Raw genomic sequence first — 81,072 nt, 5'->3', positions numbered from 1 at the left:
TTCGACCCAGCCATGTTGAAAGTGGGTCAAGCCTGCTTCCAGCAGGCTTGACCACGAACATAGGATCTCGGCTCTACAGGGCTTGGACAGCCACCGTACCACCGCCGGGCATGGCCCGGCGCTACCGATAGGCGGCAGTAGATCCACGCCACGCGTGGATGCCGTCCGCCCGTCATGGGGATCCGGCTACACCATCCCGCCATTGGCGCGCAGCACCTGGCCGTTGATCCATCCGCCATCAGCGCCAGCCAGGAACGCCACCGCGCCTGCGATGTCTTCCGGCGTACCCAGTCGCTCGAGCGGATTCATCTTCGCGAGGCGATCAATCAGCTCCGGCGACTTGCCATCCAGGAACAGATCGGTGGCGGTCGGGCCCGGTGCCACCGCATTGACCGTGATGCCACGCCCGCGCAGCTCTTTGCTGAGGATCGCACCGAGCGTCTCCACCGCTGCCTTGCTGGCCGCATAGACGCTGTAGTTCTCCAGCTTGATGCCGACCACGCTGGTGGACAGGGTGACGATGCGGCCGCCGTCGCGGACCCGTCGCGCGCTTTCGCGCAGGACGTTGAACGCGCCCTTCAGGTTGATGCCCATCACCCGCTCAAACAGTGCGTCGTCGCTGTCGGCCAGGGCGGCCAGCTGCAGGACGCCGGCACTGTTGACCACCACGTCGACGCCACCGAAGCGCGCCTCGATGGCATCGAACAGCTGGCGGACGGCCTGCGGGTCGGCGACGTCGGCCTGCAGTGCGATGGCCTGGCCCCCGGCGGCGGTCAGTTCGGCCGCCAGCGCCTCAGCGTCATCGCGGCGCCCGGCGTAGTTGATGGCCACGGCATGGCCATCGGCAGCCAGGCGACGCGAGATGGCCGCGCCGATACCGCGCGAGCCACCGGTGACCAGGGCGACGGAAGGGGAGGAGGCAACGGTCATGTTCGGTTCCAGCAGGACACGCCCGATCGGCGCAGGGTCATCTTCGCGCAGTCGCGTGTCCGGATAATCTGGCATGATCCGCCAACATCATCCGGCAGGCCGAACAATGGATCGCTTCACCGCCATGCGTGCCTTCGTCCGCATCGTCGAGCGCCGCAGCTTCACCCGCGCGTCTGAAGACCTGGGCCTGCCGCGGGCCACGGTGACCGATGCGATCAAGGCGCTGGAACAGCGCCTGGGCGTGCGCCTGCTGCACCGGACCACGCGGTTGGTGGTGCCGACCCTGGAAGGCGAGGCGTTCTACGGCCGCTGCCTGCGCCTGATCGCCGACATGGACGATGCCGAGGCCGCCTTCCGTGACGTGCCGCCACGCGGCCCGCTGCGCATCGAGGTACACGGCACGCTGGGCCGCCACCTGTTGTTTCCGCACCTGCCGGACTTCCTGCAGCGCTACCCGGAGATTGAACTGGATGTCAGCGAAGGCGACCGCTACGTGGACCTGCTGCGGGAAGGCGTGGACGCGGCGCTGCGGGTCGGCAGCCTGGCCGACAGCGATCTGGCCGCGCGAAGGCTGGCCTTGCTGCGCGAAGTCACGGTGGCCTCGCCTGGCTACCTGCAGGCCCGCGGCGTGCCGGGCAGCATCGATGCCCTGCAGGACGGCCACGAAATGGTCGGCTATCGATCCAGCGCCACCGGGCAGCTGATTCCGCTGGAATTCCAGCTCGCTGGGCAGGTCCGCTACCTGCCGCTGCCGGCACGGGTGCGCGTTTCCGGCGCGGATGCGTTTCTTGGCGCAGCGCTGGCGGGGCTGGGCATCATCCAGGCGCCTCGCTACCGCATGGACCCGTACATTGCGCGCGGGCAGCTGGTCGAGCTGCTGCCGGAGGCGCCGCCCACGCCCAGTCCGCTCAGCGTGGTCTACCCGCGCAACCGCACGCCTTCTCCCCGCCTGCGGGTGTTCATCGACTGGGTGGCCGGGGTATTCGACCAGGACGGGTAGTGCCGGCCGCTGGCCGGCACCTCTGCCACGCGGGCGCAACGCAGTTGCCGGCCAGCGGCCGGCACTACCTGGCAGCACTGGCCAGCGCCTGGCTCAGACGGCCATCGCAGGAGCGTGCGCCGTGAAGTGCGGCAGCACATGCTCGGCGATCTCATGGAAGGTTTCGGCCAAGGGCCGTTCGTTGCGCCGGAACTGCAGCCCGATGTGGTCCACGCCGGCGGCTTGCATGGCCTGCAGTTCGGCCAGCAGGGCGTTGCGGCCGCCGCGCAGGCCGAAGCGCCAGCGTTGCAACGGCGCGTCCGCCTGGGCCAGCAGGTCCAGGTGGATGAAGCTGGCATAGGGCTTGTCACCCGCGACCGCACGCCACGCCGCCACACGCTGCGCATGGTCCTGCGGCGTGCCGGGGTAGGCCAGGCAACCGTCCATGTGCTGGCCGATCCACGCCGGCTGCTGCTGGGCCAGGCCGGCCACCAACAGCGGCAGCGCCGGCCCGCCCGCGGGCAGCACGTCCAACCCCTGCGGCAGGTGCGCGGCGCCGCCCTCGCGCAGCAGCGCGACCTGGTCGCGGAAGCGGCTGCCCCGGGTGTCGAAGTCACGACCGAACAGCGGGTACTCCACGGGCCGGTCGCCGCTGGCCACGCCCAGCAGCAGGCGGTCACCGCTGAGCTGCTGCACGCTGCGCGCCGACTTCAGGGTCAGCAGCGGCTCGCGGATCGGCAGGACCACCGCGCCGGTACCCAGCAGGATTTTGTCGGTGATGCCGGCCAGGTAGCCCAGGTAGGTGAACACCTCGAACACCTGCGCGGCATCGCCGAAGGCAGGGTCGTACACAGGCACGTCGCGCACCCACAGCGCGCGGAAGCCGAGGCGGTCGGCCAGCCGCGCGAGTTCGGCATGCCGCTGCAGGTCGGGTTCGCCGGGCAGGCGCCGCGCGGCGCGGCGCGCCTGTTCGCCCAGCGGCGTCCAGTCATTGTCCAGGGGGGCTTCGATGCCGATGCTGAAGCCACCGGCACGCAGACGCGTCAACGCACTGCCCATGTCGATGCGCCTCAGTCCCAGGCCGGTGCCAGGCCCGGCGGGTCGACCTCGCGGCCGTTGCGTTCCAGCGCGGCGATCGCGGCCATGTCCTCGGCATCCAGATGCAGGTCCTGGGCGAGCAGGTTGCTGGCCAGGTTCTCGCGCTTGGTCGATGAGGGAATGACGGCGTAGCCCAGCTGCAGCGCCCAGGCCAGCGCCACCTGGGCCACCGTGGCCTGGTGCTTGTCGGCGATGCGGGCCAGCACGGGGTCTTTCAGCACCTTGCCGTAGGCCAGGGTCATGTACGAGGTCACGGCGATGCCCTGGTCCTTCAGGAACGCGGTCAGCGCCGGGCTCTGCAGGTACGGGCTCAGTTCGATCTGGTTGGTGGCGATCTGGCCGGCGCCGACGACGTCGATGGCCTGGCGGGTCAGCTCGATGTTGAAGTTGGAGACGCCGATCTGCCGGGCCAGGCCCAGCGTCTTCGCTTCAGCCAGCGCGGTCATGTATTCGCGCAGCTCGACGGCGCTGCCGGGGGCGGGCCAGTGGATCAGCAGCAGGTCGACATGGTCGGTGCGCAGCTTGGCCAGGCTGTCGCGCAGGCTGGGGATCAGCGCGTCGGCGGCATGGTTGTCGACCCAGATCTTGGTGGTCAGGAACAGCTGCTCGCGCGGCACGCCGGATTCGGCGATGGCCTGGCCGACCTCGGCCTCGTTGCCGTAGATCTGCGCGGTGTCGATGGCGCGGTAGCCGACGTCGAGCGCGTTGCGCACCGAGTCGATGACGGTCTGGCCGGTCAGGCGGAAGGTGCCGACGCCAAAGGAAGGAATGCTCATGGATGGCTCCAGGCTGGAAGGGGAGCGGAGTGCTCCGACGGGGGCCAGTCTGGCGGCTTTACATTTGCCGATTAAGCCGTGTATACGGGAAACGCTTTTGCGCCGGAGTAAAGAATGAAGACCACGCTGGATGAGATGAAGGCCTTAGTCGCGGTGGTCGACAGCGGCTCGATCACCGCAGCGGCCGAGGCACTGGAGCTGACCATCTCGGCCACCAGCCGTACCCTTGCACGGCTGGAGGACAAGCTGCAGACCACGCTGCTGCGGCGGACCACCCGGCGCCTTGAACTGACCGAAGAAGGCGCGGCGTTCCTTGAGTACGCGCGTACCATCCTGGCCACGGTGGACGAGGCCGAGGAACAGATGGCCGCACGCCGCCTGCAGCCAGTGGGACGCCTGCGTGTGGATGCCGCCACGCCCTTCATGCTGCACGTGATCGTGCCCTTGCTGGCGGGCTTCCGCGAACGCTACCCGCAGGTGGAGCTGGAACTGAACTCCAACGAGGGCATCACCGACCTGATCGAGAAGCGCACCGATGTGGCGTTCCGCATCGGCGTGCTGCGTGATTCCACCCTGCACGCGCGGCCGATCGGCCACAGCCGCATCCGCGTGGTGGCCAGCCCGGACTACCTGCAGCGGCGCGGCTCGCCCAGCCGCATTGCCCAGTTGCGCGAGCATGATCTGCTGGGCTTCACCCAGCCCAGCTCGCTCAACGAATGGCCGCTGCGTGACGCCGACGGTGGCCCGTTCGTCATCCAGCCGGCCATCGCCTCGTCCAGTGGTGAAACGTTGCGGCAGATGGCCGTGGCCGGGCTGGGCATTGCCTGCCTGTCCGACTTCCTCACCCGTGAGGATCGCCGCGCAGGGCGGCTGGTGCAGCTGTTCGCGCGGCAGACCCAGGACGTGCTGCAGCCGATCAACGCGGTCTACTACCGCAACACCGCCCTGGCGGCACGCATCACCTGTTTCGTGGACCATGTGACGCAGACGCTGGGGCAACGGCCGTTCGACGAGTGATGGCGTGCGTGGGTCAGCCGACCACCAGCGTCTGTGCCTCCAGGAACGCTTCCAGTCCCCACGCGCCACTCTCGCGGCCGATGCCCGACTGCTTCATGCCGCCGAACGGGGCCATCGGCTCATGCCACAGGGTATTCACCAGCACCCGGCCGGACTGGATCTGCCGCGCCACCGCCGTCGCCCGCGCTTCATCGCTGCCGATCACCAGCGCACTCAATCCGTAGGCGGTGTCGTTGGCGATGGCCACCGCCTCTTCCTCGTCGCGGTAGCCGATCACGCACAGCACCGGCCCGAAGATTTCCTCGCGGGCAATGGTCATGTCGTTGCGCACGTCGGTGAACAGGGTAGGGCGCACGAACCAGCCCTTCTGCAGCCCCTCGGGGCGCCCTTCGCCACCGGCCAGCAGCCGCGCGCCTTCTGCGATGCCGGTCGTGATGTAGCCCTGCACGCGCTGCCACTGCCGTTCGCTGACCATCGGCCCGACCGTGGTCGCGGCATCGCGCGGGTCGCCACTGCGCACGGCGTGTACGGCAGCCGCGAGGGCACCCTCGAACGCCGTCCGGCGCGATTCGGGCACCAGGATGCGGGTGCCGGCAATGCAGGCCTGGCCACTGTTGATGAAACCGGCCTGCACGGCCAGCGCTGCGGCCGCCTGCGGGTCGGCATCGTCGAGGATCACCGTGGGCGACTTGCCGCCCAGCTCGAGGGTGACACGCTTGAAGGTGTCCGCACTGGACCGCAGGATCGCGCGGCCGGTGGCGGTGGATCCGGTGAAGGAGATCTTGGCCACGTCGGGCGATGCGCTGAGCACGGCGCCGACGTCCTGGCCCAGGCCGTTGACGATGTTGGCCACGCCGGCCGGCAGCTGCGCCGCGTGCAGCGCCTCCATCACCACCTGGGTCTGCAGCGCGGACATCTCGCTGGGCTTGATCACGGCGGTACAGCCGGCCGCCAGCGCGGTCGCAAGCTTGCCGCAGATGAAGGACGCATTGCTGTTCCAGGGCGTGATCAGGCCGGCCACGCCCACCGGCAGCAGATGCACCTGGGCCTGGCCGACGCTGCGCTGGAACGGGAAATCGGCCAGCACGCGCATCGCCTCGTCGATCACCTGCACGGGGTGCTCGACCATCCAGCGCGAACGGGCCGAGGGCGCACCGTACTCGGCCAGCACCGCCGCGTGCAGGGCATCCCGGCGCTCGGCCATCGCATCGCGGAAGCGGCCGAGCATGGCCAGGCGCTCGGCCACGCTGCGCGCGGCCTGTGCGGGAAGAGCCGCCTTGGCCGCGGCCACTGCACGTTCGGCATCGACCGCGTCGCCCAGCCGTACCGTGCCGATGACTTCTTCGGTGGCGGGGTTGTGCAGGTTGGCAAGGTGCTGGCCGTGGGACGCCACGAAAGCGCCGTTGATGAAGTGCTGGTCGATGCGTTGCATGGCCGGTTCCTGGGGAGTGAGAGGGTGTGGACAGAGTCTGGCGCTGCTCGACCGTGCGGGGAATCCGGTCTATCGTGGATGGGGTGTCCCGGTTTTCGGGATGATTGGAGGCGAGCCATGCATCGTTCCGGGCTGGTTGAACTTGATGCCGTGCTGGCCGTGGCCCTTCGCGGCAGCTTCCGTGCGGCCGCGCGCGAACTGGGCATGTCCACCTCGGCGCTGAGCCATGCCGTGGCGAACCTGGAGGCTCGCCTGCAGGCGCGCCTGTTCCACCGCACCACGCGCAGCGTGGCCCTGACCGAAGCCGGCGCACGCTACGTCGCGCGCATCGGCCCTGCGCTGGCCGAGATCCAGGCGGCGGCCGAAGAACTGCACGGCGACGCGCAGCACCCCAGTGGCGCGTTGCGCATCAGTGTTCCGCCGGAAAGCACGCGCATGCTGGCCGGGTTGGTGGCGGCCTTCGTGCAGCGCTACCCGCAGGTGCGGCTGGAGCTGTCCGCCGAGGCCCGGCTGGTGGACATCGTCGCCGATGGCTTCGATGCCGGCGTGCGCCTGCATGAGCAAGTGCCACAGGACATGGTGGCCTTGCCGCTCTATCGGCAGCAGCGCATGCGCGTGGTCGCGTCGCCTGCGTACCTGGCCGCGCACGGTACGCCGGACACGCCCGATGCGCTGGCCGGGCACGGCGCGATCCGCATGCGCCTGTCGCACGGCGGCGTGTATCGCTGGGAGCTGGAACACCGCGGCCAGGTGCTGCAGGTTGATCCACCGGCGCGCCTGGTGGTGGGTGAACTGCAGGCGGCACGGGCGGCGGCGCTGGCTGGGGTTGGCCTGGCCTTCCTGTCCGAATGGCATATCCGCGATGACCTGGACAGCGGCGCGCTGGTGCCGGTGCTGGATGCCTGGTGCCCGCCGTTCCCCGGCCTGTACCTGTACTTCCCAGGCCACCGGCACCTGCCGCCGCCGTTGAAGGCCTTCGCCGACCTGCTGCGCGAACGCGATGCACAGGGGTTGGCCCCCGACGCCGGGTAGAGGCCAACCTTGGTTGGCATGTTTTGAGCGTCCACCAAGGTGGATGACTACCGGGGGCGGTGCAGCGCCCGGCGGTTGCGGATATGCGCAGCGGCCAGCAGCACACCGCCGAAGGCGGTCGCCACGCCATGCCACACCAGCGATTCCTTCAGTGGCAGGTACAGCGAGGACGACAGCAGCGCGAACGCACCGCACGCGGCCAGGCGCAGCGGACCGGCCTGGCCATGCCGGCGCCAGCCGGACCCGGTGCTTGCCACGGCCACGCTGGACGCCACCAGGGCGAACACCCATTCCCAGCGTGACATCACCAGCAGCGCGGTCATCGCGCCGTGGGCCGGGTGCTGGAACGAACGCAGCGCCATCATCGCCGCAGGCACGAAGGCCAACAGCAGGGGCAGGGTGACGCAGTGCGCAGCGCAGGCCAGGGACAGCCAGGCGCCGGCCAGGTCGAGGCGGGGGTGCCAGCGTGCCGAAACAGGCGGCTGGGGCAATGCCCTTGCGGGCGGTGTGGGGATGTGGTCCATAATGTTACATCGTAACAACGTGAGACTCCCCCATGAAGCGTTCTGTTTTGCTGTTCCTGCTGTTTGCCGCCCCCGCCGTGCACGCCCACGACGTGCGCCAGCTCGGTGCCCACGTGCATGGCCAGGCCACCGTCGACCTCGCCCTGGACCAGGGCAGGCTTGAACTCGCCCTGCAGGCACCGGGCATCGGCATCCTCGATTTCGAACGGCCGCCGGCCACCCCGGTCGAACAGGCCGCACTGGACTCGGCACTGGCTGCGTTGAAGCGTGCCGACTGGCTGACCCTGCCCAGCGCAGCGCAGTGCACGCCGTTGCACCGTGACGCGCACGCCGAAGGCTTCGCTGCCGCAGCGGCGACGCCGGCCACTGCAGCGGGCAAGCATGCGCACGCAGGCTTCACTGCCGCGCTGAGCTACCAGTGCGCCAACCCCGCCGCGCTGCGCGTGCTGGTGCTGTCGCTGCCCAAGGCCTTCCCGAACCTGCACGAGGTCATCGTCAACACGGCCACCGCGGCCGGCCAGGGCCGCACCGTGCTGAGCGCCGACAACCTGCGCGTGGTGCTGGCGCCATGACGTCCGCCGCGGTGATCGCACTGGACCAGGTGCGTTTCAGCTACGGCGGGCGCGCCGTGCTGGATATCCCGCAGCTGCAGATTGCTCCGGGCAGCAGTGTGCTGCTGCGGGGTGCCAGCGGTTCGGGCAAGAGCACCCTGCTGGGCCTGCTGGCGGGCGTGCTGACGCCGGAGCAGGGGGAGGTGAGGGTCGCCGGTACGCCGCTGCACGCACTCAGGCCGTCGGCCCGCGACCGTTTCCGCGCCGATCAGCTGGGCGTGATCTTCCAGCAGTTCAACCTGCTGCCGTTCCTCAGCGTGCGCGACAACATCGCGCTGGGGCTGCGCTTCTCGCCACTGCGCAGCGGGCGGGTGGGCCGGCCGGTCGATGATGAGATCCGGCCGGTCGATGATGAGATCAAGCGCCTGCTGCAGGCCCTGCAGCTGCCGCCGGACCTGCTGCTGCGCCGGGCCGGCACGCTCAGCGTGGGCCAGCAGCAGCGGGTGGCCGCCGCGCGTGCGCTGATCGGCCGCCCTGCGGTGCTGCTGGCCGATGAGCCGACCTCGGCCCTCGACCGTGGCGCCGCCACCGCCTTCCTGCAACTGATGGCGGCGCAATGTGCGGCAGCCGGCACCACGGCGGTAGTGGTCAGCCATGACGAGAGCCTGCAGCCGCTGTTCGACCGCGTGGTGCAACTGCAGGACATCAACCACGCCGGAGCCGTCCATGCTTGAAATTGCCTGGGCCAGCCTGCGCAGCCGTGCGCTGAGCGTGGCCCTTACCGTCCTGGTCATCACCCTCAGCGTGACCCTGCTGCTGGGCGTGGAGCGCGTCCGCGTGCAGGCCCACGAGGGGTTTGCCAGCACCGTTTCCGGCACCGATCTCATTGTCGGCGCGCGCTCGGGGCCGGTGAACCTGCTGCTGTATTCGGTCTTCCACATCGGTGACCCGACCAACAACGTGTCCTGGCAGTCCTACCAGGAACTGTCCACGCTGCCGCAGGTGAAGTGGGCGGTGCCGCTGTCGCTGGGTGATTCCTGGCGTGGCTACCGGGTCATCGGCACCACCGCTGGCTACTTCCAGCATTACCGCTACGGGGCCGGGCACCCGCTCGCCTTCGCCGAGGGCACGCCGTTCGATGATCTCTATGATGCGGTCATCGGCGCCGACGTCGCCCGCGCGCAGGGCGTACGGGTGGGTGATGAAATGATCCTGGCCCATGGCACTGCCGCCGTGACCCTGGCCAGGCATGCCGACAAGCCGTTCCGCATCCGCGGCGTGCTGCAGCGTACCGGCACGCCGGTGGATTCTTCGGTGCTGGTGTCGTTGCCGGCGATCGAGGCCATCCACGTGGACTGGCGCTCCGGCGTGCAGCTGCGCGGGCACGCGGTGAGCGCCGAGCAAGCACGGCACCTGGACCTGACGCCGACCAGCATCACCGCCTTCATGCTCGGCCTCAACTCGCGCATTGCCACGTTCTCGGTGCAGCGCGCCATCAATGACTATCCCGATGAGGCCCTGCTCGCGATCCTGCCCGGTGTAACCCTGCAGCAGCTGTGGCAGTCGCTCGGTACCGCCGAGCGGGCGCTGCAGCTGATCAGCGCGATGGTGGTGCTGCTGGGCCTGGTCTCGCTGGTGGCGCTGCTGGTGTCGACCCTGCAGGAGCGCCGCCGCGAAATGGCCGTGCTGCGCGCCACCGGTGCACGGCCGCGCTACATCGCCAGCCTGCTGGTGCTGGAAGCGGTGGCGACCAGTGGCATGGCCTGCGTGCTGGCGCTTGCCGTGCTGGTCAGCACCAGCCTGGCCGGGCGTAGCTGGGCGCTGGCGAATTTCGGGCTGTCGATCACCCATGTCTGGCCGGATCTGCGCGAGCTGGCCTGGGTGGGCGGGGTGCTGCTGCTGAGTGCGTTGGCCGGCCTGGTGCCGGCGCTGCTGGCCTACCGCCGCACCGTGGCCGACGGCCTCTCGGCGGGGGGCTGAACCATGCGCACCTGGATCGTCCTTGCGTTGATGCTGGTGCTGGCCGGCTGCGAGCGCCCGGTGGATACCGGTGTGCAGGCCCTGCCGCCGACGCCGGTGCAGGAGGGCACGGCGACCGCTGCCGTCGGCGAGCAGGAACTGGACTGGCTGCAGATGATGCCTGCCGATGAGCTGGCCGCGCTGGAGCGTGGCGATGGCCCGGAGGTGAAGCACAGCGGTAACCGGCGCATGGCCCAGTTCGGCACCTTCCGCACGGTGGATGCGGTGCTGGACCGCGCCGTGCGCCTGCCTGGCTACGTGGTGCCGCTGGCCAATGCCGCTGACGGACGCCTGTCCGAGTTCCTGTTCGTGCCGTACTACGGCGCCTGCATCCACGTGCCGCCGCCGCCACCGAACCAGATCGTGCACGTGCGGCTGTCGCGCCCGATCGACATGCCGGACATGTATTCGCCGTTCTTCCTGGCCGGCACCCTGCGCGGCGAACGCGTGGACGACGATCTGGCCGGTTCGGCCTACACCATGGTTGACCCGCAGTTGAGGCCCTATGAACCGTAATGCCTGCGTGCTGGTGGTGACGTTGCTGGCTGCCTGCAGCCGGCCTGGTGGTGATGTGCCTGCCGCGGCGGCAGAAACTCCTGTGGCCACGACGCGGACGGAGGCAGCAGCCACGGCGGACACGGCCGCGCCCAGCGATGCCGCGATCATCGCGTGGAGCGACCTGATGCCCGAGGACGACGCCTTCCTGCGCCCGCCGCCGCAGATCGGCATCGACCGCAGCGGTGGCATGGGGGCGATGTCCGGCGTCGGTGGGCTGATCGATGACACGGGTTCGGGCACGCCGCCGGGCGCAGCCATCGACCATTCCAGCCCCGACCGCGCCCAGCAGTTCGGCTCGGCCGCCGTGGTCGATGGCGAGGACGGTCGCGCGGTCGACCTGGATGGCTACGTGGTGCCGCTGGCCATGGACGATGCCGGCGCCGTGAACGAACTGCTGTTCGTGCCGTTCTACGGTGCCTGCATCCACGTGCCGCCACCGCCGCCGAACCAGATCATCCACGTGACCCTGGAACGGCCCATCGCACTGGGCAACCTGTGGGATGCCTATCGGCTGTCGGGCCACCTGCGCATCAAGCGTTTCGAGGCCGACATCGCCAGTGCGTCCTACGACGCGGACGCGGCCACGCTGACGGCGATCAAACCTTAATGCCGCGTGCGCGCTGGCTGTATTTCGGCGCAGCCCTGCTGCTGCTTGGCGCTGCGTTGCTGGTCTGGCAGCGCTGGACGCCGCAGGTGCGGCCGCTGCCAGTGGCGTTCCCTGCGCCCATTCCCGCACTGCAGGCCGACATCGAACGGCACCTGCGCGAGGATCGCGCCTTCCGTGACGACGTGGTGTTCCTGCTGGTGGCCACCGTGCGTGACCGGTGTGTACCGGCCGAGGCCGGCGTGCTGGCACGCATGGCCAACCGCGCGGCGCTGCCGGTGCTGGGTGCGATCAGTGCAGTGACCGCGCAGGACCGCAGGCTCGACCGGCCGATCTACCAGTACATCCAGCACCGCGCCGACAGCACGGCCTGCGGCGAGCCGCTGCAGCTGCCGGACGCAGGCCCAGAGCGCCTGCAGGTGGATGTCGAGCAGTACGCGCGCAGCTTTCCCGACAGCTACTACGATCCCACGCACAGCAGCCCGCCGCGCGACTTCGCCGGCCACAGCCTGGTCGAGCGCGCCGGCGATGCCTGCAACAGCGTGGTCTATTCGGTGCTGCCACTGGGACCGGGGGACTGGCGCTGCAGCATGCTGCGTGCCACGGCGCGCCGCCATGTGCGCGAGCTCTGCGAAGGCGAACTGCAGCGCCAGCATGGCAGCACCGGCGGCGAACTCGACATGGCCGTGGGGCAGGGCATGCAGGGCGCGGTGGTGGCGACCATCGCTGCGCTGCCGGAAGGCTGCCGGTGACCGGGTTTGTAGAGTCGAGCTTGCTCGACTGCTGTCCCCATGAGCAGTCGAGCAAGCTCGACTCTACCTGAACGATGCCATGGCGCGGGCTCATAACTATACCGGACGTCTTGTATAGTTATGGGCCCCAGCTCGTTCCTGCAGGTCTGTTCCATGGCGCTTTCCCAGCCCCTGGCCGGTGCTCCGGCCCTGTCCCGTGCCCGTCGCTGGGCGCTGCTGTTCACCGTGGCGGCCGGCCTGCTGCTGGTCACGCTGGACAACTCGGTGCTGTACACCGCGCTGCCCACCCTGACCGAGGAGCTGTCCGCCAGCGCCGGGCAGGCGCTGTGGATCATCAACGCCTACCCGCTGGTGATGGCCGGCCTGCTGCTGGGCGCAGGTACCCTGGGTGACCGGTTGGGCCACCGCCGGATGTTCCTGATCGGCCTGGTGGTGTTCGGTATCGCCTCGCTGGCGGCCGCGTTCTCGGCCACGCCCGCGCAGTTGATCGCGGCGCGTGCCTTCCTTGCCGTCGGTGCGGCGGCCATGATGCCGGCCACCCTGGCCTTGATCGGCCTCAGCTTCCACGAGGAGCGCGAACGCAACATCGCCATCGCCCTCTGGGGTTCGGTGGCCATCGTTGGCGCAGCGCTCGGCCCGATCATCGGCGGCCTGCTGCTGCAGCATTTCTGGTGGGGTTCGGTGTTCCTGATCAACGTGCCGGTGGTGGTGGTGGCGTTCATTGCGACCCTGCTGCTGGCGCCGGAAGGCCAGCGCGACACCTCGCGCCCCTGGGACATGCTGTCCTCGCTGCTGGCGCTGGCGGCCCTGTCGGGGCTGGTGCTGGCCATCAAGTCGCTGATCGCCACGCCGCCTTCGTATGCCCTGGGTGTGGGTGCGCTGCTGCTGGCAGGTATCAGCGGCACTGCGTTCGCACGTCGCCAGCAGCGCCTTGCCTATCCGCTGCTGGATTTCGCCATCTTCCGCAATCCCGCCTTCCTCGCCGGCACGTTGTCGGCGGTGTTCACCCTGTTCGCGCTGGCGGGCCTGCAGCTGGTCACCACGCAGCGCTTCCAGCTGGTGGCTGGCTTCAGCCCGCTGCAGGCCGGCCTGCTGGTTTCGGTAGCCGCGTTGGGCAGCCTGCCCAGTGCACTGCTGGGTGGCAGCATCCTGCACCGCGTCGGCCTGCGTCCGTTGATCTGTGGTGGCCTGGCGACCGGCGCGGTGGGCGTGGCCGTGGTGGCGTTCGGTTTCCCGCATGGCGTGGGCTGGGTGGTGGCGGGCATGGCGCTGACCGGCGTGGGCATGGGCGCGGCCATCTCGGTGGCGTCCACCGCCATCCTCAACAACGTGCCGGCACACCGCGCCGGCATGGCGTCGTCGGTGGAAGAAGTCTCCTATGAATTCGGCGGCCTGTTGGCAGTGGCGCTGCTGGGCAGCCTGGGGGCGGCGATGTATGGCGCGTTCCTGTCCGATGCCGCGGACATGCCCGCGGCGGCGCGCGAAGGCTTCACCCAGGCACTGCACCTGGCGCGCGAAGGCGGGCAGGGGCCATGGTTCGCGCAGGCGGTGGCCGCCTATGACCGTGGCTACCAGATCGTGCTGCTGGTCATCATGGCGGTGCTCGCCGCAGGTGCGGCGGTGCTGGCGCGCCTGTTGCGCGGGCGCGTGGGTGGCCGCGACGGCGCAGGTGATCGCGTAAAGTAACGGCAATGAGAACCAGCAAGCGCGATCGCATCCTCGACGCCGCCGTGAGCGTCATCAACCGTGACGGTCTCGGTGCGGTCACCTTTGAATCGGTGGCGGCCGAAGCGCAGCTGACCCGCGGCGGCCTGCTGTACCACTTCCCCTCGCGCGAAGCGCTGCTGCGCGGCATCGACGAGCACCTGGTGAAGGCCTGGGAGGCGTCGATGGAGGCGTTGCTCGGCAAGCGCGCCGACGAGGCGACGGCGCTGGAGCGGTACCAGACCTTCGTGCGGGTGTCGGCACAGAGCGCCACCCGTGCCGAGTTGATGTTCATGCTCGAATCGATGGACCCGGACGCCAGCGAACGCCCCTGGGGCCCGGTGGTGAAGCGCTGGGCGCCATCGCCGCCGGCCAGGGCGGTGGCGGACCCGGCGGCGCTGGATGATTTCGTGGCGCGGCTGGCCGCCGATGGTCTGTGGATCTACGAGGCGATGTACGAAGGCCAGCTGGATCCCGAGGTGCGTACGCAGCTGACCGAGCGGATTGCCGGGTTGTTGTCGGCCGGAAAGGCGTAACGCCTTTGTAGCGTCGAGCTTGCTCGACTGGCTTTGCAGAAACAGTCGAGCAAGCTCGACCCTACGTAAGCGGTCGTCGAGCAAGCTCGACGCTAGGGGGCTGCGGCCTGCGCCAGCCACGCCCGCGGCGAGACGCCCATCCGCTTGCGGAAGGCCTTGGACAGCGAGGCGGTATCGGCAAAGCCGACGTCCACCGCGACCTGCTTTACCGGCGCGCCCGCCCGCAGCTGCGCGCAGGCCAGGCTCAACCGCCAGTCCTGCAGGTAGCTGGCCGGGGTGGCCTGCATCACGTCCTTGAACACCGCGGCGAACGCACTGCGCGACAGCCCGGCGATGGCCGCCATGCGTGGCAGCGTCCACTCCTCCTGCGGTGCCTGGTGCAGGGCCACCAGGGTGCGCGCCAGCCGCGCATCGGACAGGCCGCGCATCAGCCCATGGCTGACCCCGGCCGTATCCGGGTGGTCCACCACCCAGCGCAGCACCTGGATGAGCGCCACCTCGAACAGTCGGTTGGTCAGCAGCCGCGAGCCGCAGCGCTGGCGGTCCGCCTCGCCGAACAGCAGCTGCAGGGTGCCATCCAGCTCGCCGATGTCGGCCAATGGCACCACCATCACCGGCGGCAGCGACTGCACCACCGGGTTGCGCGCACCGCCGTCGAAATCCAGCGTGGCGCAGGTGAAATCCGGCCCGTCCAGCGGCGCGTTGAGGAAGGTGTGATGCAGCGGTTGCGGGTACAGCAGCAGGCTGGGCTGGTCGACCCGCAGGCGCGAGGGCAGGCCGGCTTCGGTGTGGCACACCTCCATCTCGCCCTTGCGCAGGATGTGCAGGAACGCGCGGCCGGGCTGTGGCGCGAACTCGTGGCGCCCGCACAGGGGGCCGGAATGGAAGAGGGCGGCCTGCACGCGGAAGCGTTCAAGCAGGGCGGACAGGCGGTCGGGCGGGGTGTCCATGGACGAATGGATAACCAATGCGGACAAATGTTGGGGATTCGTCCTGCGAGTCTACCTACGATGACCCCATCGTCCAATCCCGGACGCGTTACCGAAGGAAACCGCCATGTCCCGTATCGCCCTGATCGACGCTGCCGCCACCACCCCCGACCGCCAGGCCCTGCTGGGCCAGGTACACGCCGCCTTCGGCGCCACTCCGGCCATGTTCCGCGCCGTGGCCAACTCGCCGGCGGCGCTGACCAGCATGTGGGGCTCGTTCGGCGCCCTTGGCGGCGGTCGCCTGTCGCCGCTGCTGGGTGAGCAGATCGCCGTCGCCATCGCCAACCGCAACGCCTGCGAGTACTGCCTGGCCGCGCACACCGCGCTTGGCCGCAAGGCCGGTGCCAGCGGCGAGAAGATGGCCGCCGCCCAGGTCGGCCAGTCCAGCGACCCGGCCACGGCCGCCGCGCTCACGTTCGCCCTGAAGGTGGTCGAAAACCGCGCGCAGATCGGCGACGCCGACGTGCAGGCACTGCGTGATGCCGGTTTCGATGATGAGCTGATCGTCGAGATCCTCGCCCACGTCGCCCTCAACCTGTTCACCAACTACGTCAACGTGGCGTTCGACGTGCCGGTCGATTTCCCGAAGATCGCGCTGCGCTGAGGCCTGCGGGCAACCAGGCAAGACCGACGGGGTAGAGTCGACTGTCAGTCGACTATCGCGCGAAGCGCGGGGTTTTCGGGCGGTCCGTGGAACAGCAGTCGACTGACAGTCGACTCTACCCTGTCGGCTCTACCCTGCCTGCAACCGCTCGGGGTGGGTATACACATTGAACCCGCCCTCGCGCGCGAATCCCACCAGGCAGAGGCCGGCGCTGCGGGCCAGGTCGATGGCCAGTGCCGTGGGCGCCGACACTGCCGCCAGCACGCTCGCGCCGGCACGCGCCGCCTTGCTGACCATTTCGTAACTTGCCCGGCTGGAAATCACCAGCAGGCCACCCTCGCTGCCGTGCTCGTTGTGGTGCAGTGCCCCGATCAGCTTGTCCAGGGCGTTGTGGCGGCCGACATCCTCACGCACCCAGCCGATGCGACCACGGGCATCGGCCCAGGCCGCGGCATGGGTGGAGCCACTGGCAGCATTCATCGGCTGGTGCTGCGCCAGCGCGGCCAGTGCGCGCTGCAGCGCCAGGGGCGGATAGCTGCGGCGATCACGTATCGGCGGCAGGGGCCGCAGGACGTCCTCCAACTGCCGCGTGCCGCACAGACCGCAGCCGCCCCTGCCCGGCAGCAGGCGCCCGTTGGCCGGGTCCAACGCTGCACCGGGCGTGTCCTCGGCCACGGTCATCTTCAGCTCGATACCTTCCAGTTGCGGCTGCACGTCGATCGACAGCACCTGCTGCGGCCGCGTGACCAGGCCCTCGCTGAGCGAGAAGCCCAGGGCGAAATCCTTTAGGTCGCAGGGCGTGGCCATCATCACCGCGAAGGCGGTGCCGTTGTAGCGCATCGCCACCGGTACTTCTTCGGCGATCAGGTCGACCCGTTCGTCCTGCTCCGTTTCCCGCCAGCGCTGCAAGGTGCGCAGCGCGGTACCGGCCGGCGGTGGGGAAAGCGGTGTCGGTGCGGGCATGCAGTACGTCCTGGGTGGAGCACGAAGGCCATCTACCGCCGCAGGATAGCGCAGCGATCACGGGAAGACGCCGTTGTAACCGTTGCCGTGGCAGGCTGGCACCCCTCCTCCGGGGAATGGCGCGACGGCCGCGGTCGTGCTTGACTGGACCCGGTCCCTTGCGCGCCACCAGGTTGCCGAGCCATGTCCGAACAGAAACCGCCGCGATACACGTCCTACAACCAGCCGGCCGGTGGCTGGGGTGCTGCCGGGGCAACGGCCAAGGTGCTGCTGCAGCAGAGCGTGGTCGCCAAGGGCTCGAAGGCACTGCTGGCGATGAACCAGCCGGGTGGCTTCAAGTGCCCCAGCTGCGCCTTCCCGGACGCGGACCACCGGCGCAAGTTCGAGTTCTGCGAGAACGGCGCCAAGGCCCTGGCCTGGGAGGCGACCGAGCACCGCGTCACCCGCGAATTCTTCGCCGCCCACAGCGTCAGCGAGCTGATGGAACAGAGCGACTACTGGCTGGAGATGCAGGGCCGGTTGACCGAGCCGATGCGCTACGACGCGGCCAGCGACCACTACGTGCCCTGCGCCTGGGACGAGGCGTTTGCCTTGATCGGCGAGCATCTGCGTGCCCTGGACCACCCCGACCAGGCCGAGTTCTACACCTCCGGGCGCACGCCCAACGAAGCGGCGTTCCTGTATTCGATCTTCGTGCGTGAGTTCGGCACCAACAATTTCCCCGATTGTTCCAACATGTGCCACGAGCCCACCAGCCGCGGCCTGCCGCCGGTGATCGGGGTGGGCAAGGGCACCATCGTGCTGGACGATTTCGAACACGCCGAGGCCATCTTCGTGATGGGCCAGAACACCGGCACCAATTCGCCGCGGATGATGACCAACCTGGTGGAGGCGCGCAAACGCGGGATCCCTATCGTGGCGGTGAACCCGATGCCCGAGCGCGCGCTGATCCGTTTCACCGAGCCGCAGGACATCGTGCAGATGGCCACGCTGGGGTCGACCGAGATCACCAGCGAGTTCGTGCACATCCGCATCGGCGGTGACCTGGCCTTCCTCAAGGGCATCATGAAGGTGATGTTCGAGCGCGAAGCGCAGGGCGAGGCCGTGCTCGACCACGCCTTCCTGGCCGAGCACACCCTGGGCGTGGATGCGCTGCGCGAGGACGCGCTGGCGCAGGAGTGGGACGAGATCGTGCGGGTGTCCGGCATCGCCGAGGTGCAGATCCGGCGCTGCGCGGATATCTACATCCGTTCGCAGGCCACGGTGATCTGCTACGGCATGGGCCTGACCCAGCACCAGTACGGTTCACGCCTGCTGCAGCAGGTGGCCAACCTGCTGTTGCTGCGTGGCAACTTCGGCAAGCGCGGCGCGGGCATCGGCCCCATCCGCGGGCACTCCAACGTGCAGGGCGACCGCACCGTGGGCATCGACGAGAAGCCCAAGCCGGCCTACCTGGACCGGGTGCGCGAGGTGTTCGGCTTCGAGCCGCCGCGCGCGCATGGCCACCACGTGGTCGAGTCGATCCAGGCGATGCTTGATGGACACGCCCGCGTGTTCATCGGCCTGGGCGGCAACTTCATCCATGCCGTGCCCGATACGCCGCGCGCCTACGCGGCGATGCAGCGGCTGGAGCTGACCGTGGGCATCGCCACCAAGCTCAACCGCGGCCACCTGGTGCATGGCCGTGATGCACTGATCCTGCCGGTGGTGGCGCGCTCGGAATGGATCCGCACGCCGGCCGGCGAGCAGTTCGTGACCATCGAAGATGCGATGTCCAATGTCAGCGCCTCGCGCGGCGTGCTCGATCCGGTCAGCGAGCACGTGCTGCCGGAGGTCGAGATCGTCTGCCGCATGGCGATGGCCACGCTGCCGGACAGCCGTGTGGACTGGGCCGCCTGCATGTACGATTACGCGCCGATCCGCGAGCTGATCGCGGCCGTCTACCCGGAGATCTATGCCGGCTTCAACGAGCGCATCCAGCAACCGCATGGCTTCCACCTGGACATCCCGCCGCGCCGCCGGGTGTGGCCGACCGACACCGGCAAGGCCAACATCCTGGTGATGCCCGGCCTGGAGGTGAACGACGTGGTGGACGACCCGGAGATGCTGCGCCTGGCCACGGTGCGTTCGCACGACCAGTACAACACCACCATCTACAGCTACAGCGATCGCTACCGGGGTGTGTACAACGACCGCAACGTGGTGTTCATGAACATCGAGGACCGGCTGGCACGCGGACTGGGCAAGGAGGCGCGGGTAAGCCTGGAAACGATCGCCGACGATGGCGTCGTGCGGCGCATCGATGGCCTGACCGTGCTGGACTACCCGATGCCGCGCGGCGCGCTGGCCGGCTACTACCCGGAACTGAATCCGCTGCTGCCGCTGGACTACTACGATCGCATCAGCGGCACGCCCGCAGCGAAGTCGATCCCGGTGCGGGTGCGCGCGCTGGTCGAGGCACCCTAGCGGTAGAGCCGAGCCATGCTCGGCTGCTCCAGAGCAGTCGAGCAAGCTCGACTCTACCGGGTCAGGGCTGCGTCGAGCTTCTGCTCGGCGGCATCGGCATACGCGCCGCAGCTCATCGCCTTGTCACCGGCCTTGCTGCCGGCCGCGTAGTCCCAGCCACTGGCACCCGGATGCGGGGTCAGCAGCACGTCGCAGGGCAGGGCGCGCACGGTGGCGAAACTGCGGCGGAAGTCCTCGACCAGGTGCGGATAGCGCGGGTTGTCCTTCAGCGTGTAACCCGGTGCACTCAGGCTGTCCGCATACGCGATGCGCACCGGCGTGCCGTTGCGGGTGTCGGTCCAGGTCCACGCGGTGCTGCCGGGCGTGTGGCCGGGGGTGAAGTGGGCGGTGAAACGCATGCCGCCGACGTCCACCGTCTCGCCGTCCATGATGATGCGGTCCACCTGTGCCGGTGCAAAGGTGAACCGGTCGCCGAAGTGCAGGTCGTCGGTGCCGCCGCGGGCCAGCAGTACCGCCGATTCGGCATTGGCCAGCACGCGCGCGCCCGTGCGGCGCTTGAGTTCGGCCACCGGGCCAGCGTGGTCAGCGTGGGCGTGGCTGAGCAGGATCACCCGCAGGTCAGCCGGGTCCACGCCACGCAGCTTTAGGTTGTGCAGCAGGTGGTCGGCCATCTGCGGCATGCCGCCGTCCAGCAGCACCGCACCCTGCGGGGTCTGCACCAGCAGGGCGGTGAGGTCCGCGGTGCCGATCTGCCAGGTGTGGTCGGCGATCTGCAGCGGCGCGATGGGCTGCAGCCACGACGCATCGACGGTGTAAGCGCGCAGTTGCGGCAGCGCCGGTCCGGCAGCGTGGGCCGCCAGCGGCAGGGCGGTGGCCAGGGCGAAGGCAAGGGGCAGGATGCGCATTCGGAGGGATCGGTCGGGAAGGTGCGAAGACGCTATCACGGCCGCTTCCTGGGCCGTTTCGCGTATTGCTCATGGCTGCAATAAGCGCGATGGTTGGCTCGGCCACCGATCAGGAGTTTCCATGGTTCCCGGCATCCGTGTTCCCGCTCTGCGCCGCCGCGACGGCCACCACGCGCGGGTGACCTACGAAGAGCTGTTCTTCGATCTGGTCTACGTCTTCGCCGTCACCCAGCTCAGCCACCACCTGCTGCACCACCTGGGCCTGCTCGGCGTGCTGCAGACGCTGGTGCTGTGGTTCGCGGTCTGGCTGGGCTGGCAGTACGCGTGCTGGGTCAGCAACTGGTTCGATCCGCAGGCGCCGCGTATCCGGGGCCTGTTGTTCACCACGATGCTGCTGGCGCTGCTGATGTCGTCCTCCATTCCCGACGCGTTCGGCGAGCGCGCCTGGGTGTTTGCCGGGGCCTACGCCACGATGCAGGTGGGGCGCACGGCCTTCGTGTTGTGGGAGGTGGGGCGCGGCCATGCACTCGCGCCCAACTTCCGCCGCATGCTGGCCTGGGTGCTGGTGTCGGCCTGCTTCTGGCTGGCGGGGGCGGCCGCCGAAGGCAACCTGCGGCTGGGTCTGTGGGCGCTGGCGGTGGCCTGCGAATACCTGTCGCCGATGTTCGGCTTCGCGTTCCCGGGGCTGGGGCGCTCGCACACCCGCGAATGGACGATCGAAGGCGGCCATCTGGCTGAGCGCTGCCAGCTGTTCGTCATCGTCGCACTTGGTGAGACGCTGCTGGCCACCGGCGGCGTGCTCAGCGAGTCGGGCAACTGGAACGTCGACGTGGTCTCGGCCGTGCTCGCCACCTTCGCCGGCACCCTGGCGATGTGGTGGCTGTACTTCGGCATCTCCAGCCAGGATGCCACCGACACCATCACCCGCTCCGACGATCCTGGGCGCATCGGGGCCTACTTCCACTACGTGCATGCGCTGCTGATCGCCGGCATCATCGCCACCGCAGTCGGCAACGACCTGGTGATGGACGCGCCGGAGGAGGGCGTATCGCTGCCGCACGCAGCGATGCTGGTGGCCGGGCCGCTGATCTACCTGCTGGGCAGCGCGCTGTACAAGCGCGCGGTGTACGGGCGGGTGCCGCGCTCGCATCTGCTGGGCGCGCTGCTGCTGGTGGCCATGGCCCCCCTGCTGCCGTTCACCCACCTGCTGGCGGCTGGCTGGCTGACCAGCGTGGTGGTGTTGCTGGTGGGCCTGATCGACACGCGGACGCGACAGCGCCTGCCGTAGCCGCACGGGCGGAGACCGCGCTCAGGCCAGCGCAGCGGCCATCGCAGCCAGCCGTGCCACGGTGTTGAGATTGCGACCGGTGCCCTGCGCAGCGCAGGGAATCCGCAGCTTCGAATCGGCCATGCCCTCGCCGTAGTGCACATACAGTGCGCGCGGCCCCAGCGCCAGCTGCTCGGCAGTGCGCCCGGTCACGCCCTGCAGCGGATCGCCCGGCAGCGGGCCGTCGATGAACAGGGCAACCACGCGGTTGCCGGCGGCCTGCGGGAAAGGATTGCCCCTGACCACATCGGCCATCTCCGCGGCGCTGCGCACCAGCACACCCACCGGCTTGCCGGCATGAGCCTGCAGCCGCTTGGCGAGCGCGTCGCGTACGGTTGCCTCGTCGCCCTGGCTGCGGAACACCACGTTGCCGCTGGCGATATACGTCCGCACGTCGCTGAAGCCGGCATCCACGCACATCGCCACCAGCGCTGCCATCGGCAGCTTGCCGGTGCCGCCTACGTTCACCGCCCGCAGCAGGGCCACGTAAGCGTTCATGGCGCAGCAGCCTGCAGGCGGTCGTACATGCGCACGAGGTCAACCAGGGTGCGCGCTTCCATCTTGCGCATCACCTGCGCGCGCCGCACTTTCACCGTGATCTCGCTGACGCCGAGGTCGGCGGCGATCTGCTTGTTGAGGCGTCCGCGCACCACGCCGTCCACCACCTCGCGCTCACCGGCGCTGAGGGTCTGCCAGCGTGCCTGCAGCTCGCCCAGCGCCTCGCCCTCGCGCCGCCGCTCGCGGTCCAGGGCGATGCCCTTGTGGATGGCGTCCAGCAGTTCCTGGTCGCGGAAGGGCTTGGTCAGGAATTCGATGGCGCCGGCCTTGATCGCATTGACACCCATGGCGATGTCGCCGTGGCCGGTGATGAACACCACCGGCACCTGCAGGCCCAGGTCCGCCATGCTGCGGTGGAAGTCCAGGCCGCTCTGTCCGGGCATGCGCACGTCCAGCACCAGGCAGGCCGGCGCATCGTCGCGGGGATGATCGAGGAAGGCCTGGGTGGAGGCGAATGCCCGCACCTGCAGGCCCATCGACGCCAGCAGGTCTTCCAGCGCGGCGCGCACGGATGCATCGTCATCGATCACATAGACGATGGGGGCCGCTTCGGCCGGGGGTGTCAACGGCTTACGCATGGTCATCCTTGCCCGCGGTGGGCAGTTCGAACACGAAACAGGCGCCACCCCCGGCGGGTCGTTCGGCGCGGATGCGGCCACCGTTGGCCTCGATCATCGAACGGCTCAGGCTGAGGCCCAGGCCGAGGCCCTGGGCCTTGGTGGTCCAGAAGGCATCAAAGACGCGGTCCGGCTGATCCGTGGGCAGGCCGATGCCGCGGTCACGCACGCTCAGGCTGGCCTGGCCGCGGCCATCGCGCGCGGTCACCAGGGCCACGCGGCGCTCGCCCGGGGGCAGCTGGGCCATCGCATCCACCGCGTTCAGCAGCAGGTTGCCGATCACCTGCTGCACCTGCACCGGGTCGGCGAAGACCGGTGGCAGCTCGGTATCCATCAGCAGCGACACGTCGACGTGGTGCTGGTCGAGTTCGCTGCGCGACAGCGCAAGCATGTCCTGCACGGCCTGGTTCAGATCGAAGGCGCGGCGTTCCGGTGCCGCGCCCTGGGTCAGGCCACGGATACGGGCAATCACGTCACTGGCACGATGTGCATCGGACAGGATGCGGGCGATGGCCTGCAGTGCCTTGTCGACGTTGGGGGGCGATTGCGCCAACCAGCGCTGGCCGGCCTCGGCACTGCTGGCAATGGCCGCCAGCGGCTGGTTCACTTCGTGGGCGATCGAGGTCGTCAGCTCACCCACCGTGGAGGCCCGCGCGACCCGCAACAGGCGCGCCTGTGCCTCCTGCACGGCGGCCTTGGCAGCTTCCATCTTCAGCACCAGCCAGGTGGTGATGCCGATGACCAGCATGCCGATGGTCGAGTTGACCAGGCCGATGCGATAGGTGCCGAAGCGGGTCAGGAAGAAGCTGAGGCCGGTCAGGGCGATGCAGGCCGCCGCCAGGCAGAGCAGGCCGCGCGCCGACATCAGCCGCGACGCGGCGAGGATGACGGCCGCGTAGAAGCAGGCAGCGGCCACCGCGTAGTCGGTGAGGGTGTCCAGCAGGAAGATCGCCCCCATCACCACGATCAGGGCGAACAGCGCCAGCGGGCGGCGGGGCGACAGCGACGGCATCGGGTGGGGCTCCCTGGCGGGTGGTGGGGGGATGATAAGCGGCTGGGTGACGCCGGGCCATGCACGGTGGGCCAGGCGGTCGGCCGCGCTGCGCGCTCGCCGGGCATGGCCCGGCGCTACCGGGGCGGGTGTCACTCTTCCAGGCTGGCGTTCCAGAATCCCTGCAGCACACCGGGTGTAGCGGCCAGGTTCTCCAGCACCGCATCCAGTTCGGCTGCATCGACCGAGGTGGCATACAGCACCGCCTCGATCTCCACGTCGCGTTCGCCGAACGGCCGCTGGTCCACCGCCCGTACCGGATACTGTGCCTGCTCCAGCAGCAACAGCAGGCGATCCAGCACTTCGGCCTGCTGCTTGCGCTGGCAGACGACGTTGATCGCATAGGTTGCCTCGCTGAAGCCCTCCGCCAGCGGTTGCCGCTGGATGCGGTTCACCACTGGCCGCAGCAGGGTGTTGGCGGCCAGCACGAACACGGCTGCCATCACCGCTTCCGGCAGCAGCTTGACGCCGGCACAGGCCCCGACCGCGGCCGAACCCCACAGGGTCGCGGCGGTGTTCAGGCCCGAAACCTGCGCACCGTCCTTCATGATCGCGCCGGCGCCGAGGAAGCCGACGCCGGAGATGACGTAGGCCACCACGTGCAGTGGCGAGGGCGGGCCGCCGTACAGATCATGGAACCGCACCGCCAGATCGACGAAGACGGCGGCGCCTACCGCCACCAGCGTGTTGGTGCGCAGCCCGGCCGTGCGTTGCCGCAGCTGCCGTTCCAGGCCGATGGTCGCGCCCAGCACGAACGCAACGGTCAGGCTGAGCAGCGAGCCGAGCGTCGCGCCCGCGTCGAACGGCGGCAGGTTCACCTGCAACGCGATCATCACTGCCACCCGTAGCGGCGGATGTAGAGCCGCTTCATTGCCGTGGTCAGCACTGCATAGCCGAACAGGATCGCCACCAGGAACGGCCAGTAGCCCAGCGGCAGGGCCTGCAGCTTGAAGTAACTGGCCAGCGGGCTCATCGGCAGCAGCACGCCGATGGCCATGATCGCGCCGGTCATCAGCAACAGCGCCGGTGCGGCGATGCTCTGCAGGAACGGCACCTTGGGCGTGCGGATCATGTGCACGATCAGGGTCTGGGTCAGCAGGCCGACCACGAACCAGCCGGACTGGAACAGGCTCTGGTCGGCGGCCGTGCGCGCATCGAACACATGCCACATCAGCGCGAAGCAGCACAGGTCGAAGATTGAACTGATGGGCCCGAAGAACACCATGAAGCGGCCGATGTCCGCCGGATTCCACTTCAGCGGCTGCCGCACCAGTTCCTCGTCGACGTTGTCGAACGGGATGGCGATCTGCGAGATGTCATACAGCAGGTTCTGCACCAGCAGCTGCAGCGGCAGCATCGGCAGGAAGGGCAGGAAGGCCGACGCGACCAGTACCGAGAACACGTTGCCGAAATTGGAACTGGCGGTCATGCGGATGTACTTGAGCATGTTGCAGAACGTGCGGCGGCCCTGCACGACGCCGTCCTCCAGCACCATCAGGCTCTTTTCCAACAGGATGATGTCGGCGGCCTCCTTGGCGATGTCCACCGCGCTGTCCACGCTGATGCCGATGTCGGCCGCGCGCAGGGCCGGAGCGTCGTTGATGCCGTCGCCCAGGAAGCCCACCACCTTGCCATGTGCGCGCAGGCAACGCACCAGGCGTTCCTTGTGCAGTGGCGTGAGGCGGGCGAACACGCGGTGCTGCTGCAGCGCCTGCGAGAGCGCGGCATCCTCCATGCGTTCGATCTGTGGGCCGGTGAGGATGGCGTCGGCCTCCAGCCCGACCTGGGCGCAGACACGCGCGGTCACCAGTTCGTTGTCGCCGGTGAAGACCTTGACCTCCACGCCATGCGCGGCCAGTGCCTGCAGGGCCTGCGCGGCCGACTCCTTGGGCGGGTCGAGGAAGGCCACGTAGCCGAGCAGGGTCAGCCCGCATTCGTCGGCCTGCGAGTACACCGACTGGCTGGCCGCAGTTTCCTTCATCGCCACGGCCACCACGCGCAGCCCCTGTTCGTTCAGTTCCTCGGTGGTCTGCCGCACCCGCGCCAGCCGCGCCGCGTCCAGCGGCTGGTCGCGCCCGCCCTCGCGCACGGTGCTGCACACCGCCAGCATTTCCTCCACCGCGCCCTTGCAGATCAACTCGTGGTGGTCATCGCGCTCGGCCACCACCACCGACATGCGGCGGCGCTGGAAGTCGAACGGAATCTCGTCGACCTTGCGGTAATCCTGCGACAGGCGCAGCGAGCTCTGCAGCTCGACGTGCTCCAGCACGGCGCGATCGAGCAGGTTGATCAGCCCGGTCTGGAAATGGCTGTTGAGGTAGGCGAACTTCAGCACGTCCTCCGAGTCCTGCCCGAACACATCGGTGTGGCGCTCCAGGGCGATGCGGTCCTGGGTGAGCGTGCCGGTCTTGTCGGTGCACAGCACCTCCATCGCGCCGAAGTTCTGGATCGCATCCAGGCGCTTGACGATCACCCGCTTGCGCGACAGCAGCACGGCGCCCTTGGCGAGGGTGGAGGTGACGATCATGGGCAGCATTTCCGGGGTAAGGCCCACCGCCACCGACAATGCAAACAGGAAGGCTTCGGTCCAATCGCCCTTGGTCCAGCCGTTGATGAGCAGCACGAACGGCACCATGACCAGGGCGAAGCGGATCAGCAGCCAGCTGACACTGTTGACGCCGGCCTGGAACGCGGTCGGCGCGCGCTCGGTAGCGGTGCTGCGCTGGGCCAGCGTGCCAAAGTAGGTGCGGTTGCCGGTGGCCAGCACTACCGCCGTCGCTGTGCCGGACACCACGTTCGTGCCCATGAACAACAGGTTGGCCTGTTCCATCAGGCCGGCGTCAGCGGCACCCGGGCTGGCGAACTTCTCCACCGGCAGCGACTCGCCGGTCATCGCCGCCTGGGCGACGAACAGATCCTTGGCGGTCAGTACGCGGCAGTCGGCCGGGATCATGTCGCCGGCGGAGAGCACGACGTGGTCGCCCGGCACCAGCTCGCGGATCGGCAGGTCGAGCAGGCGCGCCGGACGGCGGCTGTGCAGGTGCGCGCCGAAGTACTGGCCGGCCAGCTCCGCGGCCTCGGTGCCCGCGCTGCGCCGCAACACCCGCGAGGTGTTGCCGACCAGCGCCTTCAGCCGCTCGGCGGCGCGGTTGGAGCGTCCTTCCTGCACGAAACGGATGAGGGTGGACAGCAGGACCATCGCACCGATCACCACCGTGGCCTTGGCGTCCTCGGTCAGCCAGGAAACGGCGGCCAGCACGCTCAGCAGCAGGTTGAACGGATTGCGGTAGCACTGCCACAGGTGGCGCCACCACGGCAGCGGCTTTTCGTGATCGACTTCATTGGGGCCGAGCCGGGCAAAGCGCTCGCTGGCCTCCTGCGGGCTCAGGCCATCGCCGTGCGAATCCAGTACGGCCAGCAGGCGGGCATCGTCGAGCTGGGCCAGGCGGAGCAGGCCCTCGGTGAGCGTGGAGGGCGCGGCCTCGGCAGCGCCGCGGCCGAAGCCGGACTCGGGCAGGGCGCGGCGGCGGAACAGGCTGCCCGCGCGACGGCTGCGCAGGAAGGCGTTGAACCAGGCGTTGAGCAGGCTCATGGGGTCATCCTCGGAGGTGCCGACCCGGGTGCGCCGGGTCGTGGAGTGGCGTGGGTCAGGCGCGGCGCAGGGTGGGCACCGGGGGTGACCACGGCTGCAGGTGCAGGCGCTGGCTGCCACCGATGCACAGCGGCTTCATGGCATCGCGCAGGGGGTGGGGCAGGTGGCGCAGCGCCGTCATGCGCTCGCTGATCGGCAGCAGCGACAACGCATCGGCGACGACGCGCGGCGAACCGAGCGCCAGCGCATGGGCGAACAGGACGGGGCCGTGCTGCAGCAGGTGGCTGCGCAGGCCTGCGCGGTCGCGCTCAGCGATCAGGCGGCGCAGGGTGATGTAGAGGGTCTTGCAGGACATGGGGATACTCCGGGCAGGCGACGCCCGGGGCCCCCATCACGCGTGCGGACAGGGACCGGCGATGGGCGCCAGCAGGGAACGGGGGGTACTGATCCAGGGCGCGGCGCGCCCGGCAGGGTCGGGGTCCATCAGCGTCTCCGTGGGCAAGGCCGTCGTGGCCCAGTGCCGCTATTGTCCGCGCAGGGCTGCGCCGGGCCTAGATGCCCGTGGGTAAGCGCGGCTATACGTTGGTATAGGCAGCACGCGCGATGTGCGGTGTGCGGTGAATGGCATCCACGCGTGGCGTGGATCTACAAGTGCGCGGAACGATCCGCGAATGCGTCCGTCGCGCGCACCAGTGCATCGGTCGTGGCGGGTTCGGTGGCGCTGTGCCCGGACAACACCATCTCCAGCCGGGCCTCCGGCCAGGCGCAGGCGAGATCCCAGGCGCTGCGTGCCGGGCAGATGATGTCGTAGCGCCCCTGCACGATCACCCCGGGCAGGTGACGGATGCGATCAACCCCACGCAGCAGTTGCCCATGTTCAAGAAACGCGTTGTGGCGGAAGTAATGGGCCTCGATGCGTGCCTTGGCCAGCGTGTCGAGCGGATCGGCGTCGGAGACCGCATCAGCGTCATGCACCAGGGTGGCGGCGTTGTCCTCCCAGCCCAGCCAGGCCATGGCGGCGGCGATCTGCGTCTGTGGGTCAGGGCTGTCCAGCCGCTTCCAGTACGCAGCAATCAGGTCGCCACGCTCTTCTTCAGGAATATGCGCCTCGTAGCGCGCCCAGCGTTCGGGGAAGATCCAGCGCGCACCGCCGTCGGCCTGGTTGAACCAGGCGTTCTCCTCCGCGCGGCCCAGATACACACCGCGCACGATCACGCCGCTCGCACGCTCGGGATGGGCCTGCGCATAGGCCAGCGCCAGGGTGGACCCCCAGGAGCCGCCGAACACCAGCCAGCGCTCGATGCCCAGGTGTGCGCGCACACGCTCGATGTCCTGCACCAGGTGCGCGGTGGTGTTGTCGCGCAGCTCGCCGAAAGGAGTGGAGCGTCCGCAGCCGCGCTGGTCGATCAACACGATGCGGTAGCGCGCCGGGTCGAAGAAGCGTCGATGCGTAGGCGAGACGCCTGCCCCCGGTCCGCCATGCAGGAACACGACGGGGATGCCATCGGGGTTGCCACACTCCTCCAGATGCAGCGTGTGCAGCGCATCCACGGCGAGGCGGTGCTCGCGGTAGGGCGTGATCGAGGGATAGAGCGTGCGCATGGCGTTGCCTCACTTGCGGGAATGGCAAGCATAGTTGGCTTTTTCAATGCCAGTCGAGCGCGCGCGACCCTACAATGCGCTATGCCTGCCATGCCCAGCCTTGATGACCTGCGCCGCCATGCAGTGGCGCGCACGCTGTTCACGCCGACCACCCTGCTGGCGGCGATCCGTCGCCTCGGGTTCGTGCAGGCGGATCCCATACGGGCACCGGCCCGCGCCCAGGACCTGATCCTGCGCCACCGGGTGAAGGGCTACCGGGCCGGTGACCTGGAGCGGCGCTATGCGCGGCTGCCGGTGGAGGAAGACTGCCTGGTCAATTATGGGTTCCTGCCGCGCGAGCACCTGGCGTTGATGCACCCGCGGGTATCCAAGCGGGTATGGGACGCCGCCACCCGGCGCCGGGCGGCCGAAGTGCTGGAATTCGTGCAGGCGCGCGGCAGTGTCCACCCGCGCGAGGTGGACCAGGCCTTTGCCCATGGGCGGGTGACCAACTATTGGGGCGGCACCAGCAATGCCAGCACGCACCTGCTCGATGGCATGCACTACCGCGGCATGTTGCGCGTGCAGCGGCGTGATAGTGGTACCCGCATCTACAGCATCGCCGAGCACCCGCTGGCGGATGCCGGGGCCGCTGCACAGGCGCTGCGGGCGGCCGCACTCATCGACCTGGTGGTGCGCACCTACGCGCCATTGCCTGCCGCCAGCCTGACCTATCTCGTGCGCCTGCTCGGTTATGGCGCGCCGCACCTGGCTGCGCCGCTGCAGCAGGCATTGCGTGATGCCCGGCAGGCACTGGCCAGTACCGTTGTCGATGGCACGACCTGGTATTGGCCGGTCGAAGAAAATCCGCGTTCGCGGCACTTCCAGGTGGATGAGCAGGTGCGCCTGCTGGCGCCCTTCGATCCGGTCACCTGGGATCGCCGGCGCTTCGAGCTGCTGTGGGGGTGGGTGTACAAGTTCGAGGCCTATACGCCTGCGCCCAAGCGCCGCTTCGGCTACTACGCACTGCCATTGCTGTGGCGTGACCAGGTGATCGGCTGGGCCAACATCAGCGTGCGCGACGGCGGCCTGCAGCCTGCGTTCGGCTACGCTAGCGGCAAGGCGCCGCCCGAGGTCGCATTCCGCAATGCGCTGGATGACGAACTGCAGCGCATGAGCGACTTCCTGCTCGGGCCCAGCGGCGCGCCCTGAGCGGCGCCGCCGGTGTCAGCCGCGCCCTCGGCCAGGCAGAGGCAGAGCACTGGCCGAGGCAGTGGCAGGTGATGCGACCGCAATTACGTGATCGCACTCTTCCAGCCGTGCATTGGCCACGGCCTGCTTCGCGCCGCAGTGGGCGCAGGCAAGCACGGTGCCCCCGCTCAGGCGCGCGATCTGCGTGCCCTCGGTGCGGGTGACTTCACCGCAGGCTTCGCAGCGCAGCGCCATCGAACGGATCTGCACGATGGTGCCTGCCGGATCCCTGTCTGCATCAAGGGCCAATACGAAAAATCGACCGGTATTGGGCATGGCACTGCCTCCGTAAAACCTGCCTTCAGGGTGCCTGCAGCGCCGGCTGCAAGGTGTGATGGGAGGCTCAATCGGATGTGGACGTGGATCCCGCAGGCATCACGGGATCATCCTCCCGCTTGCGCCGGCGCACCCGTTCGCGGGTGCTGTACAGGCTGTTGTCGGCGCGATGGATGGTGTCGGCCACCACCTCGCCGCGGGCATGCGTGGCCGCACCCATCGAGAACGCGATCGGGGCCAGCCCGGCATTGACCTCATACCAGTCCAGCAGGGCCTGCAGGCGCTCGCGGCCCGGCTGGATCAACACCACCATGAACTCGTCGCCGCCGAGCCGGACCTCGCTTTCGCCTGCCCCCAGCGGCGAGCGCAGGAACGCAGCGAACTCCACCAGGATGGCGTCGCCGCGGCGATGGCCCTGGGTATCGTTGACCTGCTTGAAATGATCCAGGTCGAACACCACGCAGGCCCAGGATTCGGTTTCCAGCTGTTCCAGCCGGTGCAGGTAGCGGCGGTTGTGGCACAGGGTCAGCGGGTCGCGCTGGGACAGTTCGCGCAGGCGTTCTTCCTGCTGCCGCAGCGCGGTGACGTCCTGGGCGTGGCCGAGCACGAACGGTGGATGCGCCTCGCTGTCCAGCACGTTGTTGTAGGCCCAGTAGCGGCGGCTGCCATCGGCCGCGATCAGCTCGATGACACCGGCATCGGTATGGTTGCTCTCGATCCGCGCCAGGTAGGCCTTGAAAGCATCGCGCTTCTCCGGCGGCATCAGGTCGCACAGGCTGCGGCCGACCATCTGGCTTTCGGGAAAGCCCAGCGACTGCACCGCAGCTGGATTCACCGAGGTGAGCGTGCCGTCCAGCGTGTGCGTGCAGATCAGGCCCAGGCTGTAGTGGAACAGGCGCCGGTAGCGCACTTCGCTGGCTTCCAGCGCATCCAGCACCGCGCGTTCCTCGGTGATGTCCTGGATGGCGCCGACCAGGCGTGGCCGTCCCTCCACCTGCTGGCGGCTGCCGACCACGCGGGTCCAGATCGCACGGCCATCGGCGGTGGTCATCGGCAACTGCACTTCCCAGGGCGTGCCGGCCTCGACGCAGCGCTTGACCGAGGCCTCGATGATGGCGCGGCTGTCGTCGCGGTAGAAGGACAGGGCGCTGTCCAGGGATGGCTGGTAGCTGGCGCGCACGCCGTGGATCTGCTTGGTCTCGCGGGTCCAGCGCACCTCGTTGCTGGTCAGGTCCAGTTCCCAGCCGCCCACCTTGGCGGCAGTGTTGGTACGTTCGAGGAAATCCTCGCTGCGCTTGAGGTCGCTGTGCAGGTGCTGGGCCTGGTCGACCTTCTGCAGCAGCGCGGCGCGCTGTTCCAGGACCTGGGTGGTCACCCGGCCCAGGTGCACCATCAGTTCGCGCTGCGAGGGCGAGAGCACGCCGGGCATCGTATCGAGCAGGCACAGGGTGCCGATGCGGGCGCCATGCGCGGTGCCCAGCGGGATGCCCGCGTAGTGGCGTATGCGTGGGCCGCCGGTGACCAGCGGATTGGCCGCGAACAGCGGGTCCTGGCGCGCATCGGGAATCTCCATCAGCGCGTCGCGCTCGATGGCATGCGTGCAGAACGAAATGTCGCGCGGGGTTTCGCTGGTGTTGGGCAGGCCGATGTTGGCCTTGAACCATTGCCGGTGCTCGGCAACGATGGAAATCAGCCCCATCGGCATGCCGGTCGCAGCCTGGGCGGCGGCGACGATGGCATCGAAGACGGGTTCTGAGGGCGTGTCGAGCACGCCCAGGCGGTCGATCTCACAGAGTCTGGAAGCTTCATCCATAACTGGCGCGCTGGCTTCTGTCGGGAAGGGCGGGGCAGGCCCCACGCTAATGGGGCAGGGGTTAGCATCGTGCGTTCCCGGGTGATGCCCGTGTGATGCAGGCTGCCGCTGTCTCAGTTGTTCTGCTTCAGCGCCGCCTGGCGTGCAGCAAAGACTTCCGGGGTCTGCGGCTTGACGAACAGTGCCACCAGTTCGGGAAATTCGTCCTTGACCGCCGTCTCGATACGGGTGATGCAGGCTTCGATCTGCGGCGTGCGCCGGTCGTCCTCGAACTCCGCGCTGAGCATCGCCACCACCTGCTCGGGCCCCATCTGCATGGTCGTCACGCCGTTGGCACGCAGCAGGTCAGGATCAGTGACCGCCACGGCCATGATCCGCTGCGCCACCGCCGGGTGCGCCGGCTCGCCCACCAGCAGGCCCTTGGTTTCCCGCGCCAGCAGGAAAGCGGTCACGGCGAGCACGGCCGCGATGCACAGGGAGGCCACGCCATCGAGCACGGGCATGTCCAGCAGCTGCGCGGCCAGCAGGCCGGCCAGGGCGAAACCCAGGCCCAGCAGCGCGGCGCTGTCTTCCAGCAGTACGGTGAACGTGGAGGGATCCTTGCTGCGCCGGAAGGCTTCGAAGTAGCCCATGCGCCCCTTGCTGCGGCGGAACTCGCGCAGGGCGATGTACCACGACGTGCCCTCGAACAGCAGCGATACGCCCAGTACCGTGTAGCTGAGGCCATGGTTCGTGGCCGGCTGCGGGTGGCGGATGTGCTGGATGCCTTCGTACGCCGATACGCCCGCACCGGCGGCGAACACCAGCAGGGCGACGATGAAGCTCCAGAAATACAGCTCACGCCCGTAACCGAAGGGGTGCAGTGTGTCGGGAGACTTCTCCGCACGGTGCAGGCCGTACAGCAGCAGGATTTCGTTCAGCGTGTCGACCAGCGAATGGACGCCCTCGCTCAGCATGGCCGAGCTGCCGGAGATGCCGGCAGCGATGAACTTGGCGATGGCGATGGCGAGGTTGCCGAACAGTGCGGCGTAGACGACCAGGCGTGAGCCCGTGGGAGCGGCCATGTGAGGGGGCAGATGTAACGGACACCCCATGGTGCGATGGGGGGTGTCCGTGCCGCGTATACGTCTCGCTCAGCGCTGCCTCGGGTTGAGGTAGATGCGGGTTCCGTCCGATTCGCGCCGGCCCGACCAGCGTCCGCCACCGCTGGGACGGAAGCGCGCGATGACCTGATTGTTGGTGTCGGTCAGCAGCAGCTGGTTGCCGGACAGCAGCCAGCGGTTGACCGAAAAGAAGCCATCGGGGCAGCCGGCCGGCACCCACGCGCCATAGCCGCCGAACCATTGGCTGTCCTTCAGCGTGATGGTGCAGCTGGAGCCGTTTTCCTGGCCCAGGGTCCAGTCACCAAACAGATCGCTGTCGCGCACCGACCAGCCGCCATGGTGGCGGTCGCTGCCCCAGTCGTCGCGGTTGTCGTCGTGGTAGCCGATGTCCACCTCGGCGCCGGAACTGCGGCTGCGCGACGCCGAGTGCGCGTTGCCGGTCGTGGTGGTCTCGGTGGTCATCGAGCCCATATTGCCGAAGTCCGTATTGGACTGGGTCGGGTCGCCGCTGTCGTCCTGGCCCGTGCCGTTGTTCGTCTGGGTGGTCGTCGTGGTCTGCGAGCTGCTGGTGGTCTGCGTGCTGGTCGTGTCCTGGCCAAAGCCGAACGATGCGTCCTGGGCCATGGCGGTGGCGGGGAGGGCAAGGCTGCACAGCGCCAGCAGCCCGTGGTGCGGGAAGAGCTTGGCCATCGTCGAATCCTCGTTGGAGAACGCTGGAACCGCTGATCTGCGTGTGGGGCGGCAGCCTGCCGCGCCGGCGGAGCATAGCGCCGGCCGGACGGCGGCGGCGTGAGGGCCGTGTGCAGGTAGAGGCCTGGCGGGGCGGCGGCCAGCGCATCGTGAACAGGGCTGTCCGTGGCGGGGGATACACTGCATGCCCACCCCAGCGGGGCAGGCCCCGATGTCCGCAGCAGAACCAGGCCAGGCCATGCGGCAACGGGCACTGCAGGAGTGCCGGGCCATCACCGCGGCCCTGTCGTCCATGGATGATCCGCACGCCTCGATCCACGCGGCGCGCAAGGCGATCCGCCGCCTGCGGGCGCTGCTTGGCCGGGTGCAGCATCCGGCGCTGGACCTGGAGGACGCGGACCGGCGCCTGCAGCGCCTCGGCGACAGCCTGTCGGACCTGCGCGATGCCCAGGTGGTGGTGCAGGCTGCGGTCTACCTGCAGGACAGCCATGCCGCAGACGCGTGGCCGGCCATCATCGCCCGGCTCACCCAGCGCCGCGACCGGCTGCTGCAGCAGAGCCTGCAGCGCGATCCCGGGTTCGAGCGGCGGTTGCGCCGCGTGAGGATCGTGCAGGAGCAGCTTGCGAAGCAGCCTTGGGGGAAGCTGCGGCGTTCAGCGCTGCGCAGCAACCTGGAGCGCAGCCAACGGCGGGCCGAAAAGGCCGCCCAGCGTGCGAGCGACGATGGCGGGGCCGAGGCGATTCATCGCTGGCGGCGCAAGGTCCGCCGCCTGCGCATGCAGCTGGACGTGGCACACGCACTGCATCTGCACGCTGGGAAACGGCAAGCGTCGGGTGGCGATGCGAAGGCCCTGCACCGGCTCAGTGATGTACTGGGGCAGCAGCAGGATCTGCAGCTGCTGCACAACCTGGTCAGGGCGATGCCGGCCGCTCATGGCAAGGCGCGCCTGCTCGAGCAGCTGCGCAGCGCGCAGCAGGCAGGGTAGCCGTGGGTTGGACGCGGCCTTGGTGGCGCCAGGCCATGCCTGGCGAAGGACATCAGGTGCCGCTGCGCTCGCCGGGCGTGGCCCGGCGCTACCGGTCGTCCTTGCGTCGGTAGCGAAGGGATCCACGCAGCCGAGGTAGCGCCAGACCATGCCTGGCGGATGCCATCAGGGGCCGCTGCGCTCGCCGGGCGTGGCCCGGCGCTACCAGTCGTCCTTGCGTCGGTAGCGAAGGGATCCACGCAGCCGTGGTAGCGCCAAGCCATGCCTGGCGGATGCCATCAGGGGCCGCTGCGCTCGCCGGGCGTGGCCCGGCGCTACCGGTCCTCATTGCGTTGGTAGCAAGGAGATCCACGCAGCCGTGGTAGCGCCAGGCCATGCCTGGCGGATGGCATCGGGGGCCGCTGCGGTCGCCGGGTATGGCCCGGCGCTACCGATCGTCATTGCGGCGGTAGCGAAGGGTTCGACGCAGCCTTGGTAGCGCCAGGCCATGCCTGGCGGATGGCGTCAGGTGCCGCTGCGCTCGCCGGGCGCGGCCCGGCGCTACCGGTCCTCATTCCGGCGGCGTGTCGATCCATCCTGCGGCGAGCGCGGCGCGCAGATCGTCCGCGTCGTCGATGTCACGAAGGGACGTGTCGCTGATGCAGAGGGCGACGCCCGGGGTCTGCCGCAGGCGGCGACCGAAACCGCGGTCACCACCGCTCTCCGGCAGTCCGTTGAACCATGTGGCGGGGACGACAGCCGGCGAGCCCGGCACGCCGCCTTCCAGCGTGGCAGCGCAGCGGCACGGCGTGCTGGCCGCAGCCGCGAGCAGGGCGCGAAGATGTGCTGCATGGAGGCGGGGCTGGTCACAGACCAGGACCAGCACGTGGCGGGCGGTGCCGAGGTGCGGCGCTGCCAGCCGGAGACTGCTGCCGATGCCCAGCGCGGGCGCGGGATTCTCCACCTGGACGGCGCGCAGTCCGCTCAGTTCCGAACCGAAAGCGGGGCCCTGCGGCGTCACGACGATCAGGACATCCGGATCTGTTTCAGAGGCCAGCCGCGCCGCACGCCGCAACAATGATTCGCCTTCGACCTGCAACCACTGCTTGGGCCGGCCCAGGCGACGGCTCAGCCCGGCGGCGAGCACTACGGCCGCGTGGCCGCTCACGTATTGCCCAGTGCGCTGCCATGCCGCCATGCCTGCAGCTGGGCGGTGATGCTCAGGGCGATGGCTTCAGGCCCCCGTCCGCCCAGTGCGAGGCCGATGGGTGAGCGCAGCCGGGAGTGCAGTGCGGCGCGCGTATCCGCGTCCAGCACCTTGAACAGATCCTCCCTGCGCTGGCGAGGGCCCAGCAGTCCGATGAAAGGGATTCTTGATCGGGAAAGCAACCGCAACGCATCGAGGTCCAGCTCGAAGTTGTGGTGCATGACCAGCGCTGCATCCACCGGGTGGTCTGCTTGTGCCTCGTGCTTCTGCTGCAGCGACGGTAGGCGCGCCTGCCACGCACTGCGCGGCTCCACGATCTGTATCAGCCAGCCCTGGTCTTCCAGCATTGGCACCAGCGTCGCGGCCTCAGGTCCGGCGCCATGCAGCTGTACCAGCGGTGGACGGTGCCACTGCAGGCGCCACGCGCGGGTGTCGATGGCCTCGTCGCTGTCGAGCACCGGCAGTTGGATGCTGAACGAAGATCCAGCACAGCGACCGTCGATACGACCTGCGGTCGCCAGGGACAGGTGCAGGCTGTCACGGCCCTGCAGCCAGACATCCAGGCAGCCTGCCAGGCCCGGCAACCGGTGCAACGGCAGCAGTGCGATCCACTGGCAGCCGCGACAGCCCACGGCGTTGCCGGAGAACAGCGCCGCATCATCGCGGGTATCAATCTTTACCCAGGTGACGCGTCCTTCCGCTGCAACCCTGCAGGCCGCACGTGCGAGTTCCGGCTCGAGGCAGCCGCCACTGAGCCAGCCGATCTGTTCGTCGCCGGCAAACAACACGCAGGTCCCCGCACGGCTGTAGGTCGAGCCCTCGGTCTGCACCACGATGGCCAGCACCGCCGGAGAGCGCATGCGCGCGGCATCGGCAGCAGCACGCAGCACGGGCCGTGCATTGCCCGTTTCAAGGTCCAGGGGTGCGGGGAAAAGCGCCGTTGTCATGCGAGGTCCGGCAGGCCTGCGAGCAGCTTGTCCAGCGTCAGTGGATAGTTCCTGACCCGTACACCGGTTGCGTTGTAGACGGCGTTGGCGATGGCGGCACTGACACCACACAGACCCAGCTCACCGACGCCCTTGGCTTTCATCGGGGATGACACCGCATCTGCCTCGTCGAGGAACACGACCTCCTGGTGAGGCACATCGGCATGCACGGGAACTTCGTAGCCGGCAAGGTCATGGTTGACGAAGAAGCCCAGGCGCGGGTCGACGATCAGTTCCTCCGACAGCGCAGCGCCGATGCCCATCGTCATCGCGCCGATGACCTGGCTGCGTGCCGTCGTGGGATTCAGGATGCGTCCCGCAGCGCAGACGGCCAGCATCCGCCGGATGCGCGTTTCGCCCGTCGCGACATCAACGCCGACCTCGACGAAATGCGCAGCGAAGGTGGATTGCTGGAATTTCTCCTGCAGCGTGTCAAACTCGATGCTGTCCTCGGCAACCAGTTCGCCGCTGCGGGTCGCCTCCGTCAAGGCAGCCCGTCGTTGCCCAGCGATGACATGGCCATCCTCGAACCGTGCCACGGACGGATCCACTTCCAGCGCGCTGGCAACCTTGGTCCGCAATGCCATGCAGGCCGCGTAGACACCAGCAGTTGAACTGTTCGCACCCCATTGGCCGCCAGAGCCGGCGGCAACCGGAAAGCGCGAGTCGCCCAGCTTCACCGTGACCTGCTCCAGGGGGACGCCCAGCATCTCGGCGGCGGTCTGGCCGATGATGGTGTAACTGCCAGTGCCGATATCGGTCATGTCGGTCTCGACGGTCACGCGGCCATCAGTGGAGAGACGCACGCGCGCGCCGGACTTCATCACCAGATTGTTGCGGAAGCCGGCGGCCACACCCATGCCGACCAGCCAGCGTCCATCGCGGCTGGTTGCAGGGGTAGCGTTGCGACGCTGCCAGCCGAAGCGCGAGGCACCGGATTGCAGGCACTGCACCAGCTGGCGCTGCGAAAATGGCCGTGACGGATCGCTGGGGTCGACCTGGGTGTCGTTGCGGATGCGGAACTCGATCGGATCCAGCCCGACCTTCTCTGCCATCTCATCCATGGCGATTTCCAGCGCCATCAGCCCGGGCGTCTCGCCGGGCGCGCGCATCGCGTTGCCTTCGGGCAGATCCAGTGCGGCCAATCGCATGGCGGCCAGCCGGTGCGCGCCGGCGTACAGGAAGCGGGTCTGCTGCACGGCTTCCTCAGGCGAGCCGCCCGCCAGGTTGCCTGACCACGATTCGTGTCCGATGGCGGTCAACGTTCCGTTCGGAGACGCGCCCAGCCGGATGCGCTGGATGGTGGCCGGGCGGTGGGTGGTGTTGTTGGCGACCAGCGGGCGCTGCAGCGCTACCTTGACCGGTCGCTTCGCCACACGCGCCGCCAGCGCTGCGAGCAGGGCATCGGAGCGCAGGAACAGCTTTCCGCCAAAGCCTCCGCCAATGTACGGCGATACCAGGCGGACGTTGTCCTTGGGTATGCCCAGGGTCCTGGCCAGGTCCGTCCGGCCCCAGTCGATCATCTGGTTGGACGTCCACACGGTCAGGTGGTCACCGTCCCATGCCGCCAGCGTTGCATGCGGCTCCATCATGGCGTGTGACTGGTCAGGGGTGTGATACGTCGCATCGAGAGTGATGTCGGCCTGCTGGAACGCCTTTTCGAAGTCGCCCACCCGGGCATCGGGCTCGGGAGTCTTCAATGACGACTCATCCTTGCGGGCCGCAGCCAGGTCGAATGAACCGTGCCGCGGTGCGTAGCGCACGCGGACCTTGGCGGCCGCCGCGCGTGCCTGCTCGAAGGTCTCGGCAACCACCACCGCCAGCGCCTGGTGGTAGTGGCTGATCGTCGGGCCGCCGAGCAGCGGCGCGGCGTTGCGCTTCACGCGCTGCAGCGGTCCGGCATTGTCGGCAGTGACGATGGCCAGCACGCCTGGTGAGCGGCGAGCGGGCTCAAGATCCAGTGAGGCGACGGCTCCGGCGGCGATCCCTGCACCGACCACCACGCCGTAGGCCGGTGTCTCGGGCACTGCGTCATGCCATTCGTATGCGTAGGTCGCCTTTCCGGAGACCTTCAATGGACCGTCGATGCGCGGGTGCGGTTGCCCGACGATCTTCTCTGCATCGATGGGATTGGTGCCAGCAGGCGTATTGAACTTCATGCGCGCGCCCTCAGGTCCTGCAGGATGGATGCCAGCGTGCGTTCGGCCAGTACCGCCTTGAAGTGGTTCTGGCCGGTCGGTGCCGCACCCAGCAACAGCGACGACATGACGGCCGAGGCTCCCTGCGGCAGTGCGGCGTCGGCGGCGTCGCTGCGCCATGGTTTGTAGGCCACGCCGCCCAGCGCGACGCGTCCGCTGCCATCGGCCTGCACGATGGCAGCAACCGAAACAAGCGCGAACGCGTAGGATGCGCGGTCACGCACTTTCCGATAGACATGGGTGCCACCTGCCGGGGGTGGCAGGATCACCGCCTGGATCAGCTCGCCTCGCAGCAGCGTTGTCTCCAGGTGTGGCGTTGCTCCTGGTGGGCGGTACAGGGCATCCAGCGCAATGAGCCGACGGGCGCCGTCGGCACGCAGTGTCTCCACCGACGCGCCCAATGCCATCATCGCCACGGCCATGTCGCTGGGATGCGTGGCGATGCAGTCTGCGCTGCCACCGATGATCGCCAGCTGCCGGCTTGCGCCTTCCACTGCGGCACAGCCGCTGCCTGGCAGGCGCTTGTTGCAGGCCTGGGCCGTATCGTAGAAGTAGGGGCAGCGCGTGCGTTGCAGCAGATTGCCTGCCGTGGTTGCCTTGTTGCGCAGCTGCCCCGAGGCGCCCGACACCAGCGCCCGGGTCAGCAACGCGTAATCGCGGCGGACGCGTGCGTCTGCGGCCAGGTCGGTATTGCGCACGAGTGCACCGATCCGGAGGCCGCCATCGGCCGTCGCTTCGATGCCGTCCATGTCCAGCCCGTTCACATCGATCAGATGCGTCGGTGTTTCCACTTCCAGCTTCATCAGGTCCAGCAGGTTGGTGCCCCCGGCGATGAAGCGTGCGCCCGGCGCGCGTGTGGCGGCGGCAATGGCGTCGGCCGCGCTGCTGGGGCGTTCATAGGTGAAGGCCCTCATGAGCGCTTCCCTGCCGCATCCTGGATCGCGTCGATGATGTTGGAGTACGCGCCGCAGCGGCAGATATTGCCGCTCATCCGCTCGCGGATCTCTTCAGGTGTCAGTGCCGCAGGCGCGTCCAGGCGTGCAGTGACGTGGCTGGGGACACCGCGCTCGATTTCGTCCAGCACCGCAACGGCCGAGCAGATCTGGCCCGGCGTGCAGTACCCGCACTGGAACCCATCATGCTTGACGAAGGCGGCCTGCATGTCGCTGAGGTTGCCGGGTGATCCCATGCCCTCGATGGTGGTGATGCTGGCGCCCTCATGCATCACGGCCAGGGTCAGGCATGCATTGATGCGGCGGCCGTCCACCAGCACGGTGCAGGCACCGCACTGCCCGTGGTCGCAGCCTTTCTTGGTGCCGGTCAGCTGCAGGTGCTCACGCAGCGCATCCAGCAGGGTGACGCGGGTATCAAGCAGCAGTGAGCGGTTCGCACCGTTCACCTTGAATGCTACCTGCGAGGTGACCGGGGCACGTGCCGCGGAACGATCGGGCTCGGCGGCGGCGGCGACAGCGGCGGGCATGGCCATGGTGGTGGCCGAGCCCGCACTGAGCTTGAGCATGTCGCGCCGCGTGAGCGGAAGCTTGGAAGGGGGATTCATCGTGACTCCGCTGGCTGCAGTCGGCTGACGGGATTGCGTGTCAGCATGGCCGCGCTGCGGTGGGCGGGTGGTGAAGCTCCGCCCTGTTACCCGTTCAGCTTGCTTGCTGTGAGGGTGGATGGCCAGATGATGACAGCACCGCGCGCACCCGCGTGGCCAGTTCGCCGATGGTGAAGGGCTTGCCGATCAACTGCACGTTCGCGTCGAGCACGCCATCGTCAACGAGCGCATTGCGGCTGTTGCCGGTGGCGAACAGCACCTTCAGGTGCGGGTGCCGCGCCAGTGCCTGGTCGGCCAGCTGCCGCCCGTTGACCCCGGGCATCACCACGTCGGTGAACAGCAGGGCGATGTTGGGATGCGCCTGCAGCAGGGGCAGGGCGCTGGCGGCGCCATCGGCCGACAGCACCTGGTAGCCCAGTTCGGACAGCGCATCGACCGAGAACGCGCGCACCGCCGCGTCGTCGTCCACGACCAGGATCTGCTCCGCGCCACCGCCCGACAGCGGAGCTGCAACGGTCGCGGCCGGTGGCAGTGCGTCCACCTCGGCCAGCAGGCGCGGCAGGTAGATGACCACGGTGGTGCCTGCGCCGGGCGTGGACTGCAGGCGGACGTGACCGTTGGACTGCTGCACGAAGCCGTAGACCTGCGACAGCCCCAGGCCGGTACCCTGGCCGACGGGCTTGGTGGTGAAGAACGGATCGAACGCGCGCGCCATCACGTCCGCCGGCATGCCGCTGCCGGTGTCGGTCACCGCGATGCGCACATAATCGCCGGTGGGAATGCCACCGTGCTCGGCCACGTCTGCCAGGTCGATCTGGCAGTTGCTGGTCTGCAGCTGCAGGCGGCCACCGCCCGGCATGGCGTCACGCGCGTTCACGGCCAGGTTGAGGATGACGTTCTCCAGCTGGTTGGCATCGGCGTGCGTCCACCACTGGCCGCCGCCCAGCACGGTCTCCAGGATGACGCTGCTGCCGAGCGAGTGGACCAGCAGGTCGGTCATGCCCGCCACCAGGTGATTCACGTCCAGGGCAACCGGCTGCAGCGGCTGCTGCCGCGAGAACGCCAGCAGCCGCTGGGTCAGCTGGGCAGCGCGCTGGGCGCCATCCAGGGCCATTTCGATGTAGCGCACCGCGCGGGCATCGCTGTCGCCGATGCGCAGGGCCAGCAGGTCCAGCGGGCCGATCACCGTGGCCAGCATGTTGTTGAAATCGTGCGCGATGCCGCCACTGAGCTGGCCGACGGCTTCCATCTTGCGGCTCTGCCGCAGCGCATCCTCCACCCGCATGCGCTCGGCCACTTCGGCACGCACCCGCGCCTCGAGCTGCTCGTTGAGCTCGCGCAGGCGCGCGTCGGCGGCCTTGCGCGCGGTGATGTCGATGGCCACGCCCAGCATGCGCACGCAGCGCCCGGCCTCGAAGATGCCCCGGCCCTTGGCCGCGACCCAGCGCACGATGCCATCTTCCTTGCCGACCGTGCGGTACTCCACGTCGTAGCTGGCGCGCCGCTGCGGATCGGCGGAGACCTCGAGCGCCGCCAGCGTCGCAGCACGGTCATCGGGGTGCAGGCCGGTGCGGAAGTCATCGAAGGTCACCTCCGCATCGGACGAAATGCCGAACATCGCCTTCGTGCGCGCGGGCCAGAGCAGGATGTTCTGTACCAGGTCGAGATCCCACAGCCCAAGCTCACCTGCCTCGGTGGCCAGGCGCAGGCGTTCCTCGCCTTCGGCCAGTGCCGCTTCGGCGGCCTTGCGCCCGGACAGGTCGAGCATGGCACCGATCATCCGCAGCGGCCGCCCATCGGCATCGCGCAGCACCGCGCCACGGTCGAGCACGGCGGCATAGCTGCCGTCGGCGCGGCGGAAGCGGTACTCGCCGTTCCAGGTCGTGCCATCGCCGTCGATGACGGCATGGATGTTGCGGTCGATGCGGTCGCGGTCTTCGGGATGAATGTGGTCCAGCCACCACTGCGCGCTGGTCTCCATCATCGGGTGCCCGAACAGGCTGGACAGTGCTTCGTTCCAGACCACGTGGCCGTCGACCATGCGCCAGTCCCACACCGCATCGTTGGTGGCCTGTGCCGCCAGGCGGTAGCGTTCCTCGAGGTCGAGGCGGTCGGCCTCGGCGGACTTGCGGTCGGTGATGTCCAGCGAGGTGCCGACCAGGCCGATGACCTCGCCATTGCCGTTGCGCAGCGGCGCCTTGGTCGACAGCCACCACGCGCGGCGTCCATCGGAGAAATTGATCTCTTCCTCGAGCTGCTCGCCTTGTCCGCTGGTCATGATCCGCTCATCGGTCGCCATGACCGCCGCGGCCTGCGCGGGGTCGGCCAGCAGCTCGGCATCGGTGCGCCCGACATACTCCGCGGGCGTACGCCCGATCAGTTCAGTGGTGCCGCTGTTGCCGATCAGCAGGCGGCCCTGGCGGTCCTTGGCGTACATCACGCCTGGCGCGGCTTCAACGAAGGAACGCAGCAGGGCCTGGGCCTGGTCGCGCTCGGCCTGCACCCGCAGGCGCTCATCGATATCGATCAGGACGCCGGGAAAGCTTTTCGCCCGCCCGTGCTCATCCAGATCGACGCGGCCGATGCTTTCCAGCCAGTGGTATCGGCCATCAGGGCCCTGCGTGCGGTACTGGTGGGCGAAGCGGCCACCGTGGCGCACCGCGTGCTCGATGGCGGCCACCAGGCCGGGCAGGTCATCAGGATGGACCGCGCCCAGCACGTCGTGCAGCTGCAGCTTGCGCTGGGCCAGCGCCGGGTCGAGGCCGAACGCACGCGCCAGCGCTTCGTCCACGGTCAGCTGGTCGCGCGGAACATCCCAGAACCAGGTGCCGACGATGGCGCCTGCAGCCAGCGCCATGTTCACGCTCTCGGTGGCATGGGCGGCTTGGGGCAGGGAAGCGGGAGGCTGGTTCACGGACGATCTCGAGCGACGGGGCACTGCCTGCCGCAGTCAGCGGCAGGCAGATCAAGGGCCGCCAGTCTAGATCAGTCGCCCGTCACGGGAGTGTGGTGCCGGCTCAACTGCCGCCGGGCTTCACCCGCATCACCCGTTTGCGGTACTCGTAGACGTTGTCACCGCGCACGCGCCGTTCCTGCGTGCCGGTGATCGAATCCACGCGTCGGTCCGAGCCGGTGACCGGCTTGGCGTCGATCTCGGTTTCGCGTTCGAACGAATGCGATTTGTCGGTGTTGCGGTAATAGCGGTACAGCGCCCAGTACAGCGCCGTAGCACCGGCCGGACCGGCCGCCAGCAACCAGAGACCACTGTCGTCACTCATGTTGTCGCCACCAGGAAGGCAATTGCGAGGGCTTCGATGACCGTGCCGGTGGCCAGGGCGGCCAGCAGCATCTTCCACTGCTGCACCGGCACGCTGCCCATGGTTTCGCCGGTACGGCCGTTCACCGCGATGTAGTGCAGCATGCCGCCGTTGGCGCCGGGCTGGTGGTAGGAGTACAGCCATACCGGCAGGTACATCGACACCCAGCGGGTGCCATGCACGTCCAGCTGTTCCTGTTCCCAGCGCACGCCACGGTCGTAGCGGCGCACGCTGGCCTGGACCTGGGCACGGGCGATCGACAGCAGCTGGTCCTCCAGCCGCGGGCGCAGCTTCTCGACATCCAGGTTGCGCTTCTCCGAGGTGAAGCCCGCCAGGTACGACGCGTTCCATTTCACCGCGTTCTTGGTGTCGAACGGCAGGATGGTGTTGATGATGTTGTTGGTATTGGTCTGCGTGTCGAGATTGCCGCGCTCGGCCGAGGATTCCAGCGGCAGGTCGTCGACGGTGAAATCGACCTGGCGCTCGACCTGGTAGATGTCCGCGTCGTAGTAGGTCTGCTTGTTCTTCTCGGTACCGCGGGTGTATTCGCGGGTCTTGATCTCGCCCTTGCCGGCCACGGCCGCGCTGACGTTGCTGTCCACGATCATGTAAGGCAGGTACACGCCCACCACGTTTTCCGGGGTGAACTGGTCCTTGAACGCCTTCAGCGCGAACATCCGCCGCTTGTCGACGAACTGGCGGATCCGCGCGACGGCGTCGTCCTTCTTGATGTGGAAGGGCAACACGGCATCGGGGACGGCACCGTTGCTGATCTGCTCGTTCACGCCGAACACGTGGCGGCACCAGTGGCAGCGTGCGGTCATCGTGCTCTCGGTGTTGACGGTGACCTCGGCGCCGCAGCCGCTGCACTTGAAGGTCATCAACGCAGAGGTGTCGGCGTCGATGTTGCGCGCGCCGGAGGCGATGACGGTGCCCTGCAGCTGGTCCAGCGCTTCACCCAGCCCGAATTCCTCCTCGACCCGCGCACCGTGCCACTCGTGGCGGCAGTAGAGGCAGACCAGGATGTCGGTGCCAAGCTTGGGGCGGATGTCGGTGGCGCCGCACTTCGGGCAGCGGTTCAGGCCGTCCTTCAGCTCGCTGGCGGAGGTGTCGATGGCCAGCGGATCGGGGGCCTCGACGTCATCACGGATGGCCTGCGGCAGCGTGCTGGTATCCAGCGGGAAGCTGCCGGGCAGGGGCGGGACGTCCTGCGGCGAACCCGGGCCGTCCAGCTTCGCCGCCGGCAGGGGCGCGGGCGAAGCGGGATCGGCCTGGGGCAGCGGCGGAGGGCCGTTTCTGGGGTCGGACATGGTGTCTGCGCGCCCTGCGTCTTACAGGCCCAGCGCCTTGGCCTTCAGCGCGTCGTAGTCGTCCTGCGTGATCAGGCCCAGGTCCAGCATTTCCTTGGCCTTCTTCAGCTTGGCCACCGGATCATCGGCCGCCGGTGCAGCGGGCTGCTGCAGGTTGCCCGCGCCGAACATGCCCGACGCCATGCCGACACCGACCAGGCCTGCCGCGCCGCCGTTCTCGCCGGCCGACTGGATGCCCTGGGCGACACTGGCCTGCAGGTTGGAATTGCCGCGCGAACCGGACAGCGCATCGGCGCGCTGCACGGTCTTCAGCAGTTCACGGGTATTGGCGTCGTACTCGATGGAAACGATGGCGGTCTTGACGATGGCCAGGCCACGGTCGGACTGCCACTGGTAAGCCTGCTCGACCGCGGCCGACAGGCTGTGGGCGAAGCCGATCGAATCCTGCTGCAGCTTGGTGATGCGGTTGCCCTTGGCCGGGTCGTTCGTATACAGGCTGAACGCCGGTGCCAGCGAACCCACCACTTCATTGAACAGCTGGGTCGCGGCGGCATTGTCCATGTCGGTGAAGTCGAACACCTGGCCCGGACGCAGGTAGCTGGCCGGCACGAAGTTCTTCACGAACAGGATGGGATCGACGATCTTCAGCGTGTACGAGCCACGGGTGACCGCGCCGACCTGGGTGTTGAGGAAGCCATCGTCCCAGTAGATTTCAGACTGGGTGCCGAACCGGTTGTCGGGCAGTTCCTTCAGCGAGACGAAGAACGCGGCCTGCTGCGAGCCCGGCTGGCCACCGAACTTGAAGCGTTCCCAGCTCTGCTTGATGAAGGTGCTGACCAGGCCATCGCCGGCGAAGATCGACTGCGAATTGAGGTCGTCCGAACGCCATTCGTAACCACCGGCTTCGGCCACGAAGGCGGTGAGGGCGCCGTCCTGGAACAGCAGCAGGCCGTAGCCTTCAGGCACGATGATCTTCGAGCCGTTGCTGATGATGTTGGACGAGCCGCTGGTGTTGGAGCCGCGCCCGGCGTTGGTGCCGTTCGGCACGGCCGCGAACAGCGCCGCCGTCGATGGCAGGCCCGTCGGCACGGTGTAGAAGTCCTTCCACTGGTCGGCCAGAACACCGCCCACTGCACCCTTGACCGCCTGTACCAGACCCATGACCTGCTCCCTGTGGTTACCGGACAGGCACCGCGCCTGTCGTGCTCGGCTGACTATAGAGGAGCGGGGCGGTGCCTCGCCACCGGTGCCGCAGGCGCGCATTCATGCACGACATGCCAGACAAAACCGGCAGGAAAGGGCGGGACAGGCGGTTGCCCGTGCCCGCCCGGAGCGCTTACGCCATGGCGCGAGTGATCAGCCCGTAGCCGATGAGCACGACCAGCAGGGCCGGCAGCGTCACGAACGACGCGATCATCCAGCGCAGTGCCTTGCGCGAGGTGATGGACGCCGGGCCGGTCTGGCCGGTGGCGTTCAGTGACGAGGTCTTGTTGGCATAGACAGTGGCGACGATGCCGAACGGCCAGAAGCCACAGAAGATGCTCAGGACGGCCAGGAACAGGTAGTCCTTGGGCGGAACGGCGGGTGCTGCGATCTCCATGAAAACGATTTCTCCTTGATGGGGGCGGGATTATGCCGCAGCCCCATCGTCGCCGCACAGGGCGCTGTGGCGATCAGCGCACCGATTGCGGCACCCGTCGCAGTTTGCTCGTGTCATAGCCCATCGCGGCGATACGGTCGACCGCCGCCTGGTAGTCCTCTGGCGAAACCTGCGGGGTGCGGGCCATGTACCAGACGTAGTCGCGCTTGCTGCGGCCGACGATGGTCTGCTGATAACCCTCGTCCAGCCAGGCAATGATGTATTCGGCCTGGATGGGCCAGACGAACTGCATGCCCCAGACCGCGCCGGCACCTTCCTTCTCGACCCGGCCAACCGGATGCATGCTCTTGAAGGGCGCATCGAAGCTGCCCTTGCGGTAGGTGAACGTGGTGCGGATGCGCCCATCGGGCTGCAGGGCGTAGCTTTCCACCGCATCAAAGGCTTCGCGCTCGGGCCAGGACGGGATGTGGGCGATCACGTACCAGTCACCCATGAAGCGCGGCACGTCCACGGATGCCGCACGGGGTAGCGGCCGGGTGTCCTGGCTGCTGCAGCCGGCGCCGAACAGGGCCACGGCCAGCAACGAAATCAGGGGCAGGGTGCGCATGGCATGGCTCCTTCAGCGTGGGCGGAACAGGTAGTGGGCGACCAGCCACTGCTGGCCATCGTCATAGCCGAACAGTTCGGCGCAGGCCATCCAGAACATGCGCCAGCGCTGCCACCAGATGCGCGCCGCGGCCTCGCCGTAGGTGGCCTGCAGGATGGGCATCAGCGATCCGCGCGCCGCGTCCTGGTTGTCCAGCCAGTGGTTGGCGGTACGCTCGTAATGGGTGCCATCCAGCAGCCAGCGCTGGTCCAGCTGCAGGTGCTGCTGGAAGTGCAGCAGGGTGTCGGCGGCCGGCATCAGGCCGCCGGTGAAGAAGTGCCTCCCCATCCAGTTGTCATCGCCTTCCGTCTCGAACGGATACATCAGCGTGCGGTGGGCGAAAATGTGCACGAACAGCGCGCCGTCCGGGCGCAGCCAGCCGGCGATGCGCTGCAGCAGCTGCTGATAGTTGCGCACGTGCTCGAACATCTCCACCGACACGCACCGGTCGAATCGCGCTGCCGGCAGTTCCAGCAGGTTGACGTCGCGGGTAAGTACCTCGACGTTGTGCAGGCCGCGCGCCTGGCACTGGCCGAGGATGTGCTCGCGCTGGCTGTGCGAATTGGAGACCGCGGTGATGCGCGCATTGGGATAGCGTTCGGCCATCCAAAGGGTCAGCGAGCCCCAGCCACACCCCAGCTCGAGGATGTCCTGCCCGTCGCGCAGGCCGGCACGCTGCGCGTACAGCTCCAGCATCGCGTCTTCGGCCTGGTCCAGGGTTTCGTGACCGGTGCGGTAATAGCAGCTGCTGTACTTCAGTCGCTTGCCGAGGCAGGCCTGGAAGAACGCGGCCGGCACCTCGTAGTGCTGGCGGTTGGCCGCATCGACGTGCAGGGCCAGCGGGCTGCCGGCGAGGTCGGCAATGCGGCGCTGGAAGCGCACCGACTGCGCGGCAAGGCCGCCCTCGGTTTCCTCCTGCAGGCGCTGCGCGCACTGGCGGCGGATGCCGGCCCGCAGGGCGACATCCGGGATCCAGCCGCGCTCGGCCCAGCCGGTCAGGCCGCCTTCGATCTGGACGGGGGGGTGCAGCGTGCTGGCAGCGTTCATGGTGTGCGGTCCTGGGAAGGGGAGGTGCGGGAGAACCACGGGAAGAACATCGACGTGCTGCGCTGGTAGTCGCGGTAGTCCTCGCCGCGGCTGCGCAGGGCCTGCTTCTCGGTGAAGGGCACGCCGCTGAGGTAACGCAGGAACAGGTACATCACCACCGGGCCGGACCAGGCCAGCCACCACAGCGGCGAGCCAACGGCGAGCAGCACGTAGGTAAACCAGTGCAGCCATTCGAAGAAGTAGTTCGGGTGGCGCGAGTAACGCCACAGCCCCTGCCGACAGGTGCGGCCCTTGTTGGCCGGATTGGCGCGGAAGCGCGCGAGCTGGCGATCGGCCAGTGCTTCGCCGCCGACGCTGAGCAGCCACACCGCCACGGCGGCCGCGATCCACGCGGCGTGGCCGGTGGACGGATTGCGCGCAACCGCCAGGAACGGCAGCGCGAACAGCACCACCAGCAGGGCCTGGGCCATGAAGAACCCGAAGATCTTTCCCTGGTGGCCGTTCCAGTGCCCGCGCAGGTAGCGGTAGCGGCCATCCTCGTCTTCACTGCGCACGCGGTGCCAGAGGTGCAGGGCGAGCCGGCTGCCCCACAGGCCACCCAGCACGGCCAGTGCGATGCGCGGCTGCAGCGCGCCATCGCCCAGCCAGGCCAGCAGCAGTGCGCCGGCCGCCACGCCCTTGGCCCACAGCACGTCGACCACGCCGATGTTGTGGTGGCGGCGCTGCCAGGCCCAGCCCCAGCACATCACCAGCACCGCGTAGAGCAGCACCCAGCCAAGCAGGTTCATGCGCGTGCTCCCTTGTGAGCGTTTCCGTGTGCATTCATGCCGGTGTTGCCGGTGCCGCGCCGTGCCAGTGCGCACAGCAGCGGCAGCGCGATGCTCCAGCCCACTCCCAGCAGCAGCACGCCGTGCCAGGCGGGCGCAGCAAAGTGCACCGCCTGGAAACCGCGTGCCGCCGAGAGGTAGGCCAGCGGAGCCAGCAGCAGGCCGAAGGCCACCGACAGCAGGCGATGGCGCTGCAGGAAGGCCATCGAACACGTCAGCGTCATGGCGAAGGCCGCCCACAGCGCCATGATCCAGGGCGGCGGCGCCCAGCCCAGGGGCGCGGCGGCATAACGCACCGCGCCGCTGGCGGCGGCAACCCCATCCACCAGCCAGGCGCAGGCGAGGGCAAGCAGCAGCAGGCGCAGTTCCAGCCGCGGCACAGGACTGGTGAGCACCTGGCTGGCGATGTACAGCGACGCCGCCACCAGGGCCGGCCATTGCCAGCCACGGCCCGCGCCCGCCACTGCGCACAGCCAGACCAGCTGGTTGCCGAGCAGGTTGGCCCACGTGCGGCCCATCTCAGGCCTCGCCGCCTGCGGGCACGTCCGTGCAATAGCCCGGGCGCGCCAGCAGCAGGTGCGATACGCCGATGGATCGCTCCAGGAAGCCGCCCTCGCAGTAGGCCAGGTAGAACTCCCACAGCCGGCAGAAGCGCTCGTCGAAGCCCTGTGCCTGCACGGCGGCACGCTGCGCCAGGAAGCGCTGCCGCCAGGCGCGCAGGGTGAGGGCGTAGGAGTGGCCGAAATCCTGTTGCGCCACCAGCTGCAGGTCACTGGCCCGGGTCTTGGCGGCCATGATCGCGTTGATCGAGGGAATGAAGCTGCCGGGGAAGACGAAGCGCTTGATGTAGTCGACGCTGCGCCGGGCCTGCTCGTAGCGGTGGTCTTCGATGGTGATCGCCTGCAGCAGGGCCACGCCCTCGGGCTTCAGCAGGCGCTGCAGGGTGCCCATGTAGGTGTCAAGGAACTCGGCGCCGATGGCCTCGATCATCTCGATGGAGACGAGCTTGTCGAACTGCCCCTGCAGGTCGCGGTAGTCCTGCATCAGCACGCTGACGCGGTCCTGCAGGCCGGCGTCCTGTACGCGCTGCACGGCCAGCGCATGCTGTTCGGCGGAAATGGTGGTGGTGGTGACGTGGCAGCCGTAGTGGCGTGCGGCATGCACGGCGAAGCCGCCCCAGCCGGTGCCGATCTCCACCACGCGGTCGCCCGGCTGCAGGCGCAGCTGCTGGCAGATGCGGTCCAGCTTGCGGGTCGAGGCCACCTCCAGCGACTCGTCGGCCTGCGCGTACAACGCCGAGGAGTACATCAGGTCCGGCGACAGGAACAGGGCGAAGAAATCGTTGCCCAGGTCGTAGTGCGCGGCGATGTTGCGACGGCTGCCCTCGCGGCTGTTGCGGCGCAGGCGGTTCCAGCCACGCAGCAGCCAGCCGGCCGCGCGTGCGGGGCCGCGCTCCATGCCATCGAGCAGATCGCGGTTGCGCACCAGCAGGCGCACCAGTGCCACCAGGTCGTCGCAGCGCCAATCACCATGGATGTAGCTCTCGCCGGCACCGACGCTGCCCTGCGCGGCCACCTTGCGGTAGAACGCTGGGTCGTCGATGGTGACCGTGGCCTGCAGCGGGCCGTGGCCATTGCCCAGCAGCACCTCGCCGAAGGCATCGCGCACGCGCAGCTGGCCGTCCCGCAACGGGGCGAGCTGCGCCAGCAGGCGGCGGCGCAGGAAGGCATCCAGTGCGCCGGCGCGGGGCAGGGCCACCGAAGGCGTCAGGTTGTTCATCGCGGTTTCTCGGCAAGGGAAGGGTGGTCGTGCACGGGGTTGCGCTTCATCCACAGGCGCAGCGCCTGCCAGTGGATGGCCGCCACCACCTGCACGGTCATCAGCGGGTAGGCCAGCAGCACCCGGGCCAGGCCACGGCCATCCAGCGGGCGGCGCTGCATCGACTGGGTGGCGTCAAACTGGCGGACCCCGTCGCGCCAGACCTGCATGTGCACGCGCAGCGCGTCGCCCGGTGCGCTGAAGCGCCAGTCGTAGCGGCAGTCCATCGGCATGAAGGGCGAGACGTGGAAGCACTTGTCGAACTGCCAGCGCAGGCTGGCGCCTTCGTGCTGGGCCTGCTCGACCGGCAGCACGTAGGCATGCCGTTCCTTCCACGGGGTGTTGGTGATGTCGGCGACGATGCAGTCCAGCGTGCTGCCGTCTGCCTGGTAGCAGTAGTAGAAGCTGACCGGATTGAACACGTGGCCGCCAAAGCGCAGATGCGCCAGCAGGCGCACCGGGCCGGCGGGACGGCGGCCCAGCACGGTGGCGGCGTGATCGCGCACGGCATCGGCCAGCGGCACCCCGGCGGCACCCAGGTAATCACTGCGGCGGAATTCGGCCAGGTTGCGGCGGTTGACCGACCACAGCCAGCGTCCGGCGAAGACCTGGTCCAGTTCGTCCAGGTCAAGCAGCAGCTGCGCGACGGGATAGCGGAACGCGTGCGCATGCGGGTGGTGCCGCCGGTGCTGCACATGGCCGAAGTAGAGCGCACTGGCGGTCATGCGGTGATCTCGGTCGGGCGCAGCGGCGATGCGATGCCGGTGCGGGAGCGCAGCGCGTCGACCGTGCGCCGCGCACTGGCGATGCCGTCCTCATGGAAGCCCCAGCCCCAGTAGGCGCCGGCGAACCAGGTATGGCGATGGCCCTGGATCTCGCCCCAGCGCTGCTGCGCGCGTACCGCAGCATGGTCGTGCACCGGGTGCGCGTAATGCAGGCGGCGCAGCACCTTCGAGGGGTCGATGGCATCGCTGCGGTTGAGGGTCACCACCAGCGGCGTGTCGCCGGGCAGGCCCTGCAGCAGGTTCATGCAGTAGCTGACCGTGCACGGCGCGTCCGGGTCGGCCGGCACGTGCGCGTTCCAGGCGGCCCAGGCCTTGCGGTTGCGCGGCAGCAGCGAGGCGTCGGTGTGCAGCACCGCCTCGTTGGCCTGGTAACGGATGGCGCCCAGCACGGCGTGCTCGACCGGGTCGGCATCGGCCAGCAGGGCCAGCGCCTGGTCGCTGTGGCAGGCCAGGATCACCTCGTCGAAGCCTTCGATGCCGGCGGCGCTGTGCACGCGCGCGCCCCAGGGCATGCGCTCGATCACCCGGACCGGGGTTTCCAGCCGCTCATGCACGCGCCAGCGGCTGCGCAGGGCATCCACATAGCGTGCCGAGCCACCCTTGACCACGCGCCACGGCGGGCGGCCGGTCATCTGCAGCATCTGGTGGTTGGCCATGAACTGGACCAGGTAGCGTGCCGGGAAGTCCAGCACGGTGGCCGTTGGCGAAGACCACAGCGCCGACGCCATCGGCAGCAGATGTTCCTCCACGAACGCATCGCCGTAACGCTGCTGCCGCAGGTACTGGCCAAGCGTCGGGCCCTCGGCGTCGGCCAGCAGCAGCGGCGCATCGCGGTAGAAGCGCCGCAGGTCGGCCAGCATGCCCCAGAACCGCGGCGACGCCAGGTTGCGGCGCTGGCAGAACAGCCCATCCAGCGAGGTGGCGTTGTACTCCACGCCGCTGCGCTCGCTGTGCATCGAGAAACTCATCGTGGTCGGCTGTGACGCCACACCCAGCTCGTCGAACAGGGCAGTCAGCAGCGGATAGTGCTGGGGGTTGAACACGATGAAGCCGGTATCCACCGACAGCGGGCGCCCGTCCACGTCCACCCGATGGGTGTGGGTATGGCCGCCCAGGTAGTCGTTGGCTTCGTACAGGGTGACTTCGTGCTCGCCGTCCAGCCAGTACGCGCTGGCCAGCCCTGCAATGCCCGAACCGATGACCGCGATGCGCATGCTCAGTCCTTCGCCTTGGCCAGCACCCACTCGGGAATCGGCTTGAGACCACTGACCAGGCCCACCGCGGCCAGCAGCCGCAGCCCGTACCAGGTCAGGTCCACTTCCCACCAGCGGAAGCCCTGGCGGGCCGTCCCCGGGAAGAAGTGGTGGTTGTTGTGCCAGCCTTCGCCAAAGGTCAGCAGGGCCAGCCAGAGGTTGTTGCGGCTGTCATCGCGGGTGTCGAAGCGGCGGCTGCCGAAGCGGTGGGCCAGCGAATTGATGGTGACCGTGGCATGGAACAGCACCACGGTGGAGATGAAGAAGCCCCACACCAGCAGCTGTGGGCCGGTGGTGTGCAGGCCGGGGGCGACGCGTTCCAGCAAGGCGCCGATGGCGTAGAGGGCCGCGGCCAGCAGCACCGGTACCGCGATATCGAAGCGGTCCAGCCAGCGCAGTTCGGGATAGCGGGCCAGATCGGGCACGCGGGACAGGTCGGTGGCGAAGGCCTCGCGGGTCAGGAACCAGCCCATGTGGCTGCGCCAGAAGCCACCTTCGCGCGGCGAATGCGGATCCTGCGGCTGGTCGGCGTGGCGATGGTGGTGGCGATGGTGGGCGGCCCACCACAGCGGGCCGCGCTGCACGCTGGCCGCGCCGATCACCGCGAACGCGAACTGCACCGGGCGCGAGGCGTGGAACGTGCGATGCGAGAAGTAGCGATGATAGAACCCGGTGATGGCGAACATGCGCACCGCATACAGCGCCAGTGCTACCGCGACTGCGGTCCACGACACCCCCACCCAGATCACGCCCAGGCACGCCACGTGCAGCAGCACGAAGGGCACCGCGCGCAACCAGTCGATGCGGCCGCGCTGCGCCGGTTCGGCCTGCGCTGCAGCGGCCTCCGTATCGAACCAGCGTCGAAGGGTGCGCAGCAGTCGCTCACGTCGGCGTGGAAGGGGCGCGGCTGCGGACATGAGCGAGGTCTCGAGGGCGTGTCTGTCTACCTCTACGTGGCAGGGCGTCAATTGGATGCAGTGAATGCGGATTGCGTGCGGCTTCACCTGCTGCTCACGGTGCAGCTCGCCACCAGCGGCTGCGACCAGGCCTGCTGCCATTGCGCCAGCGGCTGCGGCGACGCGGGCGCGGCGAAGCGGACAATGACGGCCGGATAGGCGCCGCGTGCATCGCGGAGGTTGCTGGTGCCGCGGAACTCGAGCAGGCGGCGGTCATCATCGGCATACACCAGCGACAGCCGGGGGGCGACCACGCCGTACCACGCCGCCAGGCGCACCTCGATGGCCTGCGCGGGGATGCCCTGCCAGTGGAGTGCGCCGGTCCGGCGCACGCTGACCGGGTAGAAGCGTTGCCGCCCCGGGACCAGGAAGGGCAGGCGGACCTGCTCGCCCTTCATCAACGCCGGCCAATGCGCGCGCACTGCCGCGTCGAAGCCGGTGTCGATCACCGCGTCGGCGGGCAATGGCACGCTCGCCTGGCGTTCGGCCTCCGCCGCGCTTTCCTTCCAGTCGATGCTGACCTGTGTGCCGGCCACCACCACGCGTGCGGCCTGGCCGCTGCGCCCGTCCTGCAGCAGGTAACCTCGTGCCAGTGGCTGCGCGGTGCCCGGCAATTCCTTGCGGGCGAACGGGCGGCCATCCGGGCACAGGTACTGCACCCAGCGCTGCGCGCCTTCGGGCGCCCCGCGCCGCCAGTGCACTTCGCGGTAGGCGGGGGTGCCGTCGGCCAGGTTGGCAATGCCTTCGGTGCGCAGCATCGGCGTGGCGCTGGCCACGGTGGACAGGTACAGCAGCAGCCCGGCGGTGTGCATGAGGGGTCCTGGCGGTTGGCCTGCAGAAGATACGCATGGCAGCCCGGGTTGGATGCACGGCGGCGGGCTGCATCCAAACCGGCCTCTGCTGCGTACAGCACACAGACCTCCTTCACCTGCCTGATCGCCGCCCGGATGTACCCTGACGCCGCCAGCCCTTCCTTCGACTTCGATACCGCGCGCATCGTGTCCAGTTCCCAGCAGCCGAGCAACGAGCCGACGAACTGGACCGGTGACATGGACGGTGTGGCGCGCCTGCGCGACCGCGCCTGTTTCATGCGCATCTATGACCACTTCATGCCGCGCCTGTGCGTCTACCTGCGTGGCCTGGGGGCGCCGGAGGCGGTGGCCGAGGAACTGGCCCAGGAGTGCCTGCTGCGCCTGTGGCTGCGCGCCGCCGATTACGATGCGGCGCAGGGGGCGCTAAGCACCTGGCTGTACCGCATCGCGCGTAATCTGCAGATCGACCGGGTGCGCCATGAACGCAGCTGGATGCAGGTCCAGGCCGCGGTGGAGGAGGCGTCCAGCAGTGATGCGCAGTCGCACAGCAGTGCCGAGCACTATGCTGACCAGGCCAGGCTGCGCCAGCGCATCAACGAACTGCCGGCGGTGCAGGCACGGCTGGTGCGCATGTCCTATTTCGAAGCCAAGAGCCACGGTGAAATCTCCGAGGCGCTGGGGATGCCGCTGGGTACGGTGAAATCGCACCTGCGCCGGGCATTCCTGCAGCTGCAGTCGAAGGTGGGGGGCATGCCATGAACCCGCACCACCACCTGCATGAATCGACCCTGCTGAGCTACGCCGCCGGCGCGTTGCCCGCGCCGCTCAGCGTGGTGGCCGGTACCCACCTGGAGCAGTGCCCGCACTGCCGCCAGCGCCTGCGCGAGGCCGAGGCCATCGGTGCGGCGCTGATTGAACAGACCCAGCCGATGGTGGTCAGCGGGCGCGGCCCGGCACTGCGTGCAGCCATGCTGGCCGAGCTGGAGCGTAGTGAGCCTGCGGCGGCTGCCGTCGCCGTCGCCCGGCCGGCCGCGCCGCCGGTGGAGCGGCCTGAAGTGAATGCGGACCACCTGCCGGCCTCGCTGCATCCGTACTTCGGGCGCTCGCTGGGGGAACTGCGCTGGCGCTGGATCGCGCCGGGCGTGCATTGCATCCGCTCCGCGGAAATGCCGTCGCTGATCATGCTGAAAATCGCACCGGGCAAGTGCCTGCCGATGCACAGCCACGGCCGCAGCGAGCTTACCCAGATCCTGCGCGGTTCCTACAATGATGCGCTGGGCCTGTTCGCGCCGGGCGATGTGGCCGACCTGGATGAGGATGTGGAGCACCAGCCGGTGACCGCACCCGGCGTGCCCTGCATCTGTGTGTCGGCGCTGGATGCCCCGCTGGTGTTCAGTGGCTGGCTGGCGCGCAAGATCCAGCGGTTCGTCAAGCTGTAGCACGCTGGGAGGAGGGCCCATGGACAACGGCAATGCGCTGCGGGTGCTGGTGGTAGGCGCCACCGGGCTGGTGGGCCAGGGCGTGCTGCAGGCGTGCCTGCAATCGGCCGATGTGGCCCGGGTGGCCGCGCTGGTGCGGCGGCCGGGCAGCGCGGCGGGCAGCGTCGATGAGATCGTGCTGCCCGACTTCCTGCAAGCCGCCACCCTGGGCGATGCGCTTGCGGGATTCGATGCCTGTTTCTATTGCGCCGGTGCTCCGCCCGTCGGTACGGCCGAGGCCGAGTACCGCGAAGTGACGCTGCAGGTGACCCGCGCCGTTGCTGAGGCGTGGGCGGCGGCGAACCCGGATGGATGCTTTCTGTATGTGTCCGGTGCACATGCCAACCCGGGCAGCCGGCTCATGCCGCTGCGGGTGAAGGGCGAGACCGAGCGGGCGCTGGCGCAACTTCCGGTGCACACGGTGATGCTGCGACCGGCAGGCGTGCGGCCGGTATCCGGCACGGGCACGCGACACGCACTGCTCAAGCCGTTCTATCTGCTGGCCCGCCCGCTGATGGCGGTGGCCGAAGGGCTGCTGCCCGCGCTGACCACCAGCAACCGGGCCATCGGCCAGGCAATGATCGCGCTGGCCGGGATGCCGGCACCGCCGGCGGTGGTGGAATGCGCGCAGATCAACCGGCTGGCGCGTGGGCCTTCAGGACGCTGACCACTGACTCCGCCAGATCGCTGCGGGTGAATGGCTTTGACAGCAGGGGCGCCGAGCGGCCCTTGCTGCCGACCGCATCGTGGTCACGCGGGTAGCCGGACGTGAACAGAACAGCCACGCTGGGCCAGCGTTCGCGTACCTGCCGGCCCAGTTCCCAGCCTGACATGCCCGGCATCACGATGTCGGAGAACAGCAGGTCGATTTTCGCGTCCGGGCGTTCCAGCAGGCGCAGTGCGGACGGACCGTCGTGCGCTTCCAGCACCCGGTAGCCCAGCTGGCGCAGCGCCTCGACGGTGTAGGCACGCACGTCGTCGTTGTCTTCGGCGACCAGGATGGTTTCTTCGCGCGGCTCGTCACCGGCCAGCCCGGTGGCCGCCACGGCGGTTTCACAGGGCAGCGCCAGCGACGAGCGCGGGAACATCATGGTGATGCTGGTGCCGCCGCCCTCCACCGAATCGATGAGGACGTGGCCACCGGACTGCTTGACGAAGCCATGCACCATCGACAGACCCAGGCCGGTGCCGCGGCCCACCTGCTTGGTGGTGAAGAAGGGCTCGAAGACCTTGGCAAGCGTATCAGCCGACATGCCGTGGCCGTTGTCGCGCACGCGCAGCATCACATACTCGCCGGGCGTTGCATCGGGGAACAGCGAGGCATAGTCGTGGTCGAGGTGGCTGTTGTCCACTTCCACCACCAGGCGCCCACCGTGGGACATCGCGTCGCGCGCGTTCACCGCCAGGTTGAGCACCGAGGCTTCGAGCTGGCTGAGGTCGAGTTCGACACACCAGAGGCCCTCGGCGGTGCGGATGTCGAGCTGGACCAGCTCGCCCAGTGCCCGCTGCAGCATGTCATGCATGCCCAGCAGGGCATCGTTGAGATTGACGGCCTGGCTGCGCAGCGGCTGCTTGCGGGCGAAGGCCAGCAGGCGCTGGGTGAGGCTGGCCGCACGACCCACACCCTTCAGCGCGTTGTCCAGCGCACGCGCAGTCATGTTGCCGGGCTGGCCGTCGCGCTGGTTCAGCAGCATCGCGTGTTCAACGTTGCCGGCGATCACGGTCAGGATGTTGTTGAAGTCATGGGCGATCCCACCGGTGAGCTGGCCCACCGCCTCGATCTTCTGTGCCTGCCGCAGCGCATGCTCGGCCTGGATGCGGGCCGTGGTCTCCACGGCCTCGGAAACCACTGCATTCACCGCACCCTCGGCACCCTGCAGCGGGCGGAAGGAGAAATCAAAGCTGCGGTGGCCGGTCGGCAGTTCAAGGTCCATCGCCTGCAGGGCGCTGCGCCCCTGCGCGGCATCGCCCACCGCCTGCTCGACCATGCGCGCAAGCTCGGGGGTGCCGGCGAACCACGGCGACTCCCAGAAGGGCAGGCCGATGACATCGTCCTTCTCGGCCAGTACCGCAGCGAGAGACGCAACATTGGCATCGACGATGCGGCCAGACGTGTCGAGCAGGACCTGGTGCTGGAAGCTGGATTCGAAGATGGCCTGCAGGCGCCGCTTGCTGCCCTGCAGTTCGGCCGTACGCGCCTGCACCTGGCGCTCCAGTGACTCGTTGTCCTCACGCAGCGCCAGCTCGGCACGCTTCAGCGAGGACACGTCGCTGCCCAGGCAGGTATAGCCGGTGACGCTGCCATCGGCCGCGCGCTCGGGCACGCAGTCCATCTGCACGAAACGTGACTCGCCGCTGCGATGGACCAGGGTGGTCTGGAAGCTGGCCCGCTCGCCGGCCAGTACCCGCTGCAGGCTGGGCAGGGCGTTGGCAAAGGCCTCTTCTCCGCCGATCTCGGCAGCGGTGCGGCCGAGGATGCCCTGCAGGTCGGCACCGTGCCAGTCAAGGAACGCCTTGTTGGCAAAGCGGTAGCGGTGGTCAGTGTCGAGGTGGGCGATCAGCGCCGGCACCGCATCGGTGATCTGTTGCAGCTGCGCCTGGCTCTCGTCCAGCGCGGCCCGGGCATGGGCCAGCTGGCTGCGCTCGCTGGCCTCCTGGCGGGCGCGGCGGATCGCATCGGGCAGCCGTTGCAGGCGCTGCTTGACCACGTAGTCGCGCGCGCCGCGGGTGAGCGCCTGCACGGCCAGTTCTTCGGTCAGGGTGCCGGAGACGAAGATGAAGGGAATCTGCGGCGCGCGCTCGCGCGCCAGGTCGAGCGCGGCATCGCCGTCGAAGCCCGGCAGCACGTGGTCGGCGAGGATGACGTCGAAACGATCACTCTCGATCGCTTCGATGAAGGCATCGCGGGTCCACAGGCGCTCGATCTCGAAATCCAGCCCGGCCCGCTGCAATTGCGCCGTGATCAGCTCCGCATCGAGCGCGCTGTCCTCCAGCATGAGGATGCGCAGGTGCGACGCGCGGCGCGTGGCATCACGCATCGCGGGGGCCTGTGCCAGCCGAGGGGTGCGGCGGCGGCTGGTTGGTGATGCCCCAGAACATGCCGAGCCCCTGGATGGCGTCGAAGAACTCCTTGAAGTCCACCGGCTTGACCACGAAGGCATTCACGCCCAGCTGGTAGCTGCGCACCAGGTCCTGCTCCTCACGGGACGAGGTGAGCATGACCACCGGCGTACTGCTGAGCGACGCGTCGTTGCGCACCTGCTCCAGCACTTCCAGGCCATTGATCTTCGGCAGTTTCAGGTCGAGCAGCACCACCACCGGGCCGCCATGCTGCGTGCCGGCGTAGGCGCCCTCGCAGCGCAGGTAGTCCAGCGCTTCAGCACCGTCGCGCACGTGGATGACGTCGTTCAGCAACTGGCAGCGCGCCAGCGCAGCCATCGTCAGCTCGGCATCCTTGGGGCTGTCTTCAACCAGAAAGATGGGCCGCAGATCCCTCATGGGTGTTCTCCGTTTTGATGGGGCAGGGTGAAATACAGCGTGGCGCCCTTGCCGGGCACGCCCTCGGCCCAGGTGCGGCCGCCATGGCGGCCGACGATGCGGCGCACATTGGCCAGGCCGATGCCGGTGCCTTCGAATTCCTCGACGTGGTGCAGGCGCTGGAACACGCCGAACAGCTTGTCGACGTAGCGCATGTCGAAACCGCAGCCATTGTCGCGGACGAAGAAGATGTCTTCCTCGTCGGTGCGTTCGCAGCCGACCTCGATGATGGCGTGCTCGCGTTCGCGGGTGAACTTGACCGCATTGGACAGCAGGTTCTGCCAGACCAGGCGCATCATCGTCGGGTCGGCCTCGATGACCGGCAGCGCGCCGACCTTCCACTCGACCTCGCGCCCGGCATGGTCGAAGGCCAGGGTGCGGCGTACATCGCTGACCAGGGCGCCCATGTCCAGGCGCATGCGCCCCAGCGTCGAGCGGCCCATCTGCGAGAAGCTCAGCAGGTCATCGACCAGCGTGCCGGCCGACTTCGCCGATTCGACGATGGTGTCCAGGAAGCGGCGCTCGGTGGCGTTCAGGCGCTCGGCGGCGGAACTGCCGAGCAGCTCGGAATAGCCCACGATATGGCGGAACGGTGCGCGCAGGTCATGGCTGACCGAATACGAGAAGGCCTCCAGCTCCTTGTTGCTGCGCAGGAGCTGTTCGTTGAGCTCGGCCATTTCTTCGGCCTTGCGCAGCACGATGTCGACGATGGCGGTGCGCATCTCATGCGCGGCATCGCGGTCGGCATCGGTCCAGGGCAGGCTGCGCTGCTGCACGGTCTCCTTCCACGCCTCGAAGGAATGTCGTGGCGACAGGACCGTCCCCGGTGCCGCAGTCTTGCGCGGGTCGCCGCCCCAGCGCACGGTGCGCACCACTTCGGGGCGGAACCACATCAGGAAACTGTCGTGCAGCTGCGAGATCGACACCGCCAGCAGTCCACTCGCCGTGTCGGTGAGGGCCTCGCCCCCTGCCCACACGCTGGCGAGGTGGTCGGTCGCATGGACTTCGTCGCCGGCGTGCTCGGTCGCCAGCCAGCGGGCGATGTCCAGCACTTCATGGCGGCTGGGGCACTGGCCCACCAGCAGGCAATCCCCCTTGTGCACGATCGCCGCGCCGGCCGCGTTGGTCAGCGACATCAGGCTGGCCGGATCCTGCCGCAGCGCGGCCATGAACTCCTCGTCGCCGGCCATGCGCCCCAGCAGCCGCACCAGCACGGAGCGCCGGTTGATGCGCTCTTCCACCGCACGTGCCCGTTCCTTCAAGGCAATCTGCAGCGAGACGATCTGGCCCATGAACTCGCACGCGGTGCGCACCGGGTAGGGCAGGCGGCGGGCGTCCGCGCTGTGGCAGGACACCAGGCCCCAGAGCTGGCCCTCGTGGATCAGCGAGACCGACATGGATGAGCCGGTGCCCATGTTGCGCATGTACTGCAGGTGCACCGGCGAAACGCTGCGCAGCACCGACAGGCTCAGGTCGGTCGGCGCTGCATCGGCCTGCCGTGCGGCGCGTACCAGCGGCACTGCGCTGTAGTTGGCATCGGCGATCAGGCGCACGCGGTTGCGGCGGTAGAGCTCGCGTGCCTGTGCGGGGATGTCCGACTCCGGGAAGCGCAGGTCGAGGTAGGAGGGCAGGACACCGTTGCCGTCCTCGGCGATGACGATGCCGTTCCAGCCGCTGTCGAACTGGTACACCAGGGTGCGGTCGAAGCCGGTCATCGCGCGCATGTGCTCGGCGGCGATCTGGCACAGCGCCTCCACCGTGCTGGCTGTCTCGATGGCCGCCATCAGTTGCCGGATGGCGGGATACAGCGCTTCAAGCGAGGTCGGCTGGCCCGCAACCGGCGATTCCAGTTCCAGCAGCACGGCCTGCGCCGAGCGGTGGGCCAGTACCTGGTGGCGGCCATGCTCCGCAAGATCGATGGAACCCAGATGCAGCGAACTGTCCGTCGCCAACTGGCGGACCGGTTCGACGCAGGCCGCCAATGCGCCGCCCAGGACCGCCTCGAGCGCCTGCCCCAGCGGATCGCCGAAGCGCTCGAGCAGCGCGGGTTCGCTCACTGCGCGCTCAAGCACCTCCAGGGATGCCGGGTCGATCACCAGCAGCACGCCGTAAGGCTGGATCGCCCCGGGCGTGTGGATGGGCTCCCGCGCGCAGAGATCCAGCGCGACGTCCTGCGCGATCTCAGTAGAGGCCATCAGCAACGCTCGCAATTCGGGGCAGGTTGGCAGCGCCGCAATGCACGCCACGACGCACGTCTGAGTCGGAAGAAAAAGCCATCGCTACATGGTGAAGCAAAAACCGTGATTCGCATACCACTCTTTGATGTGAAGACGAAGGGGCAAGGCACTGAACAATTCAGGATCACGCATTGCATCGACGGGAGGGCTTTCGCGGAACCTGCATCAGGGCTGCACACGTGCTGCACGCGCGCTTGCCTAGATTGCACTGCATCCCTCTCCTGGCGACGCCGCGTGGACCTGCAGCCTTCCGTTCCGTTCTCCTTCCCCCGTCGGCCGATGCCGGACAGCGGCCACTTCGAGCTGCTCGACGTCAGTGCCCTGCAGGATCCGTGCAGTGGCCGCATCGTGCACCTGTATGCCCTGGTGGCGCGCTGCACAGCCTGCGAGACCGTGTTCAAGGCCGAAGAAGGCGCTGGCCTGGTCAGCACGTCGTCCGCCCGCGTGGTGCGGTGCCCCGCTGGCTGTGGCCAGCAGGCCTTCAGCGGTGCCGCGCTGCGGCAGTGGCGTGCGGCTGCCGCGCCAGCGGCCTGATGGGCGGTTACAGCTGCGCTGGATTGAGCTGCCAGACCGTATGGTTGAGTGCGGTGGCAAAGCTGACCCAGGCCAGGTAGGGCAGCAGCAGCCAGGCTGCCAACGCACGACGGCGGGCAAACGCCAGCATGGTCGCGACGATCAGCACCAGCAACAGCAGAATGTCGGCGAACGCCGCTGCACCGAGCTTCCAGCCGAAGAACAGCCAGCTCCAGAGCACGTTGGCGACCAGTTGCGCGACATAGAGCCCAAGCGCGGTCCGGTTGGCGCGCCAGCCGCCGTGGCGCCAGACCAGCCACGCACTGATCGCCATCAGTACATATAGAAAGGTCCAGACTGGCCCGAACACGCTCGCCGGTGGTGCCCATGCGGGCTGTGCCAGCTGGCCATAGAAAGTGGCGGCCGAGATCGAAGCGCGGGCACCCAGTGCCGCAGCCGCCAGGGTCACGGCCAGCCAGCCCACCAGGCCGAACAGCTGTCGTCTGTGATTCATCGTTGGTCCTTTCGATCCATATGCAGTGCTGTGTGTCTACGCATGTGCCGCTGTATTGGATGCAGGCGCTGCCACGGTCAGTCCGCGGCGCCGGGGCCGCCGTCAGCAGGGAGCAGGGCAGGGCGCCCGTCAAACCATTCACGTGCGCCCGCCAGATGCCACTGGCGTTGCTTGCCATCCAGTTCGATGCCAGCGCCGAGCAGGCCCCAGCGCAGGTAGAGGTCACCGCGCTTGTTCCGGTCGAGCAGATCCAGGCGTGCACGCAGTGACAGGCGCTCGTTTTCCGCCTGCAGGCCATCCAGCACGATGTGGCCGGCCTGCCAGCGCAGGCGGGTCGAGGCATTCACCTGCCCGGCATCCAGCAGCGACAGCACCCAGCGCGGATAATCACCGCGCTCGGCGAACACCGCCAGCAAGGGGCCGGCATCACTCATGGTCAGATCGGCATTGGCATCGACCCGGAACGGCGCCTGGGCATCGATGCGGCCCTGCTTGAACTGCACGCGACCCTGCCACGGGGTCTTGCGGTCCTGCTGCCCGACCTGCACGTTGCGCAGCTGTACCGAGGTGCCGGACAGGTCGAAGTAGCGCTGCTTGAAGTCGCCGCGGCGCAGGGTGGCGTCCACCTGGGCATTGCCCAGCAGGTCTAGCCCGGCCACCCGCATCCGTGCCCCGCTGCCCAGCAGCGTGGCCGTGCCGTGGCCGACGCGGCCATCGGTATCCAGCTCCACATCGCCGGTGAGCGTGCCGGTGCCGCCCAGCAGCCTCACCTGCTCCTTGCCCAGGTAGCGGTTGTAGGCGGTCAGGTCGGGAATGGTGGCGTTGTTGAAGCGCAGCCGCGCGCGCATGTCCTTCCGGAACTCGCGCAGCCGGCCGTCACCACTGAGCTGCAGGGCCAGGTCGCGGCCGTCGAACAGGGTGTCCCCCTTGTCACCACCGGCGCGGGCATTGAAACGCGGCACGCGTACATCCAACACCGCGCGGGTGGGCGTGCCGGGCTTCAGTTCACCGTGCGCGCTGGCCGTACCGGCCATGCGTACGCCCGCCACCTCGGCCGACGCCGCGGCCTCGGGAATGTCCACCTTACTGCCAGCGGCAAGCTCGCCCTGCTTCAGCTGCAGGTCGGCACGCACGGTGCCGCCGCCATCGAGCTGCAGCCACGGCTTGCGCAGAAACAGCGCGGGTATCCAGTTGAGCGAAGTGAACGTCCACTCGCCCTGCACGCGGCCGGAGGTGCGTTCGATGAGCTGGGCGGGCTCGCGGAAGGGAATCCTGCGTCCGCTGATGCGCAGGTCGGCATCCAGCGAGGCACCCGTATCCTCGCGTGCCGGCAGGCGTGCCTGCAGGCGGATGTCCTGTGCGGCGTCCATCTGCAGGGCCAGCGTGCCGCGATCGGGCGCGCCCGCACCGGCCTGCAGCGGCACGCGCCACACGGCGCGGCTGCCCGGCTGCAGGGTGCCGCCATTGAGGGTGATGTCTGCCTGCAGCTGCCCGGTGCTGGATGAACTGGAGACCGCCAGCGTCCGTGCATCGGTGTCCACGCGGATGCCATGACTGCGCGCATCCACCTTCAACGCGCCGTGGATGATCTCGAACTTGGCGATGCCCGGTGCCTGGTCGCGGTAGTGCCAGGGGTAGCCGAAGCGGGCCTCCACCTTCATCGCGTCCAGCAGCTGCACGCCGTCGTAGCTGGCGCTGGCATCGGCGAAGGCCACCTGCGAGTCATACAGTTCCGAGGGGCCGCCGCGCAGCTGCTTGCGGAACCCCACGGTGCCGCTGCCCTTGCCGATGATGAGCAGCTTGCCGAAACGTGCGTGCTGGATGGAATCGCTATGGATGGCGTCGAAGCGCAGGGTCCACCCCTGGTTCCCGCGGGGCGGCGGTGGCACCACGTCCTCGACGCGGGTGACCTCGGCCGACACCCCCGTGGCCTGCAGGCGCGGCACGCGCACTTCGCGCCGGAACAGCGGCCACAGTGCCAGCCGGGCGCTGGCACGCTCGGCATGCAGGACATACACCGTATGGTTCACGTGCCCGCGCATGTGCACGTTCCAGGCAATGACATGGCCCGGCAGCAGGGTGATTGCCGGGCCGGTGCGCATCACGAACTTCTGCGGCTTGTGGTTGGTGACCCGGTCGAACAGGGGCGTGTTGAGAAACAGGTTGCCCGCCAGCAGGTAGGCGGCGTAGACCCCGGCAATGCTCCATGCCAGCACCCGCCAGGGGCGCGGCCATTGCTTGAAACGTACTGGAAATGCGGGCATCCGGGCTCAGGGACGGGTGGGCGTGCGCCACTATCGCGAAGATGACTGCGTGGCGATGTGAATGCCTGTGGAGGCAAGCGCTGGCGCTCGGTGACCCGTGACGGGGCGTGTGATCTGAATTTCACATGCCGAAAACGTCTTCACAGTGCTTAATACGCTTCCTGACGAGTGGGGGCTCGTCCTTCAGGGTCGGTCCCCGGCGTTTCCAACTACCTGGACCGTACCCATGGCGGCATTGCAGCAGCGCACCATCGATCTCATCCGCGAACATCAGTCGACCCTGATCGCGCAGTGGCGGGACAACCTCAACGCCGCCGGGCAGAACGACGACAGCCGCATCGGCGCGCGCGACCTGGACAACCAGGTCAACGAATTCTGGCAACTGCTGCTGCCCGCCCTGTCGGCGGCCGATGCAGCCAACCTGCATGGCGGCGAATGGCAGGGCATCCGCCATTTCCTCGAGGATCTCTCGCGCGACCGCGCGATCAAGGGGTTCAGCTCGCCGGAGACGGCCACTTTCATCTTCTCGCTGAAGCGGCCGCTGTTCCAGCTGCTGCAGCAGCACCACAGCGGTGACCCGCAGTCGCTCGGCGAGCAGCTTTGGTCGATCTCCGAACTGCTGGACGTGCTGGGCCTGCACACCGTGAAGGCGTTCCAGCGCACCCGCGAGGATGTCATCCAGCGCCAGCAGGAAGAAATGCTGGAACTCTCCACCCCGGTGGTGAAGCTGTGGGATGGCGTGCTGGCGTTGCCGATGATCGGCACGCTGGATTCGCAGCGGACCCAGGTGGTGATGGAATCGCTGCTGCAGCGGATCGTCGATACCGGCTCAGAAATCGCCATCATCGACATCACCGGCGTGCCCACCGTGGATACGCTGGTTGCCCAGCACCTGCTGAAGACCGTCACCGCCATCCGCCTGATGGGTGCCGACGCCATCATCAGCGGCGTGCGTCCGCAGATCGCGCAGACCATCGTGCACCTGGGCCTGGACCTGCAGGGCATCGTGACCAAGGCCAACCTGGCCGACGCACTGGCCCTGGCGCTGAAGCGGAACGGCGTGACCGTCAGCCAGGCCAACCGCTGATGGACCGCATCCCGATCCTGCAGATGGGCGACCTGCTGCTGGTCACCATCCAGGTGGACATGCACGACCAGCTGGCCCTGAACCTGCAGGACGACCTCAGCGAGCGCATCCGCCGCACGTCCGCGCGCGGCGTGCTGATCGACATCTCCTCGCTGGACATCGTCGATTCCTTCATCGGCCGCATGATCGCCACCATTTCCGCGCTGTCGCGGGTGATGGATGCGACCACCGTCGTGGTGGGCATGCAGCCGGCCGTCGCCATTACCCTGGTCGAGCTGGGCCTGGACCTGAGCGGCGTGCGCACGGCATTGAACGTGGAGCGCGGCATGAAGCTGCTGCGCCAGAGTGATGAAGCGCCATGACCGCACGCCAGGGGACGTTACCGGTGCGGGTGGAGCAGGACGTCGTGCTGGCCCGCCAGGCCGTGCGCCAGGCCGCGGTGGCCTGCGGGCTGCGCCTGGTCGACCAGACCAAGCTGGTGACCGCGGCCAGTGAGCTGGCGCGCAACACCGTCATCTACGGCGGTGGCGGGCAGATGGACTGGGAGCTGCTGGATGAAGGGCTGCGCCGTGGCGTGCGCCTGGTGTTCTCCGACCAGGGGCCCGGCATTGCCAACATCGAGCAGGCGTTGACCGATGGCTGGTCGTCGGGCAAGGGCATGGGCCTGGGCCTGTCCGGCTCACGGCGGCTGGTGGATGTCTTTGAACTGGACAGTGCACCGGGCCAGGGCACGCGCATCACCATCACCAAATGGACGTGAGTTTCTCCGGCCACGTCACCCGCGTCGTGGCCGTGGAGGAATCGACCCAGGTCGGGCAGGTGCGCCGGGAGGCGCTGGCCCTGGCGGCGCGGATCGGTTTCGATGAAACGGACAGCGGCCGGGTTGCGCTGGCGGCCAGCGAGCTTGCCAGCAACCTGCTGCGCCATGGCGGTGGCGGCAAGGTCCATCTTTCGGTCGTGCAGGGGCGCGACGCCCGCGGTATCGAGCTGTACACCGTGGACGCAGGTCCCGGCTTCGTGCTTTCGCAGGCGCTCGTGGAAGGCTATTCCACCGGCGGCAGCCAGGGCCTGGGGCTGGGGGCGGTGAAGCGCCAGGCGGCGCTGCTCGACAGCTGGTCGGATGCGCGTGGCACGATCGTCGTCGCCCGCATCTATCCTGATCGTGCCGGTCCACGCGTTGACCTCGCCTATGGCGCCCTGCGCCTTGCCATGCGGGGTGAAGAAGCCTGCGGCGATGCCTGGCACCTGTCGGTGCGCGTAGGGCAGGCGACGCTGACCGTGATCGACGGCCTGGGCCACGGCCTGCCTGCGACCGATGCGGCGCAGGCCGGCACGCGCGCGGCCGCGGAGGCGGGCGTGGAGTCACCGAATCCGCTGATTGAAGCGCTGCACCGGGCCATGTCGGGCACCCGCGGCGGCGCCGTCGCCGTGGCAACCCTGCCGCTGGCCGGGGGCGAGCTGCAGTTTTCCGGGATCGGCAACATCAATGCCGGCATTGCCGATGCTGCGACCTACCGCGGCCTGGCCTCGATGCCCGGCATCGTCGGTGTGCAGTACCGCAAGGCACAGGCATTCAACGTTCACGCCGCGCACGGCACCCTGCTGCTGATGCACAGCGATGGCCTGCAGGGGCGCTGGCGGTTGCAGGACTATCCGGGCCTGGTGCATCGCCACCCGGCCCTGGTGGTGGCCGTGCTGCAGCGTGATTTCGACCGTGGGCGTGACGATGCCAGCATCGTTGCCCTGCGCATGGGAGCGTGGTGATGGGGCAGGAACAGATGCAGGAAGAGAACGCGCGCCTGGCGGCCGAGAACGCCGCCCTGCGCGCCGAGCTGGAGGAAACCAACCAGGGCGTGCTGGCGCTGTATGCCGAGCTGGACCAGCAGGCGATGCAGCTGCGCGAGGTGTCCGATCTCAAGAGCCGGTTCCTGTCCTACATGAGCCATGAGTTCCGCACGCCGCTGGGCTCCATCCTCAGCATGACCCGGTTGCTGGAGGACGGCTTCGACGGGCCGCTCAACGATGAGCAGCTGCGCCAGGTGCGCTTTGTCAGCGCCTCGGCTTCGGAGCTGCGCGAGATGGTGGACGACCTGCTGGACCTGGCCAAGATCGAGGCGGGCCGCATCACGATCTCGCCGGGCTGGTTCGACCTGATGGACCTGTTCGCCGCCCTGCGCGGCATGTTCAGGCCGCTGGTGGAGAGCAACCAGCGCATCGAGCTGGTGTTCGAGGATCCGCCGCCGCTGCCGATGCTCTACACCGACGACAAGAAGCTGGCGCAGATCCTGCGCAACTATATTTCCAACGCCATCAAGTTCACCCCGGAAGGGCAGGTGGTGGTGTCGGCGAGAATGGAAAGCGAGGTGGAAGTCCGCTTCACCGTGCGCGACACCGGCATCGGCATCGCGCAGGAGCTGCTGCCAGCGCTGTTCGAAGACTTCGTGCAGGTGGATTCGCCGCTGCAGAAGCGCCTGCGCGGCACCGGCCTGGGCCTGTCGCTGTGCAAGCGCTTTGCCGAACTGCTTGGTGGCCGCGTTGCGGTGGAAAGCCTGCCCGGCAGCGGCTCCGCCTTCCATGTCATTCTTCCGGTAACACTGGACCAGGCGACGGAGGCCGCCAATGCCCCACTCTGATCGCGTGCTTGTGGTGGACGACAACGCGGCCACGCGGTATTCCGTGCGGCGCGTGCTGGAGCACCATGGCTACAGCGTAAGTGAAGCCGCCACCGGGCAGGAGGGGCTCGACCGGCTGGCCGCCTCTGAGTTCGGCGCGGTGGTGCTGGACGTCAACCTGCCGGACATGAGTGGTTTCGACGTGGTGCGCGAGCTGCGTTCGCAGGCGCGCACCCAGCTGCTGCCGGTGGTGCACGTTTCGGCGGCCTCGATCGCCACCGGCGACATGATCACCGGCCTGGACAACGGCGCCGATGGATACCTGATCCACCCGGTGGACCCGGATGTCCTGCTGGCGACCCTGCGCAGCCTGCTGCGCGCGCGCCGGGCCGAAGAAGCATTGCGTGACGCGGACGCGCGGTTCCAGGAGATCTTCAGCCAGGTCAACGCGCCCATTGCCGTGCTCGATGAGCAGCTGCAGGTCCACGAGAGCAATCCCGCGTTCGCGCGCCTGCTCAGCGACGCCGATGCCAAGGGCTCTCTGTTTGCCATGATGGGCAGCAACAAGGAGTTCGTGCTGGACCTGCAGGACGCACTGGCCCGGCAGGAGCGCTGGCAGGGCGTGCTGGTCATCGCGGGCCGGCAGGGCCTGCGCACCACGCAATGGCGGCTGACGCCGGACCGCCGCACCGGCCATGGGCTGGTGGTGGTGGAAGACGTGACCGAGCATCACGTGCGCGCCCGCGCACAGCGCGCCGAACTGGAAACAGCCACCAGCGAGCTGGCCCACCAGATCGCCGAGCGCACGCGTACCGAAGGCGAGCTGCTGCAGGCACAGAAGATGGATTCGCTGGGCCAGTTGACCGGCGGCATCGCCCATGATTTCAACAACCTGCTGACCACCATCATCTCCGGCCTGGACATGATCGAGCTGGCCGTTGCCTCTTCCCGGCTGGAAAAGGTGCCCCAGTACAGCAGCATTGCCGCCGCATCGGCCCAGCGCGCCGCCGCCCTGACCCAGCGCATGCTGGCGTTCGCGCGCAAGCAGCCGCTGGATTCGCGCCCCTTCGACCTGGTCGCACGCACGCGCTCGCTGGAAGACCTGCTGCGCCGATCGATCGGCGAGAACATCGAACTGGAATTCGAGCTGGGCGAGGAGCCGCTGGTGGCCATCGCCGACGTCAACCAGTTCGAGAACGTGGTGTTGAACCTGGTCATCAATGCCCGCGACGCACTTGCGGGCCGCGGCCTGATCCGCCTGCGCGCCGAAGCCTGCGAGGTCCAGCGGGAGAACAAGTTGACGCCGGGCCGCTATGTCAGCCTGAAGGTGATCGACAACGGGCCGGGCATCCCGCTGGACCTGCTGGACAAGGTCTTTGAACCCTTCTTTACCACCAAGCCGCAGGGCGAGGGCACCGGGCTGGGCCTGTCGATGACCTATGGTTTCGCGCGGCAGTCAGGCGGGGTGGCGCGCATCGCCAGCGAGCCGGGCGAGGGGACCGAGATTGAATTGCTGCTGCCTGCCGGTGAACCGGTCCAGACCGAGGCCAGCATCGACCAGGCAGCCCCCCCACGTGGCCAGTCCGAGCGCATCCTGCTGGTGGATGACACCGATTCGGTCCGGATGATGGTCGGCGAGATGCTGTCCGAGGCCGGCTACCAGGTCACGCTGGCGGCGGATGCCCGCCAGGCGCTGCGCCAGCTGAGGCATGACCCCGCATTCGACCTGCTGCTGTCCGACGTCGGCCTGCCGGGCATGGACGGGCGCGAACTGGCCGATGCCGCGCGCGAGATCAATCCGGTACTGCCGGTGCTGTTCATCACCGGCTATACGGAGCGCGCCGCGGTGCGCGAGACCTTCCTCGGGACCGGCATGAGCCTGCTGCCCAAGCCGTTCAGCCTGCTGGAACTGATGGCCGCCGTGCGCGCGGCGCTGTAGCCGTATGGGCTACGCTTGACGCATGTCCCAGAGCCCTGAACTGCTGCGTCGCCTGCTGCGTGCCAAGGACCAGATCGACCGGGCCAGCCACGAAGACTGGCCGGTGCTGCGCCTCGCGGGAGTCAGCGCGGTTTCGCCGGCCCACTTTGCACGCGCGTTCAAGCAGGCCTTCGGCGTACCTCCTCACCGCTACCTGCTCAGCCGCCGCATCGAGCGCGCGGTCGCCCTGTTGCGGGAGACCGATCTTCCTGTCACCGAGATCGCTGCACTGACCGGCTGGGTCAGCCTCGGCACGTTCGGGCGCATCTTTCGCGACATTGCCGGCGACAGCCCACGGGCGGTCCGCGAGCGCGAGCGCAGCAAGCTGGATGCCCGTGCGCCGATGCCGGAATGCCATGCGCGTGCCGCGCAGCGCCCCGACCTGAAGACCGCAGTTTTGGAGAAGCGACGCCGCGCCGCGCTTGATAGCGTGAGCCCCACTACAGAGGAGGGGTTATGACCGGTACCGTGAACGTGGTGGGCCTTTATGTGCGTGACCAGGACGAAGCACTCGATTTCTACGTCAGGATCCTGGGCTTCAGGGTGCATACCGATGTCGGCAGCGGTGAGTATCGTTGGCTTACCGTGCAGGCTGCAGGTGATGAGGGGTTCCAGCTCGGGTTGTTCAAGCCAGGGCCGCCGGTGCACGACACGGCGACCGCACAGGCATTGCAGCAATTGGTCGCCAAGGGCGCGATGCCGCCCCTGGTGCTGGCTGTCGAGGATTGCCGCGCCAGCCATGCGCAGCTGCTGGCCAAAGGCGTTGAATTCACCCAGGAGCCGGTCGAGCGCTACGGCGCGGTCGACGCTGGATTCCGTGATCCATCCGGCAATGGCTGGAAAATGATCGAGCGACCAGCGAAGGAGCGGGTGGCGCACTGAGATGGCGTGCGCACAGCGTCTGCGTGGATGGGGTGGCTGCGGCCACCCCGGGTGCAGTGATCTGCGAAGCCGGCAGGCGTCTCAGCCCGGCAGCTCGCACTGCATCTTGCCGTCCACGTAATAGGGCTTCGGCACGTTCGGGTTCTCGCTGGTCTTCTCGAAGACCACCTCGAACGAGTCCGACTTTGGCGTTCCCTTGCGGTCGGTGCAGGCGTCGCTGAGTTTCTTCTTCACTGCGGTGATGCCGGCATCGCGGTTGGCGCCGTCGGCGCTGTTGGTCAGGTTCACCGTTTCGGCCAGGGCCAGCGGGCTGAGGGCCAGCAGGCTGGCGGTGACGATCAGGCTGTGCAGACGGGTCATGCAATCTCCTCGTGCGTTCCATTGCGGGCGCGCCGCAGGCGTGCGACGCGCAGACAGCATAGGCAACACCGGTTAAGGCACCGTGCTCGGCCATCGATGCAGCGGCGCTGCGACCGATTGTTGCGCCGATGGTAGTGGGAACCATTCGCATCTGCTATGATTTAACGCGCCCTTAACCAGCGCCGCTGCCGCCGCCCCAGGCGCGCCTCCTATCAGCAGGTTCCTCATGTCCCATACCCGTTCCCTTGCCCGCGAGCCGATGCGCTCGCTGCTGTCCGTGTCCGTTGCCACGCTGCTGGCGCTGCCGATCGCCGCACAGGCCCAGTCGGCGATGCCGGACGGCGCCACGCCGACCGATCTGGATGCAGTGCACGTCAACGCCTACCGCACGATCACCCACACCTCGGGTGCAACCAAGACCGATACCCCGGTGGCGGAGATGGCCAAGTCCGTCTCGGTCATCGCCCGTGAGGAACTGGACGCACGCGGCGTGCAGAACCTCAACGAGGCGATGCGCTACGTGGCCGGTGTCTCGCTGGAAAGCACCGGCATCGACAACCGCGTGGATGATTTCCGCATCCGCGGCTTCGATGCCGGCAGCTGGAGCAACAACGTCACCGTCGATGGCATGCGCGCCCCGCAGGGTGGGCAGTGGAACCGGACCATGGTCGACAGCTGGAACCTGGACCGCGTGGAAGTCCTCAAGGGCCCTTCGGCCGTGATGTACGGCCAGGTGGCACCGGGCGGCATGGTCAACCAGGTCAGCAAGACGCCCACCCCGGACCAGCAGCAGGTGCTGCAGCTGGGCGTGGATGGCAACGGCCAGTACAGCACTGCCTTCGACGTCGGCGCCGGCAGCGCTGACAGTCGGCATCTCGGGCGCCTGGTTGGCCTGTACCGCGACGGTGACACGCAGATCAAGCACACCGACCAGGAGCACTGGTTCCTCGCCCCCAGCTATACCTGGCAGATGGCCGAACGCACCCGCCTGACCGTGCTGGGCCTGTACCAGCGCGATGATGGCGGCTCGACCTACCAGTTCCTGCCGATGGCCGGCACCCTGGTGGCCACGCCCCACGGCCACATGAAGAACAGCACGTTCATTGGTGAGCCGACCTGGAACACCTATGACCGCACCATCTGGTCCGGCGGCTGGCTGTTTGAACACGCCTTCAACGACCATTGGACGCTGAGCCAGAGCGCGCGCCGCTTGAACGTGGAATCGACCTTCCGCAGCGTGGTGACCAACGGCGCGCTGAACGCCGATGGCCGCACGCAGAAGCGTCGTTCCACCTGGGGCGAAGGCGATTCGCGCGGCGATACCGCCGATACCCGCCTGACCGGCACGTTCAGCACCGGCGCCGCCGAGCACACCCTGCTGGTGGGCGTGGACTGGCAGAAGGCCGACTGGACCGCCGCGCGCGGCGCAATGGGCACGGCCACCGATACGCCCACCGCCATCGACATCTTCAACCCGGTCTACAGCGGCTACATCCCGGCCACCACCTCGATCAGCTACTCCGGTGGCATCAACCGCCAGACCGGTGCCTACCTGCAGGACCAGATCGCGCTGGACAAGTGGCGCTTCACCGTCGGCGGCCGTTACGACTGGACCAAGGATGACACCTGGACCCAGGCCTATACCGTGGCCACCGACCGTTACGGCGCACGCACGCCGAGCCACATCAAGAACGATGCCTTCAGCGGCAACGCCGGCATCCTGTACGTGGCCGACAACGGCCTGACCCCGTACCTGAGCTATGCCGAATCGTTCCAGCCGGCCGGCAGCACGGCCACGCAGTCCTTTGAGCGCACGGCGTTCGATCCCATCACCGGCAAGCAGTGGGAAGCGGGCCTGAAGTACCAGCCTGCCAGCTTCGACGGCCTGATCACCGTGTCGGCCTACGACCTGCGCCAGCAGAACGTGCTGACCGATGATCCGGACAGCAGCCACAACACCTGTGGCACCACGGGCACCAGCCAGTGCCAGGTGCAGGATGGCGAAGGCCGCGTGCGCGGTGTCGAACTGGAAGGCCGCGTCACCCCGCTGCAGGGCTTCAGCGTGATCGGCGCTGCGTCGTGGATGGAATCGGAAGTCACCCGCAGCAACAACGGCTACCGCGGCAAGGAGCTGGCGATGGTGCCCGACTGGACCGCCTCGCTGTGGGGGGACTACACCTTCCAGGCAGGTGCGCTGGAAGGCCTGAGCCTGGCGGCGGGCGTGCGTTACAACGGCACGAGCTATGGTGACAGTGCCAACGTGTACCGCATTCCGTCCTACACCCTGTGGGATGCGGCCATCCGCTATGACGCCGGCCTGCATGGCGCAGTGGGCACGCTGCTGTCGTTGAACCTGAGCAACCTGGCCGACAAGCGTTTCGTGTCGACCTGCACCGGCGTGTCGTCGTGCTACTACGGCACCGGCCGCACGGTGACGGCGACGGCGCGATTCACCTGGTGATGCGTACCTGGTGATGCGCACCTGGTGTTGAGCACCTGATGATGCAAGGCTGCCGCCGCACCCGGAAGGGGCGGCGGCAGCGCCGATCACGCGGCTGCGTTGGCGGCGTACGCGGCCAGCACGGCCGGCAGTTCGTGCATCGACTCGAAGATCACGCGGGCACCGGCGGCTCGCAGGGCTTCGGGCGTGCTGTGGTACTGGCCGCCCGGGCTGTAACCGAACACCGTGGCGCCGGCAGCAACGCCCGCGGTGGCGCCGGTCACGGTGTCTTCGATGACCGCGCAGCGGGTCGGATCGACGCCCAGCGACGCGGCGGCGGCAAGGTATACATCGGGGTGCGGCTTGGTCCGCGGCTGATCCTGGCCACTGAAGATCTGCCCGCCGAAGGCATCGAGGATGCCGATCTTGCCCAGCTGCAGGCGCACCTTCAGCAGATCGGCGCCCGAGGCGCAGGCGATCCTGCCGCCGGTGGCCGCCTGCAGGGCACGCACGGCGGACGGCGCGCCGGGGATTTCAACCAGGTCGCGCTCCAGCGCCACGTTGCGCTGGTGGCGGAATTCATCCAGCCACGCCTCGGTGAAGGGCTTGCCGGTGCGTTCCTCGATCAGGCCAGCCAGGCCCGCCACGGATTTGCCGAGGAAAATCTCGCCGGCCTGCTGCTGGGTCAGCGGCCAGCCGCGCTCGGTCAGCATTTCCGAAAGCACGCGGGCCACCAGCGGCTCGGAATCGACGAGGACGCCATCGCAGTCGAACAGCACGGCATCGAAGGGGAAGGGGGACATCAGGAACTCCTTGCAACAACCAACGGGGGAAGCTGCCCGTCATTTTCCCACAGGCGGCGGCGGGGTGCGCCGCGCCTCGATGAACGCCGCGATCCGCTGCAGCGTGGCCGCGTTGCCGGCGGTGTAGACGATCATCGACAGGTCCGGGCGTGCCTCCACCGAGAACGTCGAGAATTCCAGCTCCAGTGGGCCCAGCTCCGGGTGCTTGAGCCGCTTGCTGCCATCGCCTTCGCTGGCCACATCGTTGCTGCGCCAGAGCGCCGCAAACTCGGGGCTGCTGGCCGAAAGCTCGGCCGCCAGCTGAGCCACCTCCGCCTCGGCACCGGCGCGGATCGCGTCGGCCCGCAGCGATGCCACCACGAAGCGTGCAACGCTGCTCCAATCCTCCTGCGCCGCGCGTACTCGGCTGTTGCTGAAGATGAAGCGCAGGATGTTGCGCTCGCTGGGCGGTACCTGCGCGTAGTCGGTCAGCAGTACCGTGGCGGCGTGGTTCCAGGCGACCACGTCCCAGGTCGGGGTACGGATCAACGCCGGGCTGTAGGGCAGGGCGTCCAACACCCGCTGCAGGCGCGGCGAGATGCTGTCGCCGCTGCGGTACTTCACTTCCGGCGGGCGGCCCAGCCCCAGCATGTAGACGTGTTCGCGTTCTGCATCGGTCAGGCGCAGGGCAGCGGCGATGCGGTCCAGCACCTCGGCCGACGGCGCGCCGCCGCGGCCCTGTTCCAGCCAGGTGTACCAGGTCGGGCTGATGCTGGCCCGTTGCGCCACTTCCTCGCGACGCAGGCCTGGCGTGCGTCGGCGGCCGATGGCGAAACCGAAGCTGGCCGGATCCAGCCGTGCGCGGCGGCTCTTGAGGAATTCTCCGAGCGAGTGCTGGTTCATGCCGGTCCCTGCCTGTCAGTCGCTATACCCGTATAACGTCACTACTTTAACAGGATGCGCTGAGCCGGATACTGGTCCCACTTTCCAGCGGAGCAGCATCCCATGCGTGTATTCCTGACCGGCGCCACCGGCTTCATTGGCCGCCGCGTATGCGAGCAGTTGCAGGCGGCAGGCCATGAGGTCATCGGCCTGACCCGCTCGGAAGCGGGCGCGGAGGCCCTGCGTGCCGCAGGCGCCCACGTGCAGCGTGGCGAGCTGGGCGACCTGGCCAGCCTGCGCACAGGCGCGGCGGCAGCCGATGCGGTGATCCACACCGCGTTCGACCACGATTTCAGCCGCTTCGCCGCCAACTGCGAGCAGGACGCGGCCGTGATCGGCGCACTGGGCGAGGTACTGAAGGGCTCGCCGCGCCCGCTGCTGATCACCTCCGGCGTCGGCATGGGGGAGGCCGCGCCCGGCCAGCCGGCGCTGGAAACCGTATTCAATCCTGGCCATGGCAACCCGCGCATCGCCTCCGAACGCGCGGGCAACGCGCTGCTCGACGCGGGCATCGACGTGCGGGTGATGCGCCTGCCGCAGGTGCATGATGCCTTCCGCCAAGGCCTGATCAGCTACTTCATCGACATCGCGCGCACGCAGGCGGTGGCCGCTTACGTGGGCGAGGGCGGCAACCGCTGGTCCGCGGCCCATGTGGATGATGTGGCCCGTGCCTACGTCCTGGCCCTGGAGCGCGGCCAGGCCGGTGAGCGCTACCACGCCGTGGCCGAGGAGGGCATCAGTGCCCGCCGCATTGCCGAGGTGGTGGGCGCGGGGCTGGGCGTGCCGGTGCGCAGCATCGCTGCGGAAGACGCGGCCGCGATGTTCGGCTGGTTTGGCCTGTTCGCCGGCATGGACCTGCCGGCATCGAGTGCACTGACGCGGCAGCGCCTTGGCTGGCAGCCGATCGGCCCGACGCTGCTGCAGGATCTGCAGGACATGGAGTATCGCGAGGGGCGCTGACTACGGATGAATGGCCCTGCACCGCGCTTGCATCCGCAGGCGCGGATACTGCAGGCCATCGATCCCCGCACGGGGTTGCCGGGGTCACCCTTCATGCCACGCCGGAAGACGCTGCGCATCGCCACCTTCAACGTCAACGGCATCGGCCCGCGCCTGCCGCATCTGCTGGCATGGCTGGACCGCGAAGCGCCCGATGTGGTGGCCCTGCAGGAGCTGAAAGCCACCGATGCTGCCTTCCCGGCAGCCGAGCTGGAGCAGGCGGGCTATGGCGCGATCTGGTGCGGCGAGGCGCGCTGGAACGGCGTTGCACTGCTGGCGCGGGATGCGGTGCCGATCGAAAGCCGTCGCCGGCTGCCGGGGGATCCCAAGGACAGCCAGAGCCGCTATCTGGAAGCGGCCGTGCATGGCATCGTCGTTGGCGCGCTGTATCTGCCCAACGGCAATCCGCAGCCTGGCCCGAAGTTCGATTACAAGCTGCGCTGGATGCAGCGGCTGCTGCGCCATGCCCGCTCGCTGGTCGATCTGCCCCACCCGGCGGTGCTGATGGGCGACTTCAATGTCATCCCCACCGAGCTGGACGTGTATGACCCCAAGGCCTGGAAGCGTGACGCGCTGTTCCAGCCCGACGTCCGCGAGGCATTCGAGCAGCTGCTCGCGCAGGGCTGGCGCGATGCGCTGCGCGAAATACACGGGGAAACAGTCATCTACACCTTCTGGGATTACTTCCGCCAGCACGCCGAGCGCGACCGCGGCCTGCGCATCGATCACCTGCTGCTCAACCCCGCATTGGCGCCGCGCCTGCAGGACGCAGGCGTCGACCGCTGGGTGCGGCTGCAGGAGAAAGCCAGCGATCACGCGCCGACGTGGCTCACCGTCAGCATCTGAATCCTTCATCGTGGCTGTAGGCGCTGGGCGTGAGGATGCACTGCCAAAGCATTCATCCATTGGACACGCCGGCAAGACAGCCATGTGATCGGGCAGCGCCTACGTTGCAGTTCTGTCCCTTGCGATTGACACGAAATGCTCGCTCCTGTGCTGCCTCCCCCGTTGTCCAACCTTGCCCGGCAACGCCTGCTGCAGGTGCCTGATCTTCCACTTCCGGGCCAGGGCCGCACACTGGAGCGCTGGCGGGCGCTGGCTGCTCTGGGCCATGAGGATCTGTGTCTGGCCAAGGTGCTTGAGGCGCATCACGATGCAGTGGCGATCCTGCATGAACTACGCGTGCCCGTCCCAGCAGAGCAACTGCTGGCGGTGTGGGCGGCTGAAGGCCCCGCCAGTACGCTGCGGGCCGAGCACACGGGACGCCTGCGCGGTGACAAGCCCTGGTGTTCCGGAAGCAATCTGGTCGACACCGCCTTGGTGACCGTGCGCGGTGAGTCGGGTGTCCAGTTGTACAAGGTGGACGCGTCGCAGTGGCACTGCATGGAGAGCGAGCCTTGGCCGGCCGCCGGCATGGCCGGCGTACCCTCCACCACGGTGCGCTTCGACGACGCTGAGGCCGAAGCGGTCGGGCCCGTCAACGCTTACCTGGAACGTCCCGGCTTCTGGCACGGGGGGGCTGGCATCGCCGCGGTCTGGTTCGGTGCGGCGACCGCGCTGGCCGAGCGCATGCAGCACGCCTGCAGTGAGGGCCTGCGTGCACGCCTGCTGGGCAAGGCTGACCTCGCGCTGGCCCCGGCAGCGGCACTGCTGCGCGAACTGGCCCATGCCATCGATGCAGCGCCACAGCTTACCCACCGGGTGCAGGTCGTGCGCGTGCGCAGCGTGGTCGAACGCGCCGCCACGCAGGTACTGGACCTGGCCGGCCGCGCGCTTGGCCCGGCGCCGATGTGCATGGAAGATGCCCATGCGCGCCGCTGGGCCGATCTGACCGTGTTCATGCGGCAGAGCCACGCCGACAAGGATTGGGAATGGCTGGGCGAACAGTGCGCCCGGCAGGTGATGCCATGGGCGCTGTAGCCACCATCCACGGCCAAGGCTCTGACGAACGCGCATGGGAGCACTGCGACTGGCTCTGGCAGCAGCCCGAGACGCCTTTGGCTGAACTCGTTGCCGGGGCAGGGCGCATCGTGGTGGTCGCGCCGCATCCGGATGACGAGGTACTGGCCTGTGGCGGTTTGCTGTGTGCGGCGGCAGCCATTGGCGTGCCGGTGCAGGTGGTGGCGGTAACCGATGGCGAGGCCTGCTATCCGGGCGAAGCCTGGTGGACACCGCAGCGCCTGCGCCAGGCACGCCGCGAGGAACTGCGCGACGCCCTTGGCGCACTGGCCATCGATGCTGCGTCCATCGTCCACCTTGGCATTGCCGACGGCGGGGTCAGCAATCACGAAACGGGCCTGGAAGATTGGTTGTGGCAGACGCTGCGCGAGGACGACCTGGTACTGGCACCGTGGCGCTTCGATGGCCACCCCGACCATGAAGCCGCGGGCCGTGCTGCCTGGCGTGCCGCGCGTTCGGCCGGATGCCAGCGCCTGGAGTATCCGGTGTGGGGCTGGCACTGGCTGGACCCCGGTTGCGCCCACATGGCCTGGGAATCGCCACGCCTGCTCGATATTTCCGCTGTCGCCGCGCGCAAGCGCGAGGCCATCGCCCAGTTCCGCACCCAGACCGGTGACGTGCCACGGCTGCAGGCCGAGCCCATCCTTCCGGCCCACGTGCTCACCCGCTTCTACCGTACCCACGAGGTCTACTTTGCATGAGCGCCCAGCCTTACTTTGACGAAATCCACGCCAATGACGATCCCTTCGGCTACCGCACCCGCTGGTACGAAGAGCGTAAGCGCGACCTGCTGATGGCCAGTCTTACCCAGCCCACCTTCCAACGCGGCTGGGAGCTGGGCTGCTCCAACGGGGTGCTCACAGAGCGCCTGGCCGGCCGCTGCGAGCGCCTGCTGGCCACCGACAT

80 protein-coding genes (1 of these 80 only partly in view) are annotated in these 81,072 nt (G+C 68.4%); 34 read left to right on the top strand and 46 right to left on the bottom strand.

The window, feature by feature from the left end; translation table 11 throughout:
* Positions 1-186 precede the first annotated feature (186 nt).
* Positions 187-930 (bottom strand): SDR family oxidoreductase, encoded by a 744-nt coding sequence (locus AC3WL7_RS03285; RefSeq protein WP_079225234.1) that lies wholly within the window; start codon positions 928-930, stop codon positions 187-189.
* A gap of 106 nt (positions 931-1,036) precedes the next feature.
* Between AC3WL7_RS03285 and AC3WL7_RS03280 the strand changes: the two genes are divergently transcribed.
* Positions 1,037-1,930 (top strand): LysR family transcriptional regulator, encoded by an 894-nt coding sequence (locus AC3WL7_RS03280; RefSeq protein WP_492749310.1) that lies wholly within the window; start codon positions 1,037-1,039, stop codon positions 1,928-1,930.
* Positions 1,931-2,023: 93 nt separating this feature from the next.
* Here the strand turns inward: AC3WL7_RS03280 and AC3WL7_RS03275 are convergent, their stop codons facing one another.
* Both AC3WL7_RS03275 and dkgB read right to left on the bottom strand, forming a co-directional pair.
* Positions 2,024-2,968, bottom strand: coding sequence for a TIGR03571 family LLM class oxidoreductase (locus tag AC3WL7_RS03275; RefSeq protein ID WP_492749309.1), 945 nt, complete (start codon positions 2,966-2,968; stop codon positions 2,024-2,026).
* 11 nt (positions 2,969-2,979) lie between these two features.
* Positions 2,980-3,783 (bottom strand): 2,5-didehydrogluconate reductase DkgB, encoded by an 804-nt coding sequence (gene dkgB, locus AC3WL7_RS03270; protein WP_492749308.1) that lies wholly within the window; start codon positions 3,781-3,783, stop codon positions 2,980-2,982.
* 114 nt (positions 3,784-3,897) lie between these two features.
* Between dkgB and AC3WL7_RS03265 the strand changes: the two genes are divergently transcribed.
* Positions 3,898-4,800 carry a LysR substrate-binding domain-containing protein gene (locus AC3WL7_RS03265; RefSeq protein ID WP_492749307.1) on the top strand — a complete coding sequence of 301 codons (903 nt, stop codon included), beginning with the start codon at positions 3,898-3,900 and terminating at the stop codon, positions 4,798-4,800.
* Positions 4,801-4,813: 13 nt separating this feature from the next.
* On the opposite strand, the gene AC3WL7_RS03260 is transcribed toward AC3WL7_RS03265, so the two are convergent.
* A complete protein-coding gene (locus AC3WL7_RS03260) occupies positions 4,814-6,232 on the bottom strand; it encodes an aldehyde dehydrogenase family protein (RefSeq protein ID WP_492749306.1) in 1,419 nt (472 codons plus the stop codon).
* A 117-nt stretch (positions 6,233-6,349) separates the two neighbouring features.
* Here AC3WL7_RS03260 and AC3WL7_RS03255 point away from each other — a divergent pair, with 117 nt between their 5' ends.
* Complete coding sequence (locus AC3WL7_RS03255) at positions 6,350-7,264, top strand: LysR family transcriptional regulator (RefSeq protein WP_492749305.1); 915 nt, start codon at positions 6,350-6,352, stop codon at positions 7,262-7,264.
* 47 nt (positions 7,265-7,311) lie between these two features.
* Here AC3WL7_RS03255 and AC3WL7_RS03250 read toward each other — a convergent pair whose 3' ends face one another.
* Positions 7,312-7,788, bottom strand: coding sequence for a MerC domain-containing protein (locus tag AC3WL7_RS03250; RefSeq protein WP_492749304.1), 477 nt, complete (start codon positions 7,786-7,788; stop codon positions 7,312-7,314).
* A 32-nt stretch (positions 7,789-7,820) separates the two neighbouring features.
* Between AC3WL7_RS03250 and AC3WL7_RS03245 the strand changes: the two genes are divergently transcribed.
* The 8 genes from AC3WL7_RS03245 (at position 7,821) to AC3WL7_RS03210 (ending at position 14,512) form a co-directional block, all read left to right on the top strand.
* Positions 7,821-8,360, top strand: coding sequence for a ZrgA family zinc uptake protein (locus AC3WL7_RS03245; protein ID WP_492749303.1), 540 nt, complete (start codon positions 7,821-7,823; stop codon positions 8,358-8,360).
* Positions 8,357-9,073, top strand: coding sequence for an ABC transporter ATP-binding protein (locus AC3WL7_RS03240; protein ID WP_492749302.1), 717 nt, complete (start codon positions 8,357-8,359; stop codon positions 9,071-9,073). Before AC3WL7_RS03245 ends, AC3WL7_RS03240 begins: the two co-directional genes overlap by 4 nt.
* A complete protein-coding gene (locus AC3WL7_RS03235; RefSeq protein WP_492749301.1) occupies positions 9,066-10,319 on the top strand; it encodes an ABC transporter permease in 1,254 nt (417 codons plus the stop codon). Before AC3WL7_RS03240 ends, AC3WL7_RS03235 begins: the two co-directional genes overlap by 8 nt.
* A 3-nt stretch (positions 10,320-10,322) precedes the next feature.
* The gene (locus AC3WL7_RS03230; RefSeq protein WP_492749300.1) at positions 10,323-10,874 is read left to right on the top strand and encodes a DUF3299 domain-containing protein; all 552 of its coding nucleotides are present in this window, start codon (positions 10,323-10,325) and stop codon (positions 10,872-10,874) included.
* The gene (locus AC3WL7_RS03225; protein WP_492749299.1) at positions 10,864-11,523 is read left to right on the top strand and encodes a DUF3299 domain-containing protein; all 660 of its coding nucleotides are present in this window, start codon (positions 10,864-10,866) and stop codon (positions 11,521-11,523) included. Before AC3WL7_RS03230 ends, AC3WL7_RS03225 begins: the two co-directional genes overlap by 11 nt.
* Complete coding sequence (locus AC3WL7_RS03220; RefSeq protein WP_492749298.1) at positions 11,523-12,272, top strand: hypothetical protein; 750 nt, start codon at positions 11,523-11,525, stop codon at positions 12,270-12,272. Before AC3WL7_RS03225 ends, AC3WL7_RS03220 begins: the two co-directional genes overlap by 1 nt.
* A 153-nt stretch (positions 12,273-12,425) precedes the next feature.
* Complete coding sequence (locus AC3WL7_RS03215; protein ID WP_492749297.1) at positions 12,426-13,958, top strand: MFS transporter; 1,533 nt, start codon at positions 12,426-12,428, stop codon at positions 13,956-13,958.
* A 5-nt stretch (positions 13,959-13,963) separates the two neighbouring features.
* On the top strand, positions 13,964-14,512 hold the full coding sequence (locus AC3WL7_RS03210) for a TetR/AcrR family transcriptional regulator (protein ID WP_492749296.1): 549 nt from the start codon (positions 13,964-13,966) through the stop codon (positions 14,510-14,512).
* A gap of 92 nt (positions 14,513-14,604) precedes the next feature.
* Here AC3WL7_RS03210 and AC3WL7_RS03205 read toward each other — a convergent pair whose 3' ends face one another.
* Positions 14,605-15,462, bottom strand: coding sequence for an AraC family transcriptional regulator (locus tag AC3WL7_RS03205; RefSeq protein ID WP_492749295.1), 858 nt, complete (start codon positions 15,460-15,462; stop codon positions 14,605-14,607).
* Between the two features lie 106 nt (positions 15,463-15,568).
* Here AC3WL7_RS03205 and AC3WL7_RS03200 point away from each other — a divergent pair, with 106 nt between their 5' ends.
* Positions 15,569-16,105 (top strand): carboxymuconolactone decarboxylase family protein, encoded by a 537-nt coding sequence (locus AC3WL7_RS03200; RefSeq protein WP_492749294.1) that lies wholly within the window; start codon positions 15,569-15,571, stop codon positions 16,103-16,105.
* A gap of 129 nt (positions 16,106-16,234) precedes the next feature.
* On the opposite strand, the gene fdhD is transcribed toward AC3WL7_RS03200, so the two are convergent.
* The gene (gene fdhD / locus AC3WL7_RS03195; RefSeq protein ID WP_492749293.1) at positions 16,235-17,068 is read right to left on the bottom strand and encodes a formate dehydrogenase accessory sulfurtransferase FdhD; all 834 of its coding nucleotides are present in this window, start codon (positions 17,066-17,068) and stop codon (positions 16,235-16,237) included.
* A 183-nt stretch (positions 17,069-17,251) separates the two neighbouring features.
* On the opposite strand from fdhD, the gene AC3WL7_RS03190 reads away from it, so the two are divergent.
* Positions 17,252-19,534, top strand: coding sequence for an FdhF/YdeP family oxidoreductase (locus AC3WL7_RS03190; RefSeq protein WP_492749292.1), 2,283 nt, complete (start codon positions 17,252-17,254; stop codon positions 19,532-19,534).
* 53 nt (positions 19,535-19,587) lie between these two features.
* Here AC3WL7_RS03190 and bla read toward each other — a convergent pair whose 3' ends face one another.
* A complete protein-coding gene (gene bla, locus AC3WL7_RS03185; RefSeq protein WP_492749291.1) occupies positions 19,588-20,439 on the bottom strand; it encodes a subclass B3 metallo-beta-lactamase in 852 nt (283 codons plus the stop codon).
* Between the two features lie 121 nt (positions 20,440-20,560).
* Between bla and AC3WL7_RS03180 the strand changes: the two genes are divergently transcribed.
* On the top strand, positions 20,561-21,727 hold the full coding sequence (locus AC3WL7_RS03180; RefSeq protein ID WP_492749290.1) for a low temperature requirement protein A: 1,167 nt from the start codon (positions 20,561-20,563) through the stop codon (positions 21,725-21,727).
* Positions 21,728-21,748: 21 nt separating this feature from the next.
* Here the strand turns inward: AC3WL7_RS03180 and AC3WL7_RS03175 are convergent, their stop codons facing one another.
* The 7 genes from AC3WL7_RS03175 to pip all read right to left on the bottom strand — a co-directional run bounded on the left by AC3WL7_RS03175 (position 21,749) and on the right by pip (position 29,186).
* A complete protein-coding gene (locus AC3WL7_RS03175) occupies positions 21,749-22,264 on the bottom strand; it encodes a DUF1697 domain-containing protein (protein ID WP_492749289.1) in 516 nt (171 codons plus the stop codon).
* Positions 22,261-22,902, bottom strand: coding sequence for a response regulator transcription factor (locus AC3WL7_RS03170; RefSeq protein WP_295517380.1), 642 nt, complete (start codon positions 22,900-22,902; stop codon positions 22,261-22,263). The genes AC3WL7_RS03175 and AC3WL7_RS03170 overlap by 4 nt, the downstream gene beginning before the upstream one ends.
* A complete protein-coding gene (locus AC3WL7_RS03165) occupies positions 22,895-23,953 on the bottom strand; it encodes a sensor histidine kinase (RefSeq protein ID WP_492749288.1) in 1,059 nt (352 codons plus the stop codon). Before AC3WL7_RS03165 ends, AC3WL7_RS03170 begins: the two co-directional genes overlap by 8 nt.
* Before the next feature lie 131 nt (positions 23,954-24,084).
* Positions 24,085-24,825 carry an MgtC/SapB family protein gene (locus AC3WL7_RS03160; protein WP_492749287.1) on the bottom strand — a complete coding sequence of 247 codons (741 nt, stop codon included), beginning with the start codon at positions 24,823-24,825 and terminating at the stop codon, positions 24,085-24,087.
* Positions 24,825-27,584 carry a magnesium-translocating P-type ATPase gene (mgtA, locus tag AC3WL7_RS03155; RefSeq protein ID WP_492749286.1) on the bottom strand — a complete coding sequence of 920 codons (2,760 nt, stop codon included), beginning with the start codon at positions 27,582-27,584 and terminating at the stop codon, positions 24,825-24,827. Before mgtA ends, AC3WL7_RS03160 begins: the two co-directional genes overlap by 1 nt.
* A gap of 55 nt (positions 27,585-27,639) precedes the next feature.
* Entirely contained in the window at positions 27,640-27,939 is a 300-nt protein-coding gene (locus AC3WL7_RS03150; RefSeq protein ID WP_200733857.1) for a hypothetical protein, read from the bottom strand.
* 290 nt (positions 27,940-28,229) lie between these two features.
* On the bottom strand, positions 28,230-29,186 hold the full coding sequence (gene pip, locus AC3WL7_RS03145; RefSeq protein WP_492749285.1) for a prolyl aminopeptidase: 957 nt from the start codon (positions 29,184-29,186) through the stop codon (positions 28,230-28,232).
* Between the two features lie 81 nt (positions 29,187-29,267).
* Between pip and AC3WL7_RS03140 the strand changes: the two genes are divergently transcribed.
* Positions 29,268-30,377, top strand: coding sequence for a DNA glycosylase AlkZ-like family protein (locus AC3WL7_RS03140; RefSeq protein WP_492749284.1), 1,110 nt, complete (start codon positions 29,268-29,270; stop codon positions 30,375-30,377).
* Between the two features lie 15 nt (positions 30,378-30,392).
* Here the strand turns inward: AC3WL7_RS03140 and AC3WL7_RS03135 are convergent, their stop codons facing one another.
* The 4 genes from AC3WL7_RS03135 to AC3WL7_RS03120 all read right to left on the bottom strand — a co-directional run bounded on the left by AC3WL7_RS03135 (position 30,393) and on the right by AC3WL7_RS03120 (position 34,298).
* Entirely contained in the window at positions 30,393-30,692 is a 300-nt protein-coding gene (locus AC3WL7_RS03135; protein WP_492749283.1) for a hypothetical protein, read from the bottom strand.
* Positions 30,693-30,759: 67 nt separating this feature from the next.
* On the bottom strand, positions 30,760-32,505 hold the full coding sequence (locus AC3WL7_RS03130) for a sensor domain-containing diguanylate cyclase (RefSeq protein WP_492749282.1): 1,746 nt from the start codon (positions 32,503-32,505) through the stop codon (positions 30,760-30,762).
* Positions 32,506-32,618: 113 nt separating this feature from the next.
* A complete protein-coding gene (locus tag AC3WL7_RS03125; RefSeq protein WP_079222015.1) occupies positions 32,619-33,569 on the bottom strand; it encodes a cation diffusion facilitator family transporter in 951 nt (316 codons plus the stop codon).
* Between the two features lie 69 nt (positions 33,570-33,638).
* Positions 33,639-34,298 (bottom strand): AprI/Inh family metalloprotease inhibitor, encoded by a 660-nt coding sequence (locus AC3WL7_RS03120; protein ID WP_492749281.1) that lies wholly within the window; start codon positions 34,296-34,298, stop codon positions 33,639-33,641.
* Between the two features lie 211 nt (positions 34,299-34,509).
* On the opposite strand from AC3WL7_RS03120, the gene AC3WL7_RS03115 reads away from it, so the two are divergent.
* Positions 34,510-35,283 (top strand): CHAD domain-containing protein, encoded by a 774-nt coding sequence (locus tag AC3WL7_RS03115; RefSeq protein WP_492749280.1) that lies wholly within the window; start codon positions 34,510-34,512, stop codon positions 35,281-35,283.
* 550 nt (positions 35,284-35,833) lie between these two features.
* Here AC3WL7_RS03115 and AC3WL7_RS03110 read toward each other — a convergent pair.
* The 19 genes from AC3WL7_RS03110 to AC3WL7_RS03020 form a co-directional block, all read right to left on the bottom strand.
* Positions 35,834-36,460, bottom strand: coding sequence for a nucleotidyltransferase family protein (locus tag AC3WL7_RS03110; protein ID WP_492749279.1), 627 nt, complete (start codon positions 36,458-36,460; stop codon positions 35,834-35,836).
* Complete coding sequence (locus tag AC3WL7_RS03105; RefSeq protein WP_492749278.1) at positions 36,427-37,416, bottom strand: XdhC family protein; 990 nt, start codon at positions 37,414-37,416, stop codon at positions 36,427-36,429. The genes AC3WL7_RS03110 and AC3WL7_RS03105 overlap by 34 nt, the downstream gene beginning before the upstream one ends.
* Positions 37,413-39,614 (bottom strand): aldehyde oxidoreductase molybdenum-binding subunit PaoC, encoded by a 2,202-nt coding sequence (gene paoC / locus AC3WL7_RS03100; RefSeq protein WP_492749277.1) that lies wholly within the window; start codon positions 39,612-39,614, stop codon positions 37,413-37,415. Before paoC ends, AC3WL7_RS03105 begins: the two co-directional genes overlap by 4 nt.
* Positions 39,611-40,567: an FAD binding domain-containing protein gene (locus AC3WL7_RS03095; protein ID WP_492749276.1), complete on the bottom strand. Its 957-nt coding sequence runs from the start codon at positions 40,565-40,567 to the stop codon at positions 39,611-39,613. Before AC3WL7_RS03095 ends, paoC begins: the two co-directional genes overlap by 4 nt.
* A complete protein-coding gene (gene paoA, locus AC3WL7_RS03090; RefSeq protein ID WP_108746761.1) occupies positions 40,564-41,211 on the bottom strand; it encodes an aldehyde dehydrogenase iron-sulfur subunit PaoA in 648 nt (215 codons plus the stop codon). The genes AC3WL7_RS03095 and paoA overlap by 4 nt, the downstream gene beginning before the upstream one ends.
* 94 nt (positions 41,212-41,305) lie before the next feature.
* Positions 41,306-44,125: a PAS domain-containing hybrid sensor histidine kinase/response regulator gene (locus AC3WL7_RS03085; protein ID WP_492749275.1), complete on the bottom strand. Its 2,820-nt coding sequence runs from the start codon at positions 44,123-44,125 to the stop codon at positions 41,306-41,308.
* A 103-nt stretch (positions 44,126-44,228) separates the two neighbouring features.
* Positions 44,229-44,489, bottom strand: coding sequence for a hypothetical protein (locus AC3WL7_RS03080; RefSeq protein ID WP_492749274.1), 261 nt, complete (start codon positions 44,487-44,489; stop codon positions 44,229-44,231).
* On the bottom strand, positions 44,486-45,838 hold the full coding sequence (locus AC3WL7_RS03075; protein WP_492749273.1) for a TFIIB-type zinc ribbon-containing protein: 1,353 nt from the start codon (positions 45,836-45,838) through the stop codon (positions 44,486-44,488). Before AC3WL7_RS03075 ends, AC3WL7_RS03080 begins: the two co-directional genes overlap by 4 nt.
* Positions 45,839-45,859: 21 nt before the next feature.
* A complete protein-coding gene (locus AC3WL7_RS03070) occupies positions 45,860-46,999 on the bottom strand; it encodes an SPFH domain-containing protein (protein WP_492749272.1) in 1,140 nt (379 codons plus the stop codon).
* Positions 47,000-47,174: 175 nt separating this feature from the next.
* Complete coding sequence (locus AC3WL7_RS03065; protein WP_312735194.1) at positions 47,175-47,438, bottom strand: CD225/dispanin family protein; 264 nt, start codon at positions 47,436-47,438, stop codon at positions 47,175-47,177.
* A gap of 73 nt (positions 47,439-47,511) precedes the next feature.
* Positions 47,512-48,045, bottom strand: coding sequence for a lipocalin family protein (locus AC3WL7_RS03060; protein ID WP_492749271.1), 534 nt, complete (start codon positions 48,043-48,045; stop codon positions 47,512-47,514).
* A 12-nt stretch (positions 48,046-48,057) separates the two neighbouring features.
* On the bottom strand, positions 48,058-49,131 hold the full coding sequence (locus tag AC3WL7_RS03055) for a cyclopropane-fatty-acyl-phospholipid synthase family protein (RefSeq protein WP_492749270.1): 1,074 nt from the start codon (positions 49,129-49,131) through the stop codon (positions 48,058-48,060).
* Entirely contained in the window at positions 49,128-49,919 is a 792-nt protein-coding gene (locus AC3WL7_RS03050; protein WP_492749269.1) for a DUF1295 domain-containing protein, read from the bottom strand. Before AC3WL7_RS03050 ends, AC3WL7_RS03055 begins: the two co-directional genes overlap by 4 nt.
* The gene (locus AC3WL7_RS03045; RefSeq protein WP_492749268.1) at positions 49,916-50,476 is read right to left on the bottom strand and encodes a DUF2878 domain-containing protein; all 561 of its coding nucleotides are present in this window, start codon (positions 50,474-50,476) and stop codon (positions 49,916-49,918) included. The genes AC3WL7_RS03050 and AC3WL7_RS03045 overlap by 4 nt, the downstream gene beginning before the upstream one ends.
* A 1-nt stretch (position 50,477) precedes the next feature.
* The gene (locus AC3WL7_RS03040; RefSeq protein ID WP_492749267.1) at positions 50,478-51,737 is read right to left on the bottom strand and encodes a class I SAM-dependent methyltransferase; all 1,260 of its coding nucleotides are present in this window, start codon (positions 51,735-51,737) and stop codon (positions 50,478-50,480) included.
* Positions 51,734-52,501 (bottom strand): DUF1365 domain-containing protein, encoded by a 768-nt coding sequence (locus AC3WL7_RS03035; protein WP_492749266.1) that lies wholly within the window; start codon positions 52,499-52,501, stop codon positions 51,734-51,736. Before AC3WL7_RS03035 ends, AC3WL7_RS03040 begins: the two co-directional genes overlap by 4 nt.
* Positions 52,498-53,775: an NAD(P)/FAD-dependent oxidoreductase gene (locus AC3WL7_RS03030; protein ID WP_492749265.1), complete on the bottom strand. Its 1,278-nt coding sequence runs from the start codon at positions 53,773-53,775 to the stop codon at positions 52,498-52,500. The genes AC3WL7_RS03035 and AC3WL7_RS03030 overlap by 4 nt, the downstream gene beginning before the upstream one ends.
* A 2-nt stretch (positions 53,776-53,777) precedes the next feature.
* Positions 53,778-54,731, bottom strand: a complete 954-nt coding sequence (locus tag AC3WL7_RS03025; protein WP_492749264.1) for an acyl-CoA desaturase — start codon at positions 54,729-54,731, stop codon at positions 53,778-53,780.
* An 83-nt stretch (positions 54,732-54,814) separates the two neighbouring features.
* The gene (locus AC3WL7_RS03020) at positions 54,815-55,582 is read right to left on the bottom strand and encodes a hypothetical protein (RefSeq protein ID WP_492749263.1); all 768 of its coding nucleotides are present in this window, start codon (positions 55,580-55,582) and stop codon (positions 54,815-54,817) included.
* A 135-nt stretch (positions 55,583-55,717) separates the two neighbouring features.
* Here AC3WL7_RS03020 and AC3WL7_RS03015 point away from each other — a divergent pair, with 135 nt between their 5' ends.
* From AC3WL7_RS03015 to AC3WL7_RS03005, 3 genes are read left to right on the top strand one after another with little or no spacing between them, the layout of a single operon-like run.
* Positions 55,718-56,341 (top strand): sigma-70 family RNA polymerase sigma factor, encoded by a 624-nt coding sequence (locus AC3WL7_RS03015; RefSeq protein WP_108746753.1) that lies wholly within the window; start codon positions 55,718-55,720, stop codon positions 56,339-56,341.
* Complete coding sequence (locus AC3WL7_RS03010) at positions 56,338-57,021, top strand: ChrR family anti-sigma-E factor (protein ID WP_492749262.1); 684 nt, start codon at positions 56,338-56,340, stop codon at positions 57,019-57,021. The genes AC3WL7_RS03015 and AC3WL7_RS03010 overlap by 4 nt, the downstream gene beginning before the upstream one ends.
* A 19-nt stretch (positions 57,022-57,040) precedes the next feature.
* A complete protein-coding gene (locus AC3WL7_RS03005; protein WP_492749261.1) occupies positions 57,041-57,727 on the top strand; it encodes an NAD(P)H-binding protein in 687 nt (228 codons plus the stop codon).
* Here AC3WL7_RS03005 and AC3WL7_RS03000 read toward each other — a convergent pair.
* The 3 genes from AC3WL7_RS03000 to AC3WL7_RS02990 are packed head-to-tail and all read right to left on the bottom strand — an operon-like array spanning position 57,693 to position 62,792.
* On the bottom strand, positions 57,693-60,098 hold the full coding sequence (locus tag AC3WL7_RS03000; protein ID WP_492749260.1) for a response regulator: 2,406 nt from the start codon (positions 60,096-60,098) through the stop codon (positions 57,693-57,695). The two genes, AC3WL7_RS03005 and AC3WL7_RS03000, sit on opposite strands and share 35 nt — an antisense overlap.
* Positions 60,091-60,558: a response regulator gene (locus tag AC3WL7_RS02995; RefSeq protein WP_492749259.1), complete on the bottom strand. Its 468-nt coding sequence runs from the start codon at positions 60,556-60,558 to the stop codon at positions 60,091-60,093. Before AC3WL7_RS02995 ends, AC3WL7_RS03000 begins: the two co-directional genes overlap by 8 nt.
* Complete coding sequence (locus AC3WL7_RS02990; RefSeq protein ID WP_492749258.1) at positions 60,555-62,792, bottom strand: ATP-binding protein; 2,238 nt, start codon at positions 62,790-62,792, stop codon at positions 60,555-60,557. Before AC3WL7_RS02990 ends, AC3WL7_RS02995 begins: the two co-directional genes overlap by 4 nt.
* 276 nt (positions 62,793-63,068) lie before the next feature.
* Between AC3WL7_RS02990 and AC3WL7_RS02985 the strand changes: the two genes are divergently transcribed.
* Entirely contained in the window at positions 63,069-63,368 is a 300-nt protein-coding gene (locus tag AC3WL7_RS02985; RefSeq protein ID WP_108759875.1) for a hypothetical protein, read from the top strand.
* Positions 63,369-63,375: 7 nt separating this feature from the next.
* Here AC3WL7_RS02985 and AC3WL7_RS02980 read toward each other — a convergent pair whose 3' ends face one another.
* A complete protein-coding gene (locus tag AC3WL7_RS02980; RefSeq protein WP_492749257.1) occupies positions 63,376-63,861 on the bottom strand; it encodes a TspO/MBR family protein in 486 nt (161 codons plus the stop codon).
* Between the two features lie 77 nt (positions 63,862-63,938).
* Positions 63,939-66,125 (bottom strand): hypothetical protein, encoded by a 2,187-nt coding sequence (locus tag AC3WL7_RS02975; RefSeq protein ID WP_492749256.1) that lies wholly within the window; start codon positions 66,123-66,125, stop codon positions 63,939-63,941.
* A 226-nt stretch (positions 66,126-66,351) separates the two neighbouring features.
* Between AC3WL7_RS02975 and AC3WL7_RS02970 the strand changes: the two genes are divergently transcribed.
* Genes AC3WL7_RS02970 through AC3WL7_RS02935 form a run of 8 tightly spaced genes read left to right on the top strand, consistent with a single transcriptional unit; the run spans position 66,352 to position 72,684 of the window.
* Positions 66,352-67,212 (top strand): STAS domain-containing protein, encoded by an 861-nt coding sequence (locus tag AC3WL7_RS02970; protein ID WP_492749255.1) that lies wholly within the window; start codon positions 66,352-66,354, stop codon positions 67,210-67,212.
* Positions 67,212-67,574, top strand: a complete 363-nt coding sequence (locus AC3WL7_RS02965) for an STAS domain-containing protein (protein ID WP_079221983.1) — start codon at positions 67,212-67,214, stop codon at positions 67,572-67,574. The genes AC3WL7_RS02970 and AC3WL7_RS02965 overlap by 1 nt, the downstream gene beginning before the upstream one ends.
* Positions 67,571-67,972 (top strand): anti-sigma regulatory factor, encoded by a 402-nt coding sequence (locus AC3WL7_RS02960; protein ID WP_079221982.1) that lies wholly within the window; start codon positions 67,571-67,573, stop codon positions 67,970-67,972. Before AC3WL7_RS02965 ends, AC3WL7_RS02960 begins: the two co-directional genes overlap by 4 nt.
* Positions 67,963-68,976, top strand: a complete 1,014-nt coding sequence (locus AC3WL7_RS02955) for an ATP-binding protein (RefSeq protein WP_492749254.1) — start codon at positions 67,963-67,965, stop codon at positions 68,974-68,976. Before AC3WL7_RS02960 ends, AC3WL7_RS02955 begins: the two co-directional genes overlap by 10 nt.
* Positions 68,976-69,845 carry a sensor histidine kinase gene (locus AC3WL7_RS02950; protein ID WP_492749253.1) on the top strand — a complete coding sequence of 290 codons (870 nt, stop codon included), beginning with the start codon at positions 68,976-68,978 and terminating at the stop codon, positions 69,843-69,845. Before AC3WL7_RS02955 ends, AC3WL7_RS02950 begins: the two co-directional genes overlap by 1 nt.
* Positions 69,832-71,763 (top strand): response regulator, encoded by a 1,932-nt coding sequence (locus AC3WL7_RS02945; RefSeq protein WP_492749252.1) that lies wholly within the window; start codon positions 69,832-69,834, stop codon positions 71,761-71,763. Before AC3WL7_RS02950 ends, AC3WL7_RS02945 begins: the two co-directional genes overlap by 14 nt.
* Positions 71,764-71,785: 22 nt before the next feature.
* Positions 71,786-72,262 carry a helix-turn-helix domain-containing protein gene (locus tag AC3WL7_RS02940; RefSeq protein ID WP_492749251.1) on the top strand — a complete coding sequence of 159 codons (477 nt, stop codon included), beginning with the start codon at positions 71,786-71,788 and terminating at the stop codon, positions 72,260-72,262.
* On the top strand, positions 72,259-72,684 hold the full coding sequence (locus AC3WL7_RS02935) for a VOC family protein (RefSeq protein WP_079221977.1): 426 nt from the start codon (positions 72,259-72,261) through the stop codon (positions 72,682-72,684). The genes AC3WL7_RS02940 and AC3WL7_RS02935 overlap by 4 nt, the downstream gene beginning before the upstream one ends.
* An 81-nt stretch (positions 72,685-72,765) precedes the next feature.
* On the opposite strand, the gene AC3WL7_RS02930 is transcribed toward AC3WL7_RS02935, so the two are convergent.
* Entirely contained in the window at positions 72,766-73,044 is a 279-nt protein-coding gene (locus AC3WL7_RS02930; protein WP_079221976.1) for a hypothetical protein, read from the bottom strand.
* Positions 73,045-73,270: 226 nt separating this feature from the next.
* On the opposite strand from AC3WL7_RS02930, the gene AC3WL7_RS02925 reads away from it, so the two are divergent.
* The gene (locus AC3WL7_RS02925; protein ID WP_492749250.1) at positions 73,271-75,505 is read left to right on the top strand and encodes a TonB-dependent siderophore receptor; all 2,235 of its coding nucleotides are present in this window, start codon (positions 73,271-73,273) and stop codon (positions 75,503-75,505) included.
* 86 nt (positions 75,506-75,591) lie between these two features.
* Here the strand turns inward: AC3WL7_RS02925 and AC3WL7_RS02920 are convergent, their stop codons facing one another.
* Both AC3WL7_RS02920 and AC3WL7_RS02915 read right to left on the bottom strand, forming a co-directional pair.
* Positions 75,592-76,287 carry an HAD family hydrolase gene (locus AC3WL7_RS02920; RefSeq protein ID WP_492749249.1) on the bottom strand — a complete coding sequence of 232 codons (696 nt, stop codon included), beginning with the start codon at positions 76,285-76,287 and terminating at the stop codon, positions 75,592-75,594.
* A gap of 39 nt (positions 76,288-76,326) precedes the next feature.
* The gene (locus tag AC3WL7_RS02915) at positions 76,327-77,169 is read right to left on the bottom strand and encodes a helix-turn-helix transcriptional regulator (protein WP_492749248.1); all 843 of its coding nucleotides are present in this window, start codon (positions 77,167-77,169) and stop codon (positions 76,327-76,329) included.
* A 102-nt stretch (positions 77,170-77,271) separates the two neighbouring features.
* Between AC3WL7_RS02915 and AC3WL7_RS02910 the strand changes: the two genes are divergently transcribed.
* The 5 genes from AC3WL7_RS02910 to AC3WL7_RS02890 form a co-directional block, all read left to right on the top strand.
* Entirely contained in the window at positions 77,272-78,168 is an 897-nt protein-coding gene (locus tag AC3WL7_RS02910; RefSeq protein WP_492749247.1) for an SDR family oxidoreductase, read from the top strand.
* 93 nt (positions 78,169-78,261) lie between these two features.
* Entirely contained in the window at positions 78,262-79,053 is a 792-nt protein-coding gene (gene xth / locus AC3WL7_RS02905; protein ID WP_492749246.1) for an exodeoxyribonuclease III, read from the top strand.
* Positions 79,054-79,188: 135 nt separating this feature from the next.
* Positions 79,189-80,127 carry an acyl-CoA dehydrogenase gene (locus AC3WL7_RS02900; protein WP_492749245.1) on the top strand — a complete coding sequence of 313 codons (939 nt, stop codon included), beginning with the start codon at positions 79,189-79,191 and terminating at the stop codon, positions 80,125-80,127.
* A complete protein-coding gene (locus AC3WL7_RS02895; RefSeq protein WP_492749244.1) occupies positions 80,115-80,867 on the top strand; it encodes a PIG-L deacetylase family protein in 753 nt (250 codons plus the stop codon). The genes AC3WL7_RS02900 and AC3WL7_RS02895 overlap by 13 nt, the downstream gene beginning before the upstream one ends.
* A protein-coding gene (locus AC3WL7_RS02890) for a class I SAM-dependent DNA methyltransferase (protein ID WP_200731693.1) crosses the window boundary here: on the top strand, positions 80,864-81,072 show its start. Its footprint extends 379 nt past the window's final position; the window shows 209 of its 588 coding nt (coding positions 1-209); its start codon is at positions 80,864-80,866; its stop codon lies off the right edge, out of view. Before AC3WL7_RS02895 ends, AC3WL7_RS02890 begins: the two co-directional genes overlap by 4 nt.

Source organism: Stenotrophomonas sp. FW305-3-2-15-E-LB1 (assembly GCF_058787375.1).
This window is presented reverse-complemented; position numbering and strand designations above follow the sequence as displayed.

Excerpts from the sequence above, each read along its gene's own strand:
- AC3WL7_RS03095 (WP_492749276.1), bottom strand. The coding sequence starts at position 40,567 with ATGAGGGCCTTCACCTATGAACGCCCCAGCAGCGCGGCCGACGCCATT.
- AC3WL7_RS03255 (WP_492749305.1), top strand. The coding sequence starts at position 6,350 with ATGCATCGTTCCGGGCTGGTTGAACTTGATGCCGTGCTGGCCGTGGCC.
- AC3WL7_RS02950 (WP_492749253.1), top strand. The coding sequence starts at position 68,976 with ATGGGGCAGGAACAGATGCAGGAAGAGAACGCGCGCCTGGCGGCCGAG.
- AC3WL7_RS03050 (WP_492749269.1), bottom strand. The coding sequence starts at position 49,919 with ATGAACCTGCTTGGCTGGGTGCTGCTCTACGCGGTGCTGGTGATGTGC.
- AC3WL7_RS03170 (WP_295517380.1), bottom strand. The coding sequence starts at position 22,902 with ATGCGTAAGCCGTTGACACCCCCGGCCGAAGCGGCCCCCATCGTCTAT.
- AC3WL7_RS02980 (WP_492749257.1), bottom strand. The coding sequence starts at position 63,861 with ATGAATCACAGACGACAGCTGTTCGGCCTGGTGGGCTGGCTGGCCGTG.
- AC3WL7_RS03070 (WP_492749272.1), bottom strand. The coding sequence starts at position 46,999 with ATGGGTCTGGTACAGGCGGTCAAGGGTGCAGTGGGCGGTGTTCTGGCC.
- bla (WP_492749291.1), bottom strand. The coding sequence starts at position 20,439 with ATGCGCATCCTGCCCCTTGCCTTCGCCCTGGCCACCGCCCTGCCGCTG.
- AC3WL7_RS02960 (WP_079221982.1), top strand. The coding sequence starts at position 67,571 with ATGACCGCACGCCAGGGGACGTTACCGGTGCGGGTGGAGCAGGACGTC.
- AC3WL7_RS03000 (WP_492749260.1), bottom strand. The coding sequence starts at position 60,098 with ATGCGTGATGCCACGCGCCGCGCGTCGCACCTGCGCATCCTCATGCTG.
- paoC (WP_492749277.1), bottom strand. The coding sequence starts at position 39,614 with ATGAAGTTCAATACGCCTGCTGGCACCAATCCCATCGATGCAGAGAAG.
- mgtA (WP_492749286.1), bottom strand. The coding sequence starts at position 27,584 with ATGAGCCTGCTCAACGCCTGGTTCAACGCCTTCCTGCGCAGCCGTCGC.
- AC3WL7_RS03215 (WP_492749297.1), top strand. The coding sequence starts at position 12,426 with ATGGCGCTTTCCCAGCCCCTGGCCGGTGCTCCGGCCCTGTCCCGTGCC.
- AC3WL7_RS03115 (WP_492749280.1), top strand. The coding sequence starts at position 34,510 with ATGTCCGCAGCAGAACCAGGCCAGGCCATGCGGCAACGGGCACTGCAG.
- AC3WL7_RS03020 (WP_492749263.1), bottom strand. The coding sequence starts at position 55,582 with ATGCACACCGCCGGGCTGCTGCTGTACCTGTCCACCGTGGCCAGCGCC.
- AC3WL7_RS03065 (WP_312735194.1), bottom strand. The coding sequence starts at position 47,438 with ATGGAGATCGCAGCACCCGCCGTTCCGCCCAAGGACTACCTGTTCCTG.
- AC3WL7_RS03080 (WP_492749274.1), bottom strand. The coding sequence starts at position 44,489 with ATGAGTGACGACAGTGGTCTCTGGTTGCTGGCGGCCGGTCCGGCCGGT.
- AC3WL7_RS02920 (WP_492749249.1), bottom strand. The coding sequence starts at position 76,287 with ATGTCCCCCTTCCCCTTCGATGCCGTGCTGTTCGACTGCGATGGCGTC.
- AC3WL7_RS03140 (WP_492749284.1), top strand. The coding sequence starts at position 29,268 with ATGCCTGCCATGCCCAGCCTTGATGACCTGCGCCGCCATGCAGTGGCG.
- AC3WL7_RS02990 (WP_492749258.1), bottom strand. The coding sequence starts at position 62,792 with ATGGCCTCTACTGAGATCGCGCAGGACGTCGCGCTGGATCTCTGCGCG.
- AC3WL7_RS03015 (WP_108746753.1), top strand. The coding sequence starts at position 55,718 with ATGTACCCTGACGCCGCCAGCCCTTCCTTCGACTTCGATACCGCGCGC.
- AC3WL7_RS03230 (WP_492749300.1), top strand. The coding sequence starts at position 10,323 with ATGCGCACCTGGATCGTCCTTGCGTTGATGCTGGTGCTGGCCGGCTGC.
- AC3WL7_RS03060 (WP_492749271.1), bottom strand. The coding sequence starts at position 48,045 with ATGCGCACCCTGCCCCTGATTTCGTTGCTGGCCGTGGCCCTGTTCGGC.
- AC3WL7_RS03250 (WP_492749304.1), bottom strand. The coding sequence starts at position 7,788 with ATGGACCACATCCCCACACCGCCCGCAAGGGCATTGCCCCAGCCGCCT.
- AC3WL7_RS03005 (WP_492749261.1), top strand. The coding sequence starts at position 57,041 with ATGGACAACGGCAATGCGCTGCGGGTGCTGGTGGTAGGCGCCACCGGG.
- AC3WL7_RS03180 (WP_492749290.1), top strand. The coding sequence starts at position 20,561 with ATGGTTCCCGGCATCCGTGTTCCCGCTCTGCGCCGCCGCGACGGCCAC.
- AC3WL7_RS03110 (WP_492749279.1), bottom strand. The coding sequence starts at position 36,460 with ATGGCGGCATGGCAGCGCACTGGGCAATACGTGAGCGGCCACGCGGCC.
- AC3WL7_RS02945 (WP_492749252.1), top strand. The coding sequence starts at position 69,832 with ATGCCCCACTCTGATCGCGTGCTTGTGGTGGACGACAACGCGGCCACG.
- AC3WL7_RS02915 (WP_492749248.1), bottom strand. The coding sequence starts at position 77,169 with ATGAACCAGCACTCGCTCGGAGAATTCCTCAAGAGCCGCCGCGCACGG.
- AC3WL7_RS02930 (WP_079221976.1), bottom strand. The coding sequence starts at position 73,044 with ATGACCCGTCTGCACAGCCTGATCGTCACCGCCAGCCTGCTGGCCCTC.
- AC3WL7_RS03235 (WP_492749301.1), top strand. The coding sequence starts at position 9,066 with ATGCTTGAAATTGCCTGGGCCAGCCTGCGCAGCCGTGCGCTGAGCGTG.
- AC3WL7_RS02900 (WP_492749245.1), top strand. The coding sequence starts at position 79,189 with ATGCTCGCTCCTGTGCTGCCTCCCCCGTTGTCCAACCTTGCCCGGCAA.
- AC3WL7_RS03245 (WP_492749303.1), top strand. The coding sequence starts at position 7,821 with ATGAAGCGTTCTGTTTTGCTGTTCCTGCTGTTTGCCGCCCCCGCCGTG.
- AC3WL7_RS03040 (WP_492749267.1), bottom strand. The coding sequence starts at position 51,737 with ATGAACAACCTGACGCCTTCGGTGGCCCTGCCCCGCGCCGGCGCACTG.
- AC3WL7_RS03260 (WP_492749306.1), bottom strand. The coding sequence starts at position 6,232 with ATGCAACGCATCGACCAGCACTTCATCAACGGCGCTTTCGTGGCGTCC.
- AC3WL7_RS03240 (WP_492749302.1), top strand. The coding sequence starts at position 8,357 with ATGACGTCCGCCGCGGTGATCGCACTGGACCAGGTGCGTTTCAGCTAC.
- AC3WL7_RS03125 (WP_079222015.1), bottom strand. The coding sequence starts at position 33,569 with ATGGCCGCTCCCACGGGCTCACGCCTGGTCGTCTACGCCGCACTGTTC.
- AC3WL7_RS03130 (WP_492749282.1), bottom strand. The coding sequence starts at position 32,505 with ATGGATGAAGCTTCCAGACTCTGTGAGATCGACCGCCTGGGCGTGCTC.
- AC3WL7_RS02970 (WP_492749255.1), top strand. The coding sequence starts at position 66,352 with ATGGCGGCATTGCAGCAGCGCACCATCGATCTCATCCGCGAACATCAG.
- AC3WL7_RS03135 (WP_492749283.1), bottom strand. The coding sequence starts at position 30,692 with ATGCCCAATACCGGTCGATTTTTCGTATTGGCCCTTGATGCAGACAGG.
- AC3WL7_RS03025 (WP_492749264.1), bottom strand. The coding sequence starts at position 54,731 with ATGTCCGCAGCCGCGCCCCTTCCACGCCGACGTGAGCGACTGCTGCGC.
- AC3WL7_RS03055 (WP_492749270.1), bottom strand. The coding sequence starts at position 49,131 with ATGAACGCTGCCAGCACGCTGCACCCCCCCGTCCAGATCGAAGGCGGC.
- AC3WL7_RS03035 (WP_492749266.1), bottom strand. The coding sequence starts at position 52,501 with ATGACCGCCAGTGCGCTCTACTTCGGCCATGTGCAGCACCGGCGGCAC.
- AC3WL7_RS03265 (WP_492749307.1), top strand. The coding sequence starts at position 3,898 with ATGAAGACCACGCTGGATGAGATGAAGGCCTTAGTCGCGGTGGTCGAC.
- AC3WL7_RS03075 (WP_492749273.1), bottom strand. The coding sequence starts at position 45,838 with ATGTCCGACCCCAGAAACGGCCCTCCGCCGCTGCCCCAGGCCGATCCC.
- AC3WL7_RS03010 (WP_492749262.1), top strand. The coding sequence starts at position 56,338 with ATGAACCCGCACCACCACCTGCATGAATCGACCCTGCTGAGCTACGCC.
- AC3WL7_RS02910 (WP_492749247.1), top strand. The coding sequence starts at position 77,272 with ATGCGTGTATTCCTGACCGGCGCCACCGGCTTCATTGGCCGCCGCGTA.
- AC3WL7_RS03105 (WP_492749278.1), bottom strand. The coding sequence starts at position 37,416 with ATGACAACGGCGCTTTTCCCCGCACCCCTGGACCTTGAAACGGGCAAT.
- AC3WL7_RS03160 (WP_492749287.1), bottom strand. The coding sequence starts at position 24,825 with ATGATCGCGTTGCAGGTGAACCTGCCGCCGTTCGACGCGGGCGCGACG.
- pip (WP_492749285.1), bottom strand. The coding sequence starts at position 29,186 with ATGCGCACGCTCTATCCCTCGATCACGCCCTACCGCGAGCACCGCCTC.
- AC3WL7_RS02895 (WP_492749244.1), top strand. The coding sequence starts at position 80,115 with ATGGGCGCTGTAGCCACCATCCACGGCCAAGGCTCTGACGAACGCGCA.
- AC3WL7_RS03200 (WP_492749294.1), top strand. The coding sequence starts at position 15,569 with ATGTCCCGTATCGCCCTGATCGACGCTGCCGCCACCACCCCCGACCGC.
- AC3WL7_RS03165 (WP_492749288.1), bottom strand. The coding sequence starts at position 23,953 with ATGCCGTCGCTGTCGCCCCGCCGCCCGCTGGCGCTGTTCGCCCTGATC.
- AC3WL7_RS03210 (WP_492749296.1), top strand. The coding sequence starts at position 13,964 with ATGAGAACCAGCAAGCGCGATCGCATCCTCGACGCCGCCGTGAGCGTC.
- AC3WL7_RS03205 (WP_492749295.1), bottom strand. The coding sequence starts at position 15,462 with ATGGACACCCCGCCCGACCGCCTGTCCGCCCTGCTTGAACGCTTCCGC.
- paoA (WP_108746761.1), bottom strand. The coding sequence starts at position 41,211 with ATGAATCCCCCTTCCAAGCTTCCGCTCACGCGGCGCGACATGCTCAAG.
- AC3WL7_RS02995 (WP_492749259.1), bottom strand. The coding sequence starts at position 60,558 with ATGAGGGATCTGCGGCCCATCTTTCTGGTTGAAGACAGCCCCAAGGAT.
- AC3WL7_RS03030 (WP_492749265.1), bottom strand. The coding sequence starts at position 53,775 with ATGCGCATCGCGGTCATCGGTTCGGGCATTGCAGGGCTGGCCAGCGCG.
- AC3WL7_RS02955 (WP_492749254.1), top strand. The coding sequence starts at position 67,963 with ATGGACGTGAGTTTCTCCGGCCACGTCACCCGCGTCGTGGCCGTGGAG.
- AC3WL7_RS02965 (WP_079221983.1), top strand. The coding sequence starts at position 67,212 with ATGGACCGCATCCCGATCCTGCAGATGGGCGACCTGCTGCTGGTCACC.
- AC3WL7_RS02925 (WP_492749250.1), top strand. The coding sequence starts at position 73,271 with ATGTCCCATACCCGTTCCCTTGCCCGCGAGCCGATGCGCTCGCTGCTG.
- AC3WL7_RS03120 (WP_492749281.1), bottom strand. The coding sequence starts at position 34,298 with ATGGCCAAGCTCTTCCCGCACCACGGGCTGCTGGCGCTGTGCAGCCTT.
- AC3WL7_RS03220 (WP_492749298.1), top strand. The coding sequence starts at position 11,523 with ATGCCGCGTGCGCGCTGGCTGTATTTCGGCGCAGCCCTGCTGCTGCTT.
- AC3WL7_RS03175 (WP_492749289.1), bottom strand. The coding sequence starts at position 22,264 with ATGAACGCTTACGTGGCCCTGCTGCGGGCGGTGAACGTAGGCGGCACC.
- AC3WL7_RS03280 (WP_492749310.1), top strand. The coding sequence starts at position 1,037 with ATGGATCGCTTCACCGCCATGCGTGCCTTCGTCCGCATCGTCGAGCGC.
- AC3WL7_RS03150 (WP_200733857.1), bottom strand. The coding sequence starts at position 27,939 with ATGTCCTGCAAGACCCTCTACATCACCCTGCGCCGCCTGATCGCTGAG.
- fdhD (WP_492749293.1), bottom strand. The coding sequence starts at position 17,068 with ATGCCCGCACCGACACCGCTTTCCCCACCGCCGGCCGGTACCGCGCTG.
- AC3WL7_RS03190 (WP_492749292.1), top strand. The coding sequence starts at position 17,252 with ATGTCCGAACAGAAACCGCCGCGATACACGTCCTACAACCAGCCGGCC.
- AC3WL7_RS02935 (WP_079221977.1), top strand. The coding sequence starts at position 72,259 with ATGACCGGTACCGTGAACGTGGTGGGCCTTTATGTGCGTGACCAGGAC.
- AC3WL7_RS02975 (WP_492749256.1), bottom strand. The coding sequence starts at position 66,125 with ATGCCCGCATTTCCAGTACGTTTCAAGCAATGGCCGCGCCCCTGGCGG.
- dkgB (WP_492749308.1), bottom strand. The coding sequence starts at position 3,783 with ATGAGCATTCCTTCCTTTGGCGTCGGCACCTTCCGCCTGACCGGCCAG.
- xth (WP_492749246.1), top strand. The coding sequence starts at position 78,262 with ATGCCACGCCGGAAGACGCTGCGCATCGCCACCTTCAACGTCAACGGC.
- AC3WL7_RS02940 (WP_492749251.1), top strand. The coding sequence starts at position 71,786 with ATGTCCCAGAGCCCTGAACTGCTGCGTCGCCTGCTGCGTGCCAAGGAC.
- AC3WL7_RS03045 (WP_492749268.1), bottom strand. The coding sequence starts at position 50,476 with ATGGGCCGCACGTGGGCCAACCTGCTCGGCAACCAGCTGGTCTGGCTG.
- AC3WL7_RS03225 (WP_492749299.1), top strand. The coding sequence starts at position 10,864 with ATGAACCGTAATGCCTGCGTGCTGGTGGTGACGTTGCTGGCTGCCTGC.
- AC3WL7_RS03285 (WP_079225234.1), bottom strand. The coding sequence starts at position 930 with ATGACCGTTGCCTCCTCCCCTTCCGTCGCCCTGGTCACCGGTGGCTCG.
- AC3WL7_RS03275 (WP_492749309.1), bottom strand. The coding sequence starts at position 2,968 with ATGGGCAGTGCGTTGACGCGTCTGCGTGCCGGTGGCTTCAGCATCGGC.